This window comes from Alicyclobacillus sp. ALC3 (assembly GCF_028751195.1).
In the GTDB taxonomy this organism is placed as follows: Bacteria; Bacillota; Bacilli; order Alicyclobacillales; family Alicyclobacillaceae; genus Alicyclobacillus_L.
The window spans coordinates 4,319,096-4,434,438 of the sequence record NZ_CP066784.1; the positions used below are offsets into that span (position 1 = coordinate 4,319,096).

The 115,343-nt window shown below is 50.0% G+C and carries 126 protein-coding genes and 6 pseudogenes (2 of these 132 running past the window's edge); 74 read left to right on the forward strand and 58 right to left on the reverse strand.

Annotated elements, in window-relative coordinates; genetic code table 11:
• Positions 1-925 carry the 5' portion of a multicopper oxidase family protein gene (locus JC200_RS20060; RefSeq protein WP_274433480.1) on the reverse strand. The gene continues 551 nt to the left of window position 1, outside the view, so only the first 925 of its 1,476 coding nucleotides appear in the window; its start codon is at positions 923-925; its stop codon lies beyond the left edge, outside the window.
• 98 nt (positions 926-1,023) lie between these two features.
• On the opposite strand from JC200_RS20060, the gene JC200_RS20065 reads away from it, so the two are divergent.
• From JC200_RS20065 to JC200_RS24545, 4 genes are all read left to right on the forward strand, one after another.
• Entirely contained in the window at positions 1,024-1,251 is a 228-nt protein-coding gene (locus JC200_RS20065) for an SHOCT domain-containing protein (protein WP_274436608.1), read from the forward strand.
• An 83-nt stretch (positions 1,252-1,334) separates the two neighbouring features.
• Positions 1,335-1,739: an ArsR/SmtB family transcription factor gene (locus JC200_RS20070; protein ID WP_443111844.1), complete on the forward strand. Its 405-nt coding sequence runs from the start codon at positions 1,335-1,337 to the stop codon at positions 1,737-1,739.
• Complete coding sequence (locus JC200_RS20075; protein ID WP_274433481.1) at positions 1,720-2,676, forward strand: cation diffusion facilitator family transporter; 957 nt, start codon at positions 1,720-1,722, stop codon at positions 2,674-2,676. The genes JC200_RS20070 and JC200_RS20075 overlap by 20 nt, the downstream gene beginning before the upstream one ends.
• A 126-nt stretch (positions 2,677-2,802) precedes the next feature.
• A complete protein-coding gene (locus tag JC200_RS24545) occupies positions 2,803-3,012 on the forward strand; it encodes a double zinc ribbon domain-containing protein (protein ID WP_443111926.1) in 210 nt (69 codons plus the stop codon).
• 265 nt (positions 3,013-3,277) lie between these two features.
• On the opposite strand, the gene JC200_RS20080 is transcribed toward JC200_RS24545, so the two are convergent.
• The 4 genes from JC200_RS20080 to JC200_RS20090 form a co-directional block, all read right to left on the reverse strand.
• Positions 3,278-3,487, reverse strand: a complete 210-nt coding sequence (locus JC200_RS20080; RefSeq protein WP_274433482.1) for a hypothetical protein — start codon at positions 3,485-3,487, stop codon at positions 3,278-3,280.
• 166 nt (positions 3,488-3,653) lie between these two features.
• Positions 3,654-3,803 (reverse strand): SHOCT domain-containing protein, encoded by a 150-nt coding sequence (locus tag JC200_RS24550; protein ID WP_443111845.1) that lies wholly within the window; start codon positions 3,801-3,803, stop codon positions 3,654-3,656.
• 161 nt (positions 3,804-3,964) lie between these two features.
• Positions 3,965-4,207: a hypothetical protein gene (locus JC200_RS20085; RefSeq protein WP_274433483.1), complete on the reverse strand. Its 243-nt coding sequence runs from the start codon at positions 4,205-4,207 to the stop codon at positions 3,965-3,967.
• Positions 4,208-4,294: 87 nt separating this feature from the next.
• Positions 4,295-4,918, reverse strand: coding sequence for a cation diffusion facilitator family transporter (locus JC200_RS20090; protein ID WP_274433484.1), 624 nt, complete (start codon positions 4,916-4,918; stop codon positions 4,295-4,297).
• Positions 4,919-5,111: 193 nt separating this feature from the next.
• Between JC200_RS20090 and JC200_RS20095 the strand changes: the two genes are divergently transcribed.
• The 4 genes and pseudogenes from JC200_RS20095 (at position 5,112) to JC200_RS20110 (ending at position 11,444) form a co-directional block, all read left to right on the forward strand.
• The gene (locus tag JC200_RS20095; RefSeq protein ID WP_274436610.1) at positions 5,112-5,432 is read left to right on the forward strand and encodes an ArsR/SmtB family transcription factor; all 321 of its coding nucleotides are present in this window, start codon (positions 5,112-5,114) and stop codon (positions 5,430-5,432) included.
• A 5-nt stretch (positions 5,433-5,437) separates the two neighbouring features.
• Positions 5,438-7,581 (forward strand): annotated as a pseudogene (locus JC200_RS20100) (heavy metal translocating P-type ATPase).
• A gap of 455 nt (positions 7,582-8,036) precedes the next feature.
• Positions 8,037-8,600, forward strand: coding sequence for a recombinase family protein (locus JC200_RS20105; RefSeq protein ID WP_274433485.1), 564 nt, complete (start codon positions 8,037-8,039; stop codon positions 8,598-8,600).
• 59 nt (positions 8,601-8,659) lie between these two features.
• Positions 8,660-11,444: pseudogene (locus JC200_RS20110) on the forward strand (Tn3 family transposase).
• Positions 11,445-11,764: 320 nt separating this feature from the next.
• On the opposite strand, the gene JC200_RS20115 reads toward JC200_RS20110, so the two are convergent.
• Positions 11,765-12,445, reverse strand: coding sequence for a class I SAM-dependent methyltransferase (locus JC200_RS20115; protein WP_274433486.1), 681 nt, complete (start codon positions 12,443-12,445; stop codon positions 11,765-11,767).
• Between the two features lie 169 nt (positions 12,446-12,614).
• On the opposite strand from JC200_RS20115, the gene JC200_RS20120 reads away from it, so the two are divergent.
• The 6 genes from JC200_RS20120 to JC200_RS24555 all read left to right on the forward strand — a co-directional run bounded on the left by JC200_RS20120 (position 12,615) and on the right by JC200_RS24555 (position 16,923).
• Positions 12,615-12,968 (forward strand): ArsR/SmtB family transcription factor, encoded by a 354-nt coding sequence (locus JC200_RS20120; protein WP_274433487.1) that lies wholly within the window; start codon positions 12,615-12,617, stop codon positions 12,966-12,968.
• Positions 12,962-13,606, forward strand: a complete 645-nt coding sequence (locus tag JC200_RS20125) for a rhodanese-like domain-containing protein (RefSeq protein ID WP_274433488.1) — start codon at positions 12,962-12,964, stop codon at positions 13,604-13,606. Before JC200_RS20120 ends, JC200_RS20125 begins: the two co-directional genes overlap by 7 nt.
• Positions 13,607-13,840: a hypothetical protein gene (locus JC200_RS20130; protein WP_274433489.1), complete on the forward strand. Its 234-nt coding sequence runs from the start codon at positions 13,607-13,609 to the stop codon at positions 13,838-13,840.
• Between the two features lie 165 nt (positions 13,841-14,005).
• On the forward strand, positions 14,006-14,560 hold the full coding sequence (locus JC200_RS20135; protein WP_274433490.1) for an MBL fold metallo-hydrolase: 555 nt from the start codon (positions 14,006-14,008) through the stop codon (positions 14,558-14,560).
• Positions 14,561-14,816: 256 nt separating this feature from the next.
• On the forward strand, positions 14,817-16,067 hold the full coding sequence (locus JC200_RS20140) for an MFS transporter (RefSeq protein WP_274433491.1): 1,251 nt from the start codon (positions 14,817-14,819) through the stop codon (positions 16,065-16,067).
• Between the two features lie 568 nt (positions 16,068-16,635).
• Positions 16,636-16,923: a rhodanese-like domain-containing protein gene (locus JC200_RS24555; protein WP_443111927.1), complete on the forward strand. Its 288-nt coding sequence runs from the start codon at positions 16,636-16,638 to the stop codon at positions 16,921-16,923.
• A gap of 569 nt (positions 16,924-17,492) precedes the next feature.
• On the opposite strand, the gene JC200_RS20145 is transcribed toward JC200_RS24555, so the two are convergent.
• The 3 genes from JC200_RS20145 to selD form a co-directional block, all read right to left on the reverse strand.
• Positions 17,493-17,882 carry an STAS-like domain-containing protein gene (locus JC200_RS20145; RefSeq protein ID WP_274433492.1) on the reverse strand — a complete coding sequence of 130 codons (390 nt, stop codon included), beginning with the start codon at positions 17,880-17,882 and terminating at the stop codon, positions 17,493-17,495.
• A gap of 209 nt (positions 17,883-18,091) precedes the next feature.
• The gene (locus JC200_RS20150) at positions 18,092-18,475 is read right to left on the reverse strand and encodes a DUF302 domain-containing protein (RefSeq protein WP_274433493.1); all 384 of its coding nucleotides are present in this window, start codon (positions 18,473-18,475) and stop codon (positions 18,092-18,094) included.
• Between the two features lie 166 nt (positions 18,476-18,641).
• Positions 18,642-19,703, reverse strand: coding sequence for a selenide, water dikinase SelD (selD, locus tag JC200_RS20155; RefSeq protein WP_274433494.1), 1,062 nt, complete (start codon positions 19,701-19,703; stop codon positions 18,642-18,644).
• A gap of 117 nt (positions 19,704-19,820) precedes the next feature.
• Here selD and JC200_RS20160 point away from each other — a divergent pair, with 117 nt between their 5' ends.
• Together JC200_RS20160 and JC200_RS20165 are read left to right on the forward strand one after the other, a co-directional pair.
• Positions 19,821-20,765, forward strand: a complete 945-nt coding sequence (locus tag JC200_RS20160) for a LysR family transcriptional regulator (RefSeq protein ID WP_274433495.1) — start codon at positions 19,821-19,823, stop codon at positions 20,763-20,765.
• Entirely contained in the window at positions 20,762-21,337 is a 576-nt protein-coding gene (locus tag JC200_RS20165) for a class I SAM-dependent methyltransferase (protein WP_274433496.1), read from the forward strand. Before JC200_RS20160 ends, JC200_RS20165 begins: the two co-directional genes overlap by 4 nt.
• A gap of 155 nt (positions 21,338-21,492) precedes the next feature.
• Here JC200_RS20165 and JC200_RS20170 read toward each other — a convergent pair whose 3' ends face one another.
• Together JC200_RS20170 and JC200_RS20175 are read right to left on the reverse strand one after the other, a co-directional pair.
• The gene (locus JC200_RS20170) at positions 21,493-22,641 is read right to left on the reverse strand and encodes an NAD(P)/FAD-dependent oxidoreductase (protein ID WP_274433497.1); all 1,149 of its coding nucleotides are present in this window, start codon (positions 22,639-22,641) and stop codon (positions 21,493-21,495) included.
• Between the two features lie 52 nt (positions 22,642-22,693).
• Positions 22,694-23,044, reverse strand: a complete 351-nt coding sequence (locus JC200_RS20175; protein WP_274433498.1) for a DsrE/DsrF/TusD sulfur relay family protein — start codon at positions 23,042-23,044, stop codon at positions 22,694-22,696.
• 642 nt (positions 23,045-23,686) lie between these two features.
• On the opposite strand from JC200_RS20175, the gene JC200_RS20180 reads away from it, so the two are divergent.
• From JC200_RS20180 to JC200_RS20225, 10 genes are all read left to right on the forward strand, one after another.
• Positions 23,687-24,517, forward strand: coding sequence for a plastocyanin/azurin family copper-binding protein (locus JC200_RS20180; protein ID WP_274433499.1), 831 nt, complete (start codon positions 23,687-23,689; stop codon positions 24,515-24,517).
• A 47-nt stretch (positions 24,518-24,564) separates the two neighbouring features.
• Positions 24,565-24,756 (forward strand): hypothetical protein, encoded by a 192-nt coding sequence (locus JC200_RS20185; RefSeq protein WP_274433500.1) that lies wholly within the window; start codon positions 24,565-24,567, stop codon positions 24,754-24,756.
• A 91-nt stretch (positions 24,757-24,847) separates the two neighbouring features.
• Positions 24,848-25,153 (forward strand): hypothetical protein, encoded by a 306-nt coding sequence (locus JC200_RS20190; RefSeq protein WP_274433502.1) that lies wholly within the window; start codon positions 24,848-24,850, stop codon positions 25,151-25,153.
• Between the two features lie 50 nt (positions 25,154-25,203).
• Positions 25,204-25,443 (forward strand): SHOCT domain-containing protein, encoded by a 240-nt coding sequence (locus JC200_RS20195; RefSeq protein WP_274433503.1) that lies wholly within the window; start codon positions 25,204-25,206, stop codon positions 25,441-25,443.
• 107 nt (positions 25,444-25,550) lie between these two features.
• Positions 25,551-26,804 (forward strand): MFS transporter, encoded by a 1,254-nt coding sequence (locus tag JC200_RS20200; RefSeq protein WP_274433504.1) that lies wholly within the window; start codon positions 25,551-25,553, stop codon positions 26,802-26,804.
• Positions 26,805-26,925: 121 nt separating this feature from the next.
• A complete protein-coding gene (locus JC200_RS20205) occupies positions 26,926-27,186 on the forward strand; it encodes a metal-sensing transcriptional repressor (RefSeq protein ID WP_274433505.1) in 261 nt (86 codons plus the stop codon).
• Positions 27,187-27,818: 632 nt separating this feature from the next.
• Positions 27,819-28,280, forward strand: a complete 462-nt coding sequence (locus JC200_RS20210) for a response regulator transcription factor (protein WP_274433506.1) — start codon at positions 27,819-27,821, stop codon at positions 28,278-28,280.
• Positions 28,281-28,485: 205 nt separating this feature from the next.
• Positions 28,486-29,574, forward strand: coding sequence for a hypothetical protein (locus tag JC200_RS20215; protein ID WP_274433507.1), 1,089 nt, complete (start codon positions 28,486-28,488; stop codon positions 29,572-29,574).
• 101 nt (positions 29,575-29,675) lie between these two features.
• Entirely contained in the window at positions 29,676-30,365 is a 690-nt protein-coding gene (locus JC200_RS20220; RefSeq protein WP_274433508.1) for a PspA/IM30 family protein, read from the forward strand.
• Between the two features lie 24 nt (positions 30,366-30,389).
• Positions 30,390-30,614, forward strand: a complete 225-nt coding sequence (locus JC200_RS20225) for an SHOCT domain-containing protein (protein WP_274433509.1) — start codon at positions 30,390-30,392, stop codon at positions 30,612-30,614.
• Between the two features lie 36 nt (positions 30,615-30,650).
• Here the strand turns inward: JC200_RS20225 and JC200_RS20230 are convergent, their stop codons facing one another.
• Positions 30,651-32,267, reverse strand: coding sequence for a multicopper oxidase family protein (locus tag JC200_RS20230; RefSeq protein WP_274433510.1), 1,617 nt, complete (start codon positions 32,265-32,267; stop codon positions 30,651-30,653).
• A 117-nt stretch (positions 32,268-32,384) separates the two neighbouring features.
• Between JC200_RS20230 and JC200_RS20235 the strand changes: the two genes are divergently transcribed.
• Both JC200_RS20235 and JC200_RS20240 read left to right on the forward strand, forming a co-directional pair.
• Positions 32,385-33,086: a response regulator transcription factor gene (locus JC200_RS20235; protein WP_274433511.1), complete on the forward strand. Its 702-nt coding sequence runs from the start codon at positions 32,385-32,387 to the stop codon at positions 33,084-33,086.
• On the forward strand, positions 33,083-34,177 hold the full coding sequence (locus tag JC200_RS20240; RefSeq protein WP_274433512.1) for a sensor histidine kinase: 1,095 nt from the start codon (positions 33,083-33,085) through the stop codon (positions 34,175-34,177). Before JC200_RS20235 ends, JC200_RS20240 begins: the two co-directional genes overlap by 4 nt.
• 64 nt (positions 34,178-34,241) lie before the next feature.
• On the opposite strand, the gene JC200_RS20245 is transcribed toward JC200_RS20240, so the two are convergent.
• On the reverse strand, positions 34,242-34,712 hold the full coding sequence (locus JC200_RS20245) for a stage II sporulation protein R (protein WP_274433513.1): 471 nt from the start codon (positions 34,710-34,712) through the stop codon (positions 34,242-34,244).
• 490 nt (positions 34,713-35,202) lie between these two features.
• On the opposite strand from JC200_RS20245, the gene JC200_RS20250 reads away from it, so the two are divergent.
• Positions 35,203-35,838, forward strand: a complete 636-nt coding sequence (locus tag JC200_RS20250) for a YwmB family TATA-box binding protein (protein WP_274433514.1) — start codon at positions 35,203-35,205, stop codon at positions 35,836-35,838.
• 157 nt (positions 35,839-35,995) lie between these two features.
• On the opposite strand, the gene JC200_RS20255 is transcribed toward JC200_RS20250, so the two are convergent.
• The 10 genes from JC200_RS20255 to JC200_RS24565 form a co-directional block, all read right to left on the reverse strand.
• The gene (locus JC200_RS20255; RefSeq protein WP_274433515.1) at positions 35,996-36,373 is read right to left on the reverse strand and encodes a hypothetical protein; all 378 of its coding nucleotides are present in this window, start codon (positions 36,371-36,373) and stop codon (positions 35,996-35,998) included.
• A gap of 491 nt (positions 36,374-36,864) precedes the next feature.
• Complete coding sequence (locus tag JC200_RS24560; protein WP_443111928.1) at positions 36,865-37,182, reverse strand: TlpA family protein disulfide reductase; 318 nt, start codon at positions 37,180-37,182, stop codon at positions 36,865-36,867.
• Between the two features lie 1,091 nt (positions 37,183-38,273).
• Complete coding sequence (locus JC200_RS20260; RefSeq protein ID WP_274433516.1) at positions 38,274-38,882, reverse strand: TlpA family protein disulfide reductase; 609 nt, start codon at positions 38,880-38,882, stop codon at positions 38,274-38,276.
• Positions 38,883-38,888: 6 nt separating this feature from the next.
• Positions 38,889-39,605, reverse strand: a complete 717-nt coding sequence (locus tag JC200_RS20265) for a hypothetical protein (RefSeq protein ID WP_274433517.1) — start codon at positions 39,603-39,605, stop codon at positions 38,889-38,891.
• Positions 39,605-40,141, reverse strand: coding sequence for a TlpA family protein disulfide reductase (locus JC200_RS20270; protein ID WP_274433518.1), 537 nt, complete (start codon positions 40,139-40,141; stop codon positions 39,605-39,607). The genes JC200_RS20265 and JC200_RS20270 overlap by 1 nt, the downstream gene beginning before the upstream one ends.
• A 23-nt stretch (positions 40,142-40,164) precedes the next feature.
• On the reverse strand, positions 40,165-40,875 hold the full coding sequence (locus JC200_RS20275; protein WP_274433519.1) for a cytochrome c biogenesis CcdA family protein: 711 nt from the start codon (positions 40,873-40,875) through the stop codon (positions 40,165-40,167).
• Positions 40,876-40,898: 23 nt separating this feature from the next.
• A complete protein-coding gene (locus JC200_RS20280; RefSeq protein WP_274433520.1) occupies positions 40,899-41,432 on the reverse strand; it encodes a TlpA family protein disulfide reductase in 534 nt (177 codons plus the stop codon).
• Positions 41,433-41,626: 194 nt separating this feature from the next.
• Positions 41,627-42,010, reverse strand: a complete 384-nt coding sequence (locus tag JC200_RS20285; protein ID WP_274433521.1) for a DUF302 domain-containing protein — start codon at positions 42,008-42,010, stop codon at positions 41,627-41,629.
• 47 nt (positions 42,011-42,057) lie between these two features.
• Positions 42,058-42,237, reverse strand: a complete 180-nt coding sequence (locus tag JC200_RS20290) for a hypothetical protein (protein ID WP_274433522.1) — start codon at positions 42,235-42,237, stop codon at positions 42,058-42,060.
• Positions 42,238-42,976: 739 nt separating this feature from the next.
• Positions 42,977-43,300, reverse strand: coding sequence for a DUF2933 domain-containing protein (locus JC200_RS24565; protein WP_443111846.1), 324 nt, complete (start codon positions 43,298-43,300; stop codon positions 42,977-42,979).
• Between the two features lie 397 nt (positions 43,301-43,697).
• Here JC200_RS24565 and JC200_RS20300 point away from each other — a divergent pair, with 397 nt between their 5' ends.
• The 5 genes from JC200_RS20300 to JC200_RS20320 all read left to right on the forward strand — a co-directional run bounded on the left by JC200_RS20300 (position 43,698) and on the right by JC200_RS20320 (position 46,638).
• Positions 43,698-44,351, forward strand: coding sequence for a cytochrome b N-terminal domain-containing protein (locus JC200_RS20300; RefSeq protein ID WP_274433525.1), 654 nt, complete (start codon positions 43,698-43,700; stop codon positions 44,349-44,351).
• 13 nt (positions 44,352-44,364) lie between these two features.
• Positions 44,365-45,327 (forward strand): hypothetical protein, encoded by a 963-nt coding sequence (locus JC200_RS20305; protein WP_274433526.1) that lies wholly within the window; start codon positions 44,365-44,367, stop codon positions 45,325-45,327.
• Positions 45,311-45,535: a hypothetical protein gene (locus JC200_RS20310; RefSeq protein ID WP_274433527.1), complete on the forward strand. Its 225-nt coding sequence runs from the start codon at positions 45,311-45,313 to the stop codon at positions 45,533-45,535. Before JC200_RS20305 ends, JC200_RS20310 begins: the two co-directional genes overlap by 17 nt.
• Positions 45,536-45,752: 217 nt before the next feature.
• Complete coding sequence (locus tag JC200_RS20315; RefSeq protein ID WP_274433528.1) at positions 45,753-45,956, forward strand: hypothetical protein; 204 nt, start codon at positions 45,753-45,755, stop codon at positions 45,954-45,956.
• A gap of 385 nt (positions 45,957-46,341) precedes the next feature.
• Positions 46,342-46,638, forward strand: a complete 297-nt coding sequence (locus tag JC200_RS20320; RefSeq protein ID WP_274433529.1) for a metal-sensitive transcriptional regulator — start codon at positions 46,342-46,344, stop codon at positions 46,636-46,638.
• A gap of 159 nt (positions 46,639-46,797) precedes the next feature.
• Here JC200_RS20320 and JC200_RS20325 read toward each other — a convergent pair whose 3' ends face one another.
• Positions 46,798-47,409 carry a class I SAM-dependent methyltransferase gene (locus JC200_RS20325; RefSeq protein ID WP_274433530.1) on the reverse strand — a complete coding sequence of 204 codons (612 nt, stop codon included), beginning with the start codon at positions 47,407-47,409 and terminating at the stop codon, positions 46,798-46,800.
• 228 nt (positions 47,410-47,637) lie between these two features.
• Between JC200_RS20325 and lgt (JC200_RS20330) the strand changes: the two genes are divergently transcribed.
• The 4 genes from lgt (JC200_RS20330) (at position 47,638) to JC200_RS20345 (ending at position 51,474) form a co-directional block, all read left to right on the forward strand.
• The gene (gene lgt, locus JC200_RS20330) at positions 47,638-48,444 is read left to right on the forward strand and encodes a prolipoprotein diacylglyceryl transferase (RefSeq protein ID WP_274433531.1); all 807 of its coding nucleotides are present in this window, start codon (positions 47,638-47,640) and stop codon (positions 48,442-48,444) included.
• Positions 48,445-48,509: 65 nt separating this feature from the next.
• A complete protein-coding gene (locus tag JC200_RS20335) occupies positions 48,510-48,935 on the forward strand; it encodes a hypothetical protein (RefSeq protein WP_274433533.1) in 426 nt (141 codons plus the stop codon).
• A 306-nt stretch (positions 48,936-49,241) separates the two neighbouring features.
• Positions 49,242-49,424 carry a YHS domain-containing protein gene (locus JC200_RS24570; protein ID WP_443111847.1) on the forward strand — a complete coding sequence of 61 codons (183 nt, stop codon included), beginning with the start codon at positions 49,242-49,244 and terminating at the stop codon, positions 49,422-49,424.
• A gap of 1,093 nt (positions 49,425-50,517) precedes the next feature.
• On the forward strand, positions 50,518-51,474 hold the full coding sequence (locus tag JC200_RS20345) for a multicopper oxidase family protein (RefSeq protein ID WP_274433534.1): 957 nt from the start codon (positions 50,518-50,520) through the stop codon (positions 51,472-51,474).
• Positions 51,475-51,640: 166 nt separating this feature from the next.
• Here JC200_RS20345 and JC200_RS20350 read toward each other — a convergent pair whose 3' ends face one another.
• From JC200_RS20350 to JC200_RS20365, 4 genes are all read right to left on the reverse strand, one after another.
• Positions 51,641-52,357, reverse strand: coding sequence for a beta-class carbonic anhydrase (locus JC200_RS20350; RefSeq protein ID WP_274433535.1), 717 nt, complete (start codon positions 52,355-52,357; stop codon positions 51,641-51,643).
• Between the two features lie 1,196 nt (positions 52,358-53,553).
• Complete coding sequence (locus JC200_RS20355; RefSeq protein WP_274433536.1) at positions 53,554-53,880, reverse strand: hypothetical protein; 327 nt, start codon at positions 53,878-53,880, stop codon at positions 53,554-53,556.
• Between the two features lie 153 nt (positions 53,881-54,033).
• Positions 54,034-54,852, reverse strand: coding sequence for an MFS transporter (locus tag JC200_RS20360; protein WP_274433537.1), 819 nt, complete (start codon positions 54,850-54,852; stop codon positions 54,034-54,036).
• Positions 54,853-54,904: 52 nt separating this feature from the next.
• Positions 54,905-55,219 (reverse strand): transposase, encoded by a 315-nt coding sequence (locus tag JC200_RS20365; protein ID WP_274433538.1) that lies wholly within the window; start codon positions 55,217-55,219, stop codon positions 54,905-54,907.
• Between the two features lie 147 nt (positions 55,220-55,366).
• On the opposite strand from JC200_RS20365, the gene JC200_RS20370 reads away from it, so the two are divergent.
• Positions 55,367-56,674, forward strand: coding sequence for an IS1380 family transposase (locus JC200_RS20370; protein WP_274433464.1), 1,308 nt, complete (start codon positions 55,367-55,369; stop codon positions 56,672-56,674).
• A gap of 727 nt (positions 56,675-57,401) precedes the next feature.
• Here the strand turns inward: JC200_RS20370 and JC200_RS20375 are convergent.
• Positions 57,402-58,076 (reverse strand): DUF4396 domain-containing protein, encoded by a 675-nt coding sequence (locus tag JC200_RS20375; RefSeq protein ID WP_274433539.1) that lies wholly within the window; start codon positions 58,074-58,076, stop codon positions 57,402-57,404.
• Positions 58,077-58,636: 560 nt separating this feature from the next.
• On the opposite strand from JC200_RS20375, the gene JC200_RS20380 reads away from it, so the two are divergent.
• The 7 genes from JC200_RS20380 (at position 58,637) to JC200_RS20410 (ending at position 65,356) form a co-directional block, all read left to right on the forward strand.
• Entirely contained in the window at positions 58,637-59,461 is an 825-nt protein-coding gene (locus tag JC200_RS20380; protein WP_274433540.1) for a C39 family peptidase, read from the forward strand.
• Positions 59,462-59,610: 149 nt separating this feature from the next.
• The gene (locus JC200_RS20385; protein ID WP_274433541.1) at positions 59,611-60,024 is read left to right on the forward strand and encodes a hypothetical protein; all 414 of its coding nucleotides are present in this window, start codon (positions 59,611-59,613) and stop codon (positions 60,022-60,024) included.
• Between the two features lie 193 nt (positions 60,025-60,217).
• Entirely contained in the window at positions 60,218-60,478 is a 261-nt protein-coding gene (locus JC200_RS20390) for a metal-sensitive transcriptional regulator (protein ID WP_236818102.1), read from the forward strand.
• 42 nt (positions 60,479-60,520) lie between these two features.
• A complete protein-coding gene (locus JC200_RS20395) occupies positions 60,521-62,908 on the forward strand; it encodes a heavy metal translocating P-type ATPase (protein ID WP_274433542.1) in 2,388 nt (795 codons plus the stop codon).
• A gap of 56 nt (positions 62,909-62,964) precedes the next feature.
• Positions 62,965-63,171, forward strand: a complete 207-nt coding sequence (locus tag JC200_RS20400) for a cation transporter (protein ID WP_274433543.1) — start codon at positions 62,965-62,967, stop codon at positions 63,169-63,171.
• Between the two features lie 101 nt (positions 63,172-63,272).
• The gene (locus tag JC200_RS20405) at positions 63,273-63,959 is read left to right on the forward strand and encodes a response regulator transcription factor (RefSeq protein WP_274433544.1); all 687 of its coding nucleotides are present in this window, start codon (positions 63,273-63,275) and stop codon (positions 63,957-63,959) included.
• Complete coding sequence (locus JC200_RS20410) at positions 63,956-65,356, forward strand: sensor histidine kinase (RefSeq protein WP_274433545.1); 1,401 nt, start codon at positions 63,956-63,958, stop codon at positions 65,354-65,356. The genes JC200_RS20405 and JC200_RS20410 overlap by 4 nt, the downstream gene beginning before the upstream one ends.
• Positions 65,357-65,389: 33 nt before the next feature.
• Here JC200_RS20410 and JC200_RS20415 read toward each other — a convergent pair whose 3' ends face one another.
• The 3 genes from JC200_RS20415 to JC200_RS20425 are packed head-to-tail and all read right to left on the reverse strand — an operon-like array spanning position 65,390 to position 66,763.
• Positions 65,390-65,971, reverse strand: a complete 582-nt coding sequence (locus JC200_RS20415; protein ID WP_274433546.1) for a methyltransferase domain-containing protein — start codon at positions 65,969-65,971, stop codon at positions 65,390-65,392.
• A gap of 11 nt (positions 65,972-65,982) precedes the next feature.
• Positions 65,983-66,318: a hypothetical protein gene (locus tag JC200_RS20420; RefSeq protein WP_274433548.1), complete on the reverse strand. Its 336-nt coding sequence runs from the start codon at positions 66,316-66,318 to the stop codon at positions 65,983-65,985.
• Complete coding sequence (locus JC200_RS20425) at positions 66,308-66,763, reverse strand: MarR family winged helix-turn-helix transcriptional regulator (RefSeq protein WP_206652296.1); 456 nt, start codon at positions 66,761-66,763, stop codon at positions 66,308-66,310. The genes JC200_RS20420 and JC200_RS20425 overlap by 11 nt, the downstream gene beginning before the upstream one ends.
• Before the next feature lie 189 nt (positions 66,764-66,952).
• Between JC200_RS20425 and JC200_RS20430 the strand changes: the two genes are divergently transcribed.
• From JC200_RS20430 to lgt (JC200_RS20450), 5 genes are all read left to right on the forward strand, one after another.
• A complete protein-coding gene (locus JC200_RS20430; RefSeq protein WP_274433549.1) occupies positions 66,953-67,363 on the forward strand; it encodes a BlaI/MecI/CopY family transcriptional regulator in 411 nt (136 codons plus the stop codon).
• Positions 67,360-68,184, forward strand: coding sequence for a M56 family metallopeptidase (locus JC200_RS20435; RefSeq protein WP_274433550.1), 825 nt, complete (start codon positions 67,360-67,362; stop codon positions 68,182-68,184). Before JC200_RS20430 ends, JC200_RS20435 begins: the two co-directional genes overlap by 4 nt.
• 151 nt (positions 68,185-68,335) lie before the next feature.
• Positions 68,336-69,523: a hypothetical protein gene (locus tag JC200_RS20440; RefSeq protein WP_274433551.1), complete on the forward strand. Its 1,188-nt coding sequence runs from the start codon at positions 68,336-68,338 to the stop codon at positions 69,521-69,523.
• Positions 69,524-69,591: 68 nt separating this feature from the next.
• A complete protein-coding gene (locus tag JC200_RS20445; RefSeq protein WP_274433552.1) occupies positions 69,592-71,055 on the forward strand; it encodes a multicopper oxidase family protein in 1,464 nt (487 codons plus the stop codon).
• A 185-nt stretch (positions 71,056-71,240) separates the two neighbouring features.
• Positions 71,241-72,029: a prolipoprotein diacylglyceryl transferase gene (gene lgt, locus JC200_RS20450; RefSeq protein WP_274433553.1), complete on the forward strand. Its 789-nt coding sequence runs from the start codon at positions 71,241-71,243 to the stop codon at positions 72,027-72,029.
• A 589-nt stretch (positions 72,030-72,618) separates the two neighbouring features.
• On the opposite strand, the gene JC200_RS20455 is transcribed toward lgt (JC200_RS20450), so the two are convergent.
• The 8 genes and pseudogenes from JC200_RS20455 to JC200_RS20485 all read right to left on the reverse strand — a co-directional run bounded on the left by JC200_RS20455 (position 72,619) and on the right by JC200_RS20485 (position 79,087).
• Positions 72,619-74,745, reverse strand: a complete 2,127-nt coding sequence (locus tag JC200_RS20455) for a heavy metal translocating P-type ATPase (protein ID WP_443111929.1) — start codon at positions 74,743-74,745, stop codon at positions 72,619-72,621.
• A gap of 23 nt (positions 74,746-74,768) precedes the next feature.
• Positions 74,769-75,164 (reverse strand): ArsR/SmtB family transcription factor, encoded by a 396-nt coding sequence (locus tag JC200_RS20460; protein WP_274433555.1) that lies wholly within the window; start codon positions 75,162-75,164, stop codon positions 74,769-74,771.
• Between the two features lie 427 nt (positions 75,165-75,591).
• Positions 75,592-75,912 (reverse strand): YnfA family protein, encoded by a 321-nt coding sequence (locus JC200_RS20465; RefSeq protein WP_443111848.1) that lies wholly within the window; start codon positions 75,910-75,912, stop codon positions 75,592-75,594.
• 20 nt (positions 75,913-75,932) lie between these two features.
• Complete coding sequence (locus tag JC200_RS20470; protein WP_274433556.1) at positions 75,933-77,312, reverse strand: MATE family efflux transporter; 1,380 nt, start codon at positions 77,310-77,312, stop codon at positions 75,933-75,935.
• A 28-nt stretch (positions 77,313-77,340) separates the two neighbouring features.
• A pseudogene (locus tag JC200_RS24575) lies at positions 77,341-77,490 on the reverse strand (zinc-ribbon domain-containing protein); the annotation flags it as partial.
• 14 nt (positions 77,491-77,504) lie between these two features.
• Positions 77,505-77,675 carry a hypothetical protein gene (locus tag JC200_RS20475; protein ID WP_274433557.1) on the reverse strand — a complete coding sequence of 57 codons (171 nt, stop codon included), beginning with the start codon at positions 77,673-77,675 and terminating at the stop codon, positions 77,505-77,507.
• Positions 77,676-77,715: 40 nt separating this feature from the next.
• Positions 77,716-78,678 (reverse strand): cation diffusion facilitator family transporter, encoded by a 963-nt coding sequence (locus JC200_RS20480; protein WP_274433558.1) that lies wholly within the window; start codon positions 78,676-78,678, stop codon positions 77,716-77,718.
• Entirely contained in the window at positions 78,671-79,087 is a 417-nt protein-coding gene (locus JC200_RS20485) for an ArsR/SmtB family transcription factor (RefSeq protein ID WP_274433559.1), read from the reverse strand. Before JC200_RS20485 ends, JC200_RS20480 begins: the two co-directional genes overlap by 8 nt.
• A gap of 570 nt (positions 79,088-79,657) precedes the next feature.
• Here JC200_RS20485 and JC200_RS20490 point away from each other — a divergent pair.
• From JC200_RS20490 to JC200_RS20505, 6 genes and pseudogenes are all read left to right on the forward strand, one after another.
• Positions 79,658-79,900, forward strand: a complete 243-nt coding sequence (locus tag JC200_RS20490) for a hypothetical protein (protein ID WP_206652361.1) — start codon at positions 79,658-79,660, stop codon at positions 79,898-79,900.
• Between the two features lie 78 nt (positions 79,901-79,978).
• Positions 79,979-80,215: an SHOCT domain-containing protein gene (locus JC200_RS20495; protein ID WP_274433560.1), complete on the forward strand. Its 237-nt coding sequence runs from the start codon at positions 79,979-79,981 to the stop codon at positions 80,213-80,215.
• A gap of 101 nt (positions 80,216-80,316) precedes the next feature.
• Positions 80,317-80,676, forward strand: a complete 360-nt coding sequence (locus JC200_RS24580) for an ArsR/SmtB family transcription factor (protein ID WP_443111849.1) — start codon at positions 80,317-80,319, stop codon at positions 80,674-80,676.
• Positions 80,677-80,748: 72 nt separating this feature from the next.
• Positions 80,749-81,231, forward strand: a pseudogene (locus JC200_RS24585) (copper ion binding protein); the annotation flags it as partial.
• 147 nt (positions 81,232-81,378) lie between these two features.
• Positions 81,379-83,262: a heavy metal translocating P-type ATPase gene (locus JC200_RS20500; protein ID WP_274433562.1), complete on the forward strand. Its 1,884-nt coding sequence runs from the start codon at positions 81,379-81,381 to the stop codon at positions 83,260-83,262.
• Positions 83,263-83,794: 532 nt separating this feature from the next.
• On the forward strand, positions 83,795-84,619 hold the full coding sequence (locus JC200_RS20505; RefSeq protein WP_274433563.1) for a C39 family peptidase: 825 nt from the start codon (positions 83,795-83,797) through the stop codon (positions 84,617-84,619).
• Between the two features lie 7 nt (positions 84,620-84,626).
• Here the strand turns inward: JC200_RS20505 and JC200_RS20510 are convergent, their stop codons facing one another.
• Positions 84,627-85,454, reverse strand: coding sequence for a replication-relaxation family protein (locus JC200_RS20510; protein ID WP_274433564.1), 828 nt, complete (start codon positions 85,452-85,454; stop codon positions 84,627-84,629).
• Positions 85,455-85,594: 140 nt separating this feature from the next.
• Between JC200_RS20510 and JC200_RS20515 the strand changes: the two are divergent.
• The 5 genes and pseudogenes from JC200_RS20515 to JC200_RS20535 all read left to right on the forward strand — a co-directional run.
• Positions 85,595-85,783, forward strand: a pseudogene (locus JC200_RS20515) (ArsB/NhaD family transporter); the annotation flags it as partial.
• A 76-nt stretch (positions 85,784-85,859) separates the two neighbouring features.
• The gene (arsC, locus tag JC200_RS20520; RefSeq protein WP_443111850.1) at positions 85,860-86,288 is read left to right on the forward strand and encodes an arsenate reductase (thioredoxin); all 429 of its coding nucleotides are present in this window, start codon (positions 85,860-85,862) and stop codon (positions 86,286-86,288) included.
• Positions 86,289-86,485: 197 nt separating this feature from the next.
• Entirely contained in the window at positions 86,486-87,430 is a 945-nt protein-coding gene (gene trxB / locus JC200_RS20525; protein ID WP_274433565.1) for a thioredoxin-disulfide reductase, read from the forward strand.
• Positions 87,431-87,432: 2 nt separating this feature from the next.
• Positions 87,433-87,711, forward strand: coding sequence for an adhesin (locus JC200_RS20530; protein ID WP_206652400.1), 279 nt, complete (start codon positions 87,433-87,435; stop codon positions 87,709-87,711).
• A gap of 751 nt (positions 87,712-88,462) precedes the next feature.
• Positions 88,463-88,633 (forward strand): annotated as a pseudogene (locus tag JC200_RS20535) (DUF255 domain-containing protein); the annotation flags it as partial.
• A 320-nt stretch (positions 88,634-88,953) separates the two neighbouring features.
• Here the strand turns inward: JC200_RS20535 and JC200_RS20540 are convergent.
• On the reverse strand, positions 88,954-89,829 hold the full coding sequence (locus JC200_RS20540) for an Rpn family recombination-promoting nuclease/putative transposase (RefSeq protein WP_274433567.1): 876 nt from the start codon (positions 89,827-89,829) through the stop codon (positions 88,954-88,956).
• Between the two features lie 75 nt (positions 89,830-89,904).
• Positions 89,905-91,404: a recombinase family protein gene (locus tag JC200_RS20545; RefSeq protein WP_274433568.1), complete on the reverse strand. Its 1,500-nt coding sequence runs from the start codon at positions 91,402-91,404 to the stop codon at positions 89,905-89,907.
• A 284-nt stretch (positions 91,405-91,688) separates the two neighbouring features.
• On the opposite strand from JC200_RS20545, the gene JC200_RS20550 reads away from it, so the two are divergent.
• Complete coding sequence (locus JC200_RS20550; protein WP_274433569.1) at positions 91,689-91,928, forward strand: hypothetical protein; 240 nt, start codon at positions 91,689-91,691, stop codon at positions 91,926-91,928.
• Between the two features lie 198 nt (positions 91,929-92,126).
• Positions 92,127-92,369: a hypothetical protein gene (locus JC200_RS20555; RefSeq protein WP_274433570.1), complete on the forward strand. Its 243-nt coding sequence runs from the start codon at positions 92,127-92,129 to the stop codon at positions 92,367-92,369.
• A gap of 164 nt (positions 92,370-92,533) precedes the next feature.
• On the opposite strand, the gene JC200_RS20560 is transcribed toward JC200_RS20555, so the two are convergent.
• The 11 genes from JC200_RS20560 to JC200_RS20610 form a co-directional block, all read right to left on the reverse strand.
• Positions 92,534-92,860: a DUF7678 domain-containing protein gene (locus JC200_RS20560; RefSeq protein ID WP_274433571.1), complete on the reverse strand. Its 327-nt coding sequence runs from the start codon at positions 92,858-92,860 to the stop codon at positions 92,534-92,536.
• Positions 92,861-93,028: 168 nt separating this feature from the next.
• Positions 93,029-93,202 carry a hypothetical protein gene (locus tag JC200_RS20565; RefSeq protein ID WP_274433572.1) on the reverse strand — a complete coding sequence of 58 codons (174 nt, stop codon included), beginning with the start codon at positions 93,200-93,202 and terminating at the stop codon, positions 93,029-93,031.
• A gap of 69 nt (positions 93,203-93,271) precedes the next feature.
• Positions 93,272-94,225, reverse strand: coding sequence for a lytic murein transglycosylase (locus tag JC200_RS20570; RefSeq protein WP_274433573.1), 954 nt, complete (start codon positions 94,223-94,225; stop codon positions 93,272-93,274).
• Entirely contained in the window at positions 94,222-95,787 is a 1,566-nt protein-coding gene (locus JC200_RS20575) for a hypothetical protein (protein WP_274433574.1), read from the reverse strand. The genes JC200_RS20570 and JC200_RS20575 overlap by 4 nt, the downstream gene beginning before the upstream one ends.
• Complete coding sequence (locus JC200_RS20580) at positions 95,784-98,246, reverse strand: ATP-binding protein (protein WP_274433576.1); 2,463 nt, start codon at positions 98,244-98,246, stop codon at positions 95,784-95,786. The genes JC200_RS20575 and JC200_RS20580 overlap by 4 nt, the downstream gene beginning before the upstream one ends.
• Entirely contained in the window at positions 98,243-98,941 is a 699-nt protein-coding gene (locus JC200_RS20585; protein ID WP_274433578.1) for a TcpE family conjugal transfer membrane protein, read from the reverse strand. The genes JC200_RS20580 and JC200_RS20585 overlap by 4 nt, the downstream gene beginning before the upstream one ends.
• A 29-nt stretch (positions 98,942-98,970) precedes the next feature.
• Positions 98,971-99,201 carry a hypothetical protein gene (locus JC200_RS20590; RefSeq protein WP_274433579.1) on the reverse strand — a complete coding sequence of 77 codons (231 nt, stop codon included), beginning with the start codon at positions 99,199-99,201 and terminating at the stop codon, positions 98,971-98,973.
• A gap of 72 nt (positions 99,202-99,273) precedes the next feature.
• Entirely contained in the window at positions 99,274-100,101 is an 828-nt protein-coding gene (locus tag JC200_RS20595; RefSeq protein WP_274433580.1) for a conjugal transfer protein, read from the reverse strand.
• Complete coding sequence (locus JC200_RS20600; RefSeq protein WP_274433581.1) at positions 100,098-101,000, reverse strand: replication-relaxation family protein; 903 nt, start codon at positions 100,998-101,000, stop codon at positions 100,098-100,100. Before JC200_RS20600 ends, JC200_RS20595 begins: the two co-directional genes overlap by 4 nt.
• Before the next feature lie 198 nt (positions 101,001-101,198).
• Entirely contained in the window at positions 101,199-103,520 is a 2,322-nt protein-coding gene (locus tag JC200_RS20605; protein WP_274433582.1) for a type IV secretory system conjugative DNA transfer family protein, read from the reverse strand.
• Positions 103,517-104,308: a DNA adenine methylase gene (locus JC200_RS20610; RefSeq protein ID WP_274433583.1), complete on the reverse strand. Its 792-nt coding sequence runs from the start codon at positions 104,306-104,308 to the stop codon at positions 103,517-103,519. Before JC200_RS20610 ends, JC200_RS20605 begins: the two co-directional genes overlap by 4 nt.
• 365 nt (positions 104,309-104,673) lie before the next feature.
• On the opposite strand from JC200_RS20610, the gene JC200_RS20615 reads away from it, so the two are divergent.
• A complete protein-coding gene (locus JC200_RS20615; protein ID WP_274433584.1) occupies positions 104,674-104,964 on the forward strand; it encodes a hypothetical protein in 291 nt (96 codons plus the stop codon).
• Between the two features lie 1,819 nt (positions 104,965-106,783).
• Here the strand turns inward: JC200_RS20615 and JC200_RS20620 are convergent.
• A complete protein-coding gene (locus tag JC200_RS20620; RefSeq protein ID WP_274433593.1) occupies positions 106,784-107,404 on the reverse strand; it encodes a flavin reductase family protein in 621 nt (206 codons plus the stop codon).
• A 172-nt stretch (positions 107,405-107,576) separates the two neighbouring features.
• Between JC200_RS20620 and JC200_RS20625 the strand changes: the two genes are divergently transcribed.
• From JC200_RS20625 to JC200_RS20635, 3 genes are all read left to right on the forward strand, one after another.
• Entirely contained in the window at positions 107,577-108,224 is a 648-nt protein-coding gene (locus JC200_RS20625; RefSeq protein WP_443111930.1) for an ArsR/SmtB family transcription factor, read from the forward strand.
• Positions 108,225-108,240: 16 nt separating this feature from the next.
• On the forward strand, positions 108,241-108,387 hold the full coding sequence (locus tag JC200_RS20630; RefSeq protein ID WP_274433595.1) for a P-loop NTPase family protein: 147 nt from the start codon (positions 108,241-108,243) through the stop codon (positions 108,385-108,387).
• Positions 108,388-108,780: 393 nt separating this feature from the next.
• Positions 108,781-109,164 (forward strand): cupin domain-containing protein, encoded by a 384-nt coding sequence (locus JC200_RS20635; protein ID WP_274433596.1) that lies wholly within the window; start codon positions 108,781-108,783, stop codon positions 109,162-109,164.
• Positions 109,165-109,172: 8 nt separating this feature from the next.
• Here the strand turns inward: JC200_RS20635 and JC200_RS20640 are convergent, their stop codons facing one another.
• From JC200_RS20640 to JC200_RS20650, 3 genes are read right to left on the reverse strand one after another with little or no spacing between them, the layout of a single operon-like run.
• Positions 109,173-109,463 carry a GNAT family N-acetyltransferase gene (locus tag JC200_RS20640; protein WP_338000181.1) on the reverse strand — a complete coding sequence of 97 codons (291 nt, stop codon included), beginning with the start codon at positions 109,461-109,463 and terminating at the stop codon, positions 109,173-109,175.
• On the reverse strand, positions 109,417-109,644 hold the full coding sequence (locus JC200_RS20645; RefSeq protein WP_274433597.1) for a hypothetical protein: 228 nt from the start codon (positions 109,642-109,644) through the stop codon (positions 109,417-109,419). Before JC200_RS20645 ends, JC200_RS20640 begins: the two co-directional genes overlap by 47 nt.
• A gap of 57 nt (positions 109,645-109,701) precedes the next feature.
• Entirely contained in the window at positions 109,702-110,706 is a 1,005-nt protein-coding gene (locus tag JC200_RS20650; protein ID WP_274433598.1) for a Gfo/Idh/MocA family protein, read from the reverse strand.
• Positions 110,707-110,985: 279 nt separating this feature from the next.
• Here JC200_RS20650 and JC200_RS24275 point away from each other — a divergent pair, with 279 nt between their 5' ends.
• From JC200_RS24275 to JC200_RS20685, 6 genes are all read left to right on the forward strand, one after another.
• On the forward strand, positions 110,986-111,972 hold the full coding sequence (locus tag JC200_RS24275) for an isochorismatase family protein (RefSeq protein WP_338000182.1): 987 nt from the start codon (positions 110,986-110,988) through the stop codon (positions 111,970-111,972).
• A gap of 48 nt (positions 111,973-112,020) precedes the next feature.
• The gene (locus JC200_RS20665; protein WP_274433599.1) at positions 112,021-112,458 is read left to right on the forward strand and encodes a GNAT family N-acetyltransferase; all 438 of its coding nucleotides are present in this window, start codon (positions 112,021-112,023) and stop codon (positions 112,456-112,458) included.
• Between the two features lie 135 nt (positions 112,459-112,593).
• Positions 112,594-112,947 (forward strand): antibiotic biosynthesis monooxygenase family protein, encoded by a 354-nt coding sequence (locus JC200_RS20670; protein WP_274433600.1) that lies wholly within the window; start codon positions 112,594-112,596, stop codon positions 112,945-112,947.
• Positions 112,944-113,867, forward strand: coding sequence for a GNAT family N-acetyltransferase (locus JC200_RS20675; RefSeq protein WP_274433601.1), 924 nt, complete (start codon positions 112,944-112,946; stop codon positions 113,865-113,867). The genes JC200_RS20670 and JC200_RS20675 overlap by 4 nt, the downstream gene beginning before the upstream one ends.
• The gene (locus JC200_RS20680; RefSeq protein ID WP_274433602.1) at positions 113,830-114,354 is read left to right on the forward strand and encodes a GNAT family N-acetyltransferase; all 525 of its coding nucleotides are present in this window, start codon (positions 113,830-113,832) and stop codon (positions 114,352-114,354) included. The genes JC200_RS20675 and JC200_RS20680 overlap by 38 nt, the downstream gene beginning before the upstream one ends.
• 367 nt (positions 114,355-114,721) lie before the next feature.
• Positions 114,722-115,343, forward strand: the 5' portion of a protein-coding gene (locus tag JC200_RS20685; protein ID WP_274433603.1) for a class I SAM-dependent methyltransferase. Its footprint extends 116 nt past the window's final position; the window shows 622 of its 738 coding nt (coding positions 1-622); the start codon lies at positions 114,722-114,724; the stop codon falls past the right edge of the window.

Here is a 115,343-nt window from a genome sequence, read left to right on the forward strand (position 1 = left end):
TTGGCGGTGTGACCACGATGTCATATCGTTCGGCCGGAGCAATATACAAGTCGCTTACGGGAACGGGGTTGTCGAGCGGATTCCCGTCCGTGTGGGTGATTAGAAAATTTCCAGTATCCAGCGTAAGCCAATAGGACTCGGAAGCGCTGGCATTGATGAGTCTAAGACGCAATTTTTCTCCGGGTTGAACTGTCATGGGTTGTAATGAACTCGGGACTGCTCCATTGATCAGGTAAATCAATCCTTGACTGGAGGACATCATACTTCCGCTACCCATCATCATCTGACCCATTCCACCGCTCGTTTGCATACCATAATCGAGTCCCGGATTCGACTGGTATCCCCAGGTGGAGAACATTAGGGTGACTTCACGAGTTGCGGGGTAAGGCTCTCGACCATTCGCCGGGTCAATGATCAGGGCACCGAACAAACCGTTTGGAATCTGGTCCATTTCGAATACGTGAGAATGATACCACCGAGTTCCGGATGGCCCGGCGATAAACTCGTATGTGAAGGATTGTCCAGGTTCGATGGGGTCCTGTGAGACACCAGGTACACCGTCCATCGGAGATGGGACATTCACGCCATGCCAATGCAATGTGGTCGGCTGGTCAAGGTGGTTGTTTACGGTAATCCGAACCTTGTCGCCTTCACGAACACGAATCGTGGGACCAGGAAACTGATCATTGATGAGGTATCCGTTGAACTGACGGCTGTCCCCTAACGAAACATTTCCTCTTGCTATATTGAACACAAAAGTCTTGACCGAACCGTTCCACGAGACGGTGGGTATTTGCGACAGTACCAGAGGAGCCGCTACGCCAGGTAGAAATGGTCGAATGAATGGATAACTTCCGATGCCAATCAGTGTGAGGCCGCCGAGGGCCATCAGAAATTCACGGCGAGTAATCAGTTTATCATCCACGTTCTACACCTCTTGTCGATTATTATGCCATAGGATGAGCTAAACTATGGACAGATGATTGGAGGTGTCAAATCTGAATGATGAGTGGCATGGGAATGATGGGGTCCGGATTCATAGGAAGTTATTGGATTTTGTCGGTTTTGGTCATCATTGCCGGATTCCTTCTTGTCGTTTGGGCGGTTGTTCGTGTTGTGAGGAGAGTGAATCTCCGGAGTGATGACGGAGTATCTCAGGATCCTGCGATCCGTATTCTCAAAGAGCGATATGCCCATGGAGAAATTGACCGGGAGGAATATTTGCAACGCATGCAAGACTTGCGGGACTAGGAGCAGGTAGGTTCGTGTTTACATTACGACGTTTGTTGTTATAATGATTATATGAGTATATGTTCATAAAGGTGGTTTATATTGTGGCGACAAATTTGCAAAAGGATTGTTGTGATGAGCCATCCGTGCATGCCGATGCTGTTGCAGATTGCTTGCCGAAACAACTTAGCGAATCGGCTGTGCAAAGTCTGGCTGAGTCATTTAAGGCACTGGCAGACCCAACACGAATTCGTATGCTGCATAACCTGACTCGGCGTGAACTCTGTGTCTGTGATTTGGCAGCAGTCCTGGGTATGACGCAATCTGCTGTATCGCACCAATTGAGGTATTTACGCACCTTGCGAATTGTGAAGAGTCGAAGGGACGGCAATACAGTGTATTACACGTGTGACGATGCTCACATTGTCGGATTACTACAAATGGGAATCGACCATATTGCGCACGTGGCCAGTGATGAGGAGAGTGTGTATGAGCAACCAAAATCATAATCAGGACGACGGACATGGCCACGACCACGGAGATGCGTTTCATAGCCATGCACCCGCCGGAAAAATGAAAATAGCGTTTTTCCTAACGTTGGTGATTTTGATCGTCGAGGTGGTTGGTGGTCTTCTGTCACACAGTCTGGCCCTGTTGGCAGACGCTGGGCACGTGCTCACAGATATCGCAGCCATTGCGCTTTCCTGGTTCGCTATAAAACAGGCTGAAAAACCCTCGAACCACAAGATGACATATGGCTATCACAGGGCGGGGATTTTGGCGGCGTTCATCAATGGTATCACCCTGATTCTCATCACCATCTGGATTTTGTGGGAAGCGTATGGTCGGTTTCAGCGTCCTGAACAAGTCACCCCGACATGGATGTTCGTCAGTGCAGGCATCGGTTTGCTGATGAATCTGAATCTTGGTCTTGGTATGCGCAAGGAAGAAGACATCAACGTGAAGAGTGCCGTTCTCCACATGCTAGGGGACGCAGCCGCCTCAGCAGGAGTCATTCTAGGTGGGGTCATCATCATGACCACAGGGTGGTATGTAGTCGACCCAATCTTGAGTGTTCTCATCGCTTTGCTCATTGCATCCGGAGCATGGCGCATCGTGAAGCAAACGGTCGGAGTTCTGATGGAAGGAACCCCCAAGGAAATCGACTTGTCGAAGGTGATTCACGAAATTAAAGCTGTGTCGGGCGTGCGAGAAGTGCATGATGTTCACGTGTGGAGTATCACAAGTGGCAAAAACGCATTGTCCTGTCACGTCGTGTTAGATGGAGATATATCCATTCGGGACAGTCAACAAATCTTAGAAGACTTGGAGCATCGTATGGTTCAGTTCGGGATTGGGCATGTCACAGTACAGACGGAAGACGCACAGCATCCACATGATGATTCAGAACTGTGTGCCACGATGGAAATGGCACATTATCACTAAGGAGGATCGAGAATGTCAGACTTTTTTAGAGAGTTGTTTGGCGGAGGACACCACGGTGGACATCATGAGGAACACTATCGTGAGCACCACGGTCACCATGAGGACCATCATCATGATGGTCACCGGATTGAGCCGTACCGTGAAGGAGCACCGAACTCTCAACACCCTGTAACGGTCACAAAATGCCCAGAGTGTGGTTGGGTAAACGACGTATCCAGCAACTTCTGTTCCCAGTGTGGAACAAACTTGAAGCCCAAGTTTGTCCATTGTGCGAATTGCAGCACTGCCGTACCGGCCAATGCGTCATTTTGCCCTGCTTGTGGTCAGAAACTCTAACATCTTGACACTTAAATGCCCCCGTCCAATTTGACGGGGGTTCGAGCTATATGTGTGCACGCATGCACAGGATACTAACTCGCCTGGCCGTAAAGGCATACATTCTCGTTGCCAAGCACCTCTACTACGCCCATTCCGCTTTAACTTCAAAAAGTTCCGCCCACAAAATGACGTAAAGTCACCACAAACAAAATGGGTATTTCCCAGAATTAAGGAACAAATGGCAGTGGTTTAGTCCTTTTGTTCAAAGAAGGTCCGCAAAATGTTACCGCCACAACTTTGACCACTTTCGAAGAGCGATGACACCCCAAATTGCTTCGACCACTCCAAATGGCCATGTCCCCGCTAACCAGCCATATGTAGCTGACCCGAAACAGGCCAGTGCAAATGCAAATGTGAACCAGCGAGAACGTGATTCTAATGCATAAAAGACCATCATCAAAGTGACGATGGTCGCTCCAAACACTGTAAGCATGTAAAATTCCTCCATAATGTCGGACCGATTTCACTTGGTGACTGATATGCTGGCGTGATTCCAAAGCATAGAAAAGCATCATGAATGTCACAATAGTTACCCCAAACGGTAACGATTTAACGTCCGTTCTCGATGTGCATTTTATAATCCGTTATCCTGAAAGCTCTTATTCTCTCAGATGCCTCAAGCGAGATTGATATTCCTCTTCATCAATTTCGCCCCTGGCGTATCGCTCCTGCAAAATTCGAACCGCTGTTTTTTCCGAATTACCGGAGTGATCGGTGGGAATGTGGCGAAACACTCGAATCCAACCCATGACAAAAATGCAATCCCAAGCGCAAATAACAGAATCGGGATGATCATCCACAGGAAGCCGAAGGCCATGGGAAACATCATCACGTTAAGTCGCCCTTTCTTTTATGAGAAGTCAATTTAATCACGGAACCAAATGGAGCATATGCCCCTTCGTTATCCGACTTACCGATCCGTGACCATTTCCCGCATACGGCAACCTTTCATCATAGGCCCATATGGACCTCTGGTACGAAACTCCGCCTCCAATTCTTGAAAGATGGTATCCACAGCGTAGATCTGGCCCTTGATATATTGTTGTTCATCTTGAAATTCCTGCTGTTCCAATTGTTTCTTCAAAATGTCCTTTCGAACCTGCAATCGACGGATGAAATCCTCAATCTTCCCTCTGCGAAATGTCTCTGGCATCGGGTTCACCTCCCAACCCAAGCATATCACCACTATGTTCGTTTGTATACAAATGAATACAAACTCGTCTTGTTGGATCGAGATCAGTCAATCATCTAGGCCCCTGGCTTCCTCAATGGCTTCGATCCCTTCTCGAACAACAAATACAAGAAGCACCAAAGCGGCTATGGAATCGGCCCACCACCAGCCGAACCACGTCGTCAATGCCACTCCGACAAGCACGGTCCAAGCCATGTATCCGCAAACGAGACTCGACGAGCTGTCCGCTATTAAAGCTGGACTGTTGAGGGTGGCGCCAATTCTTCGTTTCATCGAAGACAAAATGGGCATGAGAATGCTTGAAATGACCGCTAAACCAAGTCCAAGTACACTGGATTCGGCTCCTGTTCGAGTCCAAAGTTCATGGATTGCTGCGCCCAGAATATAGACTGCCAACAACAGCAAAGCAATTCCCACCACCCAGCCAGCGGTCTTTTCTGCATTTTCGACCCGTTCTGCTTCGGCGCCACGAGCCTCGATGGACAATCGCCAAAGTAATACTAAAGCTGCGGCAAGTTCGATAAAACTGTCCGCTCCAAGTGCTACGAGGGATAAGGAATGGGCAAGGATACCCGAACCAAGAGCGACAGTACCTTCGATGAGAACCCAAACGACGGTGGCGATCTCTACATATACTCCACGTTTCAAGAACACGGTGGTCTGACTTAACATTCGGATCGTCCTTCCTCTTCATACATTTCAAATCACTAAGGTACTTGCAGAAATGATACTCTGTGTATATGATGATTGTATAATAATCAAATGATTATTTGAATGTGAGGTGTCAAATTTGGCGAGAACGCCGACTCCAGAACCATTGGAACACGATGTCCCCGTTTGCCAAGTGGATTGCGTGAATGCCGAGATGGTTAATCGCATCAAGCCACACCTCGATCAAGTGAGCAACATTGTCTTCATGTTCAAAGCCTTGGCCGATGATACCCGAGCCAAGATTGTCTATGCGCTCAGTGAAGCGGAACTATGTGTGTGCGATGTGGCTGCTGTTATTGGGAGCAGTAAAGCCACGGCATCATACCATCTACGGCTCTTGCACCATATGGGGCTTGCCAAATACCGAAAGCATGGGAAGTTGGTTTATTACCGACTGGCAAACCCCCATATCCAAGGCTTTATCAGGGAAACATTAGACAGCATGTCATCGACGGAAAAGAGGGATACCAAGTGACTGCAATGGATGCTCTTATACGACAGAAAAAGACGGTGTTCCGCGTGGAAGGAATCACTTGACTGGATTGCGCCGCCAAGTTCGAGAAGAATGTGGCGGCTCTCCCTGGCGTGTCCAGGGCGGTTCTCAACCCCACCGCAGGCAAAATCACGATTGAAGGCGAGGTAACCATCGAACAGGTTCTTCAGGAGGCGAAGAAGGAGAACTACCGGATCGTGCCGGAAGGTGCAATACAAGCACAGCCAGGTCACAGTGAACGACATGTAGACTGGGAATTGATTCGCACGATTGCTTCCGGCGTGGCGCTTCTGGTAGCCTTTCTCGTCCAACGTCTGCATGCTCCAGAGACCCTGTTCCTGCTCCTGTACCTTGTAGCTATCGTCAGTGGTGGGTGGGGAAATGCTCGCAAGGCTTGGTACGCTCTTCCGAAGCTGGACTTCAATATGAGTGTGCTAATGACCACGCCATCATCGGGGCGATGGCCATCGGAAAGTGGGAAGAAGGCGCCACCGTCGCCTTCCTATACTCTGTCTCGGAGCTTCTGGAAGCCTGGAGCATGGAAAAGGCCCGTAAATCCATCCGGGATCTGATGGATATTGCACCGAAGGTAGCTAGAGTAAGAAGGCCCGTCGGAGAATTTGGTTTGCCTGTCGAGATGGAAATTCCCGTCGATGAAGTGGAAATTGGAGATACGCTGATTATTCGCCCCGGTGAGAAGATTGCTATGGACGGCGTCATCATAAAGGGTGAGTCGGCGATCAATGAGGCGGCCATTACCGGGGAATCCGTACCCGCCGATAAGGGACCCGGAGCGGAAGTATTCGCCGGGACGCTCAATACCAATGGCTCCTTGGAAATTGAAGTTACCAAACGTGTGGAAGATACGACCATCGCAAAAATTATTCATTTGGTGGAGGAAGCCCAAACGAAACGTGCGCCTTCCCAAGCGTTCGTGGATCGTTTTGCGGCCATCTACACCCCCATTGTATTGACGTTGGCCGTATTCATCATCTTTCTTCCGCCGCTCGTCATGGGATATCCCTGGGGGCCGTGGATTTACCGGGGACTTGCCCTGCTTGTCGTCTCTTGCCCGTGTGCGCTCGTGGTATCCACTCCGGTGGCCATTGTCAGTGCCATCAGCAGTGCGGCTCGGAACGGGGTTCTGATTAAAGGCGGAATCCACCTGGAACAAGCGGGTTCTCTAAGAGCCATTGCGTTCGATAAAACAGGAACCCTCACAAAGGGGCGTCCAGTGGTCACAGATGTCATTCCGTTTGATGGAATGACAGAAGCGAGCTTGATTCAGGTAGCCAGTAATCTGGAAATCAGGTCGGAACATCCACTTGCCAAGGCCATCGTTCAGGCAGGAGAAAAACAGTCCATTTCAATTCAAGCGGCGGCGGACGTCACGGCCCTAACGGGGCGAGGCGTTCGAGGTGTCATTGAAGGTGAGACCTATTACATTGGCAACATCGAGCTATTCGATGAACTCGGACTTCAATTAGACGCCGTGTCGCAGCGTGTGTCCTCGCTTCAAAATGAAGGCAAGACGGCCATGATCATCGGCACCGGGCACAGGCTGTTGGGGATCATTGCTGTAGCCGACGAGATTCGAGAAGTCATCCCGACCGTCATTTCACAGCTCAAAAAAGCCGGAATTGAGCGAACGATCATGTTGACCGGGGACAATGCCGCCACAGCCAGAGCGGTGACCGCGGTCGCTGGAATCGATGAGTTCCACGCTGAATTGCTCCCTCAAGACAAGGTGGAGGCAGTTCAGATGCTGCTTGACCAACATGGAAAGACAGCCATGGTTGGGGACGGAATTAACGATGCGCCGGCCTTAGCGACGGCTACGGTAGGAATCGCTATGGGTGGAGCGGGTACGGACACAGCCATGGAAACGGCCGATATTACGCTGATGGCAGATGACTTGACGAAACTCCCATTCACGATTCGGTTAAGTCGAGCCGCCTTGCGAATCATCCGACAAAACATTGGTTTCTCGCTGATTGTGAAGGTCATCGCCGTGTTGTTGGTATTTCCGGGCTGGCTGACACTGTGGCTAGCCATCCTGGCGGATATGGGGGCATCCGTCTTGGTTACCTTAAATGGTATTCGGCTTTTACGTATAAAAGCCAATAAATAACATGGAGGGGCTGTCTCATAAGAATTTCCCTGAATCCGTGACATTTGAAAATCTAAAATATCTCACCCTATCTCTATGTTACTTCATTATTCTCTAGAATTTAAGATATTTCATAATCAACTGTCACGGATTCAGGAATTTCTTGATGAGAACTTTTTCTCCCATTTCAGTAATCTACAGCACGAAGATGATCAGTCCGCCTCACTTTGATAATGGGGCGGACTCTTTTTGGGGCTACTTGACTCTCTATTCTGGTGTTTGTAAATCCGTATTCTGCTGAACTCACATTTCATAAACCACCGTTTATGATACAACCGCAAAGCGGCCTGTGTATCTTCGCTCCCTAGCACAAAAGGATGTATTATAACTTGTCTTAAAAACAAAATTTCATTACCGCATATGCCTACCGGTTATGAGACAATGATCGTGAAATCTTCACATCGGTGGTTATGATTATGTTGGTCGGATACGCTAGGGTTTCTACTCAGGATCAAAATTTAAATCTGCAACGAGATGCTCTTTCCGGTGTGGGTTGCGAGAAAATTTTCGAGGATATCGCAAGTGGAGCGAAAGCCTCACGAACGGGACTCGAAGAAGCTCTGGCATATATGCGTGAAAGCGACACACTTGTTGTTTGGAAATTGGACCGCTTAGGCAGATCCCTTAAACAGTTGATCGAAGTCATCAACCAACTCCATGAAAGAGGAATAGGATTCAAGAGCAGTCAAGAAAGCATTGATACAACAACACCAGGTGGCAAGCTCATCTTTCACGTTTTTGGTGCACTGGCTGAATTTGAGCGGGAAGTCATTCGCGAAAGAGCTTTTGCGGGGTTGCATGCCGCCCGAGCACGTGGTCGCCTGGGAGTTAGGCCGAAGTTGATGAATGATAAGAAAATTGGAATGGTTGAGGCCTTAATGGAAGACCCCAATCATTCTATACAAGACATTTGCGCAATGGTTGGCGTATCCAGAGCGACACTTTATCGCCATCTCAGATTGCGTAGGAATAAAGGGTGAAATCCTTGTCTAACCGACGAGCTAGAGAATTACTGACTTCGGAGCAACGCCTAGAATTTATGTCTATCCCGGACCATATTAGTGACTACGAGCTGGGAAGTCACTTTACTTTGTCGCCTGCCGACATTGAGATCATTAAACGCCATCGAAGAGATTCAAATCGGCTGGGATTTGCATTACAACTTTGTGTTCTTCGCTTTCCAGGTTGGACACTATCCGACGTTCATAACGTTCCTAACCGCGTTGTGGACTACATAGCCAAACAATTGGACATTGACTCCAAGGAACTAAAGTCATATGCCGGACGTGAACAGACGAAACACGAACATCTTGATGAAATTCGGCGGGAATTTGGGTTTCGCAATTTTACTATCCACGATTACCGCCAGGTGTCCAAGTTCCTTCTGCAACATGCAATGGAGAACGGCAATGTAGAATATCTAATCCACTCGACAATGGAAGAATTACGGAAACAAAAAGTAATTCTCCCTGCGATGACGATCATTGAGCGGTTAGTGTGGGAAGTACGGCAGCGAGCTGAAGATAAAATCTTCAAGCGGCTCGTATCTTCGTTGACGACCGAACAAATGGCAAAGTTGGACGACACATTGTCTCAAATGCCCGAAACCAGTAAGACGTTTTTAGCGTGGTTACGGGATATACCGGGTACCAACTCCCCTGAATCGTTTCTGAAAGTCGTTGAAAAACTGGAGTGCATTCGTACTCTCCGACTTCAGATTGATACCAAAGGAATTCATCCAATCGGTTGCGCCAACTTTCGAGAATTGGTTCTCGATATGAACCTCATTCCTTGAGGCGTTTTGACACAACCAAGAGATACGCCATTATGGTCGCTTATTTACTCGAACTAATCCAGGATTTGACCGACCAGGCATTTGAGATTCACGACCGCCAGATCATGTCTCTCCTTTCCAAGGGCCGTAAAACTCAGGACGAAATTCAAAAACGAAATGGCAAGTCGATCAACGAAAAAGTCGTTCAGTTTGCGAACCTCGGTAAAGCTTTAATCAACGCGCGGAACGAAGGAGTTGACCCCTTTGTTGCACTGGAGGCAATTATGCCGTGGGAGCAGTTGGTTCAATCCGTCGAAGAGGCAGAGCAAATTGGCTAGACCTATTGACTATGACTACCTGGATTTATTGAAAAAGAAATTCTACACACTAGGAAATATACCCCAATACTGTTGAACGCGTTTGAGTTCTGGTTGCGCTGACTTGGTGGAACATTAATTAAGGCGATTGACATTATTCGAGATATGAATCAAACAGGTAAGTGAAAAATTCCGGAGGGCGCACCGCTAGACTTTGTATCAAACCGTTGGCAGAAGCATGTTTTTGATGAAGACGGTTCAATAAACCGGCACTATTATGAGATGGCTGTTCTCACAGAGCTGCGGAATCATGTTCGTTCAGGGGATATATCTATTGCACGCTCTCACAACGGCTACAATGGGTATCCAAAAACGCCGATGTACTTGTGGGAGTTAACCTAGAAAACGGGAAATTCCACGTCGAACGCCTGGAGAAGGACGTACCTGGTGAAGCAAGAGAGTTTAGCTTATCACTCTACGAATTGCTACCTCGCGTCAAACTAACGGATTTACTGATTGAAGTAACTCAATGGACCGGATTTCACGAAGAGTTTGTGCATGCCTCAACAAACCGTTCGCCAAATGAAGAAGAAACCACTGTTCTTCTTGCCACTCCCATGGCGATGGGAACGAACGTTGGACTGACCAAGATGTCGGAAGCCACCCCTGGTATTTCGTATCGACAAATGGCAAATGTAGCACAATGGCGCCTCTACGAGGACGCGATGAACAAAGCGCAGGCCGTTCTTGTGAATTTTCACCACCGGCTAACTTTGCCATCATTCTGGGGAGACGGTACTACCTCTTCGTCGGACGGAATGCGTGTGCAGATCGGTGTTGCCGCGCTCCATGCCGATGCCAATCCACATCCACACTACGGAACCGGGAAAGGAGCTACGATCTATCGATTTGTGAGTGACCAGTTTTCGAGTTTCTATACTAAAGTGATTAACACGAACTCCAGGGATGCCGTGCATATCATTGATGGACTGTTGCATCATGAAACAGACTTGGCGATCGAAGAGCATTACACCGACACAGCCGGTTAAACCGATCAAGTCTTTGGTCTGACGCATCTCCTTGGTTTTCGCTTTGCTCCACGATTACGCGATTTATCGGATTCAAAGCTCTATACCTTCGGAAAACCCGCTGAATTCCCAAAACTGGAGAAACTGCTACGCGGGCAAATCAACACGAAAGTCATTCGTGAAAACTATGATGACGTTCTTAGACTGGCCCACTCAATTCGAGAGGGCCTTGTGTAAGCGTCACTCATCATGGGAAAACTCGGCTCCTACTCTCGACAAAATAGTGTTGCTACCGCTCTTCGAGAAATGGGCCGAATTGAAAAGACAATTTTTATTTTGGATTATCTCTCAAACGAAACATTAAGGCGAAGAATTGACCGAGGGCTGAATAAAGGTGAAGCGATGAACGCGCTGGCAAGAGCTATCTTCTTTGGAAAACATGGAGAACTGCGTGAAAGGGCGCTTCAGGACCAACTTCAGCGTGCTAGCGCCTTGAACATCTTGATCAACGCCATCAGCGTCTGGAATACCGTATATCTGGCTAAGGCGACCAAATTCAAGAGGAAAGCAGTTACATTAAACGAGGACTTGTTGAATCACATTTCTCCACTGGGTTGGGAGCATATTAACTTCCTTGGTGAATACACCTTCAATTCAAAGTTACCTGAAACCGTGAATGGATTGCGGCCACTTAGAATCCAATAAGATGCTTAGCGTTAAAAATCCGATACTTTGTGTTCCAGAAACTGTATTAGCGTGGGTTTTACGTCATTTTGTTGGGTACCCCAATAAGGAAAATGTTCAACAATCATTTCGGAGTATCACGGGGGTGGGGTAGCCGGAACTTGATGAGGCTATCCCGATATTTCCATGTCGTTCTTCTGGGAACTGAAAAAAGGTAAGCATTAAGGCGTTTCGTGTTCTGTGTATTCCAAATTGTGGGTGTTACGTACAAATGAAGGTGAAACGACGACCGATGATATCCTGGTTGGGACAACAGAGACTGCCATTGGAGGATGGGCCATCTAATCTTTGTTCCAGCGGACCACCATAAATCCAGCTCCAGGTTCCTGTTGAGTTGGATTACGTTGTTTTTCCAAGGCCCATGCAGAATTTTCATCTTTGAACTCGTCGGGAGAAACGTACAGCCCGAATTGGACGTCGTATGGAGGATTCGGTCCAATCTGTTTGATGTCATCATAAGAAAAGAATCTTGCGCTATGATAGACGCTGGTTGGGGTTTCCTGACCCCGTTTCGAATACTTTACGGCCCATGGACCGAGCTTTGGAATCAGTCCCACCACAAGTCGACCTCCGGGTTTTAGAACTCGTATTCCTTCTTTCAAAACGGCTGTGGGGTCTTGGACAAACTCCAGCGTCGCATTGCAAATGGCCAAATCAAACTGTCCAGAGGGAAAGGGCAGATGCGATAAATCGGCCCGGATGAACTTGACTCGGTCGGATGCTTTACGACGAGCTACTGCGAGCATCTTTTCGGAGAGGTCAACTCCAGTGACGGACAAACCTTGTTCCTGTAACCAGACGGAGTAGGCCCCCGTTCCGCAGCCAAGGTCCACTGCGATTTCCCCTGAACGAGGTTGCGCCACTTTGCCTAGAATATCGTGTTCCACCATATCGATGAAATGACCCAATGGCGTCCTACAAAAATCATCATACGTTTCCGCCTTCGCGTCAAACAAAGCCATATTGATTCCCCTCGCAGTGAAAAATTATTCTATAAGTTCATTATAGGCTTCCATTGTGTGTTTTCATCTTGACAATTTTCCAACGCTGAAGCAAAGTATAAACATCTAATAATCAGCATATCCGCATTTATGGATGTAAAATTTGAAACTCGTCGAAAGGGGAAAGCTTATGGGACCAACCATCCAAACGCGTTTGCGTAACGTCATCGACTTGGACCTCGTGTTTAAAGCTCTCGCAGATCCACTGCGACGCTCTTTATTGGAAACGTTAAGTCAGAAGCAATATTTTTGCACGCTCGACGGAGAAGCGGTAGATGGAATCTGTGTTCAAGACCTGACGTCCATTTTAGACGTACCGCAATCCACCATTTCAAGACACCTAGCTTTGCTGCGTCAAGCGGGATTGGTCGGCCATCAGCAACGTGGGCCTTGGCATTACTACTTTTGTAATCCGGACGCACTTCATGCGGTCAATAGCTGGATTGACTCACTTCAAAGCACGGAGGCCGAAAAAACATGTTAAGAACAATTTCTGCAGATGAACTAAAGAGTATGCGTGAGAAACATGCCAATCTGGAATTGTTAGACCTGCGCCCTGTGTCCGAATTCATGCAAGGCTCTATCGAGGGGGCGCTGAATTTACCCCAAGATGAACCTGACTTCTTGACCAATCTCAAAAAAATATGGCCCAAGCCGGGTCCCGTGGTGCTGATTCCTGTAATCCATGACGTTCCGGGAGCTGTTCTTTCCGCTATCGATGCAGTAGGTGGGAATGTGATGGGAACCGTACAGGTCCACGAATGGGCGGCAAAGAACTATCCGGTGACGAAGATCACCCCAATCAGTTTGGATGAGGTCCTGCAGGACAATGATGAATTCCGATTGGTGGATGTCCGAACTCTAGAAGAATGGCAAAAGCGGCAGATACCAGGTTCCGTGAATCTGCCGCTATCGGAACTGGAAATGGCTCGTTCTACCCTGAACCCAACCCAAGAGCACGTGGTTTTTTGTGCTGGGGTATACCGAGGGATAGCGGGCACGGCAAAACTCGCTGCCATGGGGTTTCCGGTGAGATACCTTTCTGGGGGAGTTAGTGCTTGGTACGAGCATGTGTCGAAGGTTGAAACTCAGAGTAATAAGGTCGAAGGAAGGGTGATATAGGTGGATACCCGGAGTCCTCTTCGAGTTCATGCTGCCCAAATCATACTGCTCGTGATCGTGAACTTGTTTGTTGGAGGAATGGTCGGTCTCGAACGAACCGTTTTGCCGCTTGTGGCTAAACAAGATTTTGGTCTCGCCGGAACCAGTGCTGCCATTGCCTTTATCATCAGCTTTGGCATCGTGAAAACCGTGTCGAACCTGCGCTGGTTTCGGGAGTTCTCGCCGATTGGTTAGGAACCGCCATGTCGATGGAGGTTGTCGGTTGGTTGGCCATCGGATCGAGTCTGATTGTCACTGTTTTGCTTCGGGAAACGCTGGTGATCAAGTTCGCGTAGGAGGAATGGCGGTCGAGAGTCCTGCTGCATTTGGAGTTTGGTCAAATCGAAGGAGGGAGTTCCATTGTTTTTTCGCCAATATCTGCACATGAATCTGGTGGCAGTATCTTACTTATTTGGGTGTACAGGAAAAGCCATGGGGGCGGTCGTCGATCCCATCGAAGATGTGGATTTCTACATTCAAGAAGCTAAACGCGCGGGTCTAGAAATTCAATATGTCCTGGATACGCATGTGCATGCGGATCACATATCCGTTGCGCGGGAACTGGCCCAGGGTACGGGGGCGAAATTGGCGCTTTATGCGCAAGCTCCAGCCACTTATGCGTTCACGCCCGTGGAGGATGGGGAACAAATTATTCTTGGCAATACGGTTATTGAGGTGATGCATACCCCTGGTCATACGCCAGAACACATGAGCTTGCTGGTTACCGACCATCGCCGAGGACCCGATCCCTGGTTTGTCCTCACCGGACATACCCTAATGATTGGAGACATTGGACGTCCGGATTTGGTGGTGGAAGATGGGGCCAAAGACCTCTATCATAGCATCTTTGATCGGATGCTGGCGTTGCCGGATTATCTGGAGGTTTATCCCGGCGCTTTTTCTGGATCCACCTGAGGGCGTGCCCTGAGTGGAAAGGTCGTTTCCACCATTGGATTTGAACGTCGCTTTAACCTGGCCATGCAACCCAGATCAAAAGAAGAATTCGTCCGATTCATGCTCGAAGACTTACCCAACAAACCCAAGAACTTTGATTTGATCCGAGCCTACAACCTCGGAACCATTCATGAAAAACCTGCGGTCGAATGAAGAGATTCATGGTTCGAGGAACGGCTTTCGTTCCCCACTGCATTCTTAAGGGAGGCGAAACAGCATGAAAGAAAGGCAGCTGGTCTTGGGTTTAAGGCCCAATTTGGATCAATTTATTCTGCTGGCCGTGAACAATGCGTTTGTCGGAACGATGGTGGGCTTGGAAAGAACGGTACTCCCCATGTTGGGGAAACAGACCTTTCATCTTGCCTCACTATCGTTGTTACTGTCTTTTATCGTTTCGTTTGGCGTGGTCAAAGGGGCATTGAATCTGGTAGCAGGAAAATTGGCTGACCACTGGGGAAGAAAGCCGGTCTTACTCTTGGGGTGGCTGCTGGGAATTCCGGTTCCACTTCTGGTCATCTTCGCCCCGAACTGGGCTTGGATTGTGGCCGCGAATCTTCTGCTTGGGGCCAATCAGGGGTTTGCGTGGTCGATGACGGTCAGTAGTAAGGTCGATCTCGTCGGACATCAAAAACGCGGGTTAGCTCTTGGGATCAATGAATTTTCCGGATATATTGGGGTCGCTTTGACCAGTGCCTTCACGGGCTACTTGGCGAGCCAGTTTGGACCGCGCCCAGTTCCGTTTTGGTTCGGAGAAGCGGTCGCATTGGTCGGATTTTTCATGGCGTGGTTCCTGATTCGAGAGACGCTTCCGTATGCGAAACTGGAAGCGTCGTTGTCTAAGCCCTCCAGTCAGAACGCATTCCTTGAAGATAAGTTGACCCTAAAACAAGTCGTTGCCAAGGTAAGCTTTCGGGATCGAACGCTCTTTAGCTGCAGTCAAGCGGGGCTGATCAACAAGCTGAGTGATACGGCGGTATGGGGACTGGTACCGATTCTCATGGCGCAGGAACATTTTTCGATAGCGATCATCGGTCTCGTTGGGAGTATCTACGCCACCTCGTGGGGAGTGTTGCAGCTGGTGTCAGGTGCGTGGAGCGACCGAGTGGGTCGAAAGTTACCGATTGCCCTCGGCCAATGGGTGAATGGTTTAGGCGTCGCGCTCATCTTGTTCTCTCATTCTCTTTGGTTATGGATCTTTTCTGCGTTTCTCATGGGGATGGGAACCGCGTTTATTTATCCAGTTCTCTTATCCGCCGTAGGGGATGCTGCTCATCCTGGGTGGAGAAGTTCGGCCCTTGGCGTGTATCGCATGTGGAGAGACGGCGGATACGCCATTGGGGGCATATTGCTCGGATTTGGGGCTGATTTTTTCGGACTACGTCAGGTCTTTGGTGTCTTGGCCATGCTCGTGATGTTATCTGGACTCATCGTAACGTTTTTGATGCGGGAAACGTTCCATCGAGCTTAAGTCGTTCTCTACTCCCGCCAACCTACTTTCGGCTGGCGGGTTTTGATTTCCTTTCGTGCGCGGCGGAGTGCAGTGAAAGTGTTTCGATAGTTCTCCGCATGGGTGTTAAGAAAGGAGGGATGAAACATGTAATTCCCGAAAATCAAGTTGAACAAAAGATCGTGCCGCTAAGTCGTGCCAAATCAAACAAAAAAGCCGATGTTCCGCTTTGAAGGTACAAGTTTTTCCGCCTCCGGTACGACCGGGTACCTCATGACCGTGGATGCGTTATTCTGTTATCGGCTTGTTGTCCATTTCCAACTGATTCGAAATTCCTTCGTCTAATTGTTTTCATTTATCGTGATGATTTTCGCTCGACCGATCAGCGTAATTGGGAATATACCGTTTGTGGTTCGATAGGGCTATTCTGGTCGCCAGAATGCGAGAAACCTATAATGCTCCGAACCTGTCACAGGTTGTATCACATTGGGACGGGGCTCACTCTTAAATGCTCCCTCCATATAGACGGATGCAAGCGGTGTCCTAATAAAGGGCGCGGTCCAAAAGGAGATGAAATATGGCTTAAGAAATCACAGTTAAAGAACTAATTCAGCGGTTGGCGGATGGTTCGGTCTTAGTCATTGACGTACGGTTAGCCAAAGACGGGATAATTCCGGGGGCCGTCCATATACCCGTGACGGATTTGGAAGATCAAACTTTGGATTGGGCGCCAGAAACCGCTATAGTGGTATTTTGCCAGCATGGTGGTGGGGGAAGCGACTACGCCGCGGAAGTATTGAAGGAAAAGGGCTACCGCCAGGTTTATAAGTTGGTAGGAGGCATGGATGATTGGAATCGGCAGTCAAATCACGTCTAAAAAATGGATAAGATTTTTACCAATCGACAATGGCTGTAGATGTGATGGATTGACATCTTTTAATCAGTCACTGTGCCCAGGGCCGTTTTGGGATGGCCTTGGACACTATGTTAACGTGAGTGGTGGACGCCAGCAGGTCTGGTCACTTATCTATACGCCGAGTTGATCTTCTTTTGAACGTCAAAATTTCGGACTAGTTTCTTGTCCGGAAAAATCCTCATTCTAATGGTAGAAGACTGGCAGAATTATTCGGGCTTTCGGATTGTGCGGTGTGCAAGGCCCATAATTTACTAAACTTTCCTCTAACTTTCAATCAGAGTGTGCACTAATGAAGGTAGCCTATGTTGCTGAAGCATTGGATAACCGTGGTCCGGAAGTACAGAATTATCAATCAACGTTCATTTTCTCTATTTAGGATCTCTTGCCTTCGCAAGTTTGGGGCTGATTTTTTCGGACTACGTCAGGTTTTGGGTGTCTTGGCATGCTGGTAATGTTATCAGGTCCCCTCGTAACATTTTTATTGCGGGAAACGTTGCGTCGAGCTTAAGTCGTTCTCTACTCCCGCTGCTCTACTCAGACTGGCGGGTTGAGATTTCCTTTTGTGTGTGGCGGAGTGCAGATTGCAGGATGTCCCGTCCTTCTTGAGGGAGATTCTGTACTTGGATCCGTTGGTTTAAAAAGGCCAAACGAAAGTGTTTCAAGAGTTCTCCACATAAGGCATCAAAGAAAGGAGGGCTGAAACATGTAACTCCCGAAAAATCAAGGTGAACCCAAGACCCTGCCGCTAAGTCGTGCCAAATCAACCAAAATAGCCGATGTCCTTCCGCTTGGGTGGCACAGTTCTTGCCGACTTCCGCTGTGACCCGGTACCTCATGACCGTGGATGCGTCATCTGTCATTGACTTGTTATCCGTTTCCAACCGATTTGATACGCCCTCGTCAGACTGGTTCTCTTTCATAGTGAAGATTCCCCCTCATTTGGGTTTATTTTGTCCGTAAGCTCTCATGACCAACCGTACGTCTAAGGCAGAGGTAAATAATTGGGTTCCGAGCGCGAGCACGGCCGAAAACGAATAAAAATCGGCCGAGAAAGAAACCTCGGCCTGAAATGAGATGCACTGAAAATATTCGAGAAATCGTTTGTCGATTGGAATTCAGACACGGGACGTTACATAGCCTCCTTGACCGCTGCCATTAATGTCTGTTCGACTTCCTCCGCCACGGCTTTCAAGGACGGATCTTGGATAACCTCCATCAGCATCGAGGGTTTGGGGAAGCCCATCTTAACGGTTCCGTGATCCTCATAAGCGACGATTTTGCAGGGTAAGAAGTATCCCACCAATGAATTTTGTCCAAGAACTTCCTTGGCTTTGGATGGATTGCAGACTTCGAGAACGCGGTAGGGCTGTGAAAAATCCACACCCTTACTTTGCAAAGTCGAAGGAATATCCAAGTCCCACAGAATGCCAAAGTTATGGGTTTTCAAACTCTCTGCTAGAGATTGGACCGCCTCATCCAGCGTCTTTTTTGTTTCTACAGTGTAATGAAACACCTTCCACACTCCCTTTTGCACAAATTACGTCCACAAGAATGATTATGCTATGAGAGTACCGATGTGTGAAATGCATGTTTGCCATTGATATGATGCATTTTTGTTATTCCATATCGAGATACAAACCAGGGATCGGATACCACGTATGCCACGCAGGCAAGAAAATTTAACGATGGACGAACAGATGGGATTCATTTTCTAATCGCGAACGAATCGTACCAATTTCAGCGGCGATACATCCAACTTGAGTTAACCGGTCTAAAAGTCGCTCCTTCCTGTCTTCTGATACCGCCATGAGAAGCCCACCTGAGGTTTGAGCATCGCACAACATCCAACGTTCTGCCTCGTGTAAAGTGTTATCCCATGTCACATGATCTTTGAGCATGTGAAAGTTATTTTTGGTTCCGTTGGATAACGTCTTATCCGCGATCAGGTCCCAAGCCTCCTCCATCACAGGGATGTTTTGAAGACGGACTTTCGCACATAGATCCCCATCTGCCACCATTTCGTACAAGTGTCCCAGTAAGCCAAAGCCCGTCACGTCGGTGCAGGCATGCACTCCGACGTCCATCATGACCTTGGATGCCTTGTCGTTTAGGGTTGTCATCACGGCGATGGCCCGCTGTTCACTTTCAGGTGACGCCAATCCTTTGTCGATGGCTGTTGTGATAACGCCGACCCCGAGGGGCTTGGTCAAAACCAGGACATCACCTTCTTTGGCGGAGCGTTTCGTGATATAACGCTCCGGATGCACAAATCCAGTCACCGTTAATCCATACTTCGGAGCGTGATCGTCATACGTATGACCGCCTACAATGGGGACTCCGGCTTGTGCCATCATGTCTGAGCCACCGCGTAGAATTTCCTTGAGGTAACCCATAGGTAACGTGTTGATCGGAAAACCGACAATATTTAGGGCAAACGATGGGGTCGCACCCATGGCATAGATGTCACTCAGGGCGTTTGCTGCAGCGATCCGTCCGAATTCGTAGGGGTCGTTCACGACGGGACTAATGTAATCCACCGTTTGAACCACGGCGACATCATTTGAGATGCGAACGACACTTGCATCATCCCCGCAGCCCACTAAGATCTCTGGGCTTGAGTTTACGGGATGGGTGTCCGAAAAAGAGCGCAGGACCTGCGCCAAGTCGGTTGGGCCGACTTTGCACGCTCAGCCCGCGCCGGGAGAAAACGCCGTCAATTGAATAGGAGGCAGAAGATTCATCCGGTCACCTCCGTCTCGAAAAACAGGATTTTTGTTCGTCTGGTATAATCAAACTGCATGAAACGAGTATACAACATTCTCTTTGTTTATGGATAGGCAGAAGGGATGGGGCCGATTATGGACTTCCACCAATTGAACACGTTTGCTCATGTCGCCCACAGACTCAATTTTACGCGCGCGGCTGAAGACTTAAATATGAGTCAACCGGCTGTTTCACGACAGATTGAAGCGCTGGAAAGGACCATTGGTTTACCGCTTTTCCATCGAATCGGTCGAAGCATATCCTTGACCGATGCAGGATACGTCTTGTACAAGCGCTGCGAACAAATCCTTGAACTGGTGGAGAGTACGCAGGCGGCGATGGACACGCTGAAAAATCTGGATTCAGGTTCTCTGCACGTAGGCTGTAGCTCGACCGTCGGGGATTATGTATTGCCAAGTGCGATTTTAGATTTTACTCAAGTCCATCCCGGAATTCAGGTTCAGGTGGGTATTGCGGCAACTCAAGAGATCCTTCGTCAGATGGAAGAAGGAAATGTGGACTTGGCCATTCTTGCGGGACCCGTGGAATCGAAGGTTCTTTATGTGGAACCGTTTCTGCCGGATGAACTGGCCCTCGTGATGAGCAGGAATCATCCCTTGACACAGGAGCAAGAACTGTCTTTTGAATCGATCCGTCCATACCCCATGTTGCTGCGGCGTGAAGGATCCCATACTCGGGCTTCGACACTCCAGCATTTCGTGGAACTTGGCTGGACCCCATCACACGTCATCGAGTTTGATACCACGGAAGCGATCAAGCAAGCGGTCCTCGGCGGATTGGGTATCGCCTTTTTATCGAAATATGCCATTCGTACGGAATGGCCGTGTGGTCTTCTCCACGTGGTGGATTCCACTCCGTTTCTTATTCCTCGCTCTTTCTATATCGCATCAAACAAGGACCGGCAGCTCTCACCGGCGGTGTTGGCTTTCAAGACATTCTTAAGAAAAAACATCTTCGACTTCCAGCTTTCGAATTTACCCTCGCATTCACGACAACAACGAAAGGAGCACCAAACATGAAATACAGGGAATCAGGAATGCCAGAGGAAGAGTTGTGGAACACATTTTTTCAACCCGCATCCTGGCTTCGCAAAATGGGTGTCACTCCGAGCATAAGGACACTCGTGGATGTTGGATGCGGATATGGAACCTTTCTCATCCCTGCGACTCAAATCATTCACGGTACCGCCGTTGGAATCGATATTGACGACCAAATGATCGAACGATGCAGGGAGAAAGCCTCTGGGTTCAATCTGACGAACCTTGAGTTGATTGGGGGAGAGGTCTCGGATGTGAAAACGGCATCCAGCCTACAAGGGTATCAAGGGACGGTCGATTATGTTGCTTTGTTTAACATGTTACATTGCGAGGAACCGATGGAACTTCTGGCATTCGCGTATCGTCAGTTAGAGGAGAACGGAAGGCTTGGAGTGATGCATTGGAAATATGAAGATACGCCCAGAGGGCCGTCGATGGAGATACGGCCGAAACCAGAATCGATTCTTGATTGGGCGCAAAGAAGCGGATTTACCCTACAAGGAAAGGTGGACCTAAAACCGTTTCACTACGGATTCATCTTCCAAAAGTCTTAAGAAAGTGTACGGAACAAACGAACCATTACAAAACTTGAATCCTGCTAGAATTCGTGACCAAAGTTGTCAAGTATGGACGGTTCTGCAAAAGCGGGGAGCCTGCGTTCCTCCACTTTCCGGTCCGAATGCTATGATGATGGTTCAATGGTGATGTTTCAGAACCAGGTCCGAAACCAATTCTTTTCAAAAAACACTTTTCCAAAGTGCCATCGTATTCCAGGGGGATAGACTTTCACTACAGGTCTCGGGCTGGCATAGAAGTTTCCGCGTGCAAATCCGGCTTTATGTTTCCCAATTTCGATAAAACACTCTCCATGACCATCAAACTCAGCCCTGCGTCCTTTTCCGGTGAGTTGCAAAATGATATTGTTTGCCACGACTTTCGCTTGTCCATGAGCAAAGACGCCGGCTTTTGGTAAAGGTTTTCCCATTTCAAGCGGGATTCCTGTAACATCACCAATCGCGTAGACTTTAGGAATCGCGGTCTCTAAAGAATACTGGTTTACCGTAACCCATCCATTTTCACCAATCAGCCCAGACTCTTGGATGACCTTGGGCGGCTTATGGGTAGGCACATGAATCAATAAATCATAGGATTCTTGAACACCGTTTGTAAAATCAATCGTCTTTTTGTCAGGGTTCACGCGAATAATTTGATGCTGCGGGTAATATGAAATTTCTCGTTGCCGAAGGAATTGCACGACAGACTCAGAGACATTCACTCCGGCCACGGCCATGGGTGCTGGCTCTGCAGCATAGAAACTCATTCGAACTCGTGAACGAATTCCCCGCTTTTGAAAGTAAGAATCTAAGAGCATCGCCATTTCGTACGGGGCAGCAGGACACTTGTAAAGTGGAGAAGCGGTAAGCAAGACGAGGCTCCCGCCTTGAAACTCGGCAAGTTTTTGGCGAAGACGCTCGGCTTGTGCCAAGTCGTAAAAACTGTATCCTGCCGCCAGACCCGGAATTTCCTCAGGTACGAGCGCGGCACCGAGTGAGAGGACCAGGTAATCGCCCGTGATGCTCCGACCATCGACGATCACGGTTCGGCGTTGAGCATCGACGTGCTCAATTTCCCCTTGTATGAACTCAATCCCTTTTTGTTTCAGAGAATTCAGAGACCGAGAGATGTTTCCGGCCTGACGCTCTCCTGTGACCAACCAGGGTAGCGAGGGAGCGAATACGTGGTGTTCCTCTCGATCGATGAGTGTGATTGTGTATGGCTCAGGCAAGTTTTTTCGTAGCAAATTGGCTGTGATCATGCCACCAACCCCGCCTCCAAGGACGACGACCGTGCTTTCCAAGAGCGATTCCTCCTTTAACATGTCCACTTTCCTATGAGAGTTAGAGCATGTCTTAATAGACGACGATTTTATCGGCCCAGACCGTCCACTCCGAGAGTTCCTCCATCGACGATCGGTGGACCGCAACATGCAAATCTTCCGGCGTGAGTCCGCGTGCATCCAAACAAGTTCCACATGCCCCAATCGATGCGTCGCGGCGGCTGGCCACAGTCAGCATCTTTTCGAGGTTATAGTAGCCGTCCGGCGTTTTTTGTCCGCGTTTCGCACAAACCACAGCATCGGCCATCAAAAAGATTCGTATTTCGATTCCTTCCATTTTTCCCACGGCATTCGCATGACGAAATCCGTTGTAGGAGCGTTCAGTACCATACGGAGGATCATTCAATACAAAGAGGATTTTCATATATACTGCCTCCAGTGAAAGAGTTTCAAGAAGAGTAAAGTCATCCTATGAATGAGTATGCGTCAAGATTTATGATGTTGGAAATGCATATTCATCATAATTACAATGCAAATCAATTATGAATAGCACAGCGATAGGTTAAACTATTGTAACGTTTCATGCTCGAACATTGCTGCAGACCCAAGTTGTTGTATGGTCTCGTTGGATTACATTGACGGGATATTATGGCCTCGGGTCGGCGGTGAATTCATCATTTATCCGACAAATGAATTGGCCGAAAGACAGGTGTGATGTCTTGCTGGCTGGCATCACTCAATGAAATTCCACGGTGTTTCCGCTATTGTTAAGATGCCTTTTTGCTACCAATCCTCCATGGGAAATTACTAAAATGAAACGTCAAAGTCACAGAATAGTCGCAGAATGAGTCCGTAAACAACCATGGAGTCTGGGGATTCCCCGTGGATGCCTTCTGCATTTTAGACAGCACCTCTAACAAACTAGGCGTCACAATTCCCATGCCTGTAGTGGCGCATAAAATTTGTGAAAGGGTACCAACCTCACCATTTACGCAAACAATCCACAAACTTTCTTCACACTCCGGGTCTATGGTAAGGACGTACCAAAGAAACGGAGGGATATCCAATGAAAAAGCGTACAATTCTTATCCCCACATTACTCATCGGATTAGGTGTAGGAGGACTGACCGTCTCGCAAGCTTTTGCACAAAGCAATACGAACACAACCTCCACTTTAACGCCCGCTTCAAGCATTGCACCAACGTCAACCTCAACTGCGCCATGGGGTGATAACGGGTTTGCCAATATGATGGGTGCTGGATTTGCACCGGGTGGAGGTTCGGTGGGTTCCGGCAACCCGTCCCAAAGTGCTTGGTCGGGTATGATGGGTCAAGCGTTTGGAGGAACCGGCGGTAGTCAAGGCAACTGGACCAGTACGATGGGATCGATGATGAGTCAGTTTTTTGGTCAGGTGAAAACTGTAAATCCATCTGACGCCAATCAAGAGATGCAATCGTCGCTCAAAAACGCGACCATTGACAAAATCAACAACACCATTACCTACTCCGGACAAACAGTCAAAATTGTCGCCTTTGGTGGAGCCATGGACAACAGCAGTTCGGGACCGGACGAGAAGTTTGTGATGGGTGGGTTGGTCAACCCCACCCTGCATGTTCAAAAGGGAGCACATGTCACGTTGGAATTAGTGAACGAGGATACGGGTATGCCACACGGAATTGAAGTGACGTCGGCCCAACCGCCATACGGGGTCATGTCTATGATGCAGGGCGGCATCTATCCCGGAGCGTTCATCCTCCCGATTCCCGCCGCAAGCAAGGACACGTATCCTGTTGCGACAACGAGTTTCACCGCCAGTCAAGCGGGAACGTTTCACTATATTTGTGAATACCCAGGTCATGCCGCGAAGGGGATGTACGGCAAAATCATTGTCGGTTAGCGCCCAAGTGGGGTAGTTCCAATGTTGACAGAGGGAAGGTTTGATAAATGGCGAAATCTGAAGCCCAAGATCCTCAAGCTGAGTTGAGTGATCGACTGCAGCGTGCAATAAGCGGGAACGTCAAGTACGAAAGGGTAGCCGTTAAACTGCAGCAATTTGGTGTAGAACCATTGGCGATCCTCGAGGTCATCGAAAACTTGGAGGAAAGATCGGCAGCACGCGCACAAACGGTGATTTGATGAACGCGCAACGATTCGCATGGGTGACAGTTCCGGCGAGGACACGATAGATGGAACTCACGTAGCTTCGGGTACGAAAGAGGGGATTCAAATGAAAATACCGGGATGGATTGTGGCTACGGTGAGTGTCGTCGTCGGAGCGTTGCTCTTGTATCTGGCTGCCACAGGCATGAACCAAGGTCCCATGATGGGGATGGCAACGGGCATGAATTTCGCGATGGTCCTTGGGATGCTGACATTTACACTTTTAGTCGGTGCATTGGTCGTTGGCATTATCGTGATTTTTGTGGCAGTCCTGAAATCTCAAGGGAAAAAATGCGAACACTGTCATCATCGTATTCATTCTGCGTGGCATACGTGTCCGTACTGTGGATCTCCGATCTCGAAGCGTCCGTAAAGGAAGTTCACGATGGTATTTAAGTGATACATGACAAGGAGGAGTGTCAGATGATGGGTTTTGGCGGTTTCGGTTACGGCGGTGGCTATGGCATGGGGATTCTAGGGTGGGTTTTTCAAATTCTGATCTTAATTGGGGTCGTTTATTTGGTGGTGTATTTAGTTCGTTCGATGACCCGTAGAGACAATTCCGATCATTCTTCTCGTACAGCCAAGGAAATCGCGGCGGAACGATATGCACGAGGGGAGATCACCGAAGAAGAGTATCGAAAAATAAGGGACAGTTTATAGGAGGGTCTAGAAATCATAGGAAGGCTCTCTAGATTTGCGCATCACCGACGGTTTCGAACGCGATCGATGTGATTTTCGGCTTGAAAGTCGTAGAGTGGGGAAACTCCATGAAGACATACGCAACAAGGTTTCAGGCACTTTTTCGTTTGCCGGATTATCGGTGGTTATGGTTGACCTCCATGACCACCGGTCTCGGGTCATGGATCTTTACCTTCGTATCCACTTGGCAAATGTACGCGTTCACGCATGCCACTTCTTGGGGAGGAATCATGGTTCTTGCCACGACGATGCCCGGCATTCTGGTGAACCTCATTTTCGCCGGTGTCGTTGAACGCAGGAACAAAAAATCGCTCTTGACCATTCCCAGTGCAGGAATTGTCCTTTTGGCTATCCTCCTTTCCATGTTGTCCTTTCAAAATCGACTATCGCCGACTGTTCTCTTGGTGACTGGGGTTATTTTCGGTTTTGCATCCGGGTTATTGAATCTTACGCAGAACATAGCGGTTCCTAGTTTGGTATCAGGGGATTTGCTTTTGAGTGCGATGGCTCTCTTTACGCTTGCGCAAAGCGGAACTGAATTACTTGGACCGGCTATTTCCTCCCCGTTGCTCAATCGTTTTGGGTTTGGAATGGCGTATCTGCTTCTTGGGCTTGAATATGTCGGAGGCTCCTTGTTTCCCTTACTACTTCAACCCGAGTTGGCGTCGGAGCACGAGGAGATTCTGGACCACTTTGCTCACGTCCCGTGTGTGACCACTCGCTTAGGTCAACGACGTGTTATCGGTATGGTGGCATTAACCGGGCTTCACTGTGGACTCACCATGTCGTTTATGGCTGTATTACCTGCTTTTCTCGATCTTGCCTTGAAATCCGGGCCACGATATGGAACCTTTTTGAGTGCCATCGGATTCGGTGCTTTAACCTCCGCAATGGGACTGATGGAACGGCGAAGTCAAAGACATCGACAGAACCTGGTGTGGTTCACCGCATGGACAAGTGGACTCGCGTTAATTTTGTTGGGTTTGAGCCATAACCTGCGGATAGGGCTTGTGGCTATCACGTTCATCGGATTTACGCAAGCAGCTTTCATGACTTTGAGTTTGACTACGGTTCAGGAACGGGCTGGAGAACGTTTACGCGCCCGTGCTACCGGTTTGTATATGGTAGTAAGTGGCTTATCCTCGTCTCTGGGAAACTGGGGCATGGGATTGTTGGGCCACTGGATGGCACCCAATCGACTATTCATTTTGTTTGGGGTTGCTTTTGTGTCCCTGACTCTTTTGTCCTGGAAGAATATAGCGAAATCGAGAAAGAGGAAAGACGAGGCCTGTACAAATTGCGTTCTACACCATGCACTGTAATGAATCGTCGGAGTTCCCGGAATCGCCCGGGGTAGAAAGGCTTTTCGTTGTGATGTGACAGTTTCTATTTCTAATAACTCGCTCCATAAAAAATTGGAATCTGAACAGAGGAGATCGGGGAATGCGTTATCAGAGGGCTTTGAGAAACCGTTTATGTCGAATTGAGGGCCAGATCAGGGGCGTCCTTCAAATGATGGATCGTGAGCGCGAGTGCGTGGATGTCATCACGCAGTGCACTGCCATTCGCAAAGCGTTGGATCGGACCATCGCCGCTGTAGTCGCTGAGACTCTGGAACAACGAATTCGACGGCAAATGGAATTTGGAAACGAAACGCGTGACGAAGTGGCCGCAGCCATCGACCTGTTTGTCAAAAGCAAATGATTGCACAAGTGAGCCAGAGAACTCATGGCATCTTAAAAACCGAAAGAGAGTCGCGTACGGTCTCGACTCTCTGGACATATTCCCTCCGGCGTGGGATACGGCCTCACGGTTTGAACTTTTGTGTCGAAATACCGACAGGGTCACGCTTGAACATTGAAACTGCCCTTCATCCACCCGTTGGTACTCATGGGTCCTCCCCATCCCATTGAGCCAGTGCCACACGCGGCCATGCATTGCCAGAACGGAAAGACTATAAGACGGGAACCAACGATGCGAAAATCACTAGTACATGTGATTCGCGTTCGGCCTCGATGGCTGCATCTTTTATAGTTCGTTTGGAGATAGCCAACGAATCTCGTGATTCGTTTTTTAACGATACGGTGTATACCGTGTGGTGATACAGCTTCGTACTCAAGGAGGGTTTGCCCATGCTCGAACTATCCACGACATTAAATTCTTGTAAGATATTTATGGTGGGTTTCGCCAAATCTCCGAATGTTTTTGTCCGGAGGTACAGAGCTGAGGTATTTTACATCTCGGGAAGCGCCGAGGACGTCCTGCGAACGCTGAATATATATCAACCGAATATCGTGATGCTCAACATGGACGCTCCGGAGGTAGGAGGGGTGGGGATGCTCCTCAGACTCCGGACTGTCCATCCAGATACCCGGATTTTTATCGTCTCGGCATCGGATAAATACCTGGAGCCATCGGTTCGCCTTGGCGCATCGGGGTACCTTCATCAGAGTGAAGTCGCAAAAATGCTGGAACATGGACTCGAGCCGCTCGTGTCCCGCGAGTTCGTGTTTTCTGACCGTGTGATTGTGGACTGGATTGCAAAACAAGGCAGATGGAAGTCGAAGGTTCCTGTCACATCCATTCGCCTGACCCCTCGTGAGGTGGAGGTCTTAAGGTTGTTGGCACGAAATTCATCCGATCTGCAGATTGCACAGATTCTTGGTATTCGCCATTCCACGGTGAATTTTCACATTCGTAACATCCGAAGAAAATTAGGAGTCCGCTCCCGCGAAGAAGCTCGCGAGTTCGCCATTCACGAAGGTTATTTTGACCCATCGAAAACGAAAGGTTTGTAAGCTCAAAGATATGAGGACAAATCTCGTGTCGCACAAACTTTCTCCATAACTACAGTGTAAGCTGAAAACAGGCATTCGATTTACTTAAGGACAAGGTTGTCAGTAACGAAGGATGGTCAGAGACATCGTCCACTCGTGTTGCTTGTCGTGCGCTATAATACAACAAAAGGGAAATCTCGCGAGTGTCTAAAAGAGGTGTAAAAAGATGGCTCTGTTTGATCGATTTCGAGAAGTTTTCTCCGGCCAACGAATGTGCACCCCTGAACATTTAGCCGGGTATAAAAGACTGGGCGAACAGGTGTTTGAAGTCGAAGTGGAACTTGCAGAGACCTCGAACGTTCGCGCACGGGTCTTGCTACGCGCGGCCAAAAGCCTACAAGTGATGGGCGACGCCTTATTGCGGGATGCATTTCCAAGTGACCAGCATCCGTCGAAACCCGTCCCAATCGTGACACATGAGCAAGCGGAGGGTTGGTACGGACGGATCCCGGATCTTTTGATCGCGGCCCGGCAAGAGGCGTCTTTTGCGGGGAGTGCCAAAATCAAGGTGCCGATTCTGCTCGGGACTCGGGAAGAGACACGCGGAGCATGCCCCATCGAGCATTTGGCGGGGATGCGACGAGCCGCAGATGAGATGGAAACGCTCGTGAAAGACAAGATGGTGGTTGCCCGCACGAAGGCGGATCCGTATAAAGAGGTGATCCTTTTGTATGAAGAGGCTCGAACGCGCCGACAATCGGGCGACGCCATTCTGGGTTCGATTGTCGGTGGACAACGGGTGTCTCTTCAGAGTCATGAAGAAGCCGAAGAACAGTATGGATCGGCTTTGACCGCTTATTTCTTGATTGCTCAGGCACTGGAAGACCCCTCTTTACTGAGCCAATCCCATCACGGTGGAGGAAGCAAGCAAAGTAAGCTCGATTCCCGCGATTTGTTCAAGGTAACTTCGCGCATCGCACTTCGGGAGATTCGCCATTCCGGGGAGTATGCGCAGGCTCAAGTGGATTTGGCCGAATTATGGGTCAAACATACGGTCACCGACGTCGAACGGGAGTATGAGAGTACGGTCGACGAACTCGTAGCGACAGGTCAAATTGAAGAAGACGGGTACTGGTACTGTTGTCCCTTTCAGCCGGTATACAAGGTCGTTCATAGTCCCGTTGAGGTCATTGGTCGCTCCATTCCTACTGGGCATGTCTTCGTCTGGGATTATGGGGAAGACGGCGAGCCGGGACGGTTTATTACCGAATCTGCGTTTGGTCGGGCGGATTCCCGACATTATTGTGAAGATTAACCGGTGGCCCGGTTTTACACAATTTCTACACATATTTTGTTTACAGTGTTCGTGAAGGTTGAATCCCAACCTACCTCTTTCACCGGAAAGGAAGGAGTAACATGTCCCTGGTATCGCGTCTCAAGGACCTCGTCCGGGCGAACCTCAATGACCTCATCAGCAAGGCCGAGGACCCGGAAAAGAGTCTGAATTTGTACATTGACGATGCCACTGAGAACCTCCGGCAGTTTTCTGTCGAAGTGAACCGCTTTGAAGCCGAGCGAATTCTCATCATGGATCGAATACGAGCTTGTGAGGCGGCCATTGCAGATTGGCATAGCAAAGCGAAACTGGCTCTCCAGCAAAATCGCGAGGACCTAGCCCAGAAAGCGCTGGAGTCTGAGCAGAAGGAAACAAAGCGTTTGGAACAATTGCAATCTGAGCGGGTCGAGGCCGAACAGACCTCTGCACAGATGAAGGAACAATACCAGCTCTTGGAGCAGAAGCTGGCCGAGGCGAAGGAACGTCGGGACGATTTAGTTCGTCGAAATCGCCGTGCTGTGGCACAAAAGGAAGCGGCAGACGCCGTTACCGGACTTAACAAGGACGATCCGCTGTCGAAGTTCGATCGGATGGAAACTAAGGTGGAACGCCGAGAAGCCGAGGCTCAAGCATCCTACACCGCAATGACGTCCTCGCTGTCGTATGAAATGGATCAACTCAAAAAAGCGGAATTGAAGTCCGAAGTCGAGGATGCCATGGCGAAACTGAAACAGGAAATTCAATCTGAATCCGACGAATCAGCCTCTTGAGGCCGGAAAACGGAGGTAAGAAAAATGTGCGGTGGACATAGCCGAGGTCACTTTGGGCATCACTTGCCGATGGGCATTCCCGTTTCTGTGCCCGTCGAGGAACGGAGAAGTTCTCCGGTTGATGTACTCAATGAGCGTTTGGCACGAGGGGAAATTACGATTGAAGAGTATCAACGGATGCGATCGGTCCTAGACGACCAGTATCGCACCAAACACAGTCCGCATATTCGTAAGCCGACAACCGCATAAGATATTCGGGGGGCATAAGCCCCCCCTTTTTCGTGGTTATTCGGACATATCCTTGATATTGTACGGATCCGTAATTCCTGAGTATTGGAGAATGGTGTCCATGCCTGCTGCAGCATGGTGCAGGTCATGACAGTGGAACATCCACAATCCCGGATTCGTGGCCTTAAATGCAATATCGTATGATTCCCCAGGTAACACTTCGACAGTATCGAGATAGACCGGACTCCCCTTGAGAGGGACGCCGTCCCGACTTAAAACTTGAAAACTGGTTCCGTGTAAGTGCATCGGATGAATGTAGTTGGTGTCGTTTTCAATGTGCACCTTCACCGTATCGCCGTTTTGGACGACAAACGGGGACGTGTTCGGGAATGCCTTTCCATTGATGGTGTAGACCATCCCGCTTTGGTTCATCCCCACTCCAAGGTTCATTGTAAAGGTCTTATCATAGTGTTGCCCGAGTGTGAAGGTCGAATTCTTACTTGTAGTTGGACTGCCGTAATTTGTGAAATCAAACCAAGGTTCGTTCTGCAAGTTCATAGCCGTGTCCATGGGAGAGGAATGGCTCGACTGCCCGATGGTGGCTTGTAGTTCCATCCGTTCGGTGGCCGAAGGGTCTGCGCTCACGAGCTGGACTTGGCCACTCGCTGGCATCTTGAATTCAACATCATAACGCTGTGCGGCACCGATGGGAAGCAACTGATTTTGAATCCACGTTGGGTGAGACAGGTCGTGGCCATCCAAAGCTTCGACTTTGAACGAGGTGCCGACGAGAGTCATCAAGTGGGTCATATTGCCGGCGTTCACCAGCCGAAGGCGTACGAGGTCTCCGGGATTTGCCCGAAACAGACTGGTTCCATTCGCAGTCTGGTTGACCGTAAACGCGTCGTAGGCGCTCGTCATCTCACTTAGTGCTTCCCGATCCATCCTGGTTACCTGAAAGCCTGTGGTTCTTAGGGAAGGTTTAGACATGTTCATGTTCCCCATATTCATGCCACTCATGCCACTCATGCCACTCATCCCATTCTCTTGTCCCTGGGACAAGGTCGACCATTCATGCAGTAGGATTGTATAGTCACGGTTTGGCAGAGGGTTGGCGGGATGATTCGGTTTGACCACGATCCCCCCAAACAGCCCGGCTCCGATTTCCTGAACACTGTTCACATGAGAGTGATACCAGTAGGTTCCAGCGTCCTTGGCGATGAATCGATAGACAAAAGTTTCGCCTGGTGAGATGGGGCTTTGCGTCAATCCCGGAACTCCATCTTCTGCGCCGGGGACATCAATTCCATGCCAATGCACCGTAATGGGGACACTCAGTTCATTCTTCACGGTGACTTCTACAACATTTCCTTGCTGTACGGTGAGCGTCGGCCCAGGTGCGCTGCCATTGAAAGTCATGGCTTGGACGGTCTTTCCTTGCCCCAGATTGAGTGTCTTGGCCTCTGCGACAAGAGTGTATCGCACGACTGGAGTGTCCGGTGTAGGATGCGCCACCAACGCACTGACGGGCTTTAAGGCACCGTTGGTTCCGGAAGTCTTGGTCAAAGGCGTTGAAACACCAGTCGGGTTATGGGTCCACCAAAACAGGCCGAATCCGGCCGCAGCGACCAGAGTCACGCCCACGTATGCATAGGTTTTTGTGGTCAATTTCACGGTTTCACGCTCCCTCATCTGTATCACGTGTGGAGCGGGGTATGGTACAGTCAATGAAGATCGAACCAACCCCACAAATCGTGTGGGGGCATTGTACCAAGGAAATGTGGGGGAATTATGAAGAAATCCTATACCGTTTTGGTCGCCGATGATGAACCCAAGATTGTCGAAGTTTTGTCAGGGTATTTGGAGAAAGAAGGATATCAGGTGTCGACCGCCCATACAGGTCACGAAGTCTTAGATGCCATAGAGCAAGGTGGGCTGTCTCTCATCATTTTGGACCTCATGTTGCCAGACTTGTCTGGAGAGGAAGTCTGTCTGGCAATTCGGGCTAAGTCCTCGGTCCCGATCCTAATGCTCACGGCGAAACATGCCGAAGAAGATCGTCTTCGTGGCTTGGGTATTGGTGCAGACGATTATGTGACCAAACCGTTTAGTGTGAAGGAAGTAGTTGCGCGCGTCGGAGTGATTCTGCGCCGCACCCAGGAGAATGAACCACTAGCCGAGCGACTCGTGTACCGCCACGGGGATTTGGTGGTGGATGCGCAGAGGCAGATGGTATTTAAGAATGGACAAAAAGTTGAACTGACGGTTACGGAGTACAAACTCTTGATGGTCTTTACTCGCCATCCGAAGCGCGTCTTTAGTCGCGAGGAACTGATTCACAAGGCGTTTGGTCTAGATTTTCGAGGGGACAGTCGGGTCATTGATGGACATATTAAGAACCTTCGAGCCAAGATCGAAGACGATGCTCGTCGTCCCTTGTATATTCAAACTCTTTATGGGCTCGGGTATCGATTTGAAGGTGATGAGGAATGAAAATTCGCGGGAAATTGCTGTTAGCCTTTTCTCTCTTCAGTATTAGCTTGTTGGTGCTTTTAACCCTTATTTTGCAAATCGAGGTCTCCCGGCATTTTGGGTTGCTGGTCTGCCAACCGGTCAACAGCCTGTCGCCGGTGATGTCCCAGTCCATTCAATTCCATTTTGACCAGGCACTGAAGCAGAGTCTGATTTGGACATTAGCCAGTTTTGTTGCCATCACCATGTTAATTGCCGCGTTCTTATCCAAGTTATTCACGAAGAGAATCCTGCAGATGCAGGAATTGGCGACGCAAATTGCACATGGTCAGTGGCAATTGACGGTTCCCGCTCATGGACGGGATGAGTTATCCTTGCTGGCCAAGACGATGAATTACCTCGCACAACAACTCAACCACCAGGAAAAGTTGCGTACACATTTAACGCAAGACATCGCACACGAGTTGAGAACCCCGTTGACGACGTTAAAATCCCATATTGAAGCGTTTTTGGACGGCGTATGGGAACCCAGTCGCGAGCGATTACACAGCTGTTTGGAGGAAGTCGAGCGTTTTGAATCTTTGGTATCTGGGGTGGAAACCCTGTACAAAGCGGATATGTTGGAGGCGAAGCCCGCAACGAAAATTGAAGTCAATGACATGACGGCGAGTCTTGTTCATTTTTTCGAACCTCGTTGCGTGGCGGCGGAGTTGACACTCCAGGTGAAGACAGCAGGGCATCCGCTTTGGATCGATGCGAATCCCGATGATGTCTATCAAATATTATGGAACCTACTCGACAATGCCGTCAAATATACCCCGACAGGAGGCCTGATTGAGGTAACGACAGGAGAGAACTTACAGGGTTCATTTGTGCGGATTCGGGATACGGGAATCGGAATCCCGAAAGCGGAACTGGACAACATTTTTGAGCGATTTTATCGAGTTGATAAATCGAGGAACCGGAGAACGGGAGGATCGGGATTAGGATTGGCCATCGTGAAACGATTAGCGAGTTTGTCTGGAGCCGCGGTCGAGGTGGAAAGTCAAATCAATAAAGGGAGCACCTTTACCGTTTGCTGGCCCCGAAAGGATTCACCGGCGGTTCCATGAATCTCTTCGTATTGGGCACGTCCCAGTCCTTGGCAAGCAAACGGAGAATTTCGTACTCACTATCTTAACCGAGATTTTTTAATGCGCGCCAAATTTCTTCTCCGATATCCAAAGACAACATTCGAACTTGGACTTTTGTCGTTGCTCCGTTTGTGTTCGCTACGTCGATGGTTTCAAGTGGTGGGGTATCCGGAAAACCTCTCGTATTGGGAATGGCATCTCCCTCGGCGATGTCGATGAAGCACAGAGGCGGATAGATAACACACCACCAGTTCTCGCCCTTCCCAGCGCCCAGAACAATTCGTAAGGCTTCGTAATCACCCGCTGGATAGACCTGATTTCCATAGACTTTGGTGGGGAACGCCACTTTGGCGAACTCCGTTTGTACGGGATACTTGACGCCATGTTCGCGTGCAACATCTATGGCCACTTGCTGGAGAACCGGCGTTTCTTGGGTGAGAATTGCCTTGGCTTGCGCCGGAGTCTTGGCACCCGCAAGTAACTGTCCGACTTTTGAAACGATCGCATTGCGCACCCGCGCAGTCGTAACGTTTCCTTAGGGATCGGAGCCTCTTGGGGTGTTGCAAGATTGTGAAACAACGACTCATCCTTGAGTGGAGAGTGAAAGAACGCCTTCTTGATGCCCACAATGGACAATACCGCTATGAGCAGTAGGATTAGCCGATCGAACCTCACTTTAGATCGCTCCTTCTAGTAGGTCTACTAGAAGTCTTGCCCCTCTATCTGAAAGATAAACTTCGTCATCACCGCAAAAATCTACGTCACACAAGGTTTACAAATTCTACTTGTTGGCCATGCTAGAGTACATAGGTTGCGTGGACGAACGAGAGAATTCGACGGGATGATGGAAGCGGGGAAATGAATTGAGCGGCTTTGCCATAGGTTATCGAGAGCAAACATCTCCGATTGACTTGTTTAGGAAAGTACGCATGTACACGAGGATCCAAGCCCGTAAAAGTTTGTTGAGACAACAAGCCACGATTCTCCACACGAGCTTGTCCGCCATGCAGGCAAAAAGCACTGGGTTCCAGATTCATTATTATGGTGAAATCAACGAAGGTACGGACCGTTCACTCTCTTTCTTTCGGCCGGTATGGGTCGTGCAGAGATTGGCTTTTGAATTGAAAAGCACAGAGAACGCTATTGTCGAATCGAGGGATACAGGAGGCGGATTCGCGAGGATTGTTGGAAGGCGTGCGGATGGTCTACGAATTTCTGTTTTACTGCGTAGGAATCTACAAGATATGCGAAATTCACACATCCTCCTGATTCGAGTCCGATGCGATGCAGACAGACCCATAGATTTGGCTCAGGTCATGGCCGAGGTGGACAGTGTGGCAACAGGAATCGGGTCTGTGGGGCGCCTCAGTGTACATACAAAGGGAATACTTCCAATGATGTTAACGGATGCGGAAATAAAGGAACTCGTAGCCCAAGTATTAGGGTCTGTGAAGGCCAGACCGGTTGAGGGGGTTCTAACGGACGGTTTCGCAAGTATTTCTGCATATTGTCCGAAACTTGAGACCTACCTGTTGACCGGAGACTCGAAGATGAATTTACAGATCGCGGTACGTCCCGATACAAATCAGACTCTCACGCTGGTTCACGTGGGTACACCAATCATCATGGATGGTTACTAAATGGTTATGAAGTGGTAGGGGAAATTCGTGTTTGCCGGAACCCAGGGGAGGTTGGATCCAGGCTGGTGATCGATGAACCACGTACCCAGGATGTCAAAAAACGGCGACCATCGGTGCCGTTTTTTGACGATCTGAGGGGGGGTTTGCCGTTACAAATTTATTTTCCGGATTGATACAGCCCTTGAAGTTGTCCCATCATTTGGTTCATCTTGGCTACATTTTGTGCGCCAATTTGCTGCTTGAGTTGTTGGTCAGAGTTCATGAGAGATTCCATTTTGCCAAAATCGTGTTGCTGCATAGCCTGCTGCATGGCAGAAGAGTTGTGTAGCTCCTGCATCGCAGAAGAACTCATAAATTGTTGACGCTGCTGAGGAGTAAACGTTTGGGACATGAAGGACTGCATCTTAGCTAACCATGATCCGTTTGAATTGGAAGTCGTGGCTGCAAAGGCGGGGAGAGTCATCGCCCCGACCGCGATGACAGCCGTTCCTACGCCTGCGGCGATACCGAGTTTACCGAGCTTCGTTTTCATCATAAACAGCCTCCTCGTATGTGATCACTTTCTGGTCTTATGGCATGGTGTATTTCAGGACATCCCTCCGTTTCTTGGTGACGCCCTTACTTTAGATCCGAAGTATGGAGAAAGTTTGTGGATTGCTTGAGGAAAGTATGGGGGTGTTAGAAAAGTCACTTGATACCATGCTTAGAAATCCCCCGTTGCTCCCACTCGCAACGGAGGATTTCACACATTCATTTCTTCGTCCTTTAACACGGGCCAACCTAGCTTTTGATTGTATTGTTTTGCTGGATTTGAGGGCGTTTGCAATCAGCGATTCCACTTGCGACTGCGTCAATAAACCCACATGCACGTTCTGAACCGTTCCATTGGGTTCAAGGATGAACGTGGTGGGGTAGCCAATGATTTGATAGTCCTTTGAGACCATCCCCTTGAGATCGAGCAAGGTTAGATAGGTTACCCCATACTGTCGGACAAAGCCGTCACACTGTCATGGTCACTGGTCATATTCACGCCCACGAATTGAATTTTGCTTGCATATTTTTGGACATCACGACCAGGTCTGGCGTTTCCTGCTGGCAAGGGGGGCACCAAGAGACCCATGCGTTGATCAGGATGGGCTGCTTACCTAACAGGTCGTGGAGGGAAACGGTCGTCTGTTCATTCAATGTTTTGAGGTCGAAGTTCGGAGCTGGATGACCGACGAGTGGACTCTCTTGTACGGCGGGAAGCTGGGTGGCTTGTCCAATTCTCCGTTTGCCGAATTTGATGCAGTAGTTGGACCTCCTGTTGAATTGTGGGTTGCCACTGTCCCACATCCTGTTCATCACACAGGAAGGTCCTGCTCAAGCTGGTTGAGAAGTCCCACGTTGCAACGAAGATTGCAACGGCTACTTGGTTATCACACGCCAGTCAGAAGGTGTCCCGCACGGGTACTCCTTTTCTTTTTTTTATACTTTAGGCCATAAGCGGCGATTAGGTGCGCCGTACACGTACACTTGGTTTTTTATTTCCATGCAAAAAAGTGCACTTAGGCAGATATCAGCAATGGAAGGCGTGTGAAATCCATATTGTAAGCAACGAGGCAGTTACCTCTCATAATACCAACGGGAAGTGATACATCTGAAATCAATCCGAAGCATCCCAGCGCATTATGTTAAGGTTATTCGACCCTCTGCTCTGGTCGTCTTAGGTGTTGCTTTCTGGTATTTCTTCAAAAGACCGACAACAATCAGTCCAACATACGCATCAAGACATGAAGTAAGAATGGCGACTGACGCAGAAATTCGTGCCTTCCAAAGTCGACGACTGAGAAAATGAACCTTGAAAACCATGACTTTTAAGGGCGTCCACCGGACGTCCTCTTTTCTGTTGTGCACTTCGCTGAACCACGGGGGTCACGTGAAGGACATCGTGTATAACACTTTAGCGGGTCTTGGTGCATTTTGCATCGTCGGTACAATCTACTACTCCGTCTTCGGCGCAAGTCCGTGGTACTGATTCACACCCGACAACCGGCGAGAGCTGGAAGGGGGATCGGAGATACAACTAAAACCCTCAAAGTTTTAAAACCCTATTCCATCGGATCCAGAAAAACAGGTGTACGAAATGTACAAACTCGACCTACTCGTCACACTTGTCGCTCATTTCAGTTACCACATCACTCTACGTTGCTCATCACGGTGCCCGCTTCGTCGTAGAATATTTTACTGACTGGTTTGAGTTGATATACTGACCGACCGGATTGAATGGGAACATTGGGTAGGTTGGTTTTTTTGGTTCTTGTGATTTTATGTAGGTAAGTTTGAGAAAGTCGCGTGATACTGTACTTGGAAATCCCCCGTTGCTCCGACTCGCAACGGAGGATTTCACACATTCATTTCGTCGTCCGATAAAACAGACCAGTTTAGGCTCTTGATTAGGTTGTTTTGTTGGATTTCAGGGCGCCTGCAATCAGGGATTCCATTTGCGTCCGCGTCAATAGACCCACATGCACGTTCTGAACCATTCCATTGGGTTCTAGGATGAACGTGGTGGGGTAGCCGATGATTTGGTAGTCTTTAAAGAAACTTCCTTTGAGATCGAGCAAAGTTGGATAGGTAATCCCATACTTATGGACAAACGCTTTGGCGGTCGTCACACTGTCGTGGTCACTGGTCATGTTCACGCCCACGAATTGAATTTTTCCAGCATACTTTTTGGACATCGCGACCAGGTCTGGCGTTTCCTGCTGGCAAGGAGGGCACCAAGAGGCCCAGGCGTTGATCAGGATGGGCTGCTTACCTAACAGGTCGTGGAGGGCTACGGTTGTCTTTTCATTCAATGTTTTGAGGTCAAAGTTCGGAGCCGGATGACCCACGAGTGGACTCTCTGGCGCGGTAGGAAGTTGCGAGGACTGTCTAATTGAGGCTCCGTTTGCTGAATTTGACGAGGTTGTTGGTCCTCCTGTGGAGTTGTCGGGGACTACTGTCCCACATCCTGTCACCAGAAGGGATAAGCTAAGTATCCATGACACCATGGTTTTCATACATTGTCACTCCTTATCACGGTCCAATGGATGGGATGTCTGAGCTGTAGGGTGATGAGTGGGTTGCCGAAAATCCTTCAGAGCCTCCTGCCCGATGGCAGTGAGCACGATAAGCACGGCCGTCCATTGTCCTAGGTCCAGCGGCCCGATTCGGTTGACGTGGGGCACCATCAACGATGTCAGGAGCCAGAACCCAGCCAGTGCACCCCACAAACGGTGACTGAAATGAACGGTCAGCTTCGTGTGTAGCGTAACGAGAATCAAGAAAGACAGCGCGAACCGGAACACATCTTCCGCCCAAAATGGCGGCAGGTCCAGGAAGGACTGGTACAGGTAAAACATGACACTGACCACCAAACTCATGCGAGCGATCCACGTCGACCTCTGGAAGCGATCCAAGTGGTTTGCTTTACGCAAGGAGAACAGAAGATACGCAATTACCGCGAGGACGCCCAAAGCGATCCCGCTGGTTGCAGAAGTGCCAAACAAGGTGTAAAAGTTAGGTTGCGCAAGAATGCTTGGATGTAAAATCAGTCCAGAGAAGCGCGTGACCAACGCGAAAACAATCAAGCTACCCCACAATTTGTCCGAAAGGAAACGCCGTAAGGATGGCTCTTTCACAAATTGCAGATAAAAACGCGTTACGCCGGCCCCGATGAAAGCGGCGATGAATACCGACGGCAGTCTCTGGAGAAGGGTTTGGACAATCAACACGACGTTCATTACTGTTCAATCCTTTGCAGGTCGGAATCCAGATACTGAGGTGGAATCGCTCCCGTATAGCGGTCCACGATAACCCCGGAACGGTTGACAAAGATGGAAGTAGGTATGGCCACCACCTTATACTCAGAGGCTACTTCACCCGTTTTATCCAAAGCGGTTGTATACGTGATCCCGTATTTACTCAGAAAGTTCTGGACAGCAGGTAATGAATCTTGCACCGTTAAATTGACCCCTACAAATTCGACTTGTTGTCCGTACTTTTGATAGGCTTTCTCCAAATCTGGAGCTTCGGCCTGACAAGGGGGGCACCACGAAGCCCAGAAGTTGATGAGCATTGGTTTATGAACGTCCGACGCCACGGTAACGGAGCCATTTCCCGGGTAGGTGGTCAAGGTGAAAGACGGAACGCGATAACCCACTTCTGGGGAGACCGCTACACTCGCTTGAGAGGGCTTTTTCAGAGTGACGAAGAAAACCGCGCCAAACAGGAGCAAAATCCCCAATCCGAGAAACGACCATTTTTGAATTTTCTTCACGACAAATCCTCCTCACGAATACCTTAAAATCCGGTGAACCCACCGTATAATTGGATTAACCAGATGGTGATTTTCGACATCATGTTGGTGGCAAGCAGGAATCCCATAAAAATCATGAGGTATCCACCGATTTTGGATAAGATGGCTCCATAGCGCGCCAGTTTTCGCACGGAACCCATGGTGAACGCAAGAATAAAAAACGGAATGGCGAAGCCGACAATGTAGGCAAGAATCAAGGCTACGCCGAAGGTCGACTGTGTGGCTGTCAGAACCAGGACGGAAGCCAGGATGGGACCAATACAAGGGGTCCACCCGGCCGCAAAACTGATGCCAATGAGCACAGAGGTGATGTAACCTGCTTTTTTACCCCGGTACTCCCATTTGCGTTCCATCATCAGCCATTTGAGTTTGACAAGTCCTGTCAGGGTCAAACCCATGACGATCACGATGATGCCACCCACGACGCGAATGACATCGCGATAGTCGATAAAGACTTGCCCCAGCAACGTGGCGGACATCCCCAAGGAAAAGAAAATGATGGCAAATCCGAGTACGAAGAAAAAGGTATGTGCCAGTGCCTTCATGCGATGACCCAGGGTCTGACTCTCGCCGCCCGCAAACGTGACCCCGGAGATATAGGAGATGTAGGACGGATAGAGCGGGAGCACGCACGGTGAAATAAAGGATAGAAAGCCTGCTGCAAACGCGAGCCACAAAGTGGGATGGGATCCCATGTCATCACTCCAATCTGTATCGGTTACTTCTTCATTCCACTTAACTGTGCGAGTCGAACCATTTGTGGTTCCGTGAGTGGGCCAATCAAATGGTATGCGATCGTACCATTCGGGCGGATCAGGAATGTCTCTGGTTGTCCGGTGACCCCGTACGGCTGTGACCAAACATCTTGGGTATTGAGTAGTACGGTGATGCTTTTTGGGACATGGTACTGCTTCACGTAGTTCGAGACCAAAAGCGGTCCGTCTCCGCGATCGATGAGAACCACGTGGACCTTGGCGCCATATTGCTTGGCGAATGAAATGAGGTCAGGTGTTTCTTGAATGCAAGGAGGACACCAGGGTGTAAAGAAATTGAGAAAAACGGTTTCTCCCCGCAAGGAATTCAGAGCAAACGGTTGACCGGAGACGGTGGTCGTTTGGATATTTGGTGCGACATCGCCCACCTTGGCCACTTTGGAGTGGATGATATAGCGTACCGTAATCCAGCCCATCAAGAGCAAGAGCACCGCACCGATGACTGAAGCTAAGAGGATCTGCCTTTTCTGCGTTTTCATCACATCACATCCAAGTCACGATCGTGTCACGGTTGTGGAAGGGCCGTACACTCCCATCATACTCAAGATTGTGTGGAAATTATGGAGACGGGCGAAATGGAGCAGGGACATTTTGGGGGGGTTAAATGACAAAGGACCGGACGAGAAGTCCCGATCCCTTGCGTACGTATTCGGTGGGTACACTTCAAGGGGCATTACACGGCGTCATTCACTGCGTCCACTAAGGCTTTCTCCACCTCGGCTGCAATCGGTTGGAGAGACGGACGATTTACCAGTTCCATCAGGACGGTTGGCTTTGGCAGACCAATTTTCGTGACACCACCGTCCTCATAGATCGCGATCTTACAAGGAAGGAAGTACCCGACCTCGTCGGCTTCGTTTAGTACTTCCTTGGCTTTCACAGGATTACAGACTTCCAAAATCCGATAGGGTTTGGTGTAATCGACGCCCTTCGATTGAAGGGTCGCAGGGATATCCAAGGACCAGAGAATCCCAAATTTTTGATTCTTGAGACTCTGCTCTAAATCATGCAGCACTTGGTCCATCGACTTGTTCGTTTGTACGGTATAATGAAACATGTCCTCACTCCTTCATTTTTCATGGAAATCTCAACATGAGATGACACTTATTGACCGTTCGTTTCGCTCACCAGTTTTGACGGTTGCGTATCTTGTTTATGGGCGGGGAAAACAGCTTGCTGAATTCCTTTGATGGTAGCATGAGGGAGCATCTGGTGCAAAAAGTACAATGTACCCCAGGCAATCATCCCCCACAACACGGTCTCTACGTAAGTTTGCGTACTCATCTTCTTGTTTACTCCTTTCCTGTAGAGTCCGACAGGTCTCCCTTTTCTCTCAATGTAAAGGCGTGGTACGCGAGAAGTGGTCGCCGCTCCGGGTTATGCATTCTATACTCCTGGTTGGTATTGGATGGTTGGATGTTCACACCGAACCATAGAACTAATTCATCATCGACCCTCCCATGCAACTGCCCCAGTTATTTTGAGCGTTGCTACCTTCCCCCCCCAAAAAAACCCTGACCCATCATGCCTGCAAAACGGTTGTTGCTCCATGGTGCAGTCGAGGGGGCCGTCGACCTGGCACTGGAAGTAGTGGTTGCTTGCGCATAGCTATAGGGAAATGCCTGAGACACGCTTTGCGCAAACGCTTGAGATACGGCTAATCCTCCTCGTATCACCCAGGCCAATCAGTAGGGTGGGAATGAGAATGGTACGCCATTTCATGCAAATCCCTCTGTCTTTTTAGTACGTTCCTACCTTAGATCCGGAATGTGGAGAAAGTTTGTGGATTGTTTGAGGAAAATGAGGGTTTGGAATTTCAAAATCAGCTTTTTGAGTGGGGAATCAGGCACGCAATGCCGGTTTCAGGGCGTATGCGGGATTCACAGTAAAAGGGTACGATGTGTAAAGTCCGCAGGTAAACAAAGGCAAATGACCAAGAGAAGCAGCTCTTGGTCATTTCAGCCGGGTTATGGCATCCGTGAGAGCGTATGCGAGATTTAGTAGCCGCCATTTCTGCAATGGCTTATTGGTGCGATTTCACGAGATGCGGAGAGGAAACGCTCGATGACCTGGATTCAGGACTTTGCCTTCGAAGTTCTGAAGACAGCTGGTCATATTCCGCTTGTAAGTCGGCGAGCTGCTCCTTCAAATCATCCAGTTCTTCTTCTCTGGAACCGAATTTCCTCTTTGATGACCCATGCATGGAGTGAGTACTTGAATGACCGTGCATCCCTCTCATCATAAAAATCATCATCAAGGGGCAGATCAAGGCGACAGCAATCGTACTAAACGTTTGAATCATTTCCTTAGACACCCTCTTTTCCTTTTGACTAGAGTAGTTCTTCATCGTACCTGGTGTTGAAAATCAAAGCTATTTTGTTCGAGCCTACCGGTTAGATGTGAAGAAATGATGCAGAAAGTGTGAAGAAGGACTCGAACGCAAAAAATAGCCGGATGAGCTAGTCTGCTATATTGCCAGATAGCGCATTTGTACTAGTCAGTGATTTGTGAAAATATAGTTGTTTCAGTCCATAGTTCATATACCCTACCCGGGGTATAGTATGAGTTGGAAAGGGGGATCGCGGCGGATGCATCCGATGCCATTCGTAACTATATTTCGAATTGCCAGTTGCAAAGAACCATGTCGAAATAGGTTGTGGTATCTAAACCATGGACGGGGTGGACACTCGGGCAGATGAACCCTGAATGAGCCTCTCCACAGTGGTTGAGCGAGGTGACGAATCGTGTTAAAGGAAGAAGACTATTTTGCACATCATGTAACCGAACCGTTCAGATTCGGGGAACGTCGGCGAGAACGGGGTTTTTGGCGAGCTTTCTTGGAGAGTTTTGCATATCTGCCACCTTTCAACCGAATGTTTGGTAAAGTATCCCCTTCCTATGCAGAATCGTACTGGTACTGTATGGGAGGACTCACCTTCTTTTCATTTCTTCTATTACTAGTGACAGGTTTAATTTTGACATTTTTCGGACCAACGTGGTGGTCCGGAACGCATGCCGGAATCGTGATGAAGTCCATGCATTACTGGTCTGCACAGGCCTTCTTCTTTTTTCTGTTCCTTCACATTATCCGCGTTTGGCTGACAGGCGCGTATCGTGGAAAACGTTGGGTGAACTATGCGATTGGATTTGTCACCTTCTTTCTATCTCTCGGTGAAAATTTGTTTGGATTACTAGCACGGGGGGATTGGGAATCGCAGTTTGTCTCGATGCATTCCGATGACATGCTGTTTACTGCCCCTTTTCTACGGCTCATTTCCCCAGAAAATTTTACATCCGCCCTCATCATTCATGTCGCGCTGATCCCGTTTGTTCTCGTGGTGCTGATTGGCGTACATGTAACCTTAGTGAAATTACAAGGCATTGCACGGCCATTGTAGGGAGGTGGAGAATATGGTGAAAGGACAAAGCAATACTTCCGAGACGAGATTTAGCATTGTCACACATTGCTTTTGGCGGTACCCCATTGTGGGCCTCTTAGTAGTTGCTGTGGTCATGGTTCTTGGCTTTGCGGTTGGGTCTCCGGATTGGCCACAGGCCACCATCAAAAAAGTGTCCGCGATGCAGCCGGGAGGAGCCATATGGGCGGTCGCGCAGGAACTGGATGGAACCTCTGCTTCTTATACCAATACGCATGAATATGGGATGAGCGACCCGGCCAAACGTCTCGTAATTGACCCATTGAAAAGTGCCTCGTGGGCTTTGTCTCCAAACGAACAAATCGCCCTGCATCAATTTCTTGCCGCCAATATAAGTCAACAGACGAAATGGGCGATGAACTACGACAAAGCGATTCAAAAGACCGTGGGGACGAACGGGATGGGTGGGGGAGGCATGGGTACAACGCCCGTACCGTCCATGACGAAAATTGAATCGTTGACGGGAAATTTTGGTCCCGTCCCGGTGATGGCCCAGTCCATATTGAAACTCGCCCAAAATGGATATTTAGAGACTTATTTTCAGGGAATCAGTCCAAGTAACGTTTACCAGTACACTAATATTTGGTTGTACGACCAGCCTTATCTGCTCAATACGGCCATACAAAATGGGTTGACGGACGACCAGTGGGGCATGATTAAGGAGCGTGGTTTCTTTGTTGGACCTTGGTACCTCATTGTTCCTGCGATTGCCCACGTAGAGTTACCGGGCGGGTCGACCGGTCTTGGATTTATTTTCTGGAACGGATTGATTGCTTTGTTCTTCGTGGTCTTGTTTCCGCTCGTTCCGGGATTTCGTTCCATACCGAAGTACCTCCGACTTTACAAATTGGTCTATGCAGTGAATCCCGTTGAAGTTGAAAACTATAAGGCCAATGTTCCTTCATCCGGGGTGACCCAAGATGCTGCCAAGATTTAAAAATCACCCGGTCATCGCGTCCCTGTCGTTTCTCGCTCTTTCCTTGGTAGGTATTTGGGCAATGGGATCTTTTTTTAACAACATGGTCTCAACATGGACGTGGCTGTACACCGTCGTCTTTGTGATTGTGGTCGTACTTCTCAGTGTCATCATGCGGTGGGCTGAAAGAGACATTCGGGAGGGGCGCGAGGAGATGAGACAAAAGTGAATTGGATAAGGAGACACAAGGATGGATGGTCGCTGCTTGTGGCCATGGTTTTGTTCGTGGGCGTCCTTTGGTGGATCATGGCCGCTGCCGCAGCTGTGAAGGGATAGCACTTGATTGATTTTTCGCTTTAGATATTCATTCCATAGAGGCTCTGTAAGAATGTATAAAACATGAAACAGGACCTCTCTGGAAAATCACGTGTGGAGGTGAAGAAGCCATGAATCCGTTTACGATAGGCCAGTCGGTGGTCGTTGGACCACAGGCGTATAAACCGGGCAAATTACTTGGTTCACGTGGGATTGTGCAAGGAATAGTGGGTGACTTCTGCATGATCAACATTCCAGAATATGGTGTAGTTGCCTTTCTTGCAAGGGAACTCTTTCTTGCAGAGGATGACGGTTCCTCTTCTTCATTCGGGTAAGGAAAGAACTAGAATCATGGATACAGACCTCCAATGGTTGAAGTCATTCGGTAGATTGAGATCAAAATTTATGATATTTTAACAGAATTGCAAGGTAAGTTATCTGTGAGTTCGAGATCTTATGGACCCCAATCAGGATGTAGTCAGCACTTATGGTTATTATGTTTCTTGATAATTTTAACAACGTAAAAGCCTTGTCATCGTATATAAACATCGAATCTTCTGGTAACTGTGAAAGTGAAGATAGATGGAGAGACGTGCCAATAGTCTTCATGGATCACATCCGTAAGGGTCTAACATCCTTGTCCCCAGACATGTATACTGAAGCAAGATGTCTTTTGGGGAAAGGATTTTATCTCCGATTTAAAGGAAGGTTGGGCGATTCATGCTGAATCCTCGGGTGCAGTGCGAAAACAGGCACGCTGAGAATGTAATGCGGAGATTAAAGCGCATTGAGGGTCAGGTTCGTGGCCTTCAGAAGATGATCGAAGAAGATCGCTACTGTGTGGATATACTTGTTCAGATTTCTGCCGCGAAAAGTGCGATAAATCAGGTGGGGTTATCGGTTTTAGAATCCCATACCCGGGGCTATGTGACCCAAGACTTGGATCACGGTGTGGATGGTAAAAAAAAAGAGATGGATGAACTTGTGGAACTAATTCGTCAATTTATCGATGACTAATCCTAGACGGCTGCGTGTTTGGATATCTATGACTGTTCCCGTGTTAGGGCGGTTTTTCACCGCCCTGTCCCTATGTTAACACGAATAACCTTCACCACGACCTCGATTCACTTTTTCTAATCTAGATCCGAGGATGTTGCGCTCGTTTTGCTGCGCGGGTCATAGATGGGGAACCGCATCAATTCTTCGAACGATATCCTTAAACGCCAACATTTTTATGTCCGCGATATGAAATCCAGCGCTTTGCAGGTTCTGGATCGTTTTTCGATTCACGTTTGCGCCGGAAATTCGTACCGTGACAGGGTTTAGGATGTGGAGTGCTAAGGCCAATACGGGATTGTCACTGAGCATATGTTCAATCATCAGTAAGTGTCCAGTCGGCTTTAAGACCCGGTGAATCTCTCGCAAACCTTGGATGGGGTCGGGTACAGAACAAAAGACACAGGTGGCAACGACCGTATCAAAACTGTCATTCGGGAATTCGAGGTGTTGTGCGTCCATCTGTTGAAGTTGAATGTTCGACGGAAGACTCAGGATTTGTTCCTGCGCATATGCGAGCATGCGTGGACTAAAGTCAATCCCCACAATCTCCAAGCCGGGTGGATAATGAGACAAGTTGGCCCCTGTTCCGACTCCCACCTCGAGTACCTTGCCTTTCGCGTCGCGAAGCAACTCCTCACGCCACGTTGGTTTGATCATGGTGTCCATAGAATTGTACATTGGTGCAATACGGTTGTAACGCTTACGGATCGTTTCAGTCAGGTCTTGCATCCCGTTCACCTGCCACTTGTGATTTGCCATGTGAGTTTGTGTTCAGTCCGATAATAAACCTGACTTGTGAAGAAAATGTGTGCTTCACTCCAGTTTCAATCCACAGAATTGAAACGACATAAATAGTTCTCTTGCATCATGTAAAATACATTACACGGGTATAGTATGTACCTGTCGTTTGATGACTCAGGGGCATCCGTACAACCATCTCAGGGAGGGAGGATTCATGTGCATCAGGTCCTTTTTCATATTGGAGAGTTTTCCGTTCGTACCTATGGACTCACCGTACTATTAGCCATCTTTTTGGGACTTCAAACTGCCATCACTTTAGCGCGCCTGACCGTCAAACAGTATGAGGCACACTTGGTGCCACTCGCGTATTCAGTCGTGGTGGGTGCGCTGATTGGTGCTCGGGCTTGGCAAGTGTTTTTCTTTGAACCTGCGTATTATTTTGCCCATCCTCTGGAGATGGTCGCGATATGGCAAGGGGGATTAGCCATTCAAGGAGGAATTGTTGGGGGACTTGTGATTGGAATTTGGTATTGTTGGCGTCACCAGCTCCCATTCTGGCAAGTGGCTGATTTATTAGCTCCATCCATTATCCTTGGCCAAGCCATCGGTCGGGTGGCCTGTCTCCTGAACGGCGATGCGTTTGGTGCCCCGACAGGTCAAGGATTTGGGCTTGTTTATCCACCGGGCACCATGGCCTATCAGAGCTATGGAAACCAACCCTTATGGCCTGCCGAGGTCTGGGAGAGTCAAGCGGACATGATCATCTTTGCAGTTTTATTTGCAATATCCAGGAAGCGATTGCCCACCGGTGTATTATTTCTTTTGTACAACCTGCTGTACAGTGTGGCACGATTCGGATTGGAATTTTTACGCGGAGATAGTCCCAGATACGGTTTGGGATGGACGGCTGCACAGTGGACGAGTGCAGTGGTAATCATGATATCTGTCGTTCTGATCTTTTGGAAATTCATCAGGGACTCCAGGGGCAATCAGGACTTGCCAGGGGGATTACAAAGCCTGTAGTCATCCATGGCCTGTTTTATGGATGGTATTGCAACCTACATTTGCTGCTTGGAAGGATGAACCCGATGCAAAGAAAAGCAACACTGATTTTCACCATGATGGGTATTTTCGGTGTATTGGGAGGTCTAGGCATCAGTCGTACAATATTGTCGTCATCCCAAATTTCCCGTACCACGTCAATATCATTGCCTGAGCCTCCCGGCACCGTCGTGAACTGGCAGACGAACGGGGTTCATCATGAACGTTTCGTGCAAATTGTTCGGGGCACATTGTCCACTGAGGAAACTGGAGTTATAAAGACGGATACAAATTGCACGCCTGATGCTCTAGGATTGAGTCATTGTCAAAACATTCTTGCACTGCCACATAATAAAACGCTGGTTGTTACCGACATCCATAACATGCAAAATTATCGATGCTTAAAGGTTGGAGAGACGGTTATTGTAAAACCTGTGAACTCGAACTGGGCAAAAGTAGTAGTTCGTGAATGATATCGATGAGTTTAATACTACGGGATGATTGGATAGGGTTCGTTTGGGATATCTGGACTGCCATGATTCAAAAGTTATACTTGTAAGAACGACCTATGTGGCATCAGTGTTTCAGGCTCGTTTGGTAAGGGCTGCTCTCTCAAACATAAGTTTTCAACCTTGACAATACCATACGAGGGTATAGTATATTCAATAAAAGTGGAAAGCGGATGGGAATCTCGGCACCCGCCAACTCATCCTTGTCGCTCAACGTCATCCCGTTTTGAACCTAAATACTCTTCCCACCTTACAAAGGAGTAGGTCGCCATGGCACTGGATCCCGTATGCAAAATGAATGTTCAGGAAACGGGTAGTCCCTCAGCGGAGTATCATGGAACAACGTACTATTTCTGTTGTGATGTTTGTAGGGATACTTTCGTAAAAAGTCCCGAGGAACATGTGACTGGTCATTCACATTCACATCACGGTCACAGTCAAAAGTACGACTGATCACCTCGACTTTACGTTTTACGCCTCGCCACAATCTTTGCTGCGAGGGTACGAAAGGACGGTAAACACCGCCCTTTCGTACCCGTACCCACCTAATTCATTGTCATTGATTCGAGGGGACCACAAATAGAACTCCGCCAAATGGCGTATCTTAGCATCCTGTCACGTTATACATTGTTCCGGTCGGAATCTTTTTTGTGGTGAGTCCGGTACAAACTGTCGTTTTCCGACCTTTTATTTAAATACGGCTAGGTTACTTACTTTACCAGCAGAGTTAACGACTACATTTTGGTCAGTTCCAGTCGGTATCGTAGAATTACTTGGTCCCACTCCATCGGCTGAATATACATATGAACCGCATCCTGCCACAAGTAGTACGGTCATAAGCAAGACTCCCGACAAAAGAAAATACCGTGTTCGGGTATCCGTTAACCCACCTTTCCACAACCTGGATTTCTGCAACCCGGAAGATAGGAATTGTGATATGAACTATACCTGAATCCGTGACATAAGCTGTTCTTTGTTCCCGAGGGGCAGAGATTGAGAAGAGTTATCGTTCAAATGGAATTCAGTTTGAGTTTTGAGTAACCCAAACAGACCCAACCTTCCGTTGGGGTGTAGACCCTGATGAATTTTGGCATCTATCCGAATGTCAAGTACAAGCGGTGGAACACGGGAAGCCATGGACTGTGCTTACCAAACCGTAGGCATCTGCGCCTGTCATTTTAGCCGCAAGTGTCATGAGGTTTTGAATGACGGCACGGATTCGTCGCCGTTGTACCCCATTTTTGAGCGGTGTATCCTCACGTTTAAGACTCTCTTGTCCGAGAATTCGGAGCAAATTGTAGGCAAGTATCGCAGAGTGTAAAACCAGGTCATTGGTTGCAAACTTCCCGGACGGAAGACGTTCCAGGTCCGATATGAAACTGCTCCATTGCCCCATGAGCATGGTAGAGGTCAATAATGACTGAGGCTGGGTCCTTGAGTGACGTCAGGTTGACGGCAACTTCAATCGTCGGAATGTTGAATTGGACGATTGCCTATTAGGCGGATGACTCGCATCTGCATATCCTGTTATGGAGGAGGAATGCAGATGAATGGACGAATGACGGTCGGGGGCACGAAGCTGATCGCACCAAATCTTCAGTTTGTACCGTATACGAACGAATACGGTGGAAAACATTTTCATCTCGTAGCTGAGGAGGTAGTCCAATCTGTTACCCCGGATGTTTCTATTCGAGCATGGGGATACAATGGAACGACCCCAGGTCCAGTGATTCTGGTGAATGAAGGCGACCGGGTTCAAATCTCCGTTTCAAATCATCTTGCTGAGACCACGTCCATCCACTGGCATGGATTAATTGTGCCAGACCAGGTGGACGGAGTGCCGGGGATTGGTGCAGGTGTATCTATTTCACCCGGAGAAACCTACACATACGAGTTTCTTGTACGTCAAGCAGGGACTTATATGTATCACGCGCACGCCATCGATGCCAAACAGGAAATGATGGGCTTGGGCGGCATGTTTATCGCCGTTCCGCGTCATGGACTGACGGCAGACAGAGAGTATCTTCTCCTTCTTCAGGAGTGGAGTGTCCAAACAGGGGATGGGATGACTAAAACCGGGATGAGTATGCCAGTTGGCAGAGAACACCCCAGCAACTCATCACCCAACGTCTATGGGATTGATCCGATGAGCATGGACTTCAATTACTTCACGATGAACGGAAAGGCCTTCCCAGCAACGGCCCCATTGCGAGTGCGGTCCGGCGAAAGTGTACGATTTCGTTTGGCGAACCTCAGTATGGACTCCCACCCCATGCACTTACATGGTCATTTCTTCAGAGTTGTTGCAGCAGATGGGATGATGATAACCGATAAGCTTTATAAAAATACGATCAATGTCGCCCCGGGAGAGACATGGGATGTAGAGTTTGTCGCGAATAATCCTGGTATTTGGGCTTTTCATTGTCATAAACCTCATCATGCGACAAACGACCATAGTGCAGATACGGGAGGTATGTTTACCGTTCTTCGGTATATGAATTAAGCAGTAATCCTACTAGATAGAGGCTGTCCGGTATTCGTTCTCGGAGTGGACCTTTCCACCATCTCAAGGGGTGTGAAAGGTCCTTATATACAAGAAACCCTGTCCACAAAAACTGTCGAAAATGAGACGACGGAGGAACACGTTTATATCTTTGTTCTCGCTACTTCTATCTTGTCGTGGGTTGATTCGTCCAGACCCCTTTTGCAAACATTTCTTGAGCCGTGTCTACTTTATCCGAAATTCTCTGGTAGGGTAAGCGAAGCGCACCAGATTCCACTTCATAAACATACCCGTTTACCGGAACGTCTTTGCGAATCAGAGGATGGTCTTGCAACATCTGTACCTGTGCCAAGCATGCGGCATCTGTATCACGAAACATCCGAATCCATTTTACAAAGGAACGATTCACATCACCCGTAAGTTGTAACTCTGGAAGGGAAGGGTCAAGGGGTATCGTTCCAGGGTCTATTTTTTGGCCCAGGTGAAATTCCAAATAATTCATAATCATATTGGCGCCACTGTGGAAGAAATGACTCATCATCCCACACTCAGTATGAGTCACAACAATAATCTCATGCGAACCAAAGAAGTTGCAGGACAATGCCGCCGATCGAATAACATCATCGGTCACCACTCCACCGGCATTACGGTACACGTGGGCATCGCCAACTTCTAGACCCAGTGCCTGTTCAATGGGCACGCGTTCGTCCATACAGGTTAACACGAACAGACGGCGATTATTAGGCAGTTCTTTTTGCCTGCGAAGCGCCCAATTTGTGCGCTGGACAATTTTTTCTCCAACCTCTTGATACATATAGGAGTTTGGTTTGTGCTCTTTACCTAACCGGACTTTCGCGGCCTCCGAATTTTCTTCTTGCTTCACGAGTAGTTCCCCCCGTGGCAATTGCCCATTTTAGTCTTTTGTAGGCTATGCGAACACTGAGTTGCATGTTCCTGTCAGTCATCACACTATGGCGAAGTTCCGAGGGCATAGCAATACGATTTTTGCAGAACAGAGCGAGTTGCTTCTGATGTCGTTATTTTCCAAGTGGTAAAACGGAGGGGACAAATGCCGCGTTATAGCCTGAGGGGGATACATACAGTGTAATCATCATATCGCGAAGGAGGGGTGTGTGATGGTGTTCGGAGCATTTACCCAGTGGGCCGTGGTATTTCTCATCATTTTTGTGCTGTTCTTCCTATTGGTTCCTGGGTACGGAGCAGGGGCTGCGTACTGATTTTAAAGGATTCACCATGTAAATCCTGCGTCTGGCGAAGACGATGTATGACGGCGACGTATTCGGGGGTTATACGCGGTGGGCGGTTGTGTTTTTGATTATCTTTGTCTTGTTTATGTTGCTCGTTCCCTATGCGGTCAAGACATGCACCATAACACCAATGTGTTGATATGATTTAACTCACGACTCAGGCTATGTACATATTTGGGACTCCTTGCGGCTCAACGAATTGTGCATAGCCTATGACTGCTTCGTAAGCCCCAGGAGCTTCTTGTGCTAAGGTGCGCGGACGTGTAGAATTTTCCCATGACAGCCAGTGTAATCCATCCTTCAGCATGCGCGTGATGCCACAATATATTGTCAAGCGCTGAGCGTTTAGAGATGGCGTGTAATGCATTCGATTCGATCATAGAGATTATCACCTCCGGGCAACACAAAAAAGTCCGATCCCCTCTGATGTACACACACGAGAGAATCGGACAACCGTCCAATATTCACCAGATATCTTATCAGTTTTCACTCTTCCCCATAGAAAGCACTGTACGGTAAAATCACTAACCAAACACACTTGAATCAGCGGCAAATTGATTCTTGCGTCAAGCGTTCTCGATGAAGAGACATCGAGGCGCAGGTGCTTCGCATCGTTCGGCAAAGCTGGTACGGGACTTTTAATTTGGCTATTCGATCGAAAACAGGTCAATAGACTACAACTACGCAAACACGAAAGCCCCCAGCAGAGTGAAAACTGGAGGCTTTGATCTAAGGAAGGTTGTTGCATTGACTAAAGCTCCTGCGCTCAGCCAAATCATATACCTTCATCTGAACTGCTATTGTTGGCAAATCAATCAGATTCAGCTGCGTCTTTAATCCGCTGCAGTTCAAGGATAGCATCAAAAAACGCATCAAGGGATTCAAACAGTTCTTCTTTGCCAATCTCCCTAAAGTAATCTCGTATTCTCGATACGATGGTTTTTCTAGCTTCCGGAAGATTCACCCATTTGTTGCTCTTACGGATGCCCCAATGATATCGATTGTTTCCCCCATTGCCATTGTTCTTAATGCTCGCGACATGTCTTCCATCAAGGTAAATGGACGCTTCCAAACCGTTTCCTTCAGGTCCGTAACCCTGTTTGATGTTTTTTAAGGCAATTCCTTTAATGTTCACCATGGTTAATGACTCCACAGTAAAAAGCTTTGAATTAACGCTTTTTAGTACGTACATTCGGAGGTGCACGAAAACCATTCTTCGAGGAACGGACTCATCCATCAACGGTGAGCCGATTACCCTATACCTACCTCACCTTAACTAAAAGATAGTACATTAGGCATTCATCTCAGCTTCGACCGCCTCTATACTGCGACCTGACGCCTTAGCTATGGCGCGCTTCACCTGTTCCATAGTGGGCGTCTTACACAAGAAGAATACGACAAACGAAGCCAAGAGGCATAGTACGATACCAAAGACAAATCCTCGTACCCAGTAGAAGGGGTCGCCTCCAAAAACGCTGCCGGTCATAATCATCGCAGCGATTCCACCAGCGAAGCCACCTCCCAAAGACTTCCAAGCGTAAACGGTGCCATACATGCCCGAATTGTTATTCTCACCATAGTAGTCGGACACCGTGAGGGCTGTCAGTGGGAAGTTGACACCCGAGAGAGCACCACTGAGGAACGCGAAGATGATGAAAGCGGCTGAACTATGCTCATATCCGCTTATAAACGCAGCCAGCTGAAAAACAGCAAGTGATGCATAACTCGTAGCCATCACACGTCTTCGTCCCCAATGTGCTGACCATAAACCAGCCAATGGACGCCCTATGCCATCCGCGAGCGCAAATCCGGCAGATCCAACGGCAGCGGCCGCAGAGCCTAGATGCATGGCTTGTGCGAAATTGTAGAAGTAGTTAACACCAAATAACCCTGCACCGATAAATAGTGCGTGTTGGACACCAAGCCACTTCGCTTGCGGCGTGCTCCACATTTCTTTAATATTATACTGATGTGGTGCCGGTGGATTGTTTCTGATGTCTGCTGGTGTACGGTTGTCTTTCTTCCAATTGAGGGGATCGATATGGGCGGGCCACCAGTTCTTCGGAGGGTCTTTGATGAATATACCCGCAAAAACAATGACTACGCTCATAATGATACCCATCGTCCAGATAATCTGGTGTGTTTGTGCAGAAGTCATGGTACTAGGCGGGATCCGTTTTTTTTAACAGGTCACGCAGAATGGAAATTTCCAAGTCCTTGTCACCGAGAATCTTCTTGAGCCTATCGTTCTCCGTTTCCAGTTCCTTAAACTCCGCTGCGGATGGAACGTAGGAAGAAATTTTTTTCGCATCTGCTGTAGCACTCTGCCAGCCATGATGTTTGGACTTGTTCATCCAATCGTAGAGAACCTTAGGCGTCAGGCCGTGACGCCGAGCCACCTGGGCGGCATTACCGACCTCCCGAACCTCTTGCAGAACTTGTTGTTTGAACTCCATGGCGTAGCGTTTGCGCTGCATAGATGAATCCCCTCCACTGATGATTTAACCCGGATTTCGACGGTTTTTCTTCGAAGAATTGACCTGAGTAATTGAAAAGGCGCTCCATATATGGCTAAATTGGGTTTGTCCAGAACACAATCCAAGCCAGAGAGGAGCACCTTTTGGGTGAATCATACACCAAAACACCACCGTCGGAAAAGCAGTAAAATACATACCCGCTTCAATCTCCATTCTGTCACCGCTTTTGGCGGTGCGACAGGACTCATAGATTTCGTTCTAGGGACTGGAATTGACAAGAATTTTCGTGTAGAGGGTCTGCGTAAACGAACAGACGCTCAGTTCCAAATGGATGATGTAGCGCTGACATTCATACTGGGCTCCTTGCTGGGTCAGGAACGAATTTTCCACTTCGAGAACATCGAGCAAGATCCCCTTCTTAAGCTCAAACTAGATTTGCCGAAGCTACCCGATACCACTCTGCTGTACAAGGATTTAAAACGGATGGGCTCTTCGGCAGGTATGAAGGCAATTCGCTCAGCGCAGCGTCAAATACTGAAATCCTTGCTCCCTAAAGGACGGGATATTGTCGTGGATATCGACTCTTCCGTAGAAACGGTATATGGAAACCAAGAGAAGTCTGCCGTCGGGTTTAATCCACATCATCACGGCAGAGCTAGTTTCCATCCCTTGCTGGCATTTGACTCGCAGACTGGTTGTTGCATCTATGACGAGTTGCGCTCTGGTGACGCTCACACAGCAGATGGGTTCGCAGACTTTTACGAAGCGATAAAGAAGCAGTTACCCGAAGGCGTCCACATCCGTGCAATCCGTAGCGACAAAGGATTCACCGGGGAGAAAGTATTTCAACCGCTAGAACAAGATGGTCAAGACTATGTCATCAAGCTGAAGTGGACAAAGCGATTGGCAGAGTTTGCACAGGCGCCAAATCTCGCTTGGCGTTGCATCACCCAAAGCGATAACGAACATTGCGATGTCGCCTCCACTATGTATCAGGCAACATCTTGGGAAAAACCTCGACGGGTTGTCATTGTTCGTCGGTTAGATGTTGAACCGGAGGAAGTCCTGTGTGCGGATTGGATGTGGGAGTACGAGGCGATTGCCACAACGCTAGACTGGGGTGGCGAGGATATCTGGCATTTCTACAACTACCGTGGTAACGCTGAGAATCACATTAAGGAAGCGAAGTACGGATTTGCCGTCGACCAATTTTCCAGTCAGAACTACGGTGCCAACCAAGCATTGCAAGGTCTGAAATTGCTGGCGTACAACCTATTCCTGCTGTACAAACAAGTGGCGTTGCAACCAGCGGTTCGTCCGTGGACAGCGGGACGACTTCGCCGCAGGCTTCTGTTCCTACCTGGAATTCTGGTCCGACATGCAAGACAGTGGACCATGCGTCTTCCCGAGTTTGCAGAGCGACTATCGGCGCAAATGCTTCAGACTGTACCGTAGTGATTTCCAAATCGAATATGGGAAAATAGTAGCCTCTGCTGGGGAGGGGGGAAGTGCGTTCAAATACAGAAAAAAGCGTGTAATACCGGCGTGACCGTATACATATTTACCGATATATTGAAATCCTAGCCCTGCCGGGCTGGTTAATGAACAAACCGTCGAAATCCGGGTTTAAGATTAGTGGATAAGGGATAAAGACTCAAATCCAGTTACGGGGCTTTAGAGCACGGATGACTTAGAGATAGATACATACACCTATACTTTCCCACAAAGTTACATTGTTCCTCAGACCGATCACGAGATTAGGGAGGCCGAACTATTTAACCAAATCATAACGAATTTCGTAGAGCTATAGCAGGCCCTTGACAGTGGAAATTTCATCGGAGCTTTACGGATTGTGTTTAAAGGCCAATTTAGCCTGTCACTTCGTTCATGGGTATTGTAATTGCGCGTCACATAACCATTTCACGTCCATCATCCGTCCCATAGAGCCGGTGGGACTTGCGGAAGACAAATGTGGAATCTTTGTCCCTGACAATTGATGAAACATTCTCTTCCACCAATAGCTTGGGTATACCGTCACCTTTGGCCTGATTTCATCCCGTATCATTAATCGTCACAGTCGTAGAGATGTAAATCTACCAGATATCGCAAAACGACGTTGCACCCCATGGTGGATACGCACGCCTGAGTTTCATTCGTGAACATGTTTCACTGAATGGATGGGTTACACGGGTTGAGAACCACCGTGGCCCATGACATGTGCACTTCCCATCCCGTGCTTCATCCCTGTCGAGACCATCCACCAGTTGATGGGGTATGTCACCACGGAACCGACGAGGATACTCATTGACATGACAAACCAGAAACTGAATGCCCATGGGGACATGACGGATAAAAGGTTCATTAAATAAACCATGGTCGGAAACATGCCCAAAACCATGAATGTGAGCGAAAGCAGTTCGGCCCAAAACCCTGTACGGAGTGCGGATTGAAACGAGATGTGATTCATCTGCATCATTGGAACGGTTTGAAACAACAGCCATCCGACTAAAAATCCGACGATATATTCGACAATCATGTCACCATACATCGGCATACTCAGAAAGGATGTGGCAATGGCAGCCGTCACAATACCAAGGGCGTCTCCGGCCACACAATGAATTACTGATCCGGTTGCCTGTTTCCACATCGGAGCGATAAATTCATCATGTGTACCAGGTCTTGGTTCTCGGCAACTTGATACGTAAAGTGCTAGCCCTATGATACCTAGGTATAAAGTAATGAGCGTCCAGGCTACCTTCATCATTGTCATGATTTCCGGTTGACTTCGTAAATCAATGAGTAACCAGATTACACTGGTGATCGAAGAGACACCCCATATCATTGCAATCAACCCCACAACCACGCCACCTCCGCCTTCAACTTCCGGTTACTGTCTCATCCTGCAGTGTTGGAGAAATGCCCCATGTTTATACTTGGGTCTCAACAGACCCTACACATGTCGTACTGTCCGGCCAGACAAGTTTTAGCTTGCGCCAACCGGGTATCGGCAAAGATCAGCACAAGTCCAAATTAAGAATACAAGTGACACCGCACTGACAGGTATGTCTTCGCGTTCGGTCTGGAGCGAATTGATATTCGGCAGTTGGTGCTGAATGCCCGCTACGCTAGTTGTCGCCTGCAAATTCTAGCCAGATAAAAAACCTCTGGACCCTAGCTTCCCTCTGTGAATCTGTTCATAGGCATTCATCCAATTATTCTCAAATACATGTTTTCTCATAGATTCAGTTGCACTTATGGTGGGCACGCAAACATATCGCTTTGTTGGATGACTGGTTTCACACATTTTCCACATATTTCTCATGTAGGATCGAACCTATGAATTTTACTATCAGCAAACAGTGTGCCATTTCCCGGTGGTCATGAACTACGGATAGTTGAAGAAAGGAGAGGGTGTAGTTGAGTCGTGCGCATGTTCGCAACGGCAATAAAAGAAGCAGGTGGCGGGCTACGGTTCTCATAATATATCTTGTGCTCGTCGGCACCGGGGGATTTGTTCTGGCCGAAATTGTACAAGTTCGGGCTCCCGCAAAATCTGTGAAGAAAGTTCTTGCAGTTCACTCCAAACAAATAACGAAGACTCCTCCTTCGCTTACAGGATCGAAAACGACGAGTCAATTTGTACTACCCAAGCAGGTCTTGATCAAAGTACCTGCACAATCCCAATTGCCGCAGTTGAAAAATGGGTGTGAAGTGACCACCCTATCGATGTTGCTTGCTGCGGTTGGACATCCGATTAATAAAATGGTTTTGGCCAAGGAAGAACCTCTAGATCCAACGAAACTCGTGATGGACTCCAAAGGGAACATAAAGTACTGGGGGAATCCCAATGTCGGTTTTGTAGGAAACGTATCTGGTTACGGATATGGGATTTACCACGGTCCCATGACGAAATTTATTAATCAGCTGCTCCCTGGAAGCGCCAAGGATTTAACCGGCGATTCCTTTTCGTCGATTATGGCTGAAGTGGCAAAAGGCCATCCCGTGATGGTATGGACAACGGCGACGTTTCAACCTACCACTCTGTGGCAAACGTGGGTAAGTCCAGAAGGTCCGGTTCGTGCAACCATGGAGGAACATACCGTACTGTTGGTGGGTTGGAACGGCCAACACTTGCTTGTGAACGATTCTTTAACCGGAGTGGCGGCTGAAGCCGTGAACCCAAAACCGTTCATCGCTGCCTGGGAACAGTTAGGTAAGCAGGCAGTGACCGTCATTCCGTAAAGCAACCTAATACGACCCGTCTCCAATTGAAATTTGAGATCGAAAATCGTTTTTTATAAAGCATACAGCATCATGTCCAAGATACTCCAGGACGCGCATATCCTCTACCGTGTGGCTCAGCGTTTGACACCGGAAAGGGGTAGATTGGATTGTTGTTTATCACTAGCCTCGTGGGTTCCTTGATCGGTTTTTCGGTTTGTTACCGTTTAATGAGTAAACAGGCTGAGCGCATACCCCATTCGATTCGCATGAAGATGTGCATGGGCAATAGTATGGCACTGTCCTTTCTTTTCACGATGTTTGTAGAAACGACCACCGGCAGCAAGTGGGTCAGTGTCTTGATTAGTCTTATTGTGATAGGCATCACCCTCTACTTCCTCTTTGGTCCACGTCATTCCCTCGATATGATGGAGGCCATTTTGTCTGTCATTATGGGGACCGCCATGGGTGTCATGTTACTTGGAATGATGAGTCTCGGTGCGATTTGGATTCTTCAACTGGGAACACTAGGTGTCGAGATGTTCTTGTGGTGGATTCTTCAAAGAAAACGGGGGTGGGGTTAGTCAAGGAGATGGGGTTAGGTGGCCGGTTGAGACGACACCGCAATATTTTTGTCACAGTCTGGATATGTCATACCTGACAGGGGTATGGTATACTTAAGGTGAGACTGAAAAGATTGCCCGAAAGGGAGGAAGTTCCATGGACGAGTTATATACCACGCATACCGAATCGGGCCATGCGCACAGCTACGGTTCGATGAAGAGTGATTTGATGCTGCGGTTAAAGCGAATTGAAGGACAGGTTCGGGGAATTGAACGCATGGTGGATGAAGACCGGTACTGCGTCGACATTCTAGTGCAAATTTCGGCGATTAAGAATGCCTTACATCAAGTGGCGTTAGCTCTATTGGAGTCGCATACGCGCGGCTGTGTTGCGGATGCGATCTCCAGTCACAACGGAGGGGAACAGAAAATTGACGAATTGATGGATGTGATTCGGAAATTTACGAAGGGATAAACGAGACCGACTTGCATGGTGGTTATGAAGGAGGTAAGGAATATGGAAGCATTGGCCACGGAAATTACATTACCTGTGGAAGGCATGACGTGTGCGTCCTGTGCTGCACGAATAGAAAAAAACGTGAGCAAGATGCCGGGTGTAAAAGAGGTGAACGTCAATTTAGCGTCCGAGCGCGCACGTGTCGTCCTCGATGGCAACACGTCGTGGCACGACGTCGTGGAGAAGATTGAAAAAACGGGGTATAAAGTGCCACTTCAGGAACTGGACTTGAACATTGAAGGTATGACTTGTGCCGCTTGCTCGGCTCGGATTGAAAAAGTCGTGGGGAAGCTCCCGGGTATTGATTCCATCCACGTGAACCTCGCGTCGGAAAAGGGCCACGTGGCTTTTATTCCTGGGCTGGTAAAGGAATCCGATATCATTGCAGCGGTGCAGAAAGCGGGATACGGGGCGAAAGTAGCGGATGATTCCAAGGTTGAGGACGAACGGGCCAAAAAACAGCGTTTATACCGTATTGAGGTTCGGAAGTTCTGGCTCTCTGCAGTCTTAATTTCCCCCTTAATTGCGCAGATGCTGTTTCAATTGGCTGGCGGACAACCGTTTCTTCCAAACTGGGTCAGTTGGATTCTGGCGACCCCGGTGCAGTTTTACATTGGTTGGCGTTTTTATAAAGGGGCCTATCACTCTCTACGCGGTGGAGCGGCCAACATGGACGTCTTAGTGGCCTTGGGGACGTCTGTTGCCTACGTGTACAGTGCAGTGTTAACCGTATTGGGGACACAGGATGTATACTTTGATACGTCCGCCACGGTCGTCACCTTGATTTTCCTCGGGAAACTGCTGGAAACCAGAGCAAAAGCGAAGTCTTCAGCAGCCGTCGAGCAACTGGCGAAACTCGGAGCCAAGGTCGCCCATGTGCTTCGGGACGGAACAGAAGTGGATATCCCGGTTGAGGAGCTGCGCGTGGACGACGTTGTCCGGGTTCGACCCGGTGAAAAAGTCCCGAGTGATGGCATTATTCTTGAAGGCACCACATTCGTTGACCAGTCATTTTTGACCGGTGAATCGATGCCCGTCGAAAAGCATCCTAACGATGAAGTGGTTGGGGCCTCTGTGAATCAAAATCAGCCCTTTGTCATGCGAGTGACCAAGGTTGGTGCGGACACCATGCTATCTCAAGTCATCCGTTTGGTTGACTTGGCTCAGGGTTCGAAAGCGCCTGTCCAGCGTTTGGCCGATAAAATATCGGGAATCTTTGTGCCCGTGGTTCTTCTTGTAGCTCTGATCACCTTTATAGTTTGGGGGATTTTCGCTGGATGGCCGCACGCGTTGATTGCAGCCGTTGCGGTATTGGTTATCGCTTGTCCGTGTTCCTTGGGGCTTGCGACGCCAACGGCGATTATGGTCGGAACCGGCATGGGGGCCGAGGCTGGCATCCTCATCAAAGGCGGCGAGCACTTAGAAAATGCCCACAAGGTGAACACGGTCGTTTTTGATAAAACAGGAACACTCACCACGGGTCATCCAGAAGTTCGTGATATCTGGACAGCCCGAAATATTACCGAAGAGGAATTATTGCGCTTGGCTGCTGCAATTGAAAATCAAAGTGAACACCCATTGGCTTCGGCCATCACCAAACATGCAATAGCAAAGATACCAGACATCCCCTCAGCGACCGACGTTCGAGCTGTAACTGGAATGGGCGTCGAAGGGATCCTGGGTGGGTCCCGAATTCGTATTGGCAATCGACGTTGGTTTGCGCAACTTGGAGTCAAGGATATCCCCGATCACGTGCTAGAAAAGTTTGAGGAGCTGGCGTGGACTGCGGTTCTTGTGGCGGTGGACGACCAGTTACTCGGCATCCTGGCGATCTCCGATGCCATCAAGGCGGATGCTGTGCAAACGGTGAAAGACCTAACCGCTATGGGAATCGAGGTATGGTTGCTGACCGGAGACAATCGCCGAACGGCCGAGGCTGTGGCAAAGCAGGTTGGAATTCCAAACGTGATGGCAGAGGTCTTGCCGACGGATAAGGCAGCCAAAGTCCGTGAATTGAAGCAGAGTGGTCGGACCATTGCGATGGTGGGAGACGGAATCAATGATGCGCCGGCACTCGCCTCCGCAGATGTTGGAATTGCGATGGGATCCGGATCGGACATTGCCCTGGAAGCCGCGGACATCGCATTGATGAACGCGGATACGCAAGGTGTTGTGGATGCCATTCGTCTGTCCAAGGTGACGATGCGAAAGATTCGACAGAACTTGTTTTGGGCGTTCTTTTACAATGTGCTGGGCATTCCTTTGGCGGCGCTGGGAATTCTCAGCCCCATCATCGCTGGAGCTGCCATGGCTCTAAGTTCAGTCAGTGTGGTATCCAACAGTTTGCTGCTTCGCCGTCAGTTTGCGCGCCATCGAACAGCCGCGTAAGCTCCTGCATGTGCAGAGAGTCGGAGGATAACTCCCGTGAAGGGAGGTGAAAAGGGATGCAAACGGAAGTTTTGAAGGTCAAAGGCATGACGTGCAATCATTGCAAGCATGCGGTCGAAAGCGCATTACAGGATCTGCCGAATATCACGACAGCAACCGTTGACCTTGCTAAAGGTGAGGTCACCGTGGAAATGTCAGGCCAAGTCAGTCGAGAGGCCATTCGCGCCGCCATTGATGAGGCTGGTTATGAATTGGTTTCCTAAAAAGTCCTTGTGCCGGCTTCGTACAAGTTGCCTGCCAACCAACATCAGTTGGCAGGCTCGACTTGCCGAGAATAGGCACACAGATAGGAGGCTGGGCCTACATGCATAAAATTTTGGTCGTGGATGACGAAGGCCCCATGCGGCAATTGATTCGGATTTATCTCCAAAACGCAGGTTATACGGTCGAAGAAGCAGCGGATGGGTTGGCTGCGTTGGAGAGGTTCGAGAAAGACCGTCCGCAGTTAGTTGTGTTGGACTTGATGATGCCTGGGATGGACGGATTTGAAACCTGTGGGCACATGCGTGAAATGGATCGCGAGATTCCCATTTTGATGCTGACGGCTCGCACCGCGATTGAAGACAAAGTGGCCGGACTGTCCTGTGGAGCCGACGATTATCTGATAAAGCCCTTTGACGGCAGGGAACTTGTGGCCCGTGTACAAACTTTACTCCGTAGAGTTCACTTAGAGGAAGAACAAACCCTCGAAGTGGGCGGTGTGGACCTAAAAATCGATCTGGCTGGGCGTACGGTTACGGTTGGCGAAGCCCCTGTCGCTTTGACTCCAAAAGAGTTTGAGATGCTTGTCCTGTTATCCAGGCGGCCCGGGAGAACTTTCACACGGGAAGAAATTTTAGAACGCGTATGGAACTATGAATACGAAGGGGAAGTACGGACGGTCGACAGCCACGTGAAAAATCTGCGTGAAAAGCTTCGAGACGCAGGAGTTATCCGTGATCCACTCAAAACCGTTTGGGGTGTGGGTTACAAGTTCGAGGTGGGAACTTGATACGCAAAAGTGTGACTGCCAAGATTGGCATTGCGATCATGGGATTAATCAGTGTTGTCCTTGTCGTCCAATACTTAGCGCTTGGACAATTGCTCAAAAATGCATTTTATGGCCAAGCGACCGAAGAGTTGCTGGTACAGGGACAACAATACGCTCAAATGTCGGCTTCGGGCGGTTACATGATGATGCAGATGTTATGCACGACCGCGAACACTTCATTGGTCATGCTGAATACCAAGGGGAACGTGATCACAGCCTCCCCCTCATTGCACCTCGGGACACAGAGTGCTGCAGATAAAGAGACGCTTCAAGCCGCGTTACATGGTAAGTCCCAGATGCATAGCGGTTATAGCGGCTTGTTTACCCAAAGAGGTCTAATGGTTGCAGTACCCATGAAACAGGCGAGTGATATTACTGGGGCCGTTGTTCTGTTCCGCCCGCAAACTATCATCCAGACGGGTTTTCAGCAGCAGGAATGGCTGTTGGTTCTTGCTGGAATCGGCGCTATCCTCATGGCTCTTGGACTGACGGTGGTCCTATCGAAGCGTATTGCCGAGCCTTTGAAGCAAATGGCTGGAGCGACGCGGGAACTAGGCAAGGGAAATTTTAAGATGAGACTCCCGGTGGTAGGGGAGGACGAAGTCGCTAACCTAGGCGAGTCGATCAATGAATTGGCAGAAAACCTCCATCGATTAGAAACCACCCGGAAAGAGTTTCTTGCGGACATTTCCCACGAACTAAGAACGCCCATGAGTTATATTCGCGGTTATAGTCAGGTTCTTGAAGAGGGTCTTACACAATCCCCCGAGGAGACCCAAAAGTACCTCCACATTATTAACGAGGAATCCAAGCGTCTTGAAACGCTGGTCAATGATTTGTTTGTGTTGGCTCAAGCCGATGCCGGAATGTTGACAGTGGACAAGCAATCAACTCAGCTCGAAAACATCGTACAACAGGTCGTTGAGAGGATGCAAAAGAAGGCGGAAGATAAACAAATTCAAATCCAGCTTGAAATTCCTGCGTTGCCTCCGGTGCATGTCGACCCGCTGCGAATGGAGCAAGTTTTGATCAATTTGATGGATAACGCGATCCGGTATTCACCAGCGGGAGGACAAATCATGGTCCGTAGCCAAACGGACGGCCAAGGTGTCGAAATTTTGATTTCGGACACGGGAATCGGCATTCCCAAAGAGGATCTTCCGCGCATTTGGGACCGGTTATACCGGGTTGAAAAATCCCGTTCTAGAGCGAGTGGAGGCACGGGTATAGGCTTGGCCATCGTCAAACAAATCGTAGAACGTCATGGTGGCCATGTCACAGCCGAGAGTGTCGAAGGTAAAGGTACCACCATGCGCTTCTGGATTCCTCTTGAGTCTGAACCTGGTATGACCGAGTGACACGCTTCTTAGACGCGCAGTAATGGACGTAATTCATAGTTTGGTTCGACGAAGCAACAGATAGTAGTGCTCATAGTCCTGAGTTTCTGTGGACTCCACTGTAAAGCCAACTTCCGTGGCCAATTCGAAGAGGACATTGGCATCCAGCCGATGTTCCAACGGAGGTCCAACCTTACCGTCTGCCGCCGGATCGTATTCAGCGATGAGGATTTTTGAATTGGAATGAACCAGCTCGAAGATACTTTTAAGGACATCTCTTGGTGAATCCGTGTGATGAAGAACATCCGTGACAAAGACGACATCAGGCCGTGGGATGTCGGTTAAGCCATGCTCTGCATCGGCCAGTCGCACTTGGACATTGTCCAACTTTTTTAACCCGATTTGCAAGAACTCAATTGCTTGAGGAGATTTCTCAATGGCGTAGACCTTCCCCGGTTTACCGACGACCTTGGCATATTCCCTCGTAAACACTCCTGGTCCTGGTCCGATGTCCACGACAATCATTCCTGGAGCCAGGTTGGTCAGTTCAATCCATTGAGGCGCGAGAGAGACTCGCTCCAACTGACGACGCTTGACTTCATCCCAACCGATGAACGATAAGTCTTTTGTAAACATGACCGAACCCCCTACCATCCAAAATCAATCAAGGTGTAAATAATAAAACCAATGGAAAGGACCGCTGAACCCACCGTGAGGCTGATCATCTTCTTGTCTTTGCACTGATGCCGGATAAGGCGATAAATGGAGAAGGCAACTGTGACCACGGTGGCGAAAATCATGATTCTGCGAAACCAAACGATCGCGGGCATCGTTCCAGACATCAAACTCATGGACCCCATCGAACCGCTAATGAGCATAAGAATCACCATATGGATCCAGTGGTGTGACGATGCGAGGAAAGACCAGATCAGAGCACCTACCGAGACGGCCGTTTGCTTGTTCTTATTGAGTTCATTGTTCAAGAAGGTTCCTCCTCGTTTCAGCTAGAGCTGACGTAAATTTGTATAAACCTTGCAAGATACTTTTGCGCTCTTCTTCGGAGAGGTGTTCAAGGGTACTACGGAAAAAAGCAATCGATTGGTTGCGGACCTGTTGCACAGCGCGACGCCCCTGATTTGTCAGAGACACTAGGATTTCCCGCCGGTTGCGTTCATTGATTTGTCGCTCAACAAGACCCTCTTTGACCAAGCTATCCACCAACCGACTGACGGTACTGCGCTCCAGGTACAATTGTTCTGCTAGATTGTGGATGGTCAACGGCATTTTTTCCTCGAGGGTTTGCATGGCAAGCACTTGAGAAAGAGAGAGTTGGTATCCACACGGAGTCTTTGTGGGATTCAAGATGCCGAACAAGCGGATAAACTGATGAATTTGCGAACGGATTTCGAGAATTTCGTCCTCGTTCACGGCAAAACACCTACCTGTGTATGTAGCATTAGATGTATTATACATTAATATATGGGGATTGAAAAGTTGCATGGACAATCATCCTCGAACTTGCCATCTATCTTCTCTCGACAGGCAGTTCATGTTCGTCACGTTGAGGGGAAATGGTATACTATGCTTACCTAGTTTCATTGAAAGTGTGGGGTAAAAGTGTTAACCGATGACCAAGTATCTGTATTGCGAACCGCGCTTGGACCGCTCGAAATCCGAGTGATGGAGATCATTTGGGAAAATGGAGATGTAACGGTACAACAGGTTTTGGATGAACTGAACCAAGAGCATCGAGATTACGCTTATACAACAATTATGACCGTGATGAGTCGTTTGGCCAATAAAGGTCTTTTGAATCGTGAAACTTCGGGTCGATTTTATACCTATAAACCTGTCTTTGAGCCTGATGAACTCATGACACATTTTTCGTCCAAGGCTGTAGAGGAGATCCTTAAAGACTTCGGTGAACTCGCCATCGCGCAGTTCGTGGATACGATCGGGAATAATCCGGATTATTTGAAAAAGCTCAAACTGTTCATCGATCGACTTGACCAAGGTACGGAACCATGAGCGCCAATTCGTTTGAAAAAGTCCTTTCAGTTTTTGTTTTTGCACTCACTTCCTTCTTATGTATTCTCTATGCCTCGGCCGATACGATGTTCGGGCAAGGGCTAAACGTCGTGTGTAAAAGCCTCACGTTGAGTCATGGACGCTTTTGGGGACTGAGTGTTCTCTTGCTCATGGGTACCAGTACCCTGATGTTGTTCCTCGGAAGAATGGCTTATATCGCTCGACATACGAGACGGTGGATCGCGCCTATAAAAGAAAATGTTATCGAAGTCGAGCACACGGTAATTCGGGAGTTTCAGGCTCGACGGATAATTGACGTAGACGTGATTCATTCCGACCAGATTCTAGCGTGCTCCTATGGCCTGGTAAAACCAAGAATTTTGATCACGATGGGACAGATTTCACTTCTTAGTAGAGATGAACTTTTGGCCATTCTTGAGCACGAATATCGTCATTGTCGAAACAGGGATCCCTTACGAGTGCTTTTCGCCTACAGTGTTCGTTGGGCTTTATTTTTCATTCCAATGATCAAAGTCTGGACGGAGCGTTTTTTCCTTGAAAAAGAGATTGAGGCAGACCAAGCCGCAATTACAAATGTAGGCCTTCGACCCCTAGCTGTCAGTTTGTATAAGTCACTGACCATCGTCCAAAATGATGGCTCGTTACCGTTGGCTTTAAGCCTTAATGAACTCGTGAGCCATCGTATCGATTTTCTCACGCAAGGTACAATACACAGGAACCCAATTTCGGTTTCTACGCTGGTTGTCTCGCTGGTCAGTATCATGATCCTGGTTGTGGTCCTGATATTGTGTTTCATGTAACGTTTGCAAATGATTTCTAGACACGCCTTGACACAAGGAAGCCTTATTACTACACTTTCGTAGTAATAAGGCTTCCTTGTGTTCTACAGCCAGATTCAATAGCTGCTAGCCATAAGGCGAACGGCACCATAGATGATGGTTCCCGCCGAAAGTGGAGGAAACGTTCATGAATATGCAACCTATCATTGATCCAACCGTCGTTCATGTATTCTATCGGGAGTTGTTATGGGTAACGGCTGTAATTGTTGGGATCGGTCTCTTTCTTGGATTCTCTTGGTGGTTTTATCAGTTTCTCAGTGATAACAACTTAAAGGCGTATCGCTTCACGAATTTTGGTGATTTTCTGCGGTTTATCCGGGTCCGAGCCTTTCTGCCAGGTAAAACGGTTCATTCAGGGCGACGCGTGTTATGGTGGGGACTTGGAATCTTATGGTTGGTGGATGGTATTTTGCAGGCTCAGCCCGCGATGCCAAACGATGGATTTGTTGAGGACGTATTAGCTCCTGCTATTCAAGGTCAGCCCATTTGGTACGTCAGGGTACTCGCCGTGAACATTCAATTCTGGACAGATCATCCGATCGGGTCCGATGTCGTAGCCGTGATCCTTCAAATCGGCATTGGACTCCTTCTCCTTGTGGGTAAAGAACGGACAGCGGGCAAGATAGGCATATGGTTATCGATCGCCTGGGGATTGGCCATTTGGGTCTTCGGCGAAGGCATGGGGGGAATCCTGACTGGCAGCACTACTTCGCTCACCGGTGCCCCTGGTTCGGCACTGTTTTACGTCATAGGTGCGATTTTGCTTTTATTGCCGGACAAGTGGTGGTTGGAAGGGAATGCGATCCGAACATCTCGCTGGATTTTCTCCACCTTCTGGTTAATGGCAGGCATGGTACAGGCATGGCCCAGTGCAGGATTCTGGACTTCAAAAGGATTGTCGAGGGTCTTCAAGGGAGCGGCAAGTATGCCTCAACCCTCCTGGATGTCCGCTCCCATTGATGCCATGGCGAGACTGGCGGCAAGTCATCCGGTCTTTTGGAATGGATGGTTTGTGTTGTTTATGTTCCTTCTAGGAATCGGATTTGCAGTTGGAGGTCCAACGCGCCCAATTTTAACCTTGTCATTGGTTTGGCTTGCCTTTACATGGTGGATGGGACAAGACTTCGGCGTCATGGGCGGGGTAGGAACCGACCCCAATTCCTCTCCCGTACTGGCGCTACTCATCATCACGTTGTGGAAATTGGGTCGCGTCCGTTCCGCGTCAAAACGTAGTCAGAATACCTCATTGCATGATATTTCCATCCTCAGTCATGGACCGACGGAGTCTGGACAAGGCTAAGCGGGTCATCAGAGCGACAAAATGCATACACCCGAAGAGGATCCGAGGTGAACAAGGTGTCCAAATTCATGACACGACGTGAGTTTTTAACTGCACTGGCCGGTCTTGCACTGATCGGGATTGGAGGGTACCCATTTATCCGTCGGTGGTTGTTAGCTTCTACGGAGGAGCTTTCTTTACCGGCCAAACCTACTGTACCGTGGAACGGGCGAACGAGGAGTTTCCAGTTTGACATACGGTCTGGAGAGGTGAATTTGGGGAACGGAACAAGGTTTACCGGCTATTTAATTAACCAACAGTTTCCTGGACCGGAGATTCACGTCACCGAAGGAGATCGTGTCCAAGTCACGGTGAAGAATGGACTGGACAAACCCCTTACCGTTCATTGGCATGGTGTGAATGTTCCGAACCCGATGGATGGCGTCCCGGGTATTACACAGAATCCAATCTTACCCGGCCAACAATTTACGTATGACTTTGTGGCTTCGCCGTCGGGGACTCGTTGGTATCATTCTCACGTCTACGAGCTGGATGAAATCCCGAACGGGTTATTTGGCCCCCTCATCATCCACTCTACCTCCACTGAACCTTATACGTCGGATCGAGAAGAAACCCTTATCTTCTCCACGTGGGGCTATTCGACGACACCGGGCAATCTCCCTACATACGGAATGATGGGGGGTATGGGAAGTGGAATGGGGATGGGGAGCGGAATGATGAAGTCGGCGAGTCCCAATCTAACTTATCTGGTGAATGGAAAGGTACCTTCCGCCCTGAACGGTATTCCCATTCCGCCCGGGGCCAAGTTGCGATTGAGGTTGATTAACGCCAGTGCCACGGAGTCCTTTTTGCTCCAAGCGGATCATACGAATCTGCTCATTACCCATACCGATGGAAATCCCTTGTTAAAGCCCCAAGCCGTGAGCGAACTCTACATGGCACCGGCCGAACGTTATGATGTCATTCTTACTCCGAACCAGTCGGGGACGTGGTATTTGCGTTCGACGTTAGTTGGACAAGACTCGATTCGTATTCCGTTTATCACGCAAGGACAGGTTAGTCCATCTCTCGTTGCGAGTGTTCCAGCTTGGTCCTACCTGAATTTGGCTGCAGCCAATGGAGTTCTGCCACCGGCCGACCATATATTTCAACTGACCCTCAGCGGAGGAATGATGGGAAGCAGCCAATGGACCATCAACGGAGCTTCCTATCCAAATTCTGTGCCCCTGCGCGTGAGGAAGGGTGAACGAATCCGGATTGAAATGTTCAACATGAGCATGATGGAACATCCGATGCACTTGCATGGCCACACCTTCCAGGTGACCAGTTTTAATGGGCGTATTCTGGGATCCCCGCTTTTAAAAGACACCGTAGATGTTTTGCCCATGCAACGATGTACGATTGACTTTATGGCGAACAATCCAGGAAACTGGTTCTTCCATTGCCATAACTTGCAACACATGATGGGTGGACTCGCGACGGTCGTAGAATATCAGGATTATCCCCTGCCTCATGTCGATAAGTGGATGTAGTTGTGAACTACGAAAGTAGTGAAAGGATAGTACCCTTGACGAAAGGCCCAGAGACGGCCCATACACGATAAGTATCAAGATAATCAGACGATAAGGTAGCGCAAGCGCTCACTTACATCACGGACTGTTGAGGTTCACTTGTGTTCAGGTTGGTGGTATCAGAATAAAGACGGAGGACGTGACGTATGCATCCGATTTTATTTCATGTTGGAAGTTTTCCGGTCCGAGCCTATGGCCTAGTCATTTTACTGGCCATCTTTCTTGCGACGCAGGTGAGCATCACTCTTGTAAGATTGACAGTGAAAGAATATGAACAACACATCGTTCCTTTGGTTTACTCGGTCGTCATTGGCGCACTCATTGGGGCACGCGTGTGGCAAGTTTTTTTCTTTACACCGACTTACTATTTTGCCCATCCTGGTGAAATGCTCGCGATTTGGAATGGCGGTTTGTCGATACAGGGCGGAATTGTTGGCGGGCTGATTGTCGGGATTTGGTATTGCAGACGCCACCATCTGCCGTTCTGGCACGTGGCCGACCTTCTTGCACCTTCCATTATCTTAGGTCAAGGGATTGGACGAATCGCTTGTTTGCTCAATGGGGATGCATTCGGCGCGCCAACCGGAGGAAATTTCGGTCTTGTGTATCCACCAGGGACATTGGCCTATGAAACTTATGGGTCTCAACCATTGTGGCCAGCTGAAGTGTTCGAAGGCCAAATGGACATCGTGATTTTTGCGATTCTGTTTGCGTTGTTACGTAAGAAGCTGCCACGAGGAATGATGTTCTTACTCTACAATATCCTATACAGCGCGGGTCGGTTTGGACTGGAGTTTTTACGAGGAGACAGTCCGAGATTTTTGTTGGGTTGGACAGCCGCGCAGTGGACGAGCATGGTTGTCGTAGCATTGGCTCTGATCATGATAATGGTTCTCAGGGGCCAGGACAGACCAAGAAGAGTTCCAGTGAATTAATTTCGGGATGGCTGAAATTGAAATATATCGCGTCAGTGGATGGGGGAGAGGCATGAACCGTAGATGGGGACTCCTAGCGGCCGGAATTCTGATGATATCCGTCATGGGAATTGGTGTTGTGTCCCTCGGTGGTCACACGATGGTTCCGAAGGAACAGGATCAAATTATACCGGTATCTGCAATGAATTGGCAGAATAATGGCGCGAATGGCCAGCGAATTGTAAAAATTATCGGAGGACATCTTGTGGCCCCGACCCAAGGAGTGGTCTTGACAGATACCCACTGCAATCCAGATGCAAAGGGACTAAGCCATTGTCATAACGTGATTCGACTTAAGAATCATCAAACGATCAAGGTCATTGATACTCACAATATAATGCATTATGGATGCCTTCGAATTGACGAACCAGTATCTGTGACGCCACTCGGGGCATCTTGGGCACGTGTTACGATAAAAATGTAATCAGAACGAACCATGATTGACTCTCCATTTGTTAATATCGCAAACGCCACGACACCCGAAATGCGCACTTTGTCATGGCGCCTCCGCACATTTTATACAAGAAGCCCTGCATGCCAGCAGGGCTGATTATTCATGGGCTTTGACACGCAAAAGTCGAATTCCATTCAAGGTAACCAAGACGGACGCTCCCATATCCGCCAGGATTGCCAACCACAGTGTTAGCCAGCCTGGAAATACCAACAACACGGCAATGACCTTAACAACCAGCGAAAAACCGATGTTCTGCCGGATGATTCGTAATGCGGCTCGACTTAACTGGATCGTGAAAGGGAGTTTCGTCAAGTCATCCGCCATGAGTGTAATGTCGGCCGTTTCCATGGCTGTGTCCGTACCCGCTCCACCCATCGCAATTCCCACTGTAGCTGTGGCAAGGGCCGGCGCATCGTTAATTCCGTCTCCAACCATGGCTACCTTTTCATCCTGGTCAAGGATTTTCTGAACTGTCTCCACCTTGTCCTGTGGAAGTAATTCAGCGTGGAATTCATCGATCCGAGACATTTCAGCCACCGCTCTTGCTGTGGCGGCATTATCTCCGGTCAACATGATCGTTCGCTTAATCCCAACTTTTTTGAGTTGCGAAATGACCGTCGGGATGACGTCACGAATCTCGTCGGCTACTGCGATGATTCCCAAAATCCTGTGCCTGGTACCGATGATCATGGCCGTCTTGCCTTCATTTTGAAGAGAGGACACACGCTGCGATACGTCGTCCAATCGAAGTTCCAATTCATCGAATAGCTTCATGTTGCCAATGTAGTAGGTCTCACTTTCAATGACACCCCGAACGCCTCGTCCAGTGAGCGCTGTGACGTCCTCCGCTGCTTGAATCCGAATGAATTGCTTTTCACCCGCTTGAACAATGGCTTTGGCCAGCGGATGTTCGGACCTTATTTCCAGATTGCTGGCTATCTGAAGCAAGTTCGTTTTAGTGATTCCATCAAAGGGAATGACATCCGTAACGATTGGACGACCCTTTGTGAGGGTTCCGGTTTTATCAAACGCTATAGCCTTGAGAGAACCCGCTTGTTCCAGGTAGATTCCGCCTTTAATCAGAACCCCGTTCCGGGCCGCACTACTGATGGCACTGACAATGGCCACCGGAGTGGAGACCACGAGCGCACATGGGCAAGAGACCACAAGAAGGGCAAGTCCTCGGTAAATCCACGGTCCCCAGGGGTATCCCATGACCAGCGGCGGAAGGAAGACAATGAATACGGCCAACGTCAAGACAATGGGGGTGTAGATGGCCGCAAAACGATCCACGAACGCTTGTGAAGGCGCACGTTTCGTTTGCGCTTCTTCGACCAAATGAATGATTTTTGCGATGGTCGTATCTTCTACACGCTTGGTGACTTCAATTTCCAGGGAGCCATTGGTATTGAGCGTCCCGGCAAATACTTCGGCTCCGGGTCCCTTATCGGCGGGTACAGATTCCCCGGTGATGGCCGCCTCGTTGATCGCCGATTCACCCTTTATGATTAGGCCGTCCATAGCAATCTTCTCACCGGGGCGAATAATCAAGGTATCTCCAATTTCCACTTCATCGACGGGAACTTCCATCTCGACAGGTAAAGCAAATTCTCCCACGGGCCGCCGTATCCTGGCCACCTTCGGTGCAATATCCATCAAATCTCGGATGGATTTACGAGCCTTTTCCATACTCCAGGCTTCCAGAAGTTCTGAGACGGAGTAAAGAAAGGCAACGGTGGCTCCTTCTTCCCATTTTCCAATCGCCATCGCCCCGATGATGGCCGTGGTCATCAACACACTCATATTGAAATCGAGCTTGGGAAGAGCGTACCAAGCTTTGCGAGCATTTCCCCATCCGCCACTGACGATGGCTATCAGGTAGAGGGGAAGGAACACGCTCTCTGGAGCATGAAGATGTTGAGACAGAAAGGCAACGAGAAGCACTACGCCGGAAATAATCGTGCGAATCAATTCCCAGTCTACATGCCGCTCACTGCGACCTTGCTGTGCTTGTGTTGCACCTTCCGGTAAAATCCGGTAATTCTCTTTCTTAGCCTCCTGAAGAACCTGTTCAATCGTTACTTCACCTTCAATTGTAATTTTACCAGCAGTGGGATTGAGAACCGCCCTGGCCACGCCAGGAAGAGCCGCTACATTCTTCTCGAACTTGGCGGCGCAGTCCAGTCAGGTGATTCCTTCCACTCGGAACACCGTCTTTTTCAGTCTTGTCGTAACTTCCGTAGCAGTCACTTGGTATCCCTCCCTTCCACAAATGACATACTGTCTAATGTTTCCCGGATAAAGCCTTTGATATGGGGGTTTGCCAGCCGGTAATAAACCAACTTCCCATTCTTTCGGTATTTGGCAAGCCCCATATGGTGTAAGAGCCGTAGATGGTACGATGCTGTGGCTTTACTGCTCCCAATCACAGCAGCCACATCACACACACAAAGTTCCGCTTCACTGAGCGCATAGACAATCTTGGCTCGTGTATCATCGGCCAAGGCTTTGAATATGAAGACAATGTTGCTCACCTGATCCAGGTGTGGCTTGATACGATTAACCACCTCGGTATTTATACAATCCACTTGACAAACGGGGACGTCGTGTTCGAATCGTTCTGAAGTAGGTACTTTTTTCAAATGGCACACCTCATCATTCAAATATTCACTTGATCGTTATACCATCATCATATACGTAGGATGTCTTTTCTGCAATAGCCTTGCGATTCGGAAATGGATTGAGGAGGATCCGAGTGGTAAGTCAGACCACAGTGTTTTTTGAAATGTGCATTAGATGTAGAGATCGCCACCGTCATACGTGGACTATGTGCGGCAGTTTTATAACGGAAGGGGAGGCGGCTGGACGTTTATAATTCCAATCCGCTGAACCAAAACGACATTTACAGGAGGCAGTAGCCACAAAACCTGCTATGCAACCTTGATTGACTCACGAACCTCGGCTTGATTAAGATGCTTGAGAGGTCGTGATTGGTACGGGTTCCACCTGCTAATTCAACGATAGCAGCAAGAGCTTGTTCTAAAAGTCGCCCCCTTCTTACAACAAGAACTACCTTTTTAAGAGCATAACGAATACGCCTACCAGACAAATTGCCGCACCTATCCATTCACTCAAGTCAGGGAACCGCTTATCAATGAACCGGCCCCAGAGTACAGCCATTGTTATGAAAATCCCACCATAGGCGGCGTACGTCTTGCCAAACGAAAATTCTTGGCGAGTGGCAAGTACACCATACAAAATCATGATAACTGCACCGACAATTCCGACCCAAAGTGGCTTCCCATTTTTTAGCCATTGCCAAATAAGATACCCTCCGCCAATCTCGGCTAGACCTGCCAAAATAAACAAAAATATCGCTCTGATTATCATTTTGTATCTCCGATCCTTACCTACGTCAATACACGAATCCAGTTCATCTTGTTCCTGTACCATGCAAACAACAATGCCCTAAGTGCATTGTCAACAGCAATACTTGCCCATACGGCAGGAAGCCCCAATCCCAACTTCCAAGCGAATACGTACACCCCAAGTGTCCTCACAATCCATATTCCAATCGTCGTGACGATCATCGGGTACTTACTGTTCCCACCTGCCTGAATGGCCGCTGTATCAACTAAGACGGCTGCTAAAAATGGTTGCGATACGATATCAATCGCTAGGATGATGGTCAATAAATGGATAACTCGTTGATTATGCGTAAAAAGCAAACCAAACCAAGGGCTCGTTGCACATAAAATTGCTGTTACGGCCGTCATGAACACTGCCGATTGGATATAACTTGCCCTCCGATATGCAAGCGCATCAGACTCGTTTCCACTACCTATTGCCTGTCCAATCGTCGTTGTGGCAGCCGTGGCAAACCCGCCGCCAATTGTATATGCGAAAGTGGTGACCGTCCCCGCAATATTGTGTGTGGCATATACATCAACACCCATTCGTACGATCAGCCCAAAATAAATGACTTGACCTAGCCGCATAGAGAGTCGCTCAATCGCTGCGGGAATGGCAAATTTAATCATGCTGAAGACTAAGGTTTTACGGAACACAACATCCTTTCGGGTAAGCGCCAATGTTTCTACTTGACGGGACTTGATCCACAGCCGGACAGATGCATACACCCGAGCCAGAATCATCGCCCAGCCCGCACCGGCAATGCCCCATCCCGGAATCGGTCCAACCCCGAAGATAAGTACGTAGTCCAGGATGACATGCACTACATTCATCTCTAACCCTACACGAAGCGGTGTTTTAGTGTCGCCGATTGCTCGGAACGATGCCGACTGGGCGGTGAACAGTGCGATGAGCGGAGAAAGACCCAAGACTGTTCGGAAGTAAGGGAAAGCTGTCCGTTGAAGTTGTCCGTGTGCCCCCATGATGTGCAGTAATGGGGTAGCCAGGACGACGGAAATCACGCCTAATACGACTCCAATTGCAACAGCTATCACGAGTCCGTGCCAGACAGCTGATCGGCCACGTTCATTGTCTTTGGCCCCGATTGCCCGAGACAGGAATACGGACAAAGCGGCGGATATGGCAATGAACACGCCGATGAACGTCATGCTGTAAACGTTTGTTACACCAACCGCATCAATCGCAACCAGGCCTAATTTGGCTATGAAAAATGTGTCCACGACGCCGAGTAGGTTTTGCAAATACGCTTCTCCGATAGCCGGCCAGGCAATGGAGAACACTCGTTTGCTGGCAACAGATAAATTCAAGACCACATTCAACCCCATCTCCAAATGCTGTCTAAATATCCCGAATGACACGGGAAATACTCCGAAAGGGTTTCGAGTTTTAGAGTTTCTGACCACAGGCAGGGCAAAATGATGCATTGGTCGGTACGTCCGCTCCACAATTTGAACATTGGACTGGCTTTGGCTTCAGGTTTGTTCCACACTGGGAACAAAAGTTACTGGAAACTTCGTTTGCCCACCCACACGCTGGACATTTTGTAACCGCTACAGAGCGTTGAGGGTTTTGTGCTCCTTCACGGTATGGCTCGCCCCGGTGACGATCATGATGATGGTCTTCATGGTGACCATGATGCTCATGAGAATGTTCCTCATGATGTCCTCCGTGGTGTCCTCCATGATGCCCGCCATGGTGATTTCCGTGATGACCTCCGCCAAACAATTCTCTAAAAAAGTCCGACATTCTGGCTCTCCCCCCTTAGTGGTAATGTGCCATTTCCATCGTGGCACAGAGTTCTGAATTATCATGTGGATGCTGTATGTCTTCCATCTGCACCGTGACATGCCCAATCCCCAGGTGAACCATACGATGCTCTAAGTTCTGTAAAATACACTGACTGTCCCGAATGGACATCTCTCCGTCTAACACGACGTGACAGGACAATGCGTTTTTCCCACTTGTGATACTCCATACGTGAACGTCATGCACATCCCGTACACCCGAAACAGCTTTTATTTCATGAATGACCTTCGATAAGTCGATTCCCTTCGGAGTGCCTTCCATCAGAACTCCGACCGTTTGCTGCACGATCCGCCAAGCGCCTGATGCAATCAGCAAAGCAATGAGGACACTCAAGATTGGGTCGACCACATACCATCCTGTGGCCATGATGATGACCCCACCTACAATGACCCCGGCCGAAGCTGCTGCGTCCCCAAGCATGTGCAGAACGGCACTTTTCACGTTGATGTCTTCTTCCTTGCGCATACCAAAACCAAGATAAAGATTCATCAACAAACCGATACCTGCACTGATGAACATCCATGTCGGCGTGACCTGCTCAGGACGCTGAAACCGTCCATACGCTTCCCACAAAATCCAGATGGTGATGAGAATCAGGGTGATCCCATTGATGAGCGCCGCCAAAATCCCTGCCCTGTGGTAACCGTATGTCATCTTTTGGTTTGAGGGTTTTTCAGCTTGTTTTATCGCAAACCAGGAAAGTGCAATGGCTGCGATATCTGTAAGCACATGGCCAGCGTCGGCCAATAGGGCCAGGCTGTGTGACAGCAGGCCACCAATTATCTCGGCCATCAAAATCACCAACGTTAGGAAAAACGCTGCTCTCATTTTTTCGGCGGGTGCGTGACTGTGAAACACATCCCTGTGATCGTGATCGTGATCATGGCCTTGGTCCTGAATCTCATTACCTCTACTCATAGACACTCTCTCCATCACTTTCTACATGTGTAATATGATCGATTCCCATTTGCAACAAGCCAACAATATGGGCGTCGTCACATGTGTAATACACCATATTGCCATCTCGCCTGTTTTTCACAATGCGTAATGTCCGCAAGTACCGTAACTGATGGGATACAGCCGATTGTGTCATACCCAGGACTTCTGCCAAATCACAGACACACAGTTCTCGCCGAGTCAGATTGTGCAGAATGCGAATTCGTGTGGGGTCTGCCAGTGCCTTAAATGACTCGGACAAACTTTGCACGGTCGCAAGACTAAGCTGCTTTGGTAAACAGTCTGCCACAGCCTCCGCATGGACAAGTTGACCATCGCAACAATCGTGTTGTAAATTGACTTCCACAAGGAATACCACCTTTATGAACATATACTCATATATTCATCATACCAACGGACATCGAAATGTAAACATGACCCTAAGACTCACTTTCGAGGCCACGGGGGTGCCGAAGGAGAGTGAGACAAGTAGAAAATCTCGTCATGGTGTTGTAGGAATTGCTCGTAGTGACGGTCTCGATTCTGGTCGTAGAAATCCATGAACTTTGGACTCGAACAAAAGCTGTATCAAGTATACTATGGCTTGGTTTAGCCGTCATTTCAATTCCCACTCGTGTCCATTCTTAGATGAAACGACAAATTGGCGCTACCATCAGCAGTATGGCTTTAATAGTGGATAGATCGCGTCTCGTTTGTGGTTATATGGACTGAACTGCAGTTGTCGCAGTGACATTGACGACGTGGTTCGGCTGGTGGTGGGCCGATTCCATAGGTGCCTTAGTACTTTCTTGAATTTGTTGTTCGGACAGCGAACCAAGCCCTTAAGGAGGCCAGAGGTTAGACGATTGACTGAATTCGCAAGTCGCTTCAATCAAATGCTGTATGCATTTGTATGCAAATGAATGCTCGACTGGTATACTTAGTTTGGGAGGTGATCCCCATGCCAGAGACATTTCGCAGGGGGAAAATTGAGGATTTCATCCGGCGGTTGCAGGTTCGAAAGGATATTTTGAAGAAGCAGTTGGAGCAGCAGGAATTTCAAGACCAACAGCAATACATCAAGGGACAGATCTATGCTGTGGATACCATCCTTCAAGAATTGGAGGCGGAATTTCGCACCAGTGGTCCATATGGGCGTACGATGAGAGGTTGCCGTATGCGGGAAATGAAGGCGGACCCGTAAATCGGGGTCATGTACGTGTACATGTTCCATTCGGTTCTGTGATAAATTGACTTCCAGTTAAGGAAAGGGTGACTGAACATGATGATGTTTCCCATGGCCTTCGGCTTCATGTGGATGATCATCCCGATTCTCTTGTTTACTCTTGGGGTTGCAGTGTTGTTATGGGTTGGAGTTCGAGTGTTTCGCCGCGTTTTTACCGATCACTTCAGTAATTCGGAAAGAACGGCCGTTCGCATTTTGCAGGAGCGATACGCCAGAGGTGAAATTGACGAAGAGGAGTACCACTCGCGGATGAAACACCTGAAAGAAAACTGAACCGCGGTATTGTTTTGGCTCGATGTCACTCTGGGCCACGAAAGTCCTTGACATATCATGTCGTCGCATCAATAATATTTGATGACAGGAGGTACGCAACGATGCTGGGTGATTGCAACAAGAACAATACGTGCACTACGGAAATTCCTCGAATTCACCGTGGTGAAATTCCCCTTCTGGAAGGTGCGCAAGTACGGGCAGTCACAAGCGTTGCCAAGGCTCTTGCTGATCCAATTCGTGTGCAAATGGTATATTTGCTCTCTAGGAATAAAGACTTTTGTACATGCGAATTCGAAGAGATACTGGAACTGTCTCAATCCAAGGTATCCTATCACTTGAAACAACTCTTGGACGCTGGGATTGTAACAAGGGAGATCCATGGTTCCTGGAGTCACTATCGTCTTGTAGATAACGAATTATTAAATTATCTTGAGATTTGTAATGTGTTGGTAACCGGGTAAAATTCGAGTTTTGTTTTGCCTATTATATCAAATTATCTTGTTAAACAAATCAATTTGATAGGAGTGAGCACGGTGGAAGCAACACAGATCCTAGAACTGGAGATTGATGGTCTTTGTTGCACCGAATGTTCTATGAGTATCGAAAAAGCGCTCAAGCGTACACATGGTGTCGTGGAGTATCAATTTCTCTTTGGTGCTGAAAAGGCCGTGGTTCAGTATTTGCCTAGTCAAACGAAACCGTCGGATATCGAGAAATCGATTAAAAGTTTCGGGCATTCGGTTCGAAATCGTAGCATCCGTAAGCCTGCGTCGGAAACCACTGAAACTACTGAAACTACTGAGGCCCCGGCCTCAACGGACCAAGAGTTGTCAAAGGCGGAATTCGTCGTGGACGGATTATGCTGTACAGAATGCGTCACGAGCATTGAGGGAGTCCTTAAACAATTAGAGGGGATATCACACTACGACCTTTTATTCGGCGCGGAAAAGGCCATTGTTTCGTTTGATTCGTCCAAAACGACCATAAAAGATATCGAGCGAGCGATTCGCTGTACGGGATACCGCGTGAAAGAAACAAAGACCATCTCTGAAACTGCATCGGTGGTTTCCGGGTCCTGTTCCGAGGGAACTTGTACAACCTGTAGCCCCACACCAATTACACACGCCACGGGAACTTCACAAATTGGCGGCAGATTTGCAAGTGTGGCCAAAGGGTCGTGGAATTCGATCCGTTTTTGGTTTGTAGCCGTCATCGCTCTCGTGGTGCTTGGGGAAGTTACTGGAGAGACATTCGGGTGGTTAGACCGCCTAATAGAGGTCGTACCAATCTGGCTACTCCTCGTCGCAACGGCTCTTGGTGGCTATCCGATTTTCCGTCGTGCATTGTTAGGGATTCGGTCGAAGCAGTCCAATGTCGATCAGATGATGAGCGTTGGTATTCTGGCTGCCATATTGGTTGGCCAATTTGTTTCTGCGCTTCTTTTAGTGTTTTTCATGTCGATTGCGCATTACCTTGAAGGATACACCGTAAACCAGGTACGGCAAGCCATTCGCCACCTCGTTGAGTTGGCTCCGTCAACGGCTCGGGTCGTTCGCGGGGAAGAAGAAGCCGAGTTACCCGTAGGACAGGTGAAACCGGGGGAAATTGTGCGGGTTCGTCCCGGAGAACGCATTCCAGTGGACGGTCACGTGGTTGAGGGCAAGGCTGTGGTTAATCAGGCTACTATTACAGGTGAATCTTTACCTGTCGAAAAGGGCAGGGGTGACGAGGTGTATGCCGGCACGATTGCCGAACGTGGGTTCCTTGATGTGAAAATGGAGCGCTCGGGCGAACAAACCATGTTGGGTCAGATTATTCACTTAGTCGAGTATGCAGAGGCCCAGAAAGCGCCGATACAACGCTTCGCTGACAAATTTACCGCTTGGTTTTTGCCGTCTGTGCTTGCGATTGCACTTCTGACGTACATCCTGAGTGGGCATCTCATGTATGCAGTGGCAGTACTCGTGGCGGCATGTCCGTGTGCGGTAGGGCTTGCCACTCCGTTGTCAGTCGTATCGAGTGTGGGAAGTGCCGCCCGCCGGGGGTTGCTTATCAAGGGTGGCTTGACATTGGAGACTTTGGCCCGCGTCGATACGTTCGTGGTTGACAAGACAGGTACACTGACCCTTGGCGAACCTCAGGTCACGGAAGTTGTGCCGGCCTCCGATTTTTTCGACGAAGAGACGATAATTCAATTAGCGAGTTCTCTGGAACGGTTTTCTGAGCACCCGCTTGCGGGGGCTATTAGGAAGGTTGCATTCAATAGAGAGATTCCATTAATCGACGCGGAAGACTTCGCGGGTTTACCGGGGTTGGGTCTTCGCGGTCGGATCAACGGAAAGCAGATGTTTCTAGGAAATCGCAAGTGGCTAACCCAAAACGGGGTTGAGATATCATCAGAACGATCGATTGAAGCCGAAGAGTTTGAAAGTGCAGGCCAAACGGTCTTGTTCCTTGCACGGGAGAATTCCTGTATTGGATTGATTGCCGTGGCAGACCCAGTCCGACCAAATGTGGCACAGGCTCTCAACCAACTCCGTAAAATGGGTATCCGAAAAGTGGTACTGCTATCGGGGGATAATGCTCATGTCGTAGAAGCAGTTGCGAATGAGTTGGGAATTGACGATGTACATGCAGAATGTTTGCCCACAGACAAAATTCGCTTCGTACAGTCCTTGCAAGCAGAAGGTCACGTGGTCGCTGTGGTTGGAGATGGCGTCAATGATGCGCCGTCACTTGTTCAAGCGGATGTCGGAATCGCCATGGGGGTGGTGGGTAGTGACATTGCGACGGAGGCCGCCGATGTGGTTCTCATGCGGGATGACTGGAGGCAGGTAGTCGATGCTATTGAGATTGGTCGTCGAACGGCACGCACGATTCGTCAGAATATTGGTATCGGAATCGGGTGGAACGTGATGACCCTTGGAATGGCATCTATAGGTATTATTGGTCCAGTTCTCTCCGCCGCATCTGAAGCAATGCCAGACGTATTCGTCGCACTGAATTCCTCTCGACTCTACCGAAAAAATCCCGCAACGAAGGTTTAATGTCTCTGCGGATGCAGTACCTATCAAATAATCCTGTGGAGGTAAACGTCTGGTAGGTTAGAAGCTTTGGACCGTAGTTGTAGGAATCTTGGGGATAGCAGGGGTTTAGATGTACGCCTGGCAATTAACAGCCGACAAGTTGTACAGAGCCGACGATCGGTTTCAAGGACCGTCATCGGCATGCTACAAGTAAACAACATTGGAGTTGAGGTGTTGTAGAACGACACTTGAGGTCGATGACCTATGAGGGGTAGGTGAAAATGATGAAGAAACGATCTCTCGCTACCGTCACCGTCACGCTGATTTTGGGACATCAAACAGAATACGAAAATTTGAGAATAGGCAAGTTAGTAAAATTCTTAAGACCGTAATTGAAGTCGTAGTAACACTATGATCATGGAGGGTCGCTTCGTACTGGATTTGTGGCGTAATACCTAGTTGGACCTGCATGGGGTGCAACAAGCGAACATTTCCATATCCAGAATATACAAAAACACAATTGATTGAATTGAATGGAAGGAGGAAGCGGAGTATGCATCGACAAGGTCGAGGAAAATATAAGACAAAGCGCAAACTCTACCGATTCCTAACAGTGATGGGGATAACTTTCCTGATTGGTGGGGTTCTTTATGTTTGGCGCGACGTACGGTTGCAAAGCCACGTTATCAACCACGCGAAAACATCCAAGGTGCCATCGAATGGTACACATGTTCAGGAATCCCATAAAGTTCAACACACAGAAGCTTTGCCAACGGCAGCTTTAATTGATGTTCCTCCTCAGTCGCAGTTTCCTCAGTTGCCGACAGGATGCGAGGTTACAAGTCTATCTATGTTGTTTACAGCAATCGGACATCCCGTGGATAAAATGACATTGGCCCGAAAGGAACCGACGGATCCGACAAAAAGAGTGTTGGGACCCAATGGAAGTATCGTGTACTGGGGCAATCCAAACGTTGGATTCGTGGGAGATGTATATTCGCAGTTCAATGGTTACGGCATTTTTCATGGGCCAATTGTGACTTTGATTAATGAGATACTACCGGGAAGGGCAGAGGATCTTACTGGTCTTCCGTTTACAGATATACTTTCCGTTGTGGCTCATGGAACTCCGGTCATGGTTTGGACAACAGCCACCTTTAAACCTACTTCCATGTGGGAGACTTGGAATAGTAAGGAGGGTATAGTTCGTGTGACGATGGAGGAACATGCCGTATTGCTCGTTGGATATGACCAAACTCAACTCTTTATAAATGATCCCCTGAACGGTACGAAAGCCGAGCCCGTAAATCGCCAACAATTTATTGCAGCTTGGAAACAACTCGGGAAGCAGGCTGTGACAATAAAAAAGAACACATAGTGGGTACTTAATAAAAATTGAAACTGGTCCATAACCCAAAAAGTGGAACGCTCGAATTGAATCGTACGTAGATAAAGAGACCATTATCGTGAATGGTGGGGTGTGGGTAGTAAGGACTGGCGTATTGTTCTGTGTCACGCCACCGGGATCTCCGCAGTATGGTTGATCCAAACCAATGTCTTAGAGTGCCAGACCCTGATTCCGGGCCTGCCGCGCCACGTTGGCGCGTGTCGGCCGAAAAGAGGGAGATGCGATATACATCACTTGTATTCAACTGCAGATGCGAACGTAGGGTAAGTATGGGTGCGTATAGTGTATCCAAATCATGGACGCGCCCGTTTACTTCCGCCCTTAACCGTGAATTGGAGAATGAAACCAGTTTGCCGCCCGCCTGTTTACCTAACACAGCCCCAGCGCTATACAGACTTTTTTTCAGCCGAGGGAACTGGTTCACCGCCATCAACTGCTCTCCTGTGCCCAACCAGATGGGGCTTAAAACACCTGGTTCATTGAGGAGGTTTTCATGTGTGAACCAAAGCGTCGGAACCTTCCTGTTTCGGAACCACTCCTTCAAATACCACTTCCAATACGACCGGATTTTTAAGGCACGAAGATTTGTTTTCGTGACAAACAACACATTCACCAAATCGGCACTCTGGCCCCATAATTCCCCAATATGATCACCATAGTTTCTGAGTTTGTTTTTTATTATGCTCATATGTTCGGTTTCTGTATCGTGTTCAAGCAGCAGTTCGACATAGCTTCCGTCCACGAATCGATAGATCCCTTCGCCATCCGGTCGTAAGGGTGTTGTTCGTCTCGCCTTCTTCTCCATGGCAAAGCTCTCTGTGGCTCCGCGCGTACCCAGTCATTCGATTAAAGCTTCTCCGGGACGGTCCAGGCTGCCCGCAATCGTGAAAATATCAAATCGTTCGCCATTCGGACTTGCTGACGTTTTGAAAGAAGAGTTATAGCGGCAGTGACCTCGGCCCAAAGATTACCCCAATTGGGTCGCTTGCCACATTGCTGTGGCTTCACGTTTTGGGGAAAAAGGGAATTCAAATTTCCTGGGGACAGTATTTTAAAACCGGGATTGTACTGACCATACCGGTCCTCTTCGTCACTTTATCTGGGTTGTACGTATGGCTGAGTTTGGTTCACTAAAAATCGTGCAGGGAATAAATGTCGCTGACCTATAATCTAATCCAAAGACCTATGAGGGAAAGAGGGAGAGATCAACGTGAAAAAACCTATTGTGTACTTCATCTGTACAGGGAACTCATGCCGTTCGCAAATGGCCGAAGGATGGGCACGCCACTTTGCCGGAGACAAAATTACAGTACTCAGCGGTGGGATTGAAGCTCATGGACTGAACCTGAAGGCGCTACAGGTGATGAACGAGGCCGGCGTGGACATTTCAAGTCACACTTCGGACTTGATTGACAACGACATTTTCAATCAATCTGATTACGCAATCACGCTATGCGGTGATGCATACGACAAATGCCCAGTGACGCCTCCCCACGTGAGACGCATGCATTGGGGGTTTGAAGACCCAGCTCGTGCGACAGGTACGGAACAACAAGTACTCGATAAGTTCCGAGAAGTCCGGGATGGCATAAAAGAACGTGTTGTTAAATTTCTAGAGGAGGAAATCCAGCATCAGTGATCAACGCATGCAGGTTGCTGTCAGTTGCGCGGATTTAGAAGCCTCTTTAAAGTGTTACCGTGCTTTCCTTTGGACTGAACCGAATTAAGAGAACTACCGGGGGTTGGACCTCAAAGGAGCCAATGCTTCACTTTTCATTGAATGTTCGTCCGTTTGAGAAAAATGGGATACCCAATCACATTGAGGAGATGACCAACATGCGACAAGTAGTTGTCGTTGGAACGGGACCGGCAGGACTGACTGCAGCGATTTATTTGGCGCGGGCAAACCTGAGTCCACTTGTGATTGAAGGGAATGAACCAGGTGGGCAGTTAACGCTGACCACGGAAGTGGAAAACTTTCCTGGATTTCCGGACGGGATTACGGGACCAGAGTTAATGAGAAATATGCGCAAGCAAGCTGAAAAATTCGGAGCGGAGTTTTCGCGTGGCTGGGTGACACAAGTGGACCTTTCGGGAAATGGATTTAAACTTCAAGTTGAAGGCATGACCGAGTTAGAAACCCGATCTTTAATTCTCTCGACGGGTGCCTCTGCAAAAATGCTCGGAATCCCGGGTGAGAATGAAAATATTGGGCGTGGCGTGAGTACCTGTGCGACTTGCGACGGATTCTTCTTTAGAGGTAAGAAAATCGTTGTTGTTGGTGGTGGTGATTCTGCGATGGAAGAAGCGAATTTTTTAACAAGATTCGCTTCAGAGGTGCGTATCGTTCATCGAAGAAATGAGTTGCGTGCATCGAAAATTATGCAAGACCGTGCACGTAACAATCCTAAAATTACTTGGAGCTTGAATTGCATACCCGTGGAAGTAGAGTCGGACGGAAACCGTGTGAAAGGACTCAAGGTGATAAATAATGAGACGGGCTTGGAAGAAACGATTGCGACGGAAGGTATCTTTGTTGCGATCGGATACCACCCCAATACACATTTCTTGAATGGGCAAATTGATACCGATGACCTCGGATACATTGTCGTGAAGCCTGGCACAACCGAAACGAATATTCCTGGCGTATTTGCGTGCGGGGATGTACAGGATCACAAATTCCGACAGGCTATTACAGCAGCGGGAACTGGATGCATGGCAGCATTGGAGTGCGAACGATTTTTAGAAAGTGTGGCTGCACATGACGAGTTGGAGGTATAACTATGCAGATTACAGATGCAGGAAAAACGTTTATTGAAGACGTCTTGAAACAGAACAATGCCAATTGTATCCGAGTTGTGTTTGCTGGACAGGGATGTTGTGGCCCGAAATTGGGTCTTTCTCTTGACGAACCACATGATGATGATGTTGTACAAATACTCAACGGGATCAAGGTTTCCATTGAAAATCGTATTGTGCCGCATACGACAAGTCTTACGCTAGACTTTCGGACGACAGAAGTAGGGTCAGGGCTTGTGATGGCTGGACAAAGTAATTGTTAAGGGATCTCATTAAACGTCGTGCGTCTCGGGAGTTTAAGCCGAGGCGCTTTTTCGTGCGTCCGGCATGGGCGTTGTCTCTACGGTGAAAGTCCGGAATGGTGAAGGTAGCAGTAGTCAGTAGCTTAAGCCAAGGGTATCTATCGCGAGGTGGAATCTGAAGAAAGGCAGCGGCCGACCTCCGGCCAGAGGTTCACGAACTTGAATTGAGGCTAACGACAGTTGGGCGAGTTTGCGAAATAAGGCTCAGCCCATGCTACCGAAGGCTGTCGAGAGTAAGGAGTGGGTAGGTGGAGGGAGAGACAACGTTCTTATCCCTTGGCTTGGACAGCAGTAGATCTCGTAACCTCTTGCTGCGCCTGGCGTTTCGGGACGTAGGATAACTTCGCGTAGTGCCTACAGCTTTTCTGGGATATCTCTTGAATCAGGGATGGAACGTTGCAACCTAATGCTTTGAGAATTTGACCTTATCTCAGGTGTAATCTTCGTTCTTGCCGGATTGGCAGGTCACCAAGTGCATCACGTTCATTAGTGCTAGGTGGTCAATGACAGAATGTGCGGTCAACAAGCCCTACATTGATTCGTTCTATGTCTCGGGGCAGTATAACAGGTGTCAAGGGCTGAGAACCTGGCGTAATGATGTGGGAACGAAAAATGATTCCATGTATTACCTCGACATGCACTGATAAGTCAATACTTTTCGCGGCGTTGGTGTATCATAACGGTAAACCCATCCAGGAAGGATGATTCAACCGTGAAACCCAACAACAGCGAACATAAATTCACCAACCGCCTCATCCACGAAAAATCCCCATACCTCCTGCAACACGCCCACAACCCAGTCGACTGGTACCCATGGGGCGACGACGCCTTTAAGATTGCCCGAAGATACAACCGGCCCATCTTTTTATCCGTGGGCTACTCGTAGCCCTGCGGGGCTACGAGTGGCAATATACGGTAATGGAGTAATATATGGACCTGTCACTGATGCCGAGTCCATATATTACTCCATTGGAGGGAGATGGAGGAAATATGGGTTCGCCGACTATTGCTATATTTACGGGTGCTACCTTGAAAGGGCAACAACCTGACCAGATAATAAAGGAGTCACAGGACCACCCGTTGAACGGGTGGTCCTGTGACTGGCATGTCAACTCATCATCCATGACTTTGAATATCAGTTAACTGGGATTAAAACGGTTTTGCAAACAGTATGCGTTCCTGTCCTCAGTGTAGCGATTTCCGTCAATGTAATTGGTTTGAAAGTTCCTCGATCTCTTCTCTGGACAGTCCCGATACTTCGCATATAGTCTTGATATCGAATCCTTTGAGGAGTAGCTGTTTAACTACCTCTCGTTTGCCTTCAATAAGTGCCTTTTGCTCCCGCAATTCTGCTTCTCGGATGGCAGCAGCCTCGTCCAGAATTGCCATGCGCCTGGAGTGGTACTCGGCCAGTGCTTGGGGGTCGCGACTGATGTCCTCCCATTTCTCGAATGCGTTCTTCATGACGGGATCCTCCTTTGCAATCGTCTCCAACTCACTTCGGATGTCATCATTGTCGGCCGCTTCTAGTAGCAGAAGCCAGCGGACGAGCCGGTCTTCATGTAGACTGACGGTACGCTTTCGCCAGTTCGTCATCAGTTTTGGGATCTCCATGAAGTGGATTTCCAATGTATCGGTGAGCAAGAACTGGTCGGTGTCCTCATATAGATGAAAGGTTGTATGATACGCCTCAGTGGCTCTTACGTAGCGGAAGTTTAAGATGTTTATGGTGATTGTCTGAGCCAGTTCTGAGTACGACATGCCCTTTTGCATTTGGTCTGAAAAGATGCAGGACCAATAATATAATGTGCGTTTCTCCATGTCATGGCGATTGGCAAGCTGGATTTCGATATTGATTCTAGTACCGTCTTCGGTACGCGCATGAATGTCTAAAATGGACTTTTTATCGTCCATGTACTTTGGGCCAAGCTCGGGGTTGATTAAGTCAATTGAGGTAATCTTTCCGCTTTCCGAGCGCTTCAATGCTGCGTTCAAAAATGCGATCAAAATTGGTTCGCTGCCTGGGCTGCCGAACAGGGCTTTGAATGCAAAATCAATTTTCAAATCCATGAGTGCCATGTAATCCACACCTTTAAAATCGGCCTTGACGATATTGTACCATGGCTCTTCGAGAATGTATCTGGGTCATCAAACTTACCGGAATTTAATCCGTATGTTGATTCCATATCCATCCCGCACATACTCAATCCGTTCAACGATCTGCTTGAGCAAGCGATTCTTCTCGACCGGTTTTGCATCGAGTTGCTCCCACACGTTGTTTAGGTTCTCGATGCGCTGTAGTCTGTCCCCATCGGATACGGGGCCACCAATCTGCAGGTTTTCTCTCAACTGCTGGGTTTCGTTCTCCTTCTTTGTAATGAGGTCCTTTTGACGCTCCAGTCGCGAACGATATTCCTGCTTGGACAAATCTCCGGACACGTAGAGATCCTTCAGCCGGGAAATGCCTTCGTGTAAGTTTTCGAGTTCGGTCTCTCTCAGGCGTAACATCATTTGTGGGGTGACGTCATTCGATTCCGTTTCTTGAATCGGTCGTGATCGGATTTCTTCTTCGTACTCCCGCAAGCTCTCCAAGACAGATCGATCAACATGCTCCACGTCGCACCCAGGATTGCCGCAGCGATTTCCGAATGGATCGATTTTCTGGCACTTTTTCACGAGAACTCGCCCGTTCTCCTTGGGCTGAAATTGCAGTGCAGACCCGCACTTTCCGCAGAATATGAGCCCGGAATACGGGTACGTTCCATGTCGAGTTCGTTTCGCTTGGATGCGACGCTGCTCCAAGACCTTAATGATTTTTGCGTGTTCTTCAGGCGTCTTTACGGCGGGATGCGCGTTTTCAACCACAACCCAGTTCTCTCTAGAATTGATGCGAAAAGGTGCTGTCTTGCGGTTCTTGTGCAGGCCGCCGCTGGTCTTGCCATAGATGATACGCCCGAGGTGCACTTCGTTGAGCGCCAACCGGTAAACCACGCTCTCCTGCCACAGCTTTCCCTTGGGGGAAGGGATGCCGAGGCGATTGAGTTCCCAGCATATTGAGGCGCATGTTGCACCACTGAGGAGACGCTTCTTGATGAGTTGATAAATCTCGAGTTTTTCGGGATCGATGTCTAGGGATTTGGCTTCGGAATTGTAGACGTAAGGGAAGGGGGCGGGACCGTTCGTCCAGTGGCCGAGGCGAGCACCGATTTTCTTACCGCGCTGGAACCGCTTTTTGATCATGCGATACTCGTATCGGGCAAAGACGCCTTCAATGTCGGTGATGAGTTCCTGGTCTTCGTCGTTGAGGTCGTATACTCGGTTTGGCGTCACAACCAATGTGTTGGAGAGTTTGAGAATTTTCTCGACACGGGCGCGGTCTTCTTTATCGCCACGACTCAATCGATCGTAGTCCATGACCACCACTGCGTCGTAAAAGTCGTTCTCCACATCTTTGAGAAGACGTTTGAATTCCGGGCGGTAGTCGATGCTGTCAGAACTGCCAATCTCACGATAGATGACGTAGCGCCAGTTGTTCTTCCGTACGAGGTCGGTGAGGGCGGTTTCATGTTTGAGCAAGACATCCTCTTCTCCATCCGTGTCGTCGCGGCTCTTGCGCAAATACACGGCGACTTCGTAAATCTTCTTCTGCTCCAAGTGGATCACCTCGATGTTGGTGGAGTTCACATCAGCGAGTATGGCATCGGGGCTCCGTCACGTGTCGTTGTTCCTGTCTGGTCATGGAGCCCCGTTTGGATGTCCAACTTAGCTCTGCGTCGCGGGGCAGTCAACGGAAGGAGATGGAGGGGGAACACGTCGCGATCCGATTGTGAGACTGTGCCATGGACATGGTGAACTGGTGCGGTAGATGGGTGGGGGAAACGAGGTGTGTGTCGTGACCGCGAATCTGCGATTCAACGGCAGACGGGCAGGATTGCCAGGTGAAGCCTCGAGATTGTCGGCAACAAGTCCTTCTTATAGGCGGACTGACGAACAATCCGGAAACAACGTGGGGCGTGGGTGCAGAGATGTCTTGCGTTCACGAAGAAACGAACCGCGTATGGTTTCTGGCCCCATTCTACCTGGACGTGAATTTCGTCAATGATGAACCGCTCCGCACCCACTTGAAGATTCGGGACGTTTCGACGGTAGAGAACCCGAATCTCGCCGCCTCGATCTGAAAAGGTACAGCGTCGCCAGGCCTGATCCATGACAGAAACGCGCATGGGCGCGCGGTCCGGATGCCACGCCTGCAGCCAGCTATCCAAGACCTGGACTGAGACTGTCTTGGCGTCGGGTGGTATTCGGAAGGCGGAATGGATTGAAGATTGACCTGTTGTGTCCGGCATGGCCGTATCCCTCCAGCGGTGGAATGGTGCTTGGGTGTCCAAACTAGCTCTGTGTTGGCAGACAGTCAACGGCAGGGATTGGAGGGGGCCGTCGATCAGGCTGGCTACCTGAAGAGATGTCTCTTCTTCTACCCGGGTTTCACATTTGTTGCAGAGTATGGGGTTTCTTCGGCGCGTTTGCACGGGATGAGTGTGATTTCATGGCACGTGGAGCATGTGATCGTGATCCCGGAAGGTGTCACATGGATCAAATCTGGCCAGATCACGGAGTAGTGGCCAGAGGGACAGATGAACATCGGCTCTCTCATCTTGTTCACCCCTTTTCACGTGACTTAGCTCCTGCCGCACGCCGTCCGCTACTCGCCTTCATCGCCGGGACTCTTTTTGTTCTGTGGTTGGCCTCCTGAAAGCCACCAATATGGTCTACACGCAATGCGTCAAAAGCTCATGCCCTTGAGATGCTTGCGCTCTTCGTAAGTCCAATCGATGTCGTGATCGTGGAAGCAGGCATACACGTGTTCCACCACGGGGCGGTATTTCGCCGGAGGCAAGTCACGGTCCCAGCCTCGGTCATAATTGACCAGTGCATGAAGAAGGCCGTCCCCTTTCTTCGGGACGATCATTAAGGCGGAGATTCTGCCATCATTAATCCCGAACTTCGACGGCTCGTCGAACACGCGAGCATGCACGTAGTATCCGTCGACGACCCCTTCATACCAGGTTCCGCCGAATGAGCTTGGTTTCATCGCGAATTCGTACTGCAATGGGATCCCTCCTCGTTTCAGTGACCGCTTCACTCGCTCCTTTTCCCCATCAAAGAATGAAAAGTTGCAGGCAGCGTAACAAACGCGCTTTGGCGTAGAACAGGTGCGTTTCAGTCCTCCGGTTCAATACCGTAAAGGACGCCCTGTAAATACTCGTGGGCGCGGGAATCAGTTCTCGTCGACCACAAGGTATCCGAAGCCAGTACGGGTGATGGAGAACAGATATCCGTACGTTTTCTTGGCGTACTCGGCAATTTCAAGGGCCTCGTTTTTGGTCGCTACATGAAGTCGGCCTTCCTTTCGTATACGCCGGACCTCATTCTCAAGCGCTTGGTCGAGCATGTGGATCACCTCCTTTCGGTGGTTGTCCAAATTAACTCTCCTTTGGGCCGTACGCAAGCACCAGTTTGTTTAGTCAGGAGGAGGTGCCGTCGGCGATACGCTGGCTTTCGCCGCGAGGCTGAGGGACGGTGTGGGGGCCAATTTCTCAGGTGACGTTGGCAAAAACCAAGTGACGGGGAGTGGAGTTTTTCCCTCCGCAAGGCTTACAGCGACGTCGTTTGATTCGGTTTGCCCAATACGCTGACCGGCCTTCACGAGTGTTCCAGTCACCACACTCGGCGTTAGGCCCTGTTCTGTGAAGGTGAGTCCGTATCCGATGTCAATCGTCACACTCGTTCTCGAAACGCGTGTCACAGTTCCCTCGTGACCAGCTAGGACTTGCGATCCTGAGGGAGAACGAACCTTGACACTCAATGGCTCGTGTTGGCTGCCTGTCGGTACAACTGCCCAGCTATGGCTTTGCACCGGCCACACCCACTCAGAACTGAGTGGATTCCAAGCCTGATAGGTTTGCGCCAACTGAAGAACCTCGCGGACATAGTCGCTGGAGTGGTTGTATTGAAAGACGGCTTGGTACGGGTGTTTCTTTGCATCGTTTGCCGACAAGTAGTTCGCGGCGGAGAAGATGGCGTCGACCGGATCATACGGGTCAGCCCGACCGTCGCCGTCTGCATCAACCCCATAGGCAGCCCAGGTCGCTGGCTCAAACTGCATCCAACCGGTGGCCCCTGCTGAAGACACGGATAGGTTTCGACCAAAGTCTGTTTCTACGCGATTGATCCCCGCCAGAATGGCCCACGGGACGTGGTACTTGGCACCTGCCGCGTGGTAGATCGGAACGAGGTCTGGCGGGATCGGTTCGACAGCCGTTCCTGAGGCGAACGGAAGGGTATTGTCCCGGGATGAGATGATGACCCCAAGAGTTACGAGGAGCAGGAGAAACAGGAGGAGGACAATCACAACACCCCACACGCCAAGGAGCCCGATGATCCACAGGATGATCTTTCGTGCGGGGCGTTTCACGACTCGTCACCGCCATCGTCACTACGTCCCTTTGGACGAAAACGACGATAGACATTCTTCGCGAACCCGGTGGAGCGATTGACCGATGTAGTGGTTTCTCGCCAATGTTCGCGAACGTAGGTGACGGACGTATGCATCATCTCATGGGGAGTGGGTGCGCCAACCTTGCTAAGAACGGCACCGAGGATCCGCTTGCGAAACAGAAATGCGAGGAAGAAGAGTAGGGATAGAAACATCTGCTGTAGGATCAACAGCCCGGTCGTTTTGGTCAATACGTCGGCCATCAGCAACGTGATGCCAAAATAGAACCCATACACCACTTTGGTTCCGAGTGCGCCGATCAGCCAACCGAGCCAGGCGCGTACGAACGCGAATCCTCGGCCCGGCAGCAAACCGATGAGAAACACCAGCGGGGAGACCAGAATAAGCGCCAGGGCGATCTCCTGAGCGGCCACCAACATCCCTGCAATGACCGCGACAAACACGAGAAACATCACGGATGCGATGAGGGAAAATATCGCGATCACCATTCTTGGCACGACACTGCTCGCGCCAAGCACGTCTGGCATATCCGAGTGCCCACCGTGGTTGATCGACGGATTTCCAAGCGTCGTGGCGAGGATGTTTCGCTGTTGTGAGCCGTCCGGGAATGAACGCATGAGGGTCATCCAGTCTTCTCCCGGCGTCACCATCAGGGATACATGGTCTGAGGCCGCGGCCTTGGTCATCGCGGTCGCCTCGGCTGGCGTGACGCTGATGGGTTGTTGTTCTGTCCGATCAAACTCGCCGATGACCCATGGGCGTGTCACGAGTAAATCCCACACCTGATTCCCAGTGACCACAAGTTCTGTATCCGCTGCTTGATTGGGGGAGAGGGCGGAGGTTCCTTCGATTTGTTGAAAGGGTTGCGCCAGCGCCCCCATCGTCACCTGTGAGAGTTGGTCCATCGTATTGGACAGGAACCGAATATCGGTGCCGCTGTTCGTCATGAAAAAGAAGCCGCCTGCGAGTACCAAGACACTCGCCAGAATGCCCGACCACACCCGGGCCGTCTGGTTATCGACCATCGCCTTCTTCACCGCCCACGCTGCCAGCGCAATGAGGCTGAACGGGAGGAAACGGCCGAATAGACTATGGCGAAGGCCGATGAGGAGTGGAGTAATCGCAGCCAACTGGTCGTTCACCAGCTTCGTGTGAAACCCGAGTTCCGAGAGGAAGATGCCAAAGCGGGTGATGAAGCCTGCTCCAATAAACAGCCAACTCGCGATGGCGTCTCCAAGGTAGGGGATGGGGTCATTCAGACTCGGTTTGAGTCCGCCCCATTCCCAGGTGACAAGGCTGTAGCCAAGGTCGAATGCGTAGCGGTCGGGTGGGTAGATGCGGTAGGTTGGCGTGGTTTGGACGGACATACCGATTTGGTTCTCGGTCGGCAAAATTTGATTCATCATGGTAGTCGACGACGACGTGGTTGCGGCAAACGCTGGCTGTGCGACGATGAAGAAGCACGCCGCAGCGGCAGAACACACAAGGGCGATCATCCAAAACCGCCACTTTCGTTTCATGAAGAGGACCTCCCATCGACGGAGGTATTGAATATATCCAAGAGATCATCGGGGGTCGGATCGATGTGGATGCGCCCGACGCGGCCTTCGATGTCCTTCATAAAACAGTCCCCGGAGCGTAGGCTGCGAAACTCCTGCCACAGGCTGGTTTCGTCCGGATCAAGACCGAGCAGGATCGCGTTGTCACGGCTCGCACGGGGGTCCTCGGTACGGAAACAGAAGATGGCCCCAAGGTTGTTGCGGAGTTCTTCCTCTGCAATGTCTCCAGGGTTTTGCGTCACCAGGATCGGAACGACGCCATAGGAGCGGCCCATGCGAACCGTCTCGTCGATCAGCTGGCGTCCCTCGGGGAATGAACGAAGCAGCCAGGCTTCGTCGATCCCGAACAACTTCAGTCTGCCAGGAGCGGTATGAAACAGCCGTTCTCGACCCAGTGCGGCCATGAGGTACATCATGCCGACCCCGAACCGCTCATTGGGCGTGAGGCTCATGCTTTCTCCCGCTACGCGTTTCGGAAGAGGAAGACTTGCCAGACTAGCGACGACAAATCGGGTGCCGGGGAGGGAACTCTGACCCTCGTCTCGCGCGAACACGAGCCGTCCATAAGGGCTTTTCATGTAACCCTGAAGCCGCGTATGGCAACGCCGAGCTTCCACGCGCAGCGCCTCGTGACCACCGGACTGGGCGAGGTTTTGCATCTCACGCATGAAACGCGTTAAGTCACGTGGGCCGTTCGCGAACACCTTTTCAACCGCTTCCATGATGACATCCGCACGTTCGTCACTTCGCCCGCCGTCGAGCAGAAGACTCAGGTAATCGAGCGCGACGGCCTGAGCGCGTTCCTCACTCTGGGCCAGGCGAAAGGGGTTGATGCGCGTTCGGGATCCGGCAGACAAGTCTAGGACGGTGAGGTCTTTTGCGATCTCCGGGATTTGATAGAAGCACTTGTCCTCGTCCTTTGGGTCAATGCTGAAGATCGTGCCACCTCGGTTGTAGGCCAGATAGAACAGCAGTTTTTTGAAAACGGACTTTCCACCACCCAGGGTGCCGACGATGCCAACTGCGCCGCTTCGATTCATTTCACTGGACATGGGTCTCGCTAAATCCAAGAGAACCGGCGTCCCTTGCCCTGTGCGGCCAATGTAATCACCGGTTGGGTCACCGGCGTCCCGGCTGCCATGGGGGATGCCAGCCGCCAAGTAGCCCGGGTCCATCGGGATACCCCAGGGTTTCTTCAGAATGTCGGTCCCGGGGAAAAAGTCCATGAACCCTCGGACTTGGTCACCGGGTGAGCGGACAACGCGTAGGTGTTGGCTACTGCAAAGCTGGGCGAACTGCGTCGCACGCGCTTCCAGTTCCGTACGCGTTGGGGCGAAGACGGCAAAGGTGACGGTTGTATGCACGAGTGGCATGCCGCGTTGGAGCTTGTGCTCCAGAAGGCGCCCCCGGTCGCCTGCCCACTCCAGAGTGAGTGGCAGGTCTCCGGTCCCCTCGACGTATTCCCGCTGCTGGTCCTTGAGTGCTTTGCGGCTGCGTTCGAGTCCGGCAGCGGCCGTATGCGGCGCTTCGACATGGAGGTGGATGCTGTATTCCACCGGGTCGTGTAGGTCATCCAATCGGTACAGCCATTCCTGTCCCACGTCGGACACCTCTTCGGGAACGTCCACAAGAAAGTAGAAGGCTTGCCAACTGGCCTGCTCATCCTCGTCGTCATGACGGACAACCAGGGTCTTTATTCGTTCCTCGATCACGCTATCCCCGGAGATGAGAATGGGGAGTGAACTTCGAGGACGAATCATCACGCGCTCCCCACGTATGGCGATTTGATAACTCGGTTCAAGTCCCAATTGGGGCTCATGGACCAGACCTCGATGGAACGAATGACGAAGCAGCCATTCGATGTCGGAACTTTGCATGCGCTCTCCATTCAGTGCCGTCCGGACGGACTGTGCCACGAGCGCCTCGGCACCGAGCGCGTCCTCCAAGACCCTGCGGTCGACCTCACCGGATGGTCCAGCGAGAAACTGTTGCTCCAGTACGCGTCCGAAGCCCATTACCCAGTCGCGAAAGGACGAGAGGGTCTGCGCCGGGGACGTCAGGTGAAGGTCGGGTGGCGTGAACCGGGATCGCGGTAATTTGACGAGAAGGAACAACGAGCGTCGCCAGGGATGCGTATCGGCGACCTTGTGGATGACAGCTTCTCGGTACCGTTCAAATTCCTGACCGTGTTCTGTGTTCCGGGTGAACAACCCCGTCGGGCGGATTTCGTCCGTCAGCGAAAGAAAATGGCATGCGCCGCGATAGGTGTGCAGAAACTCTCGCAGGCTGTCCGCAATGGCTCGTTTTTTATCACCCGATTGAAAGGCGTACGGCTGCTGCGGAATGCGATATGCGGCCCAGGTCTGCAGCCGCATATCGAAAAGGACATTTTGCTCGTAGTAGAGAACGGGGCACTTCATTGGACACCCCGCCTTTGGTGCAAACGTGCTTTTGCGCTTGCAGCCTGCACGGTGATGTCTGCTGGGGTCGTCACCGTCCAGAACCAAGTGCGTCCTCGGCGCGTCGCACGAATATCCTCCACGCTTGCATGACGGCGAGAAGGCAGTGGCGTGAGGGAAAACCGATGGACACGTGCGTGCCAACGGATCTTCGATGGGGGATACACCCGAAGGACGGACCCGGGTTGGAGTGTACCCTGCAGGGGTTCCGCCATGAAGAATTTGATACAAAACTCGTTTTCCACATCGATTCTGTGAACCCGTCTCCCTCGGATGGACCAGTTTACCGTGCGCTTTGAGCGGGGCGGGGAAATACGCTCAAAGCGGCGGACGTATTTCTTGCTGATGAGGTATCGAAGGATGTCTCTGAGATACATCGATGTTGATTTACCCGCCGGGTCCAGCTTGTGCAGCAGATAGGCGAGTCCTGCCGGACCTACGCTCAGTGAGAGCGCGGGACCGAACGGCGAGACCCAGGCCAAAACCGGGATCACATAATAAAACAGTAGGAAGAAGGCGAAGGTTTGCACCCACAACAAGATGAGATCCCGGTCAATCGGCATCCAGAGCCGAATGTCTCCAATTTGATACAGGACGGTTTTGACGCGAAAGAGCGACCGGTAGGCCGCGTACCGCGTCTCCGTGGACTTTTGCATGGGTTCACCACCTTTTCGGCGTTCCGCGATCAACTGCCAACGTTGATGCCGAGTTTTTGCAGCAGGTAGGTCGCGAGGAATTCCGCGATTTTCGGGAAAAACACGAAGATGGCCAGAATGCACGAGAGGATGATGTGCGACCACAGATGGTTGTGTTCCCCTCTGGCGTATAACTTGACGCCACGGTAGACTGCGATGCAGAGAAACACCGCCTGCAACACATGTTCCGCCCAGTTGATGCCCGTGTTAATGAAGTCCACGAAGCTCACCTCCTTGTCCTCAAGGCGTAACCAGTCGTGCGGGGTCGTTGGAGCGCTCGAAACGCCGGATGTTTACGGCTGCAGGGAGGAGACGAACCACTTTCCGTCGCTTTGGACCATGTGCAGGACGTAAATCTGTGACAGTTCCCGTTTCGCGACCGGATCCACGACATCCGTCGTGGCAATCACCGTGTACGGCCCTTTGCCGAGTACCTGAAGGCCCGTTAGCGATCGCCACGTGAATAAGCCGCCCAAGGGTTGAATTGAGAATCCGGGCGCCAGGTAATTTGACAAGTCTGAGTTGTTCTGGCCGGAGACGTACGCTTGTAAAAACGACACCACGGTTGGTCGAAGTGCCGCTGCGACGGCATCCGGTGCGGGTGATGTCGTTTGTGGCGGCGCGTCACCGTGTGGAGGAGCTACAGGCTTCATCATCGGAGGATTCGCGATGAAGGGCTGACTAGAGGCATCCAGATGGACGGGGACAATTAGGTCGACAAGGGGGTGAAGGTTGGTCTGCGCGTAGACACTGACGAGAAACTGATTTGTACCTCGTCGGATCACCCGAATCGGAAACACAGCTTCGACCTGCTGAGACGTCTTTCCCTGTGCGAGCGGTTGTGGAAAGTTGCTGTTCAAAAGGGACGCGGGAACGAAGGGCTTCAGTTGGGCCTCCCATGCGTCGGGTGTTTCCGAGGCGGGCCACGTGAGCCATGCACGCGCAAACGCGGCCGCAAATCCGGCGACTGATTGGTCCTGTAAAACGATCGACTCACGAAGGCCCGGCGTGCTGGACTTGGGTTCAGGTGAGCCTGTGAGAAGATGGATGGACCCGGCGGTCGAGAGGATGAGCATGCACCAGAGGAGAACCCGGATGATTGCGCTTCGTGCAGGGTTCATCGGCTCCAGCCTCGTTTCGCACGGTTTGCGAAGGGTTGCTCACGCACCTGTTTGCCGAGCGGGATCGACCGTTCCTGATTGCCTCGCAGTCGAGGCATGTCCCGCCACGTAACGTGTCTGCCGTCCGCGCTTTGCCACACGGGACCGAACGCGCCTTGGCGTTCGAGTTCTCTTTCGGTAACCGTCCATACGGCAGGGACGGGTTGCCCGGTCAGGGCATCTGAACAGAGGTCTGTCCACAGTTCATGGATGCGTGTACACCGGCTGTCCTCCCGGGTGACGAAGAGCACGTTGGCGAGGGTGATGTCGGCCCAGAACTTGGACAGGATGTCGGTGTATTGCCACAGCTTGTGGTGCAGGACCCAAATGTGTTCACTGCCCGTGTCATACTCCATGTGGAACACCAAGTCTCCACCTTCAGAGAATCGGTAGGTCCCGATCCCGTCTGGGCGCAGGGGCGTGGTCCGTCTCCCTTTAGAATCCACCTGTGCGTATCGATCTCCGGCATCGCGCATCCCGATCCATTCGACGAGTCCCTCCCGCATCGGTTGTGACGAACTCTCGCGGATCAAGTTCGTGAAGAATCGATTGACGCCATAGAGGTGTGGGATCTGACCAGCCATGGTGCCCGTCTTTCGGAGGAGTCCGGCCCGGTACTCTTTCGTAAGCCCGAAGGCGACCTCCACCCCACCCTTGGTTAGGACCCACCCTCTGGCATTGCGCCGGATGAAGTCAAGGGAGAGGGACTCGACCCATCCCTTGGAGCGCATGGTTTGAAATGCCTTGTAGAGGGTGTCGATCTCATAGTTCAAGAGCAGACTCAGCTGACGAGAGGTCATCATGCTGTACCGGTACAAGGAGATGACGATCTCGCTTTCAATGTGACGCGGAACTTGCATCAGAGGATTCCTCCTTTCCATCGGGGGCGGATGGAGTAGAATGTCCCGATTCTTAAATCCCGTAAAGCCGCACGGTGTTTGGGAACTCTCGGGCTAGGATTGTGCAATGACTGTTTGGAACCGTGTTCGAATCGGTGTGCGTAACCCTGTTTGGAACCCTGTGCGGTGTCTGGTTGCCTTCGATGACGACCGGGACGGTTATCCTTCGAATGGTGATCCGCCAAATTTCACTTGCCCGGGTTTGGATGCGGTGTGGGATCCGCCGTACATCGCTTCAATCTCCTGGTCCACGTCGCTCGCTGGTCGACCATCGACGCGGTCAGAGCGCTGCAGGATACGCGTGGCCCAATCGGGATTGCCGCTCCCAATGAGTGGGTTTTTCATCGTGAAGAGTTGCGTGATTCCGCCATCGAGCTTGGTCCGAACGAGGGCATTGAGTTCGGGCAGGGTCATAAGTTCACGGGAGGAGACATCCGGCTTCAGCCAGCGTGTCAACCGGTCGGCATCGGGTCCGCCAAGCTGTAACAAGATGAGCGTACCGACATTTCCGAGAATGCCAGCCAGTACGGGGTCAGGTAGTTGGTCCAGGTATTGGGTCGCGAGAAACAGGGAAAGGCCAAACTTACGGTCTTCGGCGAGGATCTTTTGCAGGACATTGACGGCGTACAAATGGGACTCATCACCGAAGAACACATGAAGCCGGGAGCGGTGCTCCGGTCGGCGTTTGCAGGTGAAATGCAAATCAATGAGGTACAGCCCCGCGATGATCTTGACGGCATCTGCTGTGCAACCGGATCCGTCAATCAGCACAATGTGACCTTCGTCCATCACGGTGCGGGTGTCGATGGCACTCTTCGCTTGGCCGAGCACGCGCCGCAGAGACGGATAGGTGGTGAGAGCACCAAGCTTGTTCCAAATGGGGCCAAGGTGATCCGCGATGTTCCGGATCTCCGCAAACTCTCCTGTCCAAAACTGCTGCAAGTGCGGTGGGAGCTTTGGCAGCAGCTTGTTACGAAACCCATCGTTGGCAAAAAGGTGTGCGATCCCGAGAATAGTCTGCGGCGGGTTTTGGAGCAGTGACAGGACGTTGTTGCGTAGATAGTGCTCTGAACGGGGCCGAGACCCTGGCCACAGTTCCTGCATCGTATTGATGAATTCCCCCGTAATCGCCTCGGCATCCGTTTGGTGATCCATTCGAAATAGGTTCAGGCCACGCGGATAGTCCGTCGGACCAAGCGGGATGACGTGTACCTTCTCGTGAAGACTCGGTGGAATGTGAGACAGTAACCGTTCGACCGCGCCGCCGTGTGGGTCAAAGAACGTGAAACCAGGTGCGACATCGGGGTGTTCCTGCATCTGGTCAAGCAGGCCAAGCATGATCTGCAGCAGTGCCGTCGTTTTCCCGGACCCGGTTGCACCGGCCAGAAACGTGTGCTTGGCGGCCTGATTCAGCGAAAGCCGGATCTCTTCGTCTTCAGAACCGGGGAAGTTGGACCAACCGAGTCGCATGCCATTTCGTGACCGGGCCTTCGGTGGTGATAGAGTGAGTCCGGTCGCCATGGCCACATGCCGAAAACAGGGCTGATCGCTGTCTGGAAGATGGACGAGGGACACCAGTTCCCCGGACGTCCACCACATGGGGTGGGTTGGCGTGCCGCGTTCCAAGGCTTTCGTGAGCCTGCGCTTTGAAATCCGGTTCGGTACCACCCATCCATGTTTGCGCAATGGCTCCATGGCGGCGAGGAGCGCTGGGAGGTGACCCCTGGCTTCCGTGGACCTGTCCGCAAATATGCGGATGGATACCTCAAACGGACGCTGGCCGGGAGAGATTCGAGACCGGACTTGTTGCTTTTGCGCCTGTTCATGTTCACTTGGAACCCGTGGAGAAGACTTTTTCGGTGCCTGCTTGCCGAAAACCCCTGCGATGATTTCTGCTGGTGAGAAGTATTCCGAGCGGGTTCTGTCGCCAGGTACGCGAGAGCGTTGTTCGATGGCACGACGAAAGTGCCCGTCTCGAAGGGGTCTCATCCACACCTCAAGGACCCAGCGGCTGGTGTGGTCCGCACCGATGACATGCAGGATTCGACCCAGCGGGTCATTCGCTTGGCCGACAAGTTCCGTGGCGAGCGGTAGCCACGGTTGCGGGCCGTGCCCGCCTTTTCTCACCGTGAGGGCGATGGTTGGTTGGCCGCACGATAGACCCTCGGTCGGTGATTTCGGCTCTGGAATGAGGTGGATATTTGGATACGACCCGTCAAAGGCAGACCGAAAAGCGAGTGCACGATCCACTGAGACACCGAAGTACAGTCGGATGTTTGTCTGGTGTGCTTCTTTGACGGCCAGGAAACGGATGGGCAGCGCACGGCGACGCCCCCACCTCTGCCGCTGCCAGGCGATGGTGGCGAGTGCCTGTACAAACACGTGGGCTTGCGCTGACCTAAAGGAACAGCTTGCCGGAAGTGCGACCCGAAAGTAGGTGAGCGAATCACGATTCCCTCGACGGGAAGTGGTATGTTTCATCTCACTTGCACCTCTTGGTCCAAGGCATAATTGCGAATGAGGAGTTCGCCCGATTTCTTGCCTGTTTTCTGGCGGCTGATGGTGTAGTGAACGTCAATCGGTTCAATCGGAAAGTCGGCGTACCAGTCCCGAACGTCTGGATGGTCATTGATGCTGAGTAGCCATTTGCCCTTTACGCTCGCGAGCGTATCCCGAAGTCTGAGATGGTCTTCACGCGTAAATGGGTGCTGGTGATACCCGGTGAGATTGTAGTAAGGCGGATCGCAATAAAAGAACGTCTCCGGGCCATCGTAACGAGGAAGGATGTCGTCGAAAGGGCGGTTTTCAATGTACACACCGCACAGCCGTTTGTGGGCGGCTTCAATTCGCGTGCGGATGGCCGAGAAGTCAAACGCAGGTTTCGTTTTCCCATACCCCCAGTCATACGAGTCGTTGTACTTCCCGCCAAAATGTGACTGGACGCGGTAGTAAAAGTCGTAGGCACGTAGCAACGGATCTCGCTCCGTATCCCGTCGGTCCATGACCCGAACAAACTCTTCACGGGAGTAGAGCGTCCAGTCGAATTGGTGCAAGAATCGCTCGAGGTCGTTTTTCACCACCTCATAGAAGTTGATAAGCTCCGCATTTACGTCCGCGATCACTTCCGCTTTCGACTTCGGCTTTGCAAAAAACACCCATCCTGCACCGAAAAACGGTTCTACGTAACAGGTGTGTTCGGGAATGAGGGGGAGAATGACCCTGCGCAGCCGGGCTTTGCCGCCCTGCCACTTGATTGGACTTTTGAGCATGGAAACACCTCCACGACAAAAAGACAGCGATCGGATCGCTGCCTGTGTGTCAGATATTTTCCTTTTGGCAAAGGAGAAACGTTTCGAATTCGGGGATCAGACGAGGCGACGGGCCCAAATTAAATCACGGGCCTGTGCTGGAAAAACGGGCACATGAGGCGCTGGAAGTGTGAGAGACATCACCTTCTTTCCCTGTGCGCGATTGAATGTCTGCTGCTGGGAAGACGGATTCGTGTACCTGTATGGTACATCGGGATAAGGTACCACGTGGTGCCGTGGGGGTGCCGAAACTGTCTCACATTTAAGTTGCTGACGATTGGCTACGAGAGGTAACCTTGGACAAACGTAAGCAGGAGGCGGAGCCCATGTGTGAACTGGCAAGCCGGTTGTTGGCCGAAAAACTCATCGATGACTTTTACGAAGAGGATGGGCGACAGGAACCGGGCGAGGCGGAGGCATTGGAGGATTCGTTGACGGAGGCACTGAAATCGCGACTCTCGATGGACGATCACGCACTATTGTTTCGCTGGGAGGCGCAGTGCACGGAGACGTGTGGGGCGGAACTACGACGATTTGCGCGGTTTGTGGCAGACATGATGCTGGATGGCATGGATTGTAAAGTGGAGCTTCCAACTGAATGTGTAGCTGGCAGGTGAATGACTCAATGTGCGATGTGGGTCGCCGGTCGCATTGACGTGCGACTGGCGCCAAAAAGTAAATCATGGGCAAAAGCCCGGGCCTCCGATTCCCAAACGCAAGGGCCGGGTTCGTCCAATTCAAGGAACAACGAACAGTGTTCTCGATGGAGAAGTGAATGAGCGAGACCGTGTGCGACATATAGGCATTGCTTTTCTCCAGGGGCATCTAAATCGTAGCTGAAGAAGGCACGGTCACCAGGATTGATGAAGGCGCCCCACAGTCCTGGCGGTGTACGACTGGGTAAGAGATATAGGCCGAGATCCTCGCTTAAGCGAAAGGGGTCGTTTGTACCATAGGTTTGGACAACGTGTCTGACCGCTTCCTCGACGGCTTCCACAGGATATATCACCCTTTCCGAGCATGCATGCATCAGGGATAAATTTGCACGCACACACTCTGTCTATTTATCGATTTCAAAAGATTGGTATAAAAAGTATAGCATTGGTCGAAGACCAGTGAACCTTAAGATTTCCGAAGGTATGGCGACAGGAGACAAGTAGATTTGGCACAACATGCTACAGAAAAATGCCGGAAGTTGTCGAAGTGTGATCGCAAATCGTTCGCTGTCATTGGGTAAAGCAGTGAAAACGCTTGGATGCAAAGCTAGGGGTCTACGGACAAGCTGGAAAAGGTTCCTTTTCGGGGACGTATACTTCCTGATTAAGTGAGAAATGAGGAATATCTACCTCACCAAGCGACGACACCGTTTTAGAGCGCATGATACTTAAGCAAGTCTATCAGCGGATTGTCGATCATGCGCCACGGTGCGGTGTGTGGTTTTGAGGCGTTCATTCGTCTGTAGGGGGAGATTCTTTCATTGCGACGGATGTATTGTTGCGAAGGAGTTATGACCAAGGGCAAAATGATGAGACAGATTTGTTGGTTTTACACTAGGCCCTGACCACGTGCAGTATGGTTCTCCAATCGTGTATGTATAACCCGGAGGAGTTAGTACTGGCTATGCGCCGTATTCAATCTTTTGTTGAGTGCGTAGCAGTGGATGACATGGGGCGAGGAACAACGGGGTCCGCGCAAGAGCCATGAACTAAGGCAAGGGTGTAGCCTTATGCTTCTCGCATGCATGAATTTACCATTTGGTGGGACGATGATTCTGCAGATCGGTGAGGGGGTTGTTTGTTATGAAAAGCGTGCAACATGCAATTCAGGATCGGTTTTATGATGAACGTAAGGACATGCCGGTCAAATGCCGCAACTGTATTTGGCGACGCGGTCGAGTTTGCTTGTTGGTGAAATGTGTCAAGGGTGACTAAGGACAGCCAGGTGTCGGGTTGTGGTAGGAACGCGAATTCTGTTGGGAATACGGTATTCATCCGCATACGCTTCGAAATAGCGAGCAGTTGACGCTGTAGGTTCCCAAGACGTAAAAATATACCGGCCTACTGAAGAGGCATCGCTAATGCCCATACCTCAAAACCAGCTGGTCATTGGAATTTCTCGAAATTCGAGTAATCTAGAGTCGGCTGATTGGCACTCATCACCTGGCGAAGCATAGAATTCCTGGTATTGTACGGGGGCGCCATGGGTTTTGCGCTCAAGTTGATGAAGGAAGGATGCGGGCTGCGGATCATGCGTTCATTCCGCTACAGGTGTGTGCAGGGTTATATGTTTTTAGGCGGATGGCGATGATGTATCCTTGGGACGGCAGGGTGGGTGATGTACCGGATACATGGCAGAACACATGCATCCGGTAAACATCTTGATGGTCCGTCGGCAGAGGGTTCTGGAGTGTTCCGCACTTGAGCCCGGAAAACCAACTCAGACTTCCGCGCGGAACGTTTTCCCCAACTCCTCCCAAAGTCCAAAATAATGACGAAAATTGTAGATGAGTGGACTCCATGTCGCCGGGTCGATATGCGACTCGTCCATCACGATTCTTTCGCAGGCATGAACAGCCAATGCTTCTACCTCGATAATCACAAAGCGTGTACCCTCGCCCGTGGTTCGAATGTCCATGACCTTGGCTTCGATTTGCAGGGGACATTCCGCAATGCGAGTCGGGAGCACGTGGTGTGATTTGACCGCAGTCAAACCGGACTCTGCAAACTTATCCTTGGCATGGCGAAACACGCCCTTCTTGTGGTCGGGAACTGGATTCGCCCCTGTGAAGGGAGCCAGCGCCTCTACCTTCTTCCAAAGTGATGGATCCGGCAAGTTGACAACACATTCGCCGTGTCGTCGCAGATTAGCGAGCCCGTGGCCGCCTTCACCCAGACCAAGAACAATTCGGTTTCCGAGTGCCCACGCAGATGAGATCGGCGTAATGTTGCTTGTTTCGTCCTCGTTCAGTGTCGTGAGTAACACGACAGGCGTGCCGAAATACAAGATTTTCGGGTGAACGATCCTGGTCCGAACTGATTCGTCTACACGCTGATTCATTGAGTTTAACCTCCCATACATCTTTCTGTTGCCCATCCATTGTAAGACGCAAAAAATTCGACTATCATCGAAGCGTGAATGTATGTTCGGACTGTTGAATGGAGGTGGTCATGTGGCGACGCCCAATATCGTGGAAGTCGCATCACTTATCGGGGATCCCTCTCGTGCCGCCATGCTCATGAATTTGCTTGGCGGAAAGGCGTTGCCAGCCAGTGAGCTTGCTCGTGCAGCTCGTGTGACGCCGCAAACAGCCAGTTCCCATCTGGCCAAAATGGTGGAAGGCGGGCTATTGGTCCATGAATCATACGGCCGCCATAGATATTATCGATTGGCGAGTGCAGAGGTGGGGCAGGCATTGGAGGCCCTCAATGCAATTGCCCCACCGAAACCGGTTCGCTCACTCAGAAAGTCGGACCAGTCAAAAGCACTGCATTTTGCTCGTACGTGTTATGACCATATCGCAGGCGAAGTGGGGGTTGCGTTGACGCACAGGTTGTTGGCGCTTGGTTTACTGCATGAAGAGGGACGGGATTTCGCTGTTCCAATCGATGGAGCGAAGTGGTTCAGGGACTTCGGGATTAATCTCGACGAGATTCGACGTGGACGACGCCATTTTGCCCGTCAGTGCTTGGACTGGAGCGAGCGACGACATCATATGGCCGGAGCACTTGGGGCTGCGCTTACGACCAGGCTGTTTGACCTGGGCTGGATTGACAGAATACCAGGCGGGAGAGCCATCCAAGTCACAGAACACGGGTTTCGGGGATTGAGCCAAGAGTTCGGCATCACGTTCGATGATGATTGGAAACAAGCCAAATAGAGGTGGGGATGCCCCGTTGAAACGCAGCGCCATCATCGGATCACCAGGAGCTGGCAAGTCCACGTTCGCTCGTCAACTGGGTGACATCACGGGTATCGAGGTCTTCCACCTTGACCGCCTTTTTTGGAAGCCAGGGTGGGTAGAGACGCCGAGACCGGAGTAGATAGAACTGCAGCAGAAGCTTGTCGAGCGGCCAACGTGGATCATCGACGGAAACTACGGTGCTACGATGGATATTCGCATTCAGGCGGCAGACACGGTGATCTTCCTCGACTTCCCACGCCGAGTCTGTTTGTGGCGGGTGATGAAGGGGGTCTTCCATTATCGGGGCCAGACTCGGCCAGACATGGGTGAAGGGTGTCCGGACAAAATTGACGTGGAGTTTTTGCGATACATATGGAGATTTCGGCAGCGGGAGCAGGGCCGGATTGAACGGCACCTGAATGAGGCCAAAACAGCGAGAAACAGGTGATATGTTTGAAGACACGGCATGGAAGTTAGAGCGTACCTGGCTTCCTTCCACCCTAATTCCGCAATCATGTGAGAGGAGACCACCGTGAAAATCTTTCGCTTTGATACAGAAGTCGGGCACCAACTGACCGCTTTTGGCAGCCATGATGTGGTTCTGTCCCGAATTTTGAGGACGACCGATCGCGTTCAGATTGGGTGCATTCGTGTACAACCGGATGGCGTGATTGCACTGCACAAAGCTGTTGGCCCGCAGTTGATGTTGGTTGTTCAAGGGGAAGGATGGGTCAGGGGCAGGGAGGATTCTCGAACTCCTGTTCATGCGGGTCAAGCCGTGTACTGGAAAGATGGCGAGTGGCACGAAACGGGAAGTGAAAGTGGGCTGACGGCGATTGTGGTGGAAGGAGCGGCGTTGGAGCCGGAGAGGGTTATGCCGGAGGTTGATCCAAATGGAGAAGGAGAAGGGACTTGAACTGGCGTTTAGATTGCCTTCGCCATCGTCCACACGACCAACTGGACATCCGGGCTCTTCGCAATAACCTGCTCGTCGACCTTCCGATACCCAACTGATTCGTACAATCGAACATTCCGGGGAACCGAGGCTCGAACTGTGCAGCGGATTTCTTGGAGTCCGTTTTGCCGAGCGTAATCCTCCAACCATTGGAGAGCCATTTTCGCATAGCCACGTACTTGGCAGGCAGGCCGCACGCCCAGACGGGAAAAGTTAGAGATGGTCCGACAACCGGAAGCGGACTGCCAGAACAGCTTCACGATTCAAGAAACCAAGTGCAGCCAGTTCTTCGCCGCTCGCAAGAATCGACCGAATCTGTTCAGAGGTTTCGTTGAGCGCACTCGAGGACCCCGGACGGTGCCGATATTCTTCCCAGGCATCTTGTGTGATGGAGTGAACGATTTCAGCGTCATTCATGGTAGCCAGTCTGAATTCAACCATTTATTCGACACCCCTCTTTGAGCGGCCCCATGGCACAGAAGAAGTTCCGTACCTCGTCTATTCGCCCTGCACTCGCAAAGCATCCTCCATCGTGGGCAAGTTGGAACCATCCGCACCAACGATTGCCCTCGCCAAGTCATCGTACAAGTTCCACTGCGCATGCACATACCCTTGTATCTCCTTGGGGAAGGTAGACGCATCCATCAGCGGTTCCAATTCTACTGGTTCAAATCGTTTAGACGGTGTGGTGGCCAACATAAGGTCATGTCCTTCTATCCGCACCGTTCCCTTCGTTCCGACAATCTCAACTAGTGGCGGTCGACCCACTGCCGATACGGTACAGCTCACGCAACACGTCGCTCCATTCATGAATTGGCCCATAAATGTGAAGCTGTCTTCCGCTGTTGTATGCACCCAGTCTTGTCCGCTCTTTCGCTTCGGAACATGATTCACTGTGTGCCCCTGAACGGTGGCAAATGGTCCGAACCAATGGCAAAGTGCATCAATGATATGCGATCCGATGGCACCAAGCATTCCTCCACCTTCTTCTTGGAACCAATCCCACGATGCCTCACTGTCCCTGATGTGTGGCCAAAGCGGCCATATCTCTGACCAGTTGACGTGTAGCACATCCCCCAATGGGCCTTCGTCCAAGATACGATCGACAGCCCGCCTCTCCGGCAGATACCGCCACTCAAAATTCACAGACGCAACCATGCTGGCTTCACGAGCGGATTCGCTCATTCTTTTTACTTCGCTTACACAGAGAGCGGGAGGTTTTTCACAGAGTACGTGATGAGATGTTACCAGTGCGTGCTCCAGCATCTCACAGTGAAAACCAGGTTTTGTTGCGATCACGATGAGATCCAGATCATTTTCATTCAGCATCTGTCGCCAGTCGTCGTACGCCTGTGGTATGCAATGGGCGGTGGCTGCTTGTTTAGCTCTTCCAGGCCGCATACTGGATATGGATACGAGGTCGTATGCGAGGTGTGCCTTGAGGACGGGGGCGTGAACCGTTGCACCAAATCCAGTCCCTATGATGCCGGTGCGAATTGGCATGGCCGAGGTGCCTCCCTTCACTTTGCTCATTCGTGATCTATTTGAACTATCGCACAATCCGGCAATCAGGTAAACTTTGCTATACAGAGAATCGGTATGGGTTCCGACAGGCATCTGACATGCTGCTGAGGCAGGTGTTGGGTCAAAAAGGGGGTAACCATGTGCAGAGTCAGTGGCTCATTCGACGGGTAAGCGAGAGCGACTACGGACAGATCGCAAGAGTTCACGTCAACAGTTGGCGTACCACATATAGAGGTATAGTACCCGACGACTTTCTTGATGAGCTGTCGTACGAAACAAGCGAGGCAAGGTGGCGTCGAATATCAGCGCAAAATGGTCCCGATTATGCGATGCTCGCTGTTCTTTCAACACTTTCAGGAAACCAGCTATGTCGTCGAAGAAAATGGCCAAATCATCGCATTCCTGATCGGGTTCGTATCGCAGACTCATCCGGAACAGGCTTACGTACACTTTGTCGGCGTTCATCCGGATTATCGCAAGCATGGACTGGCCAAGGAGCTGTACGACATGTTCCTCGCAGCAGTTCAAGCACGAGGTTGCACAGAGGTTCATGCCGTGACATCGCCTGTCAACAAGGGCTCGATTGCGTTTCATACCAAGATAGGGTTCGAGATTGAACCGGGCGACGCAGAAATCGACGGCGTACAGGTGAAGATGGATTATTGTGGCCGTGGGCAGAGTCGGGTACGTTTTGTGCGGGATCTGGTGCCGAAATCGACAAGGAAATCAGACTCGGTACTCATCGTGATCGACGTTCAAGTTGCCATGTTCGACGAGGAAAATCCAGTTTATCGAGGCACTGAATTGCTGCATAACATTCAATCCATGACGGATAGGGCGAGAGCGACCGACGTACCGGTCATCTACATCCAACACGACGGTGGCGAGGGTTCGGACCTGGCGCATGGGTCTGAGGGATGGCAGATCCATTCGTCCATTGCGCCACGAGACGGTGGCGTCGTGATTGAGAAAAAGACGCCGGATTCCTTCCATGGAACTACGCTTGACACTATGCTGAGGAATCAAGGGGTCCATCGGCTGATTCTGTGTGGTATCCAGTCAGAAGTATGCGTTGATACCACATGCCGGCGGGCGTTCAGCCTGGGGTATGACGCCGTTTTGGCTAGTGATGCACACGGTACTTGGGATCGGGGTGATTTGACCGCAAAACAGGTCATTGACAATGAGAACGATGTGTTGCGCTGGTTTGCGGATGTGAAAGCGACCCAGGACATCACTTTTTGACGAATTGTTTCCGAACGGAGCCTGTCTGAAGGCCTGAGGAGGATTCATTTGGAGGTACAGATTCGGGATATAGACAAGTCGAACTGGTTGGCATGTACTCAACTCGAAGTCAGCGAAGAACAAAAGAAGACGTTTCCGTGTCCGGTAGTCTATTGGATCGCCGAATCCAAGGTCGATCCCTCATTTGCCCCGATGGCGATATACGATGGTGATCTTTTGGTAGGATTCCTAGTCTATGGATTAGATCCTGACGAAGCCGAGTATTGGCTCATTGCGCTACTGATCGACCGGAAGTACCAGCGACGGGGTTATGGACGGGCGGCAATAAAGGAGTTAATCCGGCATCTCGGAGAGCAGCATCAATGTGAGAAACTTGTCTTAGGACACAGAGCTGACAACCGAGCGGCTGAAGCCTTGTACACTTCGATAGGCTTCGAAAAGATTGCTGAGACAAACCAAGAAGTGATCCGCAGCTTAGTTTTCTAACCGTTCAAACTGGACTACCCACAGGTGGTCACCAAGTGGCGGGTTACACGAACGTTGCGTTTTTTCAATTGATGGCGAAAAGTAACCCGGTGTCGGGCGATGTACGTCCAGGTAAGCAGAGAGAGGCGGGAGGTCATGAGTAAACTTGCAAGAACACCGAAACCACCGTACTACGCAGTCATTTTTACGTCACTTCGTACGTCAGGTGATAACGGTTACGTCGAGTTGGCTGACGAAATGCTAGAGCTGGCGAAGTTACAACCAGGCTTTCTTGGGATCGAAAGTGCCCGTGACGGTGATGGAATTGGGATCACGGTGTCCTATTGGGATTCTGAGGAGTCGATTCGAGCATGGAAAGAAAATGGGCGTCACCGTGTGGCACAGAAGCTGGGCCGTGAGAAGTGGTACGAGCGTTTTGCGACCAGAGTGTGCAAGGTGGAGCGGGCCTATGGATTCACAAGCGCTCCATCAGAGGAGACTGGCGAATGAATTTTGTATCTCAGCCAGTGACAACGACCGATGCTACTACAATCTCCGGTTGGGCATACGAGCCACCTTATGATTTCTATAACATGGGGGCAGGCGATGAGTCGACAAGCGAACTCCTCAGCGGGTCTTACAGGACCGTCAAATCGACAAACGGAGACGTCATCGGTTTCTATTGCGTAGGCGAATCTGCTCAAGTGCCAGCAGGTCATGAGGCGGGAGCGTACCCGGCTCAGCCGGATGTGGTGGATTTCGGGATCGGTATGCAGCCGGAATTGACGGGACAGGGGTTGGGCACCGAGTTCTTGTCAGACGTCTTGAACGAGATCGTACATGACCACCCTTCTGCCGACATTCGGTTGACTGTCGCCACCTTCAACAAGAGAGCCATCAGGCTGTACCAGAGGTTTGGGTTTCAACCGGGAACCGAATTCGAACATAATGGCGTCACGTTCCAGGTCATGATAAGGCCAGCCGGGGATCTTCTGTGGATAAGACGTGCGACCGCCGAAGACGAGCAATATTTGCACCCTTGGCTTGCGGATTCTCGTGATTGCGTTGGGGCGATTGGACACGAGCCATTTCGCCGTGAGGATTTCGTGGAGTGGATGGATGCAGATGACCAGCGCTTGTGGGTTCTCGAATCTGAATCCAGTCCTGTTGGATACGGCGAAGTGTGGATAGACGACGAAGGAGGAGACGCAGAACCTGCCCATTTGGTAGTGGCCCCGGACCAGCGAGGCAGGGGGCTCGGCGCAGCACTGGCACGTTACCGGGCAGCAGGATTTGAGGAGATGACGGAACTCCCTGATTGGTGGCCACGGGAGTACGTGTGGATGCGGCGACCAAATAACAGGAACGACACAATGAGGGGGCGACCACCCAATGGAAAACGGCGTTTATCTTATCGAACCAACCGTTGAACTAGAAAAGGAATATTTGTCCTTCTACGAAGAGTGGGTTGATAGTGGGGAATCAATGATACCCTGGGTCATCTCGAAGGACCCGTCCGATTTCCCTCAGATGATCAAATTTTTGATGCAATCGGCGCAAGCAGATGGTGTACCTGACGGCTGGGTTCCAGCCTCTACATACTGGCTCGTCGACCACGAGCGAACAATCCTCGGTGCAGTCAATATCCGGCACCGACTGACAGAACATCTGTTCAACGCTGGAGGTCATATTGGCTATGGTATTCGTCCGTCACAGCGGCGAAAAGGGTATGCAACCGAGTTGCTACGGTTGTCCCTCGAAAAGGCCAAAGAATTTGGGATCACAAGGGCCTTGGTGGTCTGCAACCAGACGAACACAGGATCCGAAAAAGTCATACGGAACAATGGAGGCGCCCAGGACCAAAGCTTTGTCGACGAGAACGGAAACCTACTCTTGCGGTTCTGGATTGAATTATAGGATTGGCGCAATGTAAGATCAGAGCGTTGGCTCGCTGACCAGTTTGGGTGCGGAAGCACGATTGGTGGTGACGAAGGTGAAGCTCGTAGGGGGAGGGATTTACCTGCGGTTTTTGGACGAGTCAGACGCCCCATCGATGGTGGCTTCTTTGAGCCGCATCTGATTGAACGACCGGACGAGTTTTACACTGTGGAATATCAGCAAGCGTCCATTGTTCGGGATTGAAAAGGTATGGATATGCCAAGTTATCGAACCGCTCGGAAATGTATGGGTTCTGATGCGGAATCGGGAATGACGGTGGCAGTTCCAAAAGGCTTCGAGAGAGCAAGATGCAGTATGCACATCGTGATTCAGGGAGGGAATGAGCGTGGCACAGGGATATCGGGGACCAGAATTCTATGACCAACCATCAGTGTTTAACACCTACATGCAACATCGAACGTGGTCGCAAAATCCGAACGATACTATCGAGAGGCCCATATTTATGGAACTCGTTGGGGATGTAAAGGACCATTCGATCCTCGATCTCGGTTGTGGAAACGCCGTCTTCGGACTCGAATCGAGTCAGCATGGATGCCGTCGCTATGTCGGGGTTGAGGGATCCAAGAACATGGCCCAATCAGGGCGGGCAACGCTAGAGGACACATCCGGACAAGTCATTCTCTCTTCGATTGAGGACTGGGATTATCCAGAGGATGCATTTGACCTGGTGGTATCACGGCTTGCGCTCCACTACATTGAAGACGTTGATGAATGCTTTCGAAACGTCCATAAGACACTTGTTCCCGGAGGACGATTCGTATTTTCTGTTGAGCATCCTGTACTGACCTCTTGTAACCGGAGTGCAGAAGGGTCGACACGGAGAGTAGATTGGATTGTCGACAATTACTTCGAGACGGGTGAGCGTCACTACCCCTGGCTGGGTAGCACCGTCGTCAAATACCACCGGACCGTCGATGATTATTTTGTGGCAGTGCAAAGAGCCGGAC

Bases quoted from the DNA above. Each gene is read 5' to 3' on its own strand.
- JC200_RS20140 (WP_274433491.1), top strand. From the start codon at position 14,817: ATGAAAGAAAGGCAGCTGGTCTTGGGTTTAAGGCCCAATTTGGATCAA.
- JC200_RS20260 (WP_274433516.1), bottom strand. From the start codon at position 38,882: ATGAAAACCATGGTGTCATGGATACTTAGCTTATCCCTTCTGGTGACA.
- JC200_RS20510 (WP_274433564.1), bottom strand. From the start codon at position 85,454: ATGGAGAAGAAGGCGAGACGAACAACACCCTTACGACCGGATGGCGAA.
- JC200_RS20255 (WP_274433515.1), bottom strand. From the start codon at position 36,373: ATGATGAAAACGAAGCTCGGTAAACTCGGTATCGCCGCAGGCGTAGGA.
- JC200_RS20540 (WP_274433567.1), bottom strand. From the start codon at position 89,829: ATGGCACTCATGGATTTGAAAATTGATTTTGCATTCAAAGCCCTGTTC.
- JC200_RS20445 (WP_274433552.1), top strand. From the start codon at position 69,592: ATGACACGACGTGAGTTTTTAACTGCACTGGCCGGTCTTGCACTGATC.
- JC200_RS20395 (WP_274433542.1), top strand. From the start codon at position 60,521: ATGGAAGCATTGGCCACGGAAATTACATTACCTGTGGAAGGCATGACG.
- JC200_RS20240 (WP_274433512.1), top strand. From the start codon at position 33,083: ATGAAAATTCGCGGGAAATTGCTGTTAGCCTTTTCTCTCTTCAGTATT.
- JC200_RS20290 (WP_274433522.1), bottom strand. From the start codon at position 42,237: ATGAGTACGCAAACTTACGTAGAGACCGTGTTGTGGGGGATGATTGCC.
- JC200_RS20215 (WP_274433507.1), top strand. From the start codon at position 28,486: ATGGCTCTGTTTGATCGATTTCGAGAAGTTTTCTCCGGCCAACGAATG.
- JC200_RS20210 (WP_274433506.1), top strand. From the start codon at position 27,819: ATGCTCCTCAGACTCCGGACTGTCCATCCAGATACCCGGATTTTTATC.
- JC200_RS20365 (WP_274433538.1), bottom strand. From the start codon at position 55,219: ATGCAGCGCAAACGCTACGCCATGGAGTTCAAACAACAAGTTCTGCAA.
- JC200_RS20105 (WP_274433485.1), top strand. From the start codon at position 8,037: ATGTTGGTCGGATACGCTAGGGTTTCTACTCAGGATCAAAATTTAAAT.
- JC200_RS20495 (WP_274433560.1), top strand. From the start codon at position 79,979: ATGATGATGTTTCCCATGGCCTTCGGCTTCATGTGGATGATCATCCCG.
- JC200_RS20160 (WP_274433495.1), top strand. From the start codon at position 19,821: ATGGACTTCCACCAATTGAACACGTTTGCTCATGTCGCCCACAGACTC.
- JC200_RS20530 (WP_206652400.1), top strand. From the start codon at position 87,433: ATGCAGATTACAGATGCAGGAAAAACGTTTATTGAAGACGTCTTGAAA.
- JC200_RS20610 (WP_274433583.1), bottom strand. From the start codon at position 104,308: ATGCTCAAAAGTCCAATCAAGTGGCAGGGCGGCAAAGCCCGGCTGCGC.
- JC200_RS20085 (WP_274433483.1), bottom strand. From the start codon at position 4,207: ATGCCAGAGACATTTCGCAGAGGGAAGATTGAGGATTTCATCCGTCGA.
- JC200_RS24580 (WP_443111849.1), top strand. From the start codon at position 80,317: ATGCTGGGTGATTGCAACAAGAACAATACGTGCACTACGGAAATTCCT.
- JC200_RS20595 (WP_274433580.1), bottom strand. From the start codon at position 100,101: ATGAACCCTGCACGAAGCGCAATCATCCGGGTTCTCCTCTGGTGCATG.
- JC200_RS20225 (WP_274433509.1), top strand. From the start codon at position 30,390: ATGTGCGGTGGACATAGCCGAGGTCACTTTGGGCATCACTTGCCGATG.
- JC200_RS20465 (WP_443111848.1), bottom strand. From the start codon at position 75,912: ATGATAATCAGAGCGATATTTTTGTTTATTTTGGCAGGTCTAGCCGAG.
- JC200_RS20315 (WP_274433528.1), top strand. From the start codon at position 45,753: ATGAATCCGTTTACGATAGGCCAGTCGGTGGTCGTTGGACCACAGGCG.
- JC200_RS20625 (WP_443111930.1), top strand. From the start codon at position 107,577: ATGCTCATGAATTTGCTTGGCGGAAAGGCGTTGCCAGCCAGTGAGCTT.
- JC200_RS20345 (WP_274433534.1), top strand. From the start codon at position 50,518: ATGAATGGACGAATGACGGTCGGGGGCACGAAGCTGATCGCACCAAAT.
- JC200_RS20680 (WP_274433602.1), top strand. From the start codon at position 113,830: ATGGAAAACGGCGTTTATCTTATCGAACCAACCGTTGAACTAGAAAAG.
- JC200_RS20065 (WP_274436608.1), top strand. From the start codon at position 1,024: ATGGGGTCCGGATTCATAGGAAGTTATTGGATTTTGTCGGTTTTGGTC.
- JC200_RS20670 (WP_274433600.1), top strand. From the start codon at position 112,594: ATGAGTAAACTTGCAAGAACACCGAAACCACCGTACTACGCAGTCATT.
- JC200_RS20310 (WP_274433527.1), top strand. From the start codon at position 45,311: ATGCTGCCAAGATTTAAAAATCACCCGGTCATCGCGTCCCTGTCGTTT.
- JC200_RS24570 (WP_443111847.1), top strand. From the start codon at position 49,242: ATGGCACTGGATCCCGTATGCAAAATGAATGTTCAGGAAACGGGTAGT.
- JC200_RS20645 (WP_274433597.1), bottom strand. From the start codon at position 109,644: ATGGTTGAATTCAGACTGGCTACCATGAATGACGCTGAAATCGTTCAC.
- JC200_RS20175 (WP_274433498.1), bottom strand. From the start codon at position 23,044: ATGAAAATCCTCTTTGTATTGAATGATCCTCCGTATGGTACTGAACGC.
- JC200_RS20575 (WP_274433574.1), bottom strand. From the start codon at position 95,787: ATGAAACGAAAGTGGCGGTTTTGGATGATCGCCCTTGTGTGTTCTGCC.
- JC200_RS20405 (WP_274433544.1), top strand. From the start codon at position 63,273: ATGCATAAAATTTTGGTCGTGGATGACGAAGGCCCCATGCGGCAATTG.
- JC200_RS20620 (WP_274433593.1), bottom strand. From the start codon at position 107,404: ATGAATCAGCGTGTAGACGAATCAGTTCGGACCAGGATCGTTCACCCG.
- JC200_RS20480 (WP_274433558.1), bottom strand. From the start codon at position 78,678: ATGAGTAGAGGTAATGAGATTCAGGACCAAGGCCATGATCACGATCAC.
- JC200_RS20400 (WP_274433543.1), top strand. From the start codon at position 62,965: ATGCAAACGGAAGTTTTGAAGGTCAAAGGCATGACGTGCAATCATTGC.
- JC200_RS20220 (WP_274433508.1), top strand. From the start codon at position 29,676: ATGTCCCTGGTATCGCGTCTCAAGGACCTCGTCCGGGCGAACCTCAAT.
- JC200_RS20415 (WP_274433546.1), bottom strand. From the start codon at position 65,971: ATGTTTACAAAAGACTTATCGTTCATCGGTTGGGATGAAGTCAAGCGT.
- JC200_RS20355 (WP_274433536.1), bottom strand. From the start codon at position 53,880: ATGGTGAACATTAAAGGAATTGCCTTAAAAAACATCAAACAGGGTTAC.
- JC200_RS20585 (WP_274433578.1), bottom strand. From the start codon at position 98,941: ATGCAAAAGTCCACGGAGACGCGGTACGCGGCCTACCGGTCGCTCTTT.
- JC200_RS20605 (WP_274433582.1), bottom strand. From the start codon at position 103,520: ATGAAACATACCACTTCCCGTCGAGGGAATCGTGATTCGCTCACCTAC.
- JC200_RS20285 (WP_274433521.1), bottom strand. From the start codon at position 42,010: ATGTTTCATTATACCGTACAAACGAACAAGTCGATGGACCAAGTGCTG.
- JC200_RS20615 (WP_274433584.1), top strand. From the start codon at position 104,674: ATGTGTGAACTGGCAAGCCGGTTGTTGGCCGAAAAACTCATCGATGAC.
- JC200_RS20185 (WP_274433500.1), top strand. From the start codon at position 24,565: ATGGCGAAATCTGAAGCCCAAGATCCTCAAGCTGAGTTGAGTGATCGA.
- JC200_RS20115 (WP_274433486.1), bottom strand. From the start codon at position 12,445: ATGGCTTTGTTTGACGCGAAGGCGGAAACGTATGATGATTTTTGTAGG.
- JC200_RS20280 (WP_274433520.1), bottom strand. From the start codon at position 41,432: ATGAAAACGCAGAAAAGGCAGATCCTCTTAGCTTCAGTCATCGGTGCG.
- JC200_RS20320 (WP_274433529.1), top strand. From the start codon at position 46,342: ATGCTGAATCCTCGGGTGCAGTGCGAAAACAGGCACGCTGAGAATGTA.
- JC200_RS20205 (WP_274433505.1), top strand. From the start codon at position 26,926: ATGCGTTATCAGAGGGCTTTGAGAAACCGTTTATGTCGAATTGAGGGC.
- JC200_RS20485 (WP_274433559.1), bottom strand. From the start codon at position 79,087: ATGTTCATAAAGGTGGTATTCCTTGTGGAAGTCAATTTACAACACGAT.
- JC200_RS20195 (WP_274433503.1), top strand. From the start codon at position 25,204: ATGATGGGTTTTGGCGGTTTCGGTTACGGCGGTGGCTATGGCATGGGG.
- JC200_RS20565 (WP_274433572.1), bottom strand. From the start codon at position 93,202: ATGCTCGACCAAGCGCTTGAGAATGAGGTCCGGCGTATACGAAAGGAA.
- JC200_RS20090 (WP_274433484.1), bottom strand. From the start codon at position 4,918: ATGTTAAGTCAGACCACCGTGTTCTTGAAACGTGGAGTATATGTAGAG.
- JC200_RS20305 (WP_274433526.1), top strand. From the start codon at position 44,365: ATGGTGAAAGGACAAAGCAATACTTCCGAGACGAGATTTAGCATTGTC.
- JC200_RS20165 (WP_274433496.1), top strand. From the start codon at position 20,762: ATGAAATACAGGGAATCAGGAATGCCAGAGGAAGAGTTGTGGAACACA.
- JC200_RS20145 (WP_274433492.1), bottom strand. From the start codon at position 17,882: ATGAAAGAGAACCAGTCTGACGAGGGCGTATCAAATCGGTTGGAAACG.
- JC200_RS20200 (WP_274433504.1), top strand. From the start codon at position 25,551: ATGAAGACATACGCAACAAGGTTTCAGGCACTTTTTCGTTTGCCGGAT.
- JC200_RS20390 (WP_236818102.1), top strand. From the start codon at position 60,218: ATGAAGAGTGATTTGATGCTGCGGTTAAAGCGAATTGAAGGACAGGTT.
- JC200_RS20180 (WP_274433499.1), top strand. From the start codon at position 23,687: ATGAAAAAGCGTACAATTCTTATCCCCACATTACTCATCGGATTAGGT.
- JC200_RS20125 (WP_274433488.1), top strand. From the start codon at position 12,962: ATGTTAAGAACAATTTCTGCAGATGAACTAAAGAGTATGCGTGAGAAA.
- JC200_RS20650 (WP_274433598.1), bottom strand. From the start codon at position 110,706: ATGCCAATTCGCACCGGCATCATAGGGACTGGATTTGGTGCAACGGTT.
- JC200_RS20335 (WP_274433533.1), top strand. From the start codon at position 48,510: ATGCAAAGAAAAGCAACACTGATTTTCACCATGATGGGTATTTTCGGT.
- JC200_RS20490 (WP_206652361.1), top strand. From the start codon at position 79,658: ATGCCAGAGACATTTCGCAGGGGGAAAATTGAGGATTTCATCCGGCGG.
- JC200_RS20580 (WP_274433576.1), bottom strand. From the start codon at position 98,246: ATGAAGTGCCCCGTTCTCTACTACGAGCAAAATGTCCTTTTCGATATG.
- JC200_RS20235 (WP_274433511.1), top strand. From the start codon at position 32,385: ATGAAGAAATCCTATACCGTTTTGGTCGCCGATGATGAACCCAAGATT.
- JC200_RS24275 (WP_338000182.1), top strand. From the start codon at position 110,986: ATGAGCTGTCGTACGAAACAAGCGAGGCAAGGTGGCGTCGAATATCAG.
- JC200_RS20325 (WP_274433530.1), bottom strand. From the start codon at position 47,409: ATGCAAGACCTGACTGAAACGATCCGTAAGCGTTACAACCGTATTGCA.
- JC200_RS24550 (WP_443111845.1), bottom strand. From the start codon at position 3,803: ATGGGTTGGATTCGAGTGTTTCGCCACATTCCCACCGATCACTCCGGT.
- trxB (WP_274433565.1), top strand. From the start codon at position 86,486: ATGCGACAAGTAGTTGTCGTTGGAACGGGACCGGCAGGACTGACTGCA.
- JC200_RS20095 (WP_274436610.1), top strand. From the start codon at position 5,112: ATGGTTAATCGCATCAAGCCACACCTCGATCAAGTGAGCAACATTGTC.
- lgt (WP_274433553.1), top strand. From the start codon at position 71,241: ATGCATCCGATTTTATTTCATGTTGGAAGTTTTCCGGTCCGAGCCTAT.
- JC200_RS20265 (WP_274433517.1), bottom strand. From the start codon at position 39,605: ATGAACGTCGTGTTGATTGTCCAAACCCTTCTCCAGAGACTGCCGTCG.
- JC200_RS24565 (WP_443111846.1), bottom strand. From the start codon at position 43,300: ATGAAGAACTACTCTAGTCAAAAGGAAAAGAGGGTGTCTAAGGAAATG.
- JC200_RS20275 (WP_274433519.1), bottom strand. From the start codon at position 40,875: ATGGGATCCCATCCCACTTTGTGGCTCGCGTTTGCAGCAGGCTTTCTA.
- JC200_RS24560 (WP_443111928.1), bottom strand. From the start codon at position 37,182: ATGAACAGGATGTGGGACAGTGGCAACCCACAATTCAACAGGAGGTCC.
- JC200_RS20120 (WP_274433487.1), top strand. From the start codon at position 12,615: ATGGGACCAACCATCCAAACGCGTTTGCGTAACGTCATCGACTTGGAC.
- JC200_RS20080 (WP_274433482.1), bottom strand. From the start codon at position 3,487: ATGCTTACAGTGTTTGGAGCGACCATCGTCACTTTGATGATGGTCTTT.
- JC200_RS20360 (WP_274433537.1), bottom strand. From the start codon at position 54,852: ATGAGCGTAGTCATTGTTTTTGCGGGTATATTCATCAAAGACCCTCCG.
- JC200_RS20435 (WP_274433550.1), top strand. From the start codon at position 67,360: ATGAGCGCCAATTCGTTTGAAAAAGTCCTTTCAGTTTTTGTTTTTGCA.
- JC200_RS20505 (WP_274433563.1), top strand. From the start codon at position 83,795: ATGCATCGACAAGGTCGAGGAAAATATAAGACAAAGCGCAAACTCTAC.
- JC200_RS20600 (WP_274433581.1), bottom strand. From the start codon at position 101,000: ATGCAAGTTCCGCGTCACATTGAAAGCGAGATCGTCATCTCCTTGTAC.
- JC200_RS20250 (WP_274433514.1), top strand. From the start codon at position 35,203: ATGCAGGCAAAAAGCACTGGGTTCCAGATTCATTATTATGGTGAAATC.
- JC200_RS20675 (WP_274433601.1), top strand. From the start codon at position 112,944: ATGAATTTTGTATCTCAGCCAGTGACAACGACCGATGCTACTACAATC.
- JC200_RS20190 (WP_274433502.1), top strand. From the start codon at position 24,848: ATGAAAATACCGGGATGGATTGTGGCTACGGTGAGTGTCGTCGTCGGA.
- JC200_RS20075 (WP_274433481.1), top strand. From the start codon at position 1,720: ATGAGCAACCAAAATCATAATCAGGACGACGGACATGGCCACGACCAC.